The 112,233-nt window shown below is 62.4% G+C and carries 102 protein-coding genes and 6 tRNA genes (2 of these 108 only partly in view); 64 read left to right on the forward strand and 44 right to left on the reverse strand.

Annotated elements, in window-relative coordinates:
* From SKZ59_RS06500 to SKZ59_RS06515, 4 genes are all read left to right on the forward strand, one after another.
* Positions 1 to 595, forward strand: the 3' portion of a protein-coding gene (locus tag SKZ59_RS06500; RefSeq protein WP_319991143.1) for a transporter. It extends 170 nt beyond the left edge of the window; 595 of the gene's 765 nt are visible here — the last part of the coding sequence; its start codon lies beyond the left edge, outside the window; its stop codon occupies positions 593 to 595.
* Positions 596 to 685: 90 nt separating this feature from the next.
* Positions 686 to 1,183, forward strand: coding sequence for a hypothetical protein (locus SKZ59_RS06505; protein WP_070301995.1), 498 nt, complete (start codon positions 686 to 688; stop codon positions 1,181 to 1,183).
* Positions 1,184 to 1,198: 15 nt separating this feature from the next.
* Complete coding sequence (locus SKZ59_RS06510) at positions 1,199 to 2,497, forward strand: NAD(P)/FAD-dependent oxidoreductase (RefSeq protein ID WP_072453008.1); 1,299 nt, start codon at positions 1,199 to 1,201, stop codon at positions 2,495 to 2,497.
* 165 nt (positions 2,498 to 2,662) lie between these two features.
* The gene (locus tag SKZ59_RS06515; protein ID WP_319991144.1) at positions 2,663 to 3,157 is read left to right on the forward strand and encodes a hypothetical protein; all 495 of its coding nucleotides are present in this window, start codon (positions 2,663 to 2,665) and stop codon (positions 3,155 to 3,157) included.
* A 51-nt stretch (positions 3,158 to 3,208) separates the two neighbouring features.
* On the opposite strand, the gene SKZ59_RS06520 is transcribed toward SKZ59_RS06515, so the two are convergent.
* Positions 3,209 to 3,724: a DUF6265 family protein gene (locus SKZ59_RS06520; RefSeq protein ID WP_070301993.1), complete on the reverse strand. Its 516-nt coding sequence runs from the start codon at positions 3,722 to 3,724 to the stop codon at positions 3,209 to 3,211.
* A gap of 77 nt (positions 3,725 to 3,801) precedes the next feature.
* Positions 3,802 to 4,515, reverse strand: a complete 714-nt coding sequence (locus SKZ59_RS06525; protein WP_319991145.1) for a sensor histidine kinase — start codon at positions 4,513 to 4,515, stop codon at positions 3,802 to 3,804.
* Between the two features lie 282 nt (positions 4,516 to 4,797).
* Here SKZ59_RS06525 and SKZ59_RS06530 point away from each other — a divergent pair, with 282 nt between their 5' ends.
* Positions 4,798 to 5,193, forward strand: coding sequence for a hypothetical protein (locus SKZ59_RS06530; RefSeq protein WP_034754991.1), 396 nt, complete (start codon positions 4,798 to 4,800; stop codon positions 5,191 to 5,193).
* Positions 5,194 to 5,268: 75 nt separating this feature from the next.
* Here the strand turns inward: SKZ59_RS06530 and SKZ59_RS06535 are convergent, their stop codons facing one another.
* Positions 5,269 to 6,258 carry a diguanylate cyclase domain-containing protein gene (locus SKZ59_RS06535; protein WP_070301992.1) on the reverse strand — a complete coding sequence of 330 codons (990 nt, stop codon included), beginning with the start codon at positions 6,256 to 6,258 and terminating at the stop codon, positions 5,269 to 5,271.
* A gap of 330 nt (positions 6,259 to 6,588) precedes the next feature.
* Complete coding sequence (locus SKZ59_RS06540; RefSeq protein ID WP_319991146.1) at positions 6,589 to 9,072, reverse strand: ATP-binding protein; 2,484 nt, start codon at positions 9,070 to 9,072, stop codon at positions 6,589 to 6,591.
* A 425-nt stretch (positions 9,073 to 9,497) separates the two neighbouring features.
* Here SKZ59_RS06540 and SKZ59_RS06545 point away from each other — a divergent pair.
* The 4 genes from SKZ59_RS06545 to SKZ59_RS06560 all read left to right on the forward strand — a co-directional run bounded on the left by SKZ59_RS06545 (position 9,498) and on the right by SKZ59_RS06560 (position 10,125).
* A tRNA-Arg gene (locus SKZ59_RS06545) sits at positions 9,498 to 9,574 on the forward strand.
* 82 nt (positions 9,575 to 9,656) lie between these two features.
* Positions 9,657 to 9,733, forward strand: a tRNA-Arg gene (locus SKZ59_RS06550).
* Between the two features lie 78 nt (positions 9,734 to 9,811).
* Positions 9,812 to 9,888: transfer RNA gene (locus tag SKZ59_RS06555), tRNA-Arg, on the forward strand.
* Positions 9,889 to 10,048: 160 nt separating this feature from the next.
* Positions 10,049 to 10,125 (forward strand) — tRNA-Arg (locus tag SKZ59_RS06560).
* 55 nt (positions 10,126 to 10,180) lie between these two features.
* Here the strand turns inward: SKZ59_RS06560 and SKZ59_RS06565 are convergent.
* Entirely contained in the window at positions 10,181 to 11,056 is an 876-nt protein-coding gene (locus SKZ59_RS06565) for an AraC family transcriptional regulator (protein ID WP_319991147.1), read from the reverse strand.
* A gap of 115 nt (positions 11,057 to 11,171) precedes the next feature.
* Between SKZ59_RS06565 and SKZ59_RS06570 the strand changes: the two genes are divergently transcribed.
* A complete protein-coding gene (locus SKZ59_RS06570) occupies positions 11,172 to 12,143 on the forward strand; it encodes a phytanoyl-CoA dioxygenase family protein (protein ID WP_319991148.1) in 972 nt (323 codons plus the stop codon).
* A gap of 82 nt (positions 12,144 to 12,225) precedes the next feature.
* Positions 12,226 to 13,371, forward strand: coding sequence for an alpha-hydroxy acid oxidase (locus SKZ59_RS06575; protein ID WP_139089746.1), 1,146 nt, complete (start codon positions 12,226 to 12,228; stop codon positions 13,369 to 13,371).
* Positions 13,372 to 13,410: 39 nt separating this feature from the next.
* On the opposite strand, the gene SKZ59_RS06580 is transcribed toward SKZ59_RS06575, so the two are convergent.
* The 4 genes from SKZ59_RS06580 to SKZ59_RS06595 form a co-directional block, all read right to left on the reverse strand.
* A complete protein-coding gene (locus SKZ59_RS06580; protein ID WP_319991149.1) occupies positions 13,411 to 14,115 on the reverse strand; it encodes a hypothetical protein in 705 nt (234 codons plus the stop codon).
* A 120-nt stretch (positions 14,116 to 14,235) separates the two neighbouring features.
* Positions 14,236 to 14,742, reverse strand: a complete 507-nt coding sequence (locus tag SKZ59_RS06585) for an AAA family ATPase (protein WP_034751973.1) — start codon at positions 14,740 to 14,742, stop codon at positions 14,236 to 14,238.
* A gap of 253 nt (positions 14,743 to 14,995) precedes the next feature.
* Positions 14,996 to 15,736: a CPBP family intramembrane glutamic endopeptidase gene (locus SKZ59_RS06590; RefSeq protein WP_319991150.1), complete on the reverse strand. Its 741-nt coding sequence runs from the start codon at positions 15,734 to 15,736 to the stop codon at positions 14,996 to 14,998.
* A 35-nt stretch (positions 15,737 to 15,771) separates the two neighbouring features.
* Positions 15,772 to 17,355: a sensor domain-containing diguanylate cyclase gene (locus SKZ59_RS06595; RefSeq protein WP_319991151.1), complete on the reverse strand. Its 1,584-nt coding sequence runs from the start codon at positions 17,353 to 17,355 to the stop codon at positions 15,772 to 15,774.
* A 139-nt stretch (positions 17,356 to 17,494) separates the two neighbouring features.
* Here SKZ59_RS06595 and SKZ59_RS06600 point away from each other — a divergent pair, with 139 nt between their 5' ends.
* From SKZ59_RS06600 to SKZ59_RS06630, 7 genes are all read left to right on the forward strand, one after another.
* The gene (locus tag SKZ59_RS06600; RefSeq protein WP_319991152.1) at positions 17,495 to 18,058 is read left to right on the forward strand and encodes a GNAT family N-acetyltransferase; all 564 of its coding nucleotides are present in this window, start codon (positions 17,495 to 17,497) and stop codon (positions 18,056 to 18,058) included.
* Entirely contained in the window at positions 18,055 to 18,402 is a 348-nt protein-coding gene (locus SKZ59_RS06605) for an SMI1/KNR4 family protein (protein WP_319991153.1), read from the forward strand. Before SKZ59_RS06600 ends, SKZ59_RS06605 begins: the two co-directional genes overlap by 4 nt.
* A 15-nt stretch (positions 18,403 to 18,417) precedes the next feature.
* Positions 18,418 to 18,957, forward strand: coding sequence for a GNAT family N-acetyltransferase (locus SKZ59_RS06610; protein WP_046684059.1), 540 nt, complete (start codon positions 18,418 to 18,420; stop codon positions 18,955 to 18,957).
* The gene (locus SKZ59_RS06615; RefSeq protein ID WP_319991154.1) at positions 18,954 to 19,655 is read left to right on the forward strand and encodes a response regulator transcription factor; all 702 of its coding nucleotides are present in this window, start codon (positions 18,954 to 18,956) and stop codon (positions 19,653 to 19,655) included. Before SKZ59_RS06610 ends, SKZ59_RS06615 begins: the two co-directional genes overlap by 4 nt.
* A complete protein-coding gene (locus SKZ59_RS06620; RefSeq protein WP_319991155.1) occupies positions 19,652 to 20,875 on the forward strand; it encodes a HAMP domain-containing sensor histidine kinase in 1,224 nt (407 codons plus the stop codon). The genes SKZ59_RS06615 and SKZ59_RS06620 overlap by 4 nt, the downstream gene beginning before the upstream one ends.
* A gap of 72 nt (positions 20,876 to 20,947) precedes the next feature.
* On the forward strand, positions 20,948 to 21,829 hold the full coding sequence (locus SKZ59_RS06625) for an alpha/beta hydrolase family esterase (protein WP_319991156.1): 882 nt from the start codon (positions 20,948 to 20,950) through the stop codon (positions 21,827 to 21,829).
* Between the two features lie 60 nt (positions 21,830 to 21,889).
* On the forward strand, positions 21,890 to 22,393 hold the full coding sequence (locus tag SKZ59_RS06630; RefSeq protein WP_319991157.1) for a DUF1993 domain-containing protein: 504 nt from the start codon (positions 21,890 to 21,892) through the stop codon (positions 22,391 to 22,393).
* Between the two features lie 3 nt (positions 22,394 to 22,396).
* On the opposite strand, the gene SKZ59_RS06635 is transcribed toward SKZ59_RS06630, so the two are convergent.
* From SKZ59_RS06635 to SKZ59_RS06645, 3 genes are read right to left on the reverse strand one after another with little or no spacing between them, the layout of a single operon-like run.
* The gene (locus tag SKZ59_RS06635) at positions 22,397 to 22,852 is read right to left on the reverse strand and encodes a hypothetical protein (RefSeq protein WP_319991158.1); all 456 of its coding nucleotides are present in this window, start codon (positions 22,850 to 22,852) and stop codon (positions 22,397 to 22,399) included.
* Complete coding sequence (locus SKZ59_RS06640) at positions 22,849 to 23,820, reverse strand: D-2-hydroxyacid dehydrogenase (protein ID WP_319991159.1); 972 nt, start codon at positions 23,818 to 23,820, stop codon at positions 22,849 to 22,851. Before SKZ59_RS06640 ends, SKZ59_RS06635 begins: the two co-directional genes overlap by 4 nt.
* Positions 23,817 to 24,779: a LysR family transcriptional regulator gene (locus SKZ59_RS06645; RefSeq protein WP_034751962.1), complete on the reverse strand. Its 963-nt coding sequence runs from the start codon at positions 24,777 to 24,779 to the stop codon at positions 23,817 to 23,819. The genes SKZ59_RS06640 and SKZ59_RS06645 overlap by 4 nt, the downstream gene beginning before the upstream one ends.
* Positions 24,780 to 24,969: 190 nt before the next feature.
* Here SKZ59_RS06645 and SKZ59_RS06650 point away from each other — a divergent pair, with 190 nt between their 5' ends.
* From SKZ59_RS06650 to SKZ59_RS06675, 6 genes are all read left to right on the forward strand, one after another.
* A complete protein-coding gene (locus tag SKZ59_RS06650) occupies positions 24,970 to 25,140 on the forward strand; it encodes a hypothetical protein (RefSeq protein ID WP_157808778.1) in 171 nt (56 codons plus the stop codon).
* Positions 25,137 to 25,997, forward strand: coding sequence for an alpha/beta hydrolase (locus SKZ59_RS06655; RefSeq protein WP_034751961.1), 861 nt, complete (start codon positions 25,137 to 25,139; stop codon positions 25,995 to 25,997). Before SKZ59_RS06650 ends, SKZ59_RS06655 begins: the two co-directional genes overlap by 4 nt.
* Before the next feature lie 271 nt (positions 25,998 to 26,268).
* Positions 26,269 to 27,513 carry an efflux RND transporter periplasmic adaptor subunit gene (locus tag SKZ59_RS06660; protein ID WP_128142663.1) on the forward strand — a complete coding sequence of 415 codons (1,245 nt, stop codon included), beginning with the start codon at positions 26,269 to 26,271 and terminating at the stop codon, positions 27,511 to 27,513.
* Between the two features lie 2 nt (positions 27,514 to 27,515).
* Entirely contained in the window at positions 27,516 to 30,716 is a 3,201-nt protein-coding gene (locus SKZ59_RS06665; RefSeq protein ID WP_319991160.1) for an efflux RND transporter permease subunit, read from the forward strand.
* A gap of 44 nt (positions 30,717 to 30,760) precedes the next feature.
* Complete coding sequence (locus tag SKZ59_RS06670) at positions 30,761 to 32,206, forward strand: efflux transporter outer membrane subunit (protein WP_072454085.1); 1,446 nt, start codon at positions 30,761 to 30,763, stop codon at positions 32,204 to 32,206.
* Positions 32,207 to 32,453: 247 nt separating this feature from the next.
* Complete coding sequence (locus tag SKZ59_RS06675) at positions 32,454 to 33,011, forward strand: fasciclin domain-containing protein (protein WP_413774533.1); 558 nt, start codon at positions 32,454 to 32,456, stop codon at positions 33,009 to 33,011.
* A 66-nt stretch (positions 33,012 to 33,077) separates the two neighbouring features.
* Here the strand turns inward: SKZ59_RS06675 and SKZ59_RS06680 are convergent, their stop codons facing one another.
* The 6 genes from SKZ59_RS06680 to SKZ59_RS06705 form a co-directional block, all read right to left on the reverse strand.
* On the reverse strand, positions 33,078 to 33,341 hold the full coding sequence (locus tag SKZ59_RS06680; RefSeq protein WP_034751956.1) for a hypothetical protein: 264 nt from the start codon (positions 33,339 to 33,341) through the stop codon (positions 33,078 to 33,080).
* A 42-nt stretch (positions 33,342 to 33,383) separates the two neighbouring features.
* The gene (locus SKZ59_RS06685) at positions 33,384 to 33,734 is read right to left on the reverse strand and encodes a hypothetical protein (RefSeq protein WP_319991161.1); all 351 of its coding nucleotides are present in this window, start codon (positions 33,732 to 33,734) and stop codon (positions 33,384 to 33,386) included.
* Between the two features lie 115 nt (positions 33,735 to 33,849).
* Positions 33,850 to 34,875, reverse strand: coding sequence for a serine hydrolase (locus SKZ59_RS06690; protein ID WP_319991162.1), 1,026 nt, complete (start codon positions 34,873 to 34,875; stop codon positions 33,850 to 33,852).
* 201 nt (positions 34,876 to 35,076) lie between these two features.
* Positions 35,077 to 35,418 (reverse strand): hypothetical protein, encoded by a 342-nt coding sequence (locus SKZ59_RS06695; RefSeq protein WP_319991163.1) that lies wholly within the window; start codon positions 35,416 to 35,418, stop codon positions 35,077 to 35,079.
* 39 nt (positions 35,419 to 35,457) lie between these two features.
* Positions 35,458 to 35,832: a hypothetical protein gene (locus SKZ59_RS06700; RefSeq protein WP_319991164.1), complete on the reverse strand. Its 375-nt coding sequence runs from the start codon at positions 35,830 to 35,832 to the stop codon at positions 35,458 to 35,460.
* Between the two features lie 222 nt (positions 35,833 to 36,054).
* Positions 36,055 to 36,378, reverse strand: coding sequence for a hypothetical protein (locus SKZ59_RS06705; protein ID WP_072453071.1), 324 nt, complete (start codon positions 36,376 to 36,378; stop codon positions 36,055 to 36,057).
* Positions 36,379 to 36,587: 209 nt separating this feature from the next.
* On the opposite strand from SKZ59_RS06705, the gene ligD reads away from it, so the two are divergent.
* Entirely contained in the window at positions 36,588 to 39,077 is a 2,490-nt protein-coding gene (gene ligD / locus SKZ59_RS06710) for a DNA ligase D (RefSeq protein WP_319991165.1), read from the forward strand.
* On the opposite strand, the gene SKZ59_RS06715 is transcribed toward ligD, so the two are convergent.
* The 3 genes from SKZ59_RS06715 to SKZ59_RS06725 form a co-directional block, all read right to left on the reverse strand.
* Positions 39,061 to 41,373 (reverse strand): PAS domain S-box protein, encoded by a 2,313-nt coding sequence (locus tag SKZ59_RS06715; RefSeq protein ID WP_319991166.1) that lies wholly within the window; start codon positions 41,371 to 41,373, stop codon positions 39,061 to 39,063. The genes ligD and SKZ59_RS06715 overlap by 17 nt on opposite strands.
* Before the next feature lie 120 nt (positions 41,374 to 41,493).
* Positions 41,494 to 42,369: a Ku protein gene (locus tag SKZ59_RS06720; RefSeq protein WP_072453080.1), complete on the reverse strand. Its 876-nt coding sequence runs from the start codon at positions 42,367 to 42,369 to the stop codon at positions 41,494 to 41,496.
* A 3-nt stretch (positions 42,370 to 42,372) separates the two neighbouring features.
* A complete protein-coding gene (locus SKZ59_RS06725; RefSeq protein WP_319991167.1) occupies positions 42,373 to 43,359 on the reverse strand; it encodes an SDR family oxidoreductase in 987 nt (328 codons plus the stop codon).
* 127 nt (positions 43,360 to 43,486) lie between these two features.
* Between SKZ59_RS06725 and SKZ59_RS06730 the strand changes: the two genes are divergently transcribed.
* From SKZ59_RS06730 to SKZ59_RS06740, 3 genes are all read left to right on the forward strand, one after another.
* A complete protein-coding gene (locus SKZ59_RS06730; protein ID WP_034751992.1) occupies positions 43,487 to 44,056 on the forward strand; it encodes a TetR/AcrR family transcriptional regulator in 570 nt (189 codons plus the stop codon).
* A gap of 66 nt (positions 44,057 to 44,122) precedes the next feature.
* A complete protein-coding gene (locus tag SKZ59_RS06735) occupies positions 44,123 to 45,763 on the forward strand; it encodes a sulfate permease (protein WP_319991168.1) in 1,641 nt (546 codons plus the stop codon).
* On the forward strand, positions 45,760 to 46,149 hold the full coding sequence (locus SKZ59_RS06740; protein WP_319991169.1) for an Imm1 family immunity protein: 390 nt from the start codon (positions 45,760 to 45,762) through the stop codon (positions 46,147 to 46,149). Before SKZ59_RS06735 ends, SKZ59_RS06740 begins: the two co-directional genes overlap by 4 nt.
* Positions 46,150 to 46,253: 104 nt before the next feature.
* Here SKZ59_RS06740 and SKZ59_RS06745 read toward each other — a convergent pair whose 3' ends face one another.
* From SKZ59_RS06745 to tssF, 7 genes are all read right to left on the reverse strand, one after another.
* Positions 46,254 to 46,733: a GNAT family N-acetyltransferase gene (locus SKZ59_RS06745; RefSeq protein WP_319991170.1), complete on the reverse strand. Its 480-nt coding sequence runs from the start codon at positions 46,731 to 46,733 to the stop codon at positions 46,254 to 46,256.
* A 72-nt stretch (positions 46,734 to 46,805) separates the two neighbouring features.
* The gene (locus SKZ59_RS06750; RefSeq protein WP_257620110.1) at positions 46,806 to 47,933 is read right to left on the reverse strand and encodes a T6SS immunity protein Tli4 family protein; all 1,128 of its coding nucleotides are present in this window, start codon (positions 47,931 to 47,933) and stop codon (positions 46,806 to 46,808) included.
* Positions 47,930 to 49,789 (reverse strand): esterase/lipase family protein, encoded by a 1,860-nt coding sequence (locus SKZ59_RS06755; RefSeq protein ID WP_219327234.1) that lies wholly within the window; start codon positions 49,787 to 49,789, stop codon positions 47,930 to 47,932. The genes SKZ59_RS06750 and SKZ59_RS06755 overlap by 4 nt, the downstream gene beginning before the upstream one ends.
* Positions 49,786 to 52,380: a type VI secretion system Vgr family protein gene (locus SKZ59_RS06760; RefSeq protein ID WP_319991171.1), complete on the reverse strand. Its 2,595-nt coding sequence runs from the start codon at positions 52,378 to 52,380 to the stop codon at positions 49,786 to 49,788. The genes SKZ59_RS06755 and SKZ59_RS06760 overlap by 4 nt, the downstream gene beginning before the upstream one ends.
* Before the next feature lie 12 nt (positions 52,381 to 52,392).
* A complete protein-coding gene (locus tag SKZ59_RS06765) occupies positions 52,393 to 52,647 on the reverse strand; it encodes a PAAR domain-containing protein (protein WP_046684079.1) in 255 nt (84 codons plus the stop codon).
* A gap of 29 nt (positions 52,648 to 52,676) precedes the next feature.
* Entirely contained in the window at positions 52,677 to 53,702 is a 1,026-nt protein-coding gene (tssG, locus tag SKZ59_RS06770) for a type VI secretion system baseplate subunit TssG (RefSeq protein ID WP_319991172.1), read from the reverse strand.
* A complete protein-coding gene (gene tssF / locus SKZ59_RS06775) occupies positions 53,666 to 55,471 on the reverse strand; it encodes a type VI secretion system baseplate subunit TssF (RefSeq protein WP_319991173.1) in 1,806 nt (601 codons plus the stop codon). The genes tssG and tssF overlap by 37 nt, the downstream gene beginning before the upstream one ends.
* Positions 55,472 to 55,645: 174 nt before the next feature.
* Between tssF and tssK the strand changes: the two genes are divergently transcribed.
* From tssK to SKZ59_RS06835, 12 genes are all read left to right on the forward strand, one after another.
* Positions 55,646 to 56,992 (forward strand): type VI secretion system baseplate subunit TssK, encoded by a 1,347-nt coding sequence (gene tssK, locus SKZ59_RS06780; protein ID WP_319991174.1) that lies wholly within the window; start codon positions 55,646 to 55,648, stop codon positions 56,990 to 56,992.
* A gap of 161 nt (positions 56,993 to 57,153) precedes the next feature.
* A complete protein-coding gene (locus SKZ59_RS06785; RefSeq protein ID WP_319991175.1) occupies positions 57,154 to 60,204 on the forward strand; it encodes an ATP-binding protein in 3,051 nt (1,016 codons plus the stop codon).
* Positions 60,201 to 62,366: a sensor histidine kinase gene (locus tag SKZ59_RS06790; RefSeq protein ID WP_319991176.1), complete on the forward strand. Its 2,166-nt coding sequence runs from the start codon at positions 60,201 to 60,203 to the stop codon at positions 62,364 to 62,366. Before SKZ59_RS06785 ends, SKZ59_RS06790 begins: the two co-directional genes overlap by 4 nt.
* A 174-nt stretch (positions 62,367 to 62,540) precedes the next feature.
* On the forward strand, positions 62,541 to 64,757 hold the full coding sequence (locus SKZ59_RS06795; protein WP_319991177.1) for an EAL domain-containing protein: 2,217 nt from the start codon (positions 62,541 to 62,543) through the stop codon (positions 64,755 to 64,757).
* Positions 64,758 to 64,887: 130 nt separating this feature from the next.
* Entirely contained in the window at positions 64,888 to 65,754 is an 867-nt protein-coding gene (locus tag SKZ59_RS06800; protein ID WP_319991178.1) for an urease accessory protein UreD, read from the forward strand.
* Between the two features lie 22 nt (positions 65,755 to 65,776).
* Positions 65,777 to 66,079: an urease subunit gamma gene (locus tag SKZ59_RS06805; RefSeq protein WP_034751936.1), complete on the forward strand. Its 303-nt coding sequence runs from the start codon at positions 65,777 to 65,779 to the stop codon at positions 66,077 to 66,079.
* Between the two features lie 21 nt (positions 66,080 to 66,100).
* Entirely contained in the window at positions 66,101 to 66,430 is a 330-nt protein-coding gene (locus SKZ59_RS06810; RefSeq protein ID WP_034751935.1) for an urease subunit beta, read from the forward strand.
* A gap of 1 nt (position 66,431) precedes the next feature.
* The gene (gene ureC, locus SKZ59_RS06815) at positions 66,432 to 68,132 is read left to right on the forward strand and encodes an urease subunit alpha (protein WP_219327226.1); all 1,701 of its coding nucleotides are present in this window, start codon (positions 66,432 to 66,434) and stop codon (positions 68,130 to 68,132) included.
* A gap of 13 nt (positions 68,133 to 68,145) precedes the next feature.
* The gene (ureE, locus tag SKZ59_RS06820; protein ID WP_072453122.1) at positions 68,146 to 68,670 is read left to right on the forward strand and encodes an urease accessory protein UreE; all 525 of its coding nucleotides are present in this window, start codon (positions 68,146 to 68,148) and stop codon (positions 68,668 to 68,670) included.
* Positions 68,670 to 69,350 carry an urease accessory protein UreF gene (locus SKZ59_RS06825; protein WP_319991882.1) on the forward strand — a complete coding sequence of 227 codons (681 nt, stop codon included), beginning with the start codon at positions 68,670 to 68,672 and terminating at the stop codon, positions 69,348 to 69,350. Before ureE ends, SKZ59_RS06825 begins: the two co-directional genes overlap by 1 nt.
* Before the next feature lie 23 nt (positions 69,351 to 69,373).
* On the forward strand, positions 69,374 to 70,012 hold the full coding sequence (gene ureG / locus SKZ59_RS06830; protein ID WP_319991179.1) for an urease accessory protein UreG: 639 nt from the start codon (positions 69,374 to 69,376) through the stop codon (positions 70,010 to 70,012).
* A complete protein-coding gene (locus tag SKZ59_RS06835) occupies positions 70,009 to 70,569 on the forward strand; it encodes a HupE/UreJ family protein (protein ID WP_319991180.1) in 561 nt (186 codons plus the stop codon). Before ureG ends, SKZ59_RS06835 begins: the two co-directional genes overlap by 4 nt.
* A gap of 28 nt (positions 70,570 to 70,597) precedes the next feature.
* Here the strand turns inward: SKZ59_RS06835 and SKZ59_RS06840 are convergent, their stop codons facing one another.
* The gene (locus tag SKZ59_RS06840; RefSeq protein ID WP_319991181.1) at positions 70,598 to 71,599 is read right to left on the reverse strand and encodes a GlxA family transcriptional regulator; all 1,002 of its coding nucleotides are present in this window, start codon (positions 71,597 to 71,599) and stop codon (positions 70,598 to 70,600) included.
* A 119-nt stretch (positions 71,600 to 71,718) separates the two neighbouring features.
* Here SKZ59_RS06840 and SKZ59_RS06845 point away from each other — a divergent pair, with 119 nt between their 5' ends.
* Positions 71,719 to 72,609: an MBL fold metallo-hydrolase gene (locus SKZ59_RS06845; protein WP_319991182.1), complete on the forward strand. Its 891-nt coding sequence runs from the start codon at positions 71,719 to 71,721 to the stop codon at positions 72,607 to 72,609.
* A 31-nt stretch (positions 72,610 to 72,640) separates the two neighbouring features.
* Here the strand turns inward: SKZ59_RS06845 and SKZ59_RS06850 are convergent, their stop codons facing one another.
* A complete protein-coding gene (locus tag SKZ59_RS06850) occupies positions 72,641 to 73,252 on the reverse strand; it encodes a 1-acyl-sn-glycerol-3-phosphate acyltransferase (protein WP_319991183.1) in 612 nt (203 codons plus the stop codon).
* Positions 73,253 to 73,502: 250 nt separating this feature from the next.
* Between SKZ59_RS06850 and SKZ59_RS06855 the strand changes: the two genes are divergently transcribed.
* Positions 73,503 to 73,724, forward strand: coding sequence for a hypothetical protein (locus SKZ59_RS06855; protein WP_319991184.1), 222 nt, complete (start codon positions 73,503 to 73,505; stop codon positions 73,722 to 73,724).
* A 117-nt stretch (positions 73,725 to 73,841) separates the two neighbouring features.
* Here SKZ59_RS06855 and SKZ59_RS06860 read toward each other — a convergent pair whose 3' ends face one another.
* From SKZ59_RS06860 to SKZ59_RS06880, 5 genes are all read right to left on the reverse strand, one after another.
* A complete protein-coding gene (locus tag SKZ59_RS06860; RefSeq protein WP_319991185.1) occupies positions 73,842 to 74,906 on the reverse strand; it encodes an alkene reductase in 1,065 nt (354 codons plus the stop codon).
* A 56-nt stretch (positions 74,907 to 74,962) separates the two neighbouring features.
* The gene (locus SKZ59_RS06865) at positions 74,963 to 75,259 is read right to left on the reverse strand and encodes an ArsR/SmtB family transcription factor (protein WP_034751927.1); all 297 of its coding nucleotides are present in this window, start codon (positions 75,257 to 75,259) and stop codon (positions 74,963 to 74,965) included.
* A gap of 139 nt (positions 75,260 to 75,398) precedes the next feature.
* Positions 75,399 to 76,571, reverse strand: a complete 1,173-nt coding sequence (locus SKZ59_RS06870) for a helix-turn-helix transcriptional regulator (protein WP_034751926.1) — start codon at positions 76,569 to 76,571, stop codon at positions 75,399 to 75,401.
* A 72-nt stretch (positions 76,572 to 76,643) separates the two neighbouring features.
* Complete coding sequence (locus SKZ59_RS06875; RefSeq protein ID WP_319991186.1) at positions 76,644 to 77,225, reverse strand: hypothetical protein; 582 nt, start codon at positions 77,223 to 77,225, stop codon at positions 76,644 to 76,646.
* Between the two features lie 164 nt (positions 77,226 to 77,389).
* The gene (locus SKZ59_RS06880; protein WP_319991187.1) at positions 77,390 to 77,749 is read right to left on the reverse strand and encodes a DUF1304 domain-containing protein; all 360 of its coding nucleotides are present in this window, start codon (positions 77,747 to 77,749) and stop codon (positions 77,390 to 77,392) included.
* Positions 77,750 to 77,962: 213 nt separating this feature from the next.
* On the opposite strand from SKZ59_RS06880, the gene sugE reads away from it, so the two are divergent.
* Both sugE and SKZ59_RS06890 read left to right on the forward strand, forming a co-directional pair.
* Positions 77,963 to 78,283 (forward strand): quaternary ammonium compound efflux SMR transporter SugE, encoded by a 321-nt coding sequence (sugE, locus tag SKZ59_RS06885; protein WP_046684095.1) that lies wholly within the window; start codon positions 77,963 to 77,965, stop codon positions 78,281 to 78,283.
* Between the two features lie 22 nt (positions 78,284 to 78,305).
* Positions 78,306 to 78,635 carry an SMR family transporter gene (locus SKZ59_RS06890; protein ID WP_070217979.1) on the forward strand — a complete coding sequence of 110 codons (330 nt, stop codon included), beginning with the start codon at positions 78,306 to 78,308 and terminating at the stop codon, positions 78,633 to 78,635.
* Between the two features lie 161 nt (positions 78,636 to 78,796).
* On the opposite strand, the gene SKZ59_RS06895 is transcribed toward SKZ59_RS06890, so the two are convergent.
* Positions 78,797 to 79,759: a succinylglutamate desuccinylase/aspartoacylase family protein gene (locus SKZ59_RS06895; protein WP_413774534.1), complete on the reverse strand. Its 963-nt coding sequence runs from the start codon at positions 79,757 to 79,759 to the stop codon at positions 78,797 to 78,799.
* 139 nt (positions 79,760 to 79,898) lie between these two features.
* Here SKZ59_RS06895 and SKZ59_RS06900 point away from each other — a divergent pair, with 139 nt between their 5' ends.
* A complete protein-coding gene (locus SKZ59_RS06900; RefSeq protein ID WP_319991189.1) occupies positions 79,899 to 81,005 on the forward strand; it encodes an acyltransferase in 1,107 nt (368 codons plus the stop codon).
* 1 nt (position 81,006) lies between these two features.
* On the opposite strand, the gene SKZ59_RS06905 is transcribed toward SKZ59_RS06900, so the two are convergent.
* Positions 81,007 to 81,471 carry a hypothetical protein gene (locus SKZ59_RS06905; RefSeq protein ID WP_070304716.1) on the reverse strand — a complete coding sequence of 155 codons (465 nt, stop codon included), beginning with the start codon at positions 81,469 to 81,471 and terminating at the stop codon, positions 81,007 to 81,009.
* A gap of 136 nt (positions 81,472 to 81,607) precedes the next feature.
* Between SKZ59_RS06905 and SKZ59_RS06910 the strand changes: the two genes are divergently transcribed.
* From SKZ59_RS06910 to SKZ59_RS06965, 12 genes are all read left to right on the forward strand, one after another.
* A tRNA-Val gene (locus SKZ59_RS06910) sits at positions 81,608 to 81,684 on the forward strand.
* A 63-nt stretch (positions 81,685 to 81,747) separates the two neighbouring features.
* A tRNA-Val gene (locus SKZ59_RS06915) sits at positions 81,748 to 81,824 on the forward strand.
* Between the two features lie 213 nt (positions 81,825 to 82,037).
* Entirely contained in the window at positions 82,038 to 83,945 is a 1,908-nt protein-coding gene (thrS, locus tag SKZ59_RS06920) for a threonine--tRNA ligase (protein WP_034751987.1), read from the forward strand.
* Positions 83,946 to 83,990: 45 nt separating this feature from the next.
* Positions 83,991 to 84,518, forward strand: a complete 528-nt coding sequence (gene infC / locus SKZ59_RS06925; RefSeq protein ID WP_413774546.1) for a translation initiation factor IF-3 — start codon at positions 83,991 to 83,993, stop codon at positions 84,516 to 84,518.
* 227 nt (positions 84,519 to 84,745) lie between these two features.
* Entirely contained in the window at positions 84,746 to 84,943 is a 198-nt protein-coding gene (gene rpmI, locus SKZ59_RS06930; protein WP_038493025.1) for a 50S ribosomal protein L35, read from the forward strand.
* Positions 84,944 to 84,969: 26 nt separating this feature from the next.
* Positions 84,970 to 85,329, forward strand: a complete 360-nt coding sequence (gene rplT, locus SKZ59_RS06935) for a 50S ribosomal protein L20 (RefSeq protein ID WP_010399214.1) — start codon at positions 84,970 to 84,972, stop codon at positions 85,327 to 85,329.
* 145 nt (positions 85,330 to 85,474) lie between these two features.
* Positions 85,475 to 86,491 carry a phenylalanine--tRNA ligase subunit alpha gene (gene pheS, locus SKZ59_RS06940; protein ID WP_034751917.1) on the forward strand — a complete coding sequence of 339 codons (1,017 nt, stop codon included), beginning with the start codon at positions 85,475 to 85,477 and terminating at the stop codon, positions 86,489 to 86,491.
* 78 nt (positions 86,492 to 86,569) lie between these two features.
* A complete protein-coding gene (gene pheT / locus SKZ59_RS06945; RefSeq protein WP_319991190.1) occupies positions 86,570 to 88,996 on the forward strand; it encodes a phenylalanine--tRNA ligase subunit beta in 2,427 nt (808 codons plus the stop codon).
* 170 nt (positions 88,997 to 89,166) lie between these two features.
* The gene (locus SKZ59_RS06950; RefSeq protein WP_010399205.1) at positions 89,167 to 89,514 is read left to right on the forward strand and encodes an integration host factor subunit alpha; all 348 of its coding nucleotides are present in this window, start codon (positions 89,167 to 89,169) and stop codon (positions 89,512 to 89,514) included.
* A gap of 10 nt (positions 89,515 to 89,524) precedes the next feature.
* On the forward strand, positions 89,525 to 89,929 hold the full coding sequence (locus SKZ59_RS06955) for a MerR family transcriptional regulator (protein WP_219327219.1): 405 nt from the start codon (positions 89,525 to 89,527) through the stop codon (positions 89,927 to 89,929).
* 210 nt (positions 89,930 to 90,139) lie between these two features.
* Positions 90,140 to 90,772, forward strand: a complete 633-nt coding sequence (locus tag SKZ59_RS06960; RefSeq protein WP_010399201.1) for a response regulator transcription factor — start codon at positions 90,140 to 90,142, stop codon at positions 90,770 to 90,772.
* Between the two features lie 144 nt (positions 90,773 to 90,916).
* Complete coding sequence (locus SKZ59_RS06965; protein ID WP_072453148.1) at positions 90,917 to 92,332, forward strand: CHASE3 domain-containing protein; 1,416 nt, start codon at positions 90,917 to 90,919, stop codon at positions 92,330 to 92,332.
* Positions 92,333 to 92,396: 64 nt separating this feature from the next.
* On the opposite strand, the gene SKZ59_RS06970 is transcribed toward SKZ59_RS06965, so the two are convergent.
* A complete protein-coding gene (locus SKZ59_RS06970) occupies positions 92,397 to 93,206 on the reverse strand; it encodes a Crp/Fnr family transcriptional regulator (protein WP_034751913.1) in 810 nt (269 codons plus the stop codon).
* Between the two features lie 225 nt (positions 93,207 to 93,431).
* Positions 93,432 to 95,489, reverse strand: a complete 2,058-nt coding sequence (locus tag SKZ59_RS06975) for a methyl-accepting chemotaxis protein (protein ID WP_319991191.1) — start codon at positions 95,487 to 95,489, stop codon at positions 93,432 to 93,434.
* Between the two features lie 186 nt (positions 95,490 to 95,675).
* On the opposite strand from SKZ59_RS06975, the gene SKZ59_RS06980 reads away from it, so the two are divergent.
* Complete coding sequence (locus tag SKZ59_RS06980) at positions 95,676 to 97,352, forward strand: peptide chain release factor 3 (RefSeq protein ID WP_034751986.1); 1,677 nt, start codon at positions 95,676 to 95,678, stop codon at positions 97,350 to 97,352.
* Positions 97,353 to 97,483: 131 nt separating this feature from the next.
* Here SKZ59_RS06980 and SKZ59_RS06985 read toward each other — a convergent pair whose 3' ends face one another.
* A complete protein-coding gene (locus tag SKZ59_RS06985) occupies positions 97,484 to 99,376 on the reverse strand; it encodes a putative bifunctional diguanylate cyclase/phosphodiesterase (protein ID WP_319991192.1) in 1,893 nt (630 codons plus the stop codon).
* A 588-nt stretch (positions 99,377 to 99,964) separates the two neighbouring features.
* Here SKZ59_RS06985 and rnk point away from each other — a divergent pair.
* The gene (rnk, locus tag SKZ59_RS06990; protein ID WP_162835757.1) at positions 99,965 to 100,372 is read left to right on the forward strand and encodes a nucleoside diphosphate kinase regulator; all 408 of its coding nucleotides are present in this window, start codon (positions 99,965 to 99,967) and stop codon (positions 100,370 to 100,372) included.
* 51 nt (positions 100,373 to 100,423) lie between these two features.
* Here the strand turns inward: rnk and SKZ59_RS06995 are convergent, their stop codons facing one another.
* From SKZ59_RS06995 to SKZ59_RS07005, 3 genes are all read right to left on the reverse strand, one after another.
* Positions 100,424 to 101,452, reverse strand: coding sequence for a transporter (locus SKZ59_RS06995; protein WP_175560449.1), 1,029 nt, complete (start codon positions 101,450 to 101,452; stop codon positions 100,424 to 100,426).
* Between the two features lie 107 nt (positions 101,453 to 101,559).
* Entirely contained in the window at positions 101,560 to 102,255 is a 696-nt protein-coding gene (locus SKZ59_RS07000; RefSeq protein WP_219327218.1) for a YXWGXW repeat-containing protein, read from the reverse strand.
* A gap of 189 nt (positions 102,256 to 102,444) precedes the next feature.
* Entirely contained in the window at positions 102,445 to 102,681 is a 237-nt protein-coding gene (locus SKZ59_RS07005) for a hypothetical protein (protein ID WP_034751908.1), read from the reverse strand.
* Between the two features lie 332 nt (positions 102,682 to 103,013).
* Here SKZ59_RS07005 and SKZ59_RS07010 point away from each other — a divergent pair, with 332 nt between their 5' ends.
* From SKZ59_RS07010 to SKZ59_RS07030, 5 genes are all read left to right on the forward strand, one after another.
* Positions 103,014 to 105,332: a hypothetical protein gene (locus SKZ59_RS07010; protein ID WP_219327217.1), complete on the forward strand. Its 2,319-nt coding sequence runs from the start codon at positions 103,014 to 103,016 to the stop codon at positions 105,330 to 105,332.
* Between the two features lie 19 nt (positions 105,333 to 105,351).
* On the forward strand, positions 105,352 to 107,664 hold the full coding sequence (locus SKZ59_RS07015; RefSeq protein WP_319991193.1) for an SUMF1/EgtB/PvdO family nonheme iron enzyme: 2,313 nt from the start codon (positions 105,352 to 105,354) through the stop codon (positions 107,662 to 107,664).
* Positions 107,665 to 107,726: 62 nt separating this feature from the next.
* Entirely contained in the window at positions 107,727 to 108,446 is a 720-nt protein-coding gene (locus tag SKZ59_RS07020) for an SIMPL domain-containing protein (protein ID WP_319991194.1), read from the forward strand.
* Between the two features lie 78 nt (positions 108,447 to 108,524).
* Complete coding sequence (locus SKZ59_RS07025) at positions 108,525 to 108,923, forward strand: OsmC family protein (RefSeq protein ID WP_072453163.1); 399 nt, start codon at positions 108,525 to 108,527, stop codon at positions 108,921 to 108,923.
* The gene (locus SKZ59_RS07030; protein ID WP_319991195.1) at positions 108,920 to 109,822 is read left to right on the forward strand and encodes a pirin family protein; all 903 of its coding nucleotides are present in this window, start codon (positions 108,920 to 108,922) and stop codon (positions 109,820 to 109,822) included. The genes SKZ59_RS07025 and SKZ59_RS07030 overlap by 4 nt, the downstream gene beginning before the upstream one ends.
* A 9-nt stretch (positions 109,823 to 109,831) precedes the next feature.
* Here the strand turns inward: SKZ59_RS07030 and SKZ59_RS07035 are convergent, their stop codons facing one another.
* Positions 109,832 to 112,233, reverse strand: the 3' portion of a protein-coding gene (locus SKZ59_RS07035; protein ID WP_319991196.1) for a TonB-dependent siderophore receptor. The gene runs 70 nt beyond the window's last position; only the last 2,402 of its 2,472 coding nucleotides appear in the window; its start codon lies beyond the right edge, outside the window — the gene reads right to left on this strand; the stop codon is at positions 109,832 to 109,834.

Genomic DNA, 112,233 nt, shown 5'->3' on the forward strand with positions numbered 1-112,233 from the left:
GGGCGACACGCGCCGCGCCAGCCTGCCTTACGCTTTCAAACTGGCGTTCACGCCCGAATGGGGCGTGCTGCTCGAAGGCGAGGGTGTTGTGCGCGCGCGCGACGGCACGGGGCGGCGCGAGACGGGCGTGGGCGACACGACGGTCGTGCTCAAGCGCGCCTTTTTGCTCGACAGCGCCACGGCGCTGGGCCTGGAGCTGGGCTGGAAGTTGCCGACGGCCAAGGACAGCATCGGCAGCGGCAAGAGCGATGTGTCGCTGAACGGCATCGTCAGCCGCGACTTGGGCGCCGTGCACGTGGACGCCAACCTGAACGCCACGCGCCTGGGGGTGTCCGACCCGGATACGGGCAGGGTGCAGACGGGCTGGGCGACCTCTTTTTCCACGCCAGTTAGCGGCCGCTGGGGCGCCACGGCGGAAGTGTCGGGCACGCGCTTGCGTGGCGCGGCGGCCACGGCGCAGCTGCTGCTGGCCGCCACCTACAGTCCCACGCCACGGCTGGCCATCGATATCGGCATGGCGCGCGGCTTGACGGCGGCGTCGCCGGACTGGTCGCTGTTCAGCGGCTTGGTCGTGCCCTTGGGCAAACTGTGGTGAGATTGCGACGGAGTTCCTTATGTGTCCTTGCGAACAAACAGTTAGTCACACAAGGTCTACAATGACGGCATAACTAAAAGGAGTGTCACCATGAAAACCCTGATTCTTGCTGCCGCCTTGCTGTCGGCAGCTACCGCTGCCGTCGCCCAGGTCGGCGTCTCCGTTACCGTCGGCCAGCCAGGCTTTTACGGACGCCTCGATATCGGCGACTATCCCGCGCCGCAACTGATCTATGCCCAGCCCGTCATCGTACAGCGCCCGCAATACTATTCGGCCCGTCCGATCTATCTGCGCGTGCCGCCCGGCCATGCCAAACACTGGTCCAAGCACTGCCGCAAGTATAATGCCTGTAACCAAGAGGTATATTTCGTCCAAGATAGTTGGTATAACAACCAATATGTGCCCCGTTACCGCCAGCAGCATGGCGACCATGGCCGTCCCGATTACGGCGACCGCGGCCGTCACGACTACAAGCATGATGACAAGCGCGACAAGCATGAAGGCAAGCGCGACAAGCATGATGACCATCCGGGCAAGGGCCATGGCAACGGCAATGGCCGCGGCAACGGCAACGGGCACAAGGATTAACAGGCAGGAGGATATTTGCATAGTAAAATCGTTATCGTAGGAGGAGGTGCGGGCGGCCTGGAGCTGGCCTGCAAACTCAGCCGCAAGCTCGGCCCCGGCCAGGTCACCCTGGTCGACAGCCGCCTGTACCACATCTGGAAACCGTCGCTGCATGAAGTGGCGGCCGGCACCCTGGACATTCATCAAGAGGGCCTGTCGTACCAGATGCTGGCGCATGACAATGGTTTTACCTATGTCTATGGTCCCTTGATCGCGCTCGACGCCGGCTCGAACAGCCTCACCGTGGGCGCCATCGCCACGGACAAGGACGAGCAGCTCTTGCCGCAGCGCACTGTCAGCTATGACCAGCTGGTGCTGGCCGTGGGCAGCACGTCGAATTACTTCGGCGTGCCTGGCGCCAAGGAAAACACGATTTCCCTCAATGCCACGGAAGACGCGGAACGTTTCCGCTTGACCCTGCTGAAACTGCTGGCCATGGCCGAGCAGCGCCAGGGCGACGCGGGACATCCCGGTGTCGACATCGTCATCATCGGCGGCGGCGCCACAGGCGTCGAGCTGGCGGCCGAATTGCGCGAAGCGAGCGGCGTGTATGCCGCGTATGGTTTTCAGAATCTCAACGCCATCAAGGATGTGCGCATCACCCTGCTCGAAGGGGCGCCGCGTATCTTGGCGCCGCTGCCCGAGCGCGTCTCCATTGCCGCCTCGAAACTGCTGCACCAGCATGGCATCACCGTGGTGACCGATACGCGCGTCACCACGATCGAAGCGGACAAGGTGACGGTGGCCAGCGGCACCAGCTATGCGGCCGACATCTGCGTGTGGGCCGCCGGCATCCGCGCGCCGGAATTCCTCGCCACTTTGGGCTTGCCGACCAACCGTTCCGGCCAGCTGGAAGTGACGGGCATGCTCAACGTGCAGGGCCATGCGAATATTTTCGCGCTGGGCGACTGCGCTGCCTGCACGGGGCCGGACGGCAAGCTGGTGCCGCCGCGCGCCCAGGCTGCCCACCAGCAAGCCGATTACCTGCTGAAAACATTCCTGCTGCAAGCGAAGGGCAAGCCGCCGCAAACGAAGCCATACGAATACCTGGACTACGGTTCGCTCGTGTCGTTCGGCCGCACCACCTCCGTCGGCACCCTGATGGGATCGCTGAAGGGCCTGAGCTGGTTCGTCGAAGGCTTTGTCGCGCGCATGATGTATGTGAGCCTGCACCTGATGCACCACAATGCCGTGCTGGGCAGCGTGCGCACGGCCGTCATGGCCATGGGCCGTTTCCTGATCAAGCGCAGCACGCCGCAGGTCAAGCTGCATTGATGTGCGGTAAGTAAGGAAATCCAACGGGGCCGCAAGGCCCCGTTTTTTATGGCAGCGTACGCATTGCGCGAGTGGCGTTGGCCGGGAACCGCAGCGCCGTCCCGCGGTCATAACAAGGGCAAGCACACGCGCCATGAGCGGACAGCTTGATGAGGGGAGGCAGGCATGCCATCACGCTTACTGCAAGTCATTGCCCTGACCTTGACGGCCCTGGGGCTCGCGCCGGGTGCCGCCCATCTGCTGGAACTGCCCGTCAAGCTGGCGTATCCGCCAGCGCTGTATGCGCAGGTGACAAGCACGCTGTATGCCCTGTTTGGCCCGGTAGGGGGCGCCGTGCAAATGGCCGCCATGGTGACCGTGGCCGTGCTGGCTTTCCGCTCCAGGCGCCTGCCCCAGGGGCGCCTGCTGGCCGCGTCGGCAGCCGCACTGCTTGCCTCCTTGCTGCTGTGGGCTTTCCTTGTCGCCCCCGTCAATGGGGAGTGGGGGAGTAGCGCCGACGTGAGCCAGGCGGAGTTCGCCGCAGCCTATGCGCGCCTGCGTGCACGCTGGGAGTATGGCCACGTGGCGGCCTTCATTGCCTGGTTCGCTGGCTGGCTGGGCATGGCCGCCGCCTTCACCATGCCTCCTCCTGCGGGTGCGGGCGTTCGCTTGCAGCCTTGACGCAAGAAGGGCCGCAAGATGCGGCCCTGGTTCCTGCCTTGACGCCGGTTGTTATTTGCTGCGCGGAATTGGCGCCGCTTCGCAGCGGCCCCGCGTCATGGGGAAGTCGATAGTGGTGAGCTTGCCCTTCAAGGTGCCGGTAATGCTGGCGTGCAAGATGCGCTCGCTGTCGTGGCGGTAGATGATGCGGCTCGGGAAGTCATTGTCCAGGTTGGCGAAGATGAATTCATTCGGCTTGTCCTGGCGCAGCAGGTTGAAGATCACGGGCGGCTGGCCCGACGGCTGCACGATGTAGGCCAGCTGGCCCGGCTCGGTGAGGCGGATCTGCACGAATTCAAACGCCGTCGTCTTGCCGCCCTTGACGGTGCGGCTGGTGCCGAGGATGGTGCCGCCGGCAGCCGTGCTCCATTGTTCTCCGGAACCGGGCTCGGCGCCGTCGACGTTCCAGCAGCCGGCCAGCCAGGCCAGCTTGTCCACGGTTTCCGGCGGCGGCACGGTATTGTCGGCGGCCTGGGCGGTGCCCATGGCCAGCAGCGCTGCCAGCAGGGTGGGGATCAGTCCTTGCATGCGGTCTCCTGTCGTCGAATCGTTCTGCGGTCCGGGGTGCCCCGGCAGTGTTCTGGCTTGATGCGGCCTGGCAAAGACTATTCTTTCGGAGCCACACGCGGCAAGACGACGGTCAGGGCCGTGCCCCCTTGCGGATTGGTTGCCAGGCTCAGACTGCCACCGAGGTAATGCACGCGCTCACGCACGGAGCGCAGGCCGTGCTTGCTCATTTCGACGGGCTCGCTGGCGGGCAAGCCCACGCCGTCATCCTTGACGGTCATCATCAGCGCTTCGTCATTGTCGTCGATGATGATGTCCACTTGCGTGGCATTGGCGTGCGCGGCGATGTTGCCGAGCGCTTCTTCCAGGGTGCGCAGCAGGGCCACGCCCACGTTGCGCGGGCAAATCAGTTCATCTTCGGGCAGGCTGCAGCGCACGGTGATGTTTTGCTGTTCGGCAAATTGCGCGGCCAGCTCGCCCAGCGCGACATTCACGCCGAGAAACTCGAGCTTGTCGTTCCACAGCTTCATCTGCATCTGGCGGTTGGTCTCGATCACATTCAGCAGCAATTGCTTCATGGTCGCCGCACGGTCCAGCAGGGCCGCTTCCTGCGGCATCTTTTGCGTCAGCAGCGACAGGTGCATGGTCAATGCCGTCAGCGACGAGCCGAGGCTGTCGTGCAGCTGGCGCGACAGGGCGCGCCGTTCATTGTCCCAGCTGGTGTTGACATGGCCGAGCAACTCGCTGAGATCGGCGGCGCGTTCCGCATCGGCCTGGGCCGTTTCCTTGTTCGGATCTGTTTGTGCGGACATAGCGCCCCGTGAATGGTGAAAGGTGGACCAAATTCAAGTTGTGGATCATACATGATGATTTCATCGCGGGGCGCATGGATGGAAAATTTCTGTCTTTTCGGCAATTTTGATCTCCTTCCATCACTTTTATATTGTGGGCAATATTATCGTTTGCGCCAGCAGCTGCCGTTCCTGCCGTTACGTACGGCTGCGCACATACCGGGGCGCTGCACACTGCCATAGTGGTGTCATGCATTTTCTCCATGCAGCACAGGCCCGCTTACCGAAACGAAAGGACATGCCATGAATATCGATACCATCGTCGACCAGGAATACGCCGACAAAAGCTTCCGCGACATCGTCAATGCGCCCATCAGCGCCCTGCGCGGCGTCAGCCCGAAAGATGCCAAGGCCTTGCAGCAAGCGTTTGGCGTGCACACCGTGCGCGAACTGGCCAACCTCAATTTCGTCAAATGGGCCAGCGCATTGGCCATCCTGGCCGATGAGGAGGGCATGAGCGGCGAAGAGCGGGCCAAGGAAGAGCTGCTCGACGACGCCGTGGAAATGACCTTCCCCGCCAGCGATCCGATTTCCGTCGATGCCGGTATCACGCGCATCGAAGTGCCGCCCGAAACGGTCGATGCGCAAACGGACCACCAGCACGCGGGCCAGCATGAGGCAGCCGCTGGCAAGAAATAACGCATCCTGCGCATAAAAAAACCGGCTGGCCGTGAAGGCTTGCCGGTTTTTTTGCGTGCTGTGCGGTAAGAAAACTCAGGCGATCGACGGGACGTTGTTTTTTTGCATGTTTACTTGCGACTGCGCGGCGATCACCTCGTGCGGGATGCAGCAAAAGCGGTTCTTGCCGGCACGCTTGGCTTCGTACAGGGCCGTGTCCGCCGCGCCCAGCAGCGAGTCGACGGTGCTCGCGTCGTCCGGGTAGATGGCGATGCCGATGCTGGTCGACAGGCGCAGGGTCAGGTCGTTGATGAAATACGGCTCGGAAATGACTTCGATCAGCTTGGCGGCCGGTTCGCGCGCGTCGCCCTTGCCGGCCAGGTTGCCCAGCACGATGACGAACTCGTCGCCACCGATACGCGCCACCGTGTCTTCCTTGCGTGAGGCGCCCACCAGGCGGGCCGCCACCATTTTCAGGATTTCATCGCCATAGCCGTGGCCGTAACTGTCGTTGATGGCCTTGAAGCCGTCCAGGTCCAGGTACAGGATGGCCGACTTGCCGCGGCTGCGGGCCGATTGCTGCAAGGTATGCTCGATGCGGTCTTCGAGCAGGCGCCGGTTCGGCAAGCCCGTCAGCGGGTCGTGCAGCGCCAATTCCTGCTGCTGCTTGCTGTATTGCGCCAGTTCCTTGTACAGCAGGCGCACTTCCAGCATGTTGTGGATGCGCTTGTGCACTTCCATCAGGTCGAAGGGTTTGCTGATGAAGTCGCGCGCGCCCGCTTCCAGGGCGGCGATCTTGAAACTCGGTTGGGCCGTCAGGGCCAGCACGGGCAGGTAGCCGCCATGCTCGATTTCCTTCAAGCCTTTCATGACCTGGAAACCATTGAGTTCCGGCATTTGCAGATCCAGCAAGATCAGGTCGTAGCAATGCTCCCGGTGCAGGGGGCAAACCTGGGCCGGACGCATGGTGGCCGTCACATTGGTATAGCCGGCATCGCGCAGGATTTCCAGCATCAGGTCAACATTGTCGGGTGAATCATCGACGACCAAAATTTTGGCTTTCAAAATCTCATCTTGGCTGGGCATGTAAGGTCTCGGTTATACGGTCTATGCAACGCTGGCTTCTACCGCAGATGATAGGCTGACGGCTGTGGAAAGATAGTAGCGCCTTGCAACAAGATAGGGCGCACAACAGCGCATGAGTTCGCTTCTGCCGTTCTCGCCGGCCAGGGCCGCCGTCTCCGGCCTGCCGTGCAGGTGTGCTTCTGCATTTCAGTGTAGCAAACTTTCGCTTAGTTGCTTGTAGGACAGTGCCGCGTCTGAAAGTAGGAAGGCTAACCCATGAAAATAGTCATTTTGTACTGCACTATGTATTTCTTTGCATCATCTTTTTAGGGTGGTGTATTGCGGCCCTGTTCAGGGCGGGGGGGAAGTTCCGCGCTGCGCGGCCAGCTGCGCCACGGCCGCCAGCAGCTCGGCCGGGTCTATCGGTTTCGAGATCCAGGCCTGGAAGCCGCTGGCCAGCGCCCGCTGGCGGTCCTGCGGTTGCGCGAACGCCGTCAGCGCCAGTGCCGGCAGACTGGCCGCATCGGGGGAGGCGTGCGCGCGGATTTGCGCCAGCAAGTCGAAACCGTCGGCGTCGGGCATGCCGATGTCGCTGACCAGCACATGCGGGTGCACCTGGTCCAGCAGTTGCAGCGCTTGCGCCACGCTGCCCGCGCCATGCACGTCGGCGTGGCTGTCGCGCAGGATGCGCGCCGTCAGTTCGCGCGCATCGGCCTCGTCATCGACCAGCAGCACCGTAACGCCGCGCAAGTCGTGGCTGGCGGACAGCTCGCTGCCTTTCGGGCGCGCCAGCGCGGCCCGCGTCCCCAGGGGCAGGCGCACGGTAAAGCTGGCGCCCTGCATGTCGCCGGCGCTGCTGACCGTGACCGTGCCGCCATGCTGCTCCACCAGGTGCTTGACGATCGCCAGCCCCAGCCCCAGGCCGCCATGGCGGCGCGTGGTGGAGGCGTCGGCCTGGCGGAAGCGGTCGAACACGTGGGGCAGGAAGTCTTTCTTGATGCCGACGCCGTTGTCGGCCACCGTGATGGCCAGGCGGCTTGCCTCGCGGCGCACGCCGATCTCGACCCGCCCCCCTTGCGGCGTGAACTTCAGGGCATTCGACAGCAGGTTCCAGATCACTTGCTGGATACGGCTGGGGTCGCCCGTGATGGTGCCCGCATCGCTGGCGATGTTGCTGTGGATGGCGATGTGCTTGGCGTCGGCCGCGGGGCGCAGGGTTTCGATGGCCGAGGCGATGATACTGGCGGGTACGATGGTTTGCAGGTCCAGCAGCACCTTGTCGGAAGTGATGCGGCTCATGTCGAGCAAGTCTTCGATCAGTTGCGCCTGCGCTCGCGCATTGCGTTCGATGCTTTGCAGGCCCCGGTGCAGGTCGGCCTGGTCGCGCGTGCCGCGCCGCAGCACCTGGGCCCAGCCCAGGATGGCCGACAGCGGCGTGCGCAGTTCGTGCGACAAGGTGGTGAGGAAATCGTCTTTCAGCTGGTTCGTGCGCTCGGCGTCGGCGCGCGCCTCGCGTTCGCTGTCGAGCAGCACCTTGCGCTCTTCGGCGGCGCGCGTGGCGGCCGCGTACAGGCGCGTATTGTCGAGCGCGACGGCGGCCTGGGCCGCGATGGCCGACACGATGCGTTCGCTGCGCGCGCTGAACATGCCCGCTTGTGGATGGCCGAGCAGCAAGCGCCCCAGCAACAGGCCCGAGCGCGAACTGACGGGCAGGCTCAGGCAGCTGCGCAGCGGCGGCGCGGCGCCGGCGCTGGCGTCGGGCGCGGCCAGCAAGTCGTTCTGGCGCATGGCCGCTCCCTGGCGCAGTTCCGTGGCGATGGCGTCGGCCTCGCGCAGGCTGATGCCGTTGACGGCGCGTGCCGATGGCAGGGGGGCGACGCTGTCGTGGACCTCGCCCGCATCGTCATAATAAAAGGCGCCGAAGCGCGCGCCGCTGATGCGCGTGGCCGCATCGACGGTTTCCTGCAGCAGGGCCGGCAAATCGAGGGTGCTGGCCAGGGCCGCGCCTGTATTGTTGAGCAACTCGAGCACGCGCGTTTCATCGCGCAAGGCTTCCTGCGCGCGCTTGACCTGGTCGACGTCGGTGCTCGTGCCAAACCAGCGCAGCAGCTGGCCTCCCTGGTCGCGCACGGGATTGGCGCGCGTCAGGAACCAGCGGTACTGGCCGTCGGCGCCACGGATGGGGAACTCCATTTCGAAGGGCGTGCCATCGCGCAAGGCGGCCTTCCACGCTTGCAGCATGGGCGGCAGGTGCTGCGCGTCATAGGCGATGCTCCAGCCGTCGCCCGCCATCTGCTCGGCAGTGGTACCCGTGTAGTCGTGCCAGCGCTGGTTGTACCAGGCAATGGTGCCGTCGAAGCTGGCGATCCAGGCCAGTTGCGGGATGGAATTGGCCAGCGCGCGCAAGTCTTCCTCGCTGTGGCGCAAGGTTTCCTCGGTCGCCTTGCGCTGGCTGATGTCCTGGATATACGTGGTCAGTCCGTCGCTGGAAGGGAAGATGCGCACGTCCAGCCAGCGTCCCAGCGGCGGATACAGCAGTTCGAAACTGCTGCTGTGCTGCTGCGCCATGGCGCGCCGGTACTGCGTTTCCAGTTCCGTACCCAGCAGGTCGGGGCAGGCTTGCCACAGGTTCTTGCCCGTCAGGCTCGCGCCAGGCGCGTGCTGCGGCGCCAGCATGGCGGCGCCGCGCGTATTGAGGTAGCGGATGGTCCAGTCGCGGTCGAGCAGGCAAAAGCCGTCGGTAATACTTTCCAGTAAGTTGGACAGGCGCTCGTCGGAGAGGCTCAGCGGCGCTGATGGGGGAAGCAGGTCTTGCTCGCGGTCATGCTTGGCCATCGGAAATCCTGCAACAGTGAGTCTGCCGCACGGGCACTTGCCCCGCCGGGCCGCCGCTAAGCTCAGTTAAATAGGTCATGATGCTCAATGCCCGCCGTCATGCATTAGGGGAGGCACAAACGCCCCTGTCTGGCTGGTATTGTAGCCCCAAGCGGCGCGCCGCCACCGCACGCTTGCGCGCCACCTGCAGATAGCACTGGACAGGCTGGAAAGCAGTCCCTATAATCCCGCTTCTTTCGAGACAGCAACTTCTCGATTCGCTGGGCGCCACTGTGAAAGCAGAAGTGTCCACTGATAAAAAGGCGTGCGCTTTTTGGCAGTGAAAAGGTAGTCGATGGAGCGGGGCGGTATTCTGCAAAATCAGCTAAGCGATTGAAAAATCGAACTTTTCAAAGCGAAATGAATACGCTATAATGTTTGCCTGCGCGGCTGTAGCTCAGCTGGATAGAGTACTTGGCTACGAACCAAGGGGTCGTGGGTTCAATTCCTGCCAGCCGCACCAGAATACTGAAAATCAGACTTTGCCTGGTTTTGTTATAACAAGTTTCACCTCCATGTTGTTCGTGGAATGTTGTCGAAGTTTTGCGGCTGTAGCTCAGCTGGATAGAGTACTTGGCTACGAACCAAGGGGTCGTGGGTTCAATTCCTGCCAGCCGCACCAGTATTGCCAAGATGGAGTTCGCTTCGTTTTGATGAAAGTTTCAAGCTTCGCGCCGTACGGCGAAGTGTGTCAGAGTTTGCGGCTGTAGCTCAGCTGGATAGAGTACTTGGCTACGAACCAAGGGGTCGTGGGTTCAATTCCTGCCAGCCGCACCAGTATCAGCAGTAGTGAAAAAACCCGGAAAGTTCGCTTTCCGGGTTTTTTTTCGTCATCACGGCGCCTTCGCAGCGACCATGCTGGCGGCCTGGGCAATTGTGAAATATCCGCACGACGCCCTTTGCCATTCTGCAAAGCCCTGCTATAATCTTGTCTTAGGCGGCTGTAGCTCAGCTGGATAGAGTACTTGGCTACGAACCAAGGGGTCGTGGGTTCAATTCCTGCCAGCCGCACCAGAATATTGGGGGTCAGATTGTAAAATCTGATCCCCTTTTTCGTTTCCGAACGGATTTACGCCAAGTCTTTGGCGCCGCGCCGGTATTGCAGGCGAAACGCGCGCGGCGTGACGTGCTTGGCGGCGCGGAACTGGCGGTTGAAATGCGCGAGATTGCGGTAGCCGGCCTCTTGCGCGATGACGGCAATGGCCAGATTGCTTTCGATCAGTTGTTGGCAGGCACGGCCTATGCGCAGCCGCGCCAGGTATTCGCCCGGCGTGCAATGCGCATGGCGCTTGAAACAGCGGTGAAACGCGCCCAGCGACAGGGCCGCCCGCTGCGCCAATGTCTCCAGTGCGATCTCTTCCCGGAAATGCGCGTGCATGAAGTCAAACACGATGGCCATGCGCTTTTGCTGCCCATCGGCATGCACCGGCGCCTGTGCTGTCGAGGCCAGCGGCCGCGCGGCGCCATCGGCCGCCAGGTCCAGCAGCACGTCGAGCAGCAGCGGCAGGCGCTGCGGCACGGGCAGGGCGTTCAGTTGCAGCAGTTGATGGGCGCAGCGCGCGCTCGCGTCCGCTGAAAAATGCAGGGCCGGGCCGGCGCGGGCCGCCAGTTGCCGCACGCCGTGCAACTCCGGAAAACAGGCCGCCAGCTGCTCCACCCACTCGAGCGAAAACCACACGACGACGGCCAGCATCGGTTGCGCACTGTCGATGCGTTCGCTGGCCGACCACGTGTGCGGCAAATTCGGCCCCAGCAGCACCAGGTCGCCCGGTTCGAAGTCGCCCAGGTGGTCGCCGATGTAGCGCTGCCCCCGCGCATTGACGGTCAGGGTCAGCTCGAACTGCGGATGGTAGTGCCAGATGAAGGGAATGGCATCGAGTTCGCGCCACAGCAAGCCCCAGGAGTGGCCCGTCGGGATCGTGACTTGTTCAAATAAAGGCGTCATCGTGACGTTTTGAAGGAGTTGATGGTGAGGATAGTATCAGTATTGGCCGCTCAACGCGCATTTTGCCCGGCTCTGCAGGAGCACAATCTGTCTCACACCAACACAGGAGACAGCGATGCAAGACCAGGTTCAGTATGTAAACCCGCAGTACGGCGAAGACCGGCCCGGCAACCCGTCCGTGGCCTACACAGAACAAACCCAGTTGCGCGACATCCAGAAACAGCTGCCGCTGCGCGTGCTGTCCGACAGCGACTTCTTGCACTGGCAAACCTACGGCTACGTCATCGTCAAGGATGCCGTGCCGCCCGAGCAGGTGCGCCGCACAACCGATTTCCTGTGGGAATTCCAGGGGCTCAACGAGAACGATCCCTCCACCTGGAACCGGGACCAGTTGCGCGACCACGCGATGAAAGAACTCAACGGTTCCGGCATGGTCGAGGCGTATCACAACCAGACCCTGTGGGACAACCGCCAGACCCAGCGCGTCTATGACGCCTTTGTCGACATCTGGGACCGCGAAGACCTGTGGGTAACGATCGACCGCGCCAACCTGAACACGCCGAACAATGGCAAGCGCAAGTTTGGCGGCTTCATCCACTGGGATGCCGACACCACGCTCGACCCGCTGCCCGTCAACGTGCAAGGCGTGCTGGCCCTGTCCGATACGTCGCCCGAGAGCGGCGGTTTTCAATGCTATCCGGAACTGTTCAACAACCTGCTGGCGTGGCGCAAGACCGTGCCGCTTGACCGCAATCCATGGCAGCCGGACCTGGCGACCGTGCCGTACCCGATGGAATTCATCGCCATGAAGAAAGGCGAGTTACTTATCTTCAACAGCCTGCTGGCGCACGGCATCCGCCCGAACACGTCGACGGACCAGGTGCGCCTGGCCCAATACATTTCCTTTACGCCGGCCCAGGAAGACAATCAGTCCCTGCGCGACTGGAGGGTGCAAAGCTGGCGCGAGCGCAGCGCGCCGCAGGGCTATGCGTTTCCCGGCGACCCCGAGGAAAAGGAAAGCCGGCGCTATCCACAAGCGCAGTTGACTGAACTGGGCGAGAAAATTCTCGGCGCGCGCGACTGGTAAGTGTGGCGGCATTGCCTGCTGGATAGACAATTGCAGGCAAATGCACGATCATGGCTTGACTTGCCATCGACCGAGGAAACGCATGAGTATCATCACCAGCATCGAAGACTTGCGCGTGCTGGCCCAGAAACGGGTGCCGCGCATGTTTTACGACTACGCCGATTCCGGCTCCTGGACGGAGTCGACGTACCGCGCCAACAACAGCGATTTCGCCAAGATCAAATTCCGCCAGCGCGTGGCCGTCAACCTGGAAAACCGCAGCCTGGCTTCGACCATGGTGGGCCAGCACGTGTCGATGCCGGTAGCCCTGTCGCCCACGGGCTTGACGGGCATGCAGCATGCGGATGGAGAAATCCTTGCGGCCCAGGCGGCCGAGCGCTTCGGCGTGCCGTTCACCCTCTCGACGATGAGCATCTGCTCGATCGAGGACGTGGCGGCGAACACGACAAAACCGTTCTGGTTCCAGCTGTACGTGATGAAGGACCGCGAATTCATCAACCGCCTGATCGACCGCGCCAAGGCGGCGAAATGCGGCGCGCTCGTATTGACCCTGGACTTGCAGGTGCTGGGCCAGCGTCACAAGGACTTGCGCAACGGCCTGTCGGCGCCACCGAAGCTGACGATTCCGAACATCCTCAACATGGCCACCAAGCCGCGCTGGGTGGCGGGCATGCTGGGCACGAAGCGCCGCGGTTTTGGCAACATCGTCGGCCACGCCACGTCCGTGTCCGACATGTCGTCCTTGTCGGCCTGGACGCAGCAGCAGTTCGACCTGAGCCTGTCGTGGGCGGACGTGGAATGGATCAAGCAGCGCTGGGGCGGCAAACTGATCATCAAGGGCATCATGGACCCCGAAGACGCGCGCCTGGCCGTGGAAAGCGGGGCCGACGCGCTGATCGTCTCGAACCACGGCGGGCGCCAGCTCGATGGCGCGCAATCGTCGATCGAAGCCCTGCCCGCCATCGTCGACGCTGTCGGCAGCCAGATCGAAGTGCATATGGATGGCGGCATCCGCTCGGGCCAGGACGTGATCAAGGCCGTGGCCCTGGGCGCCAAAGGCGTGTACATTGGCCGCCCATTTTTATATGGCCTGGGCGCCATGGGCGGGCCGGGCGTGACCAAATGCCTGGACATCATCCGCAACGAGCTGGACTTGACGATGGCCTTTTGCGGCTTGCGCGACTTGCAGCAGGTGGATAAAAAGATCCTGCTGCCGGGCACGTTTTAAGGCCAGTGGGGCGGCAATTGCCTGGCCGTGCTGCGCGTATTAGCGCCGGATGGAGGCCAGTCTGCCATTTGTGAAAAGCAAGGAACGCCTGCTTTCGTATAGCCACTCTTCGTGCGCGCCGGCCGCATCGGATTTTTTGTGAATGCTGACAGGTTTTCCCCAGCCGGAGGCGCGTACCTGCTTCGCGCTCATGCCAATGTTGACGTCGCCTTTTGCTCGCAGGGCGGTCTCGAAGATAATTTCCAGGATGCCTTCTTTGGCCTCTGCTATCTCGATATCTTTGGGCGGCGAGGTGAAAAGATACTCGACAAAATCCAACCGCGAGCGTTTGGCCGGATCGTAGACATTGCGAAATAGCGTCAGCGGTCCCGGCCTGGACTCGAATAGATAGAAGGAGAGTTCCAGCGCCGCGTCCTTGTCATCTTCGAAGACGATCCGCGCATAGTGCCGGAAGTCTTTATCTACATAGCTATGCACGGTGAAACTCGTCGTTTCCGTGACGACAAACTTTTTTCCCGCGGGATTCCCGTCCTCGTCCAATTCCTGGAACTCATAGCGCGAGATGGCTTGTGGATTGGGAACGATCCAATACCTGGTCTGTTTCAAGGACTCAAGCATCAATTTGGCCGCTGCCTCGTTCTTTGTCCGCGCTGCATCGACCGGCGCATATTGCGCCTGTGCGGATCCAGCCAGCAAGGCAAGCAGAATGGCCAGGCCGCTGCCGGCGAACTTCATTATTTTCACGGAGTGCTGTCCTGTTTCTTATTGTGAGACATGCAGAGTATCAGCCGAAACGAAGACATGTCAAAAAAAGCATCCTGGTCGAAAGTACACAAGCTCTTGCCGACAGCCAGCCAGGAAACATTAACGGCTTGTTTGAACGATGTAAAAACCTTCCGAAGCATCGGGCGGCACGAAGTGGCGCGTGATGGCGTCAAAATCAGCGTCGCTGGTGGAAAACGGGTGCAACCCGCTTTCATTGCGCTGGCGCAAGCGCGCCTTGCATTCTTCGTCCGGCACGTCCAGATAGTGCAGCACGTGCGCCACGTCCGCCTGCTGGAACAGCTCGCGCATCCAGGCGCGGCTGGCCGGCGTATTGGCGGGGAAATCGAGCACGACGGACACGCCCGCCTGCAGCATCTGAAGGGCCAAAGGAGCGATGGCCGCACGCAGCCGCGTAGCGCACGCCACGTAATCGGCCAGGCTGGCGATCTGGCCCGGATACAGCTGCGCCAGCAGGCTGTCTTCGCTGATGCGCACGGTCTGTGGCGCGCTGGCCAGCCGGGTTGTCAGAGTGGATTTTCCGGACGCGATCTTGCCGCAGACGAGGTGCAGGGTGGGGGAAGCGGTGGTGCTGGAAGTTGGGGACATGGTCGCTCGCTAAAAAAGAAATGAAGCCTGCGAGACGGTTTGACCAGTGACTGCACATCAAAGCCGCCTCTCAGGCGGCTTTGGCAATCTCACTGCTGCTAAGCCACCATTGTTGGAATGGCGGCAATAATCGATGGCAGGGGAGGGCGTGGCGATTGCATGGGGCAACGATGCCATGCGATGGGCCGCGCTGTCAAGCCTGCCTTATGCGCGGCCATTTTCTTGGTCAATGGATGGAAAGCTTGTCGCGACATTATGGCTGCGGTTGCGATATGGCCGCGCGCTGGCTAGGGCGCAGCAGGTAGACGCCGTACAGGCACAAGGGCAGCACGGCCAGCAGGGAGACGTATGGTAGGATAGACGCGCCGTCTTCCGCCGGGTTCGGCAAGGTGGCCGTTACCAGCGCGTAATCCCATAGCCCATGCACGAGCACCATCGGCCATATCGAACGGGTGCGCAGGCGGATGGCCGCATAGCCGACACCCTGCAAGGCGGCGGCCACGGCTTGCCACAAGGCGCCGCTGACGTCGCCCGTGGCCAGGCCGTTGGCCGTATGGGCCAGGCCGAACAGCGCCGAAGAAATCAGGACGGCTGGCCAGACGGCGTAGCGGTCCAGCATGCCCTGCAACAAGATGGCGCGGAACATCAGTTCTTCCGAGATGGCCACCAGCGCCGCATTGCACGCGACGATCAGCAGCACGCGCGGCTGCGGCCAGCCGCCGGCCCAGGCCAGCAACAGCATCAGCAGCGCATATAGCAAAGGCGGCCAGACGAGCCACAGGGTTTTCCATGGCTGCGGCGCGCACAAGCCCGCTTCGCGGCGCTGTCGCGACGCCAGCAGCAGCGCCAGCGCGAACATTGCGGCCAGCGCCCACGACAGGCCGATACGGCCGGTGACGGCTGCGCCCGGCAAGGCGTAGCCGGCGGCTTCCAGCCAGCGGCCGCCCATGCTCAAGCCCAGCCAGACGGCCAGTGCGATGAGGGATAGCGGCATGGTGAGAGCGATTCTTTTCCCGGACATAAGCGGCCTCATGCTGCTGCTACGCCGCCGCTGACGCGGTTGCGGCCCGTGTTTTTCGACTGGTACAGCAAGGCATCGGCCTCGCGTATCAGCTCGCTGCTGTCCGTGGGGCGGTCTTGGCCAGGCTGGAGCGTGGCCGCGCCCAGGCTGACGGTCACGACTGCGTTCGCGCTGGCCGCGTGGGGAATCTGCAAGCCTTCCACGGCCGCCCGGATCGCTTGCGCGACTTCCAGGGCGCCCGCCGCGCCCGTGCCGGGCATGATGACGGCGAACTCTTCGCCGCCGTAACGGGCCGCCAGGTCTTCGGCCCGGCCGACGCTGCGCGCCACGGCGCCAGCAACTGCCTGCAGGCACTCGTCGCCTGCCACGTGGCCATACTGGTCGTTGAATTTCTTGAAGAAATCCACGTCCAGCATGATCAGCGACACTTCATGCCCGCTGCGCTGGGCGCGCTTGAGTTCATGCGCCAAGGTCTCGTCGAAACAGCGGCGGTTGGCCAGCCCCGTCAAGCCGTCCTGCGCCGCCCGCGCCGCCAGGTCCGCATTGGCGTGCTGCAACTCCGTCGTGGCCACGCGCAGGCTGGCTTCGATACGGTCGCGTACGGCAATTTGCCGCATCAGCTTGCGGAACAGGTAGATCAGCGCCGCGCCTGCCGCCAGCGACGCCAGCACGATTTGCATGCTCAAGCGCTGCCATTCGGCGAAAATATCTTCCTCCGATAGTCCCGCCGCCACGATGACGGGAAAGCGCTGCAGGTGGCGATAGCTGTACAGCCGTTCGATTGCGTCCACCTTCGCCGTCATCATGGCCGTGCCGACAGGCCCTTTTTCTCGGTAGGCGCGCAGGACTGCACCCGACGAAATATCCATGCCGATGACGCCGGGCTGGAATGGCCGGCGGTAGATCAAGGTGCCGTCGTCGAGGGCAAAAAAGGCCGTGCCCGTATTGCCAAGGTTGAGGCTATCGTAGATGCGTTCGAAGGAGGCGAGCCCGAGGGTGACCAGCACCACGCCCGCAAAGGAGCCGTCCGCCAATTCCACCCGGCGCGACACGGGCAAGACCCATTGCCCGCTGGATTTGCTGCGTACGGGCGCGCTGATGCGGCTGCCCAGCTGCGCATGCGTCTTGTGATAAGTAAAGTAGTCGCGGTCCGCATTGTTGCCGTCCTGCCCGGCGCCGGACGAGCTGGCCAGCCAGTCTCCGCGGCTGTCAAAAATGAAGACGCCGGCAATTTCCACGATATTCTTCGACAACTGCTGCAGATGCGATTGAAGGCGCTCGCCGGTCGCGTCATTATTGCCTTCGTTGCGGATGTGCTCGACGATATCTTCCAGCATCACATCGGCGACTTCCAGCTCCATGTACGCTTGGGTCGCCAGGGTGCGCGCCATGTGTCCCGTCGTCGCCCTCGCTTCGTGCAAGCGCACTTCGCGCGAAGACCAGACGATCCAGATGGTCATGCCAAGCAGCATGGCGCACATGCAAAAGAAGGCGATGCTGGCCCAGATAATCACTGGCCGCTTGTGCTTGCTCAAGACCTCGGGCTGCGCCGGGATGGCGTCGGTATCTGCTGTTTCTTTTGTTGCGTGCATAGGCGGATCAGGAAGTTGCATCTATGATATGGTGAAACATTGCCATACTACATTAAAAAGCAAGATCACAAAGTTGCCACATCGTTATAGTTGCATGGAATAATAAGCGTTGCCCCTTTGAACCTTTGATTGGAGTCGCATGGCCTACACGAAAACCATCACCACTGAACGCCTGATCCTGCGCAAACCGCAACCATCGGATGAAGCGGATTTCTTCGCCATGCATGCCGATCCCGAAGTGATGCGCTATTTCAGCGAACCGCCATGGCAGGATGCCAGCATCGCCGCGCGCAAGCTTGCCGAGGACATCGCCGCTTTCGAGAGCGAGGAATTCTTCCGCTTCGCCGTCACGCTGAAGGCGACGGGCGAATATATGGGCAGCTGCAGCCTGTTTTCCGAGCACCGCCAGAACCGCCGTGCCGAAATCGGCTACGCGCTGGCGCGCCCGCATTGGGGCAAGGGCTATATGCAGGAAGCCTTGTCGGCGCTGCTGGAATACGCGTTCATCGAGCGCGACCTGAACCGCCTGGAAGCCGATATCGATCCGCTCAATATGGCTTCGGCCAGCGCCCTCGAGCGCCAGGGTTTCAGCAAGGAAGGTTTCTTGCCCGAACGCTGGATCGTCGGCGGCCACGTCAGCGATACGGCCCTGTACGGCTTGCTGCGACGTACGTGGGAGGCACGGCGCAAAGGCGCCGCGTGAGCCAGCAGGAAACCGAAGCGCTCGAACGCTGGCTGGGCCACGCCTTGCCGGCGTACTACCTGCGCTTTCTCCAGGACTGGCAGGAAGGTCTCCGTGGCGGGCAGGTATTGCTGTATGGCGCAGAAAGTTTGGTGGAGCGTAACGAAACATATGACACGCAGCAATCCTGCCCAGGCTACATCACCATCGGCGACGACAGCGGCGGGCGCGCCGTCATGCTGGCCCTCGATGATGGCGACCGCGCCGTGTATCTGGTGGGGCATGGATCGATGCAGCGCGACGATTTCGAACTGGCTGCCGATGATTTCATGTCCTGGCTGGCCGCCGATTGCCCGCTGGATTGAGGAGGATGCCAAGCAATGAAAGCTGCCGATTTACCCGTTTCAGCCCATCCACTGGTGACGTTGCGCCAGCTGGAACGTAGCGACGCGCCCGCCTGGTATGCCTACCTGGCCGATCCTGTTGTCGTGGAGCACACGAGCTGGGACTTGCGTTGCGCCGACGATCTGCAGGCCAATTTCGATGACTATGCCTCGGCCCAGCCAGCGTCGTCCATCCGCCTGGCCATCGTGCTGCGCGAGGGCGGCCAGCTGGTGGGCACGATCGGCTTCAATGCCATTTCCCCGCAGCACCGCACGGCCGAAATCGCCTACGATCTGTCTCCTGCCGTATGGGGGCAGGGCGTGGCCACGTCCATCGCCGCGTCGGTCATGGACTGGGGCTTCCAGCGCCTGGGCTTCCTGCGCATCCAGGCAACTGTGCTGGAGAGCAATGAACGTTCGATCCGCGTACTGGAACGCTGCGGTTTCGAACGCGAAGGCTATCTGCGCTGCTACCGGCAAATTCGCGGTAGGTCCGGCAATTTCTGGCTGTATGCGCGCATTGCCGGTACTCCATGAATCGCTTGCCCCTGAGCATACTGCTGGTGGAAGACCACCTGGCCATCGCGCGCCAAGTGCTCGACTTCCTCGACGGCCTGGGCTGGCAGACCGACCATGCGGGCACGGGGGCGCTGGCCGTGCAATTGGCCACGCGCAACAGCTATGACGTGGTGCTGCTGGACCTGAACCTGCCCGACATCGATGGCTTGCAAGTGTGCCGCGCCATCAAGGCGGGCGCGCCCAGCAATGTGCCGATCTTGATGCTGACGGCGCGCGATGCGTATGAAGACAAGGCACGCGGTTTTCGCGACGGCGCCGACGATTACCTGAGCAAACCGTTCGACTTGCGCGAAGTGGCCTTGCGCTGCGAAGCGCTGGCGCGCCGGCACCAGCTGCATGTGCACCAGGAAATGCGCGTGGGCCCCTTTACCTTGCAGACGCGCGAAGGGCGCGCCCGGCTCGGTGACGTGGCGCTGCCGCTGACGCAGACGGGTTTTAAAATCCTGCTGCTGCTGTGCCGCGAGCATCCGCACGCCGTGTCACGTTCGGCCTTGCTGCAGCATCTGTGGGGCAGCCAGCCGCCCGATAGCGATGCGCTCAAATCGCACATCTACGCGCTGCGCAAGCAGCTGGAGCTGGCCGGCGGCGCGGGCATGCTGGTGACCATACCGCAGCTGGGCTACCGCCTTGCCTTCGGTTCTGCGGCGTTTCCATGAGCAAGTCGATCCGGCATCGCCTGTTCGCTGCCCTGGCCGGCTTTACTGTCTTGCTGTGCCTGTGCTACACGGGCCTGGCGCTGGTGATTGCCTACGTGACAGAAGACATGCTGGTGCAGCGCCTGCTCGAGCGCGAAGCGGCGGTGGTCAGCCAGCATTTGCGCCAGCACGGTGAGCTTACGCCTTCCGGTAACGACCTCACCAAGACTTACGTCCACTACCATGATCTGCCTCAAGTGGTGCGCGAGCAAGTGTCACCGTCAGCCCCGCGCGGGGAAGTGTTTACCACGACGGGCCAGCATTATCACGTGCTGGCGCTGGACCTCGTTGCCGCTGGCCAGCCGCAGCGCAGCTATCTGCTGGCCGACGTGGCGCCTGTGCTGGTGGTGCAGCGCCTGGCGCAAGAGGTGGGCGGTGTCGTGCTGGGCGTGGCGCTGGCGCTGATCGCGCTGGCCTTGCTGCTGGCGTACTGGCTGGCGCGGCGCCTCGTGCTGCCCCTGCAGCGCCTGGCCCAGGAAGCGCGCCAGCTGGCGCCCGGCAGCGCCGTCCATTTCAGCGAGCGCGATCGCCCCGACGAGATCGGTTTCCTGGCGCGCCGCCTGGAAACCACGTTTGCCGAACTGCAGGCGGTGTTGCAGCGCGAACAGGCCTTCGCCCGCGACGTCAGCCATGAACTGCGCACGCCGCTGACCTTGATGCACAACACGCTGGCGCTGGCCGAGGCGCGGCCCCTGGGCGGGCAAGAGCAGGCGCAGCTGCGGCAATCGACGGACGAGATGCGCGCTACCATCGACGTGCTGTTCGCGCTGGCACGGGCAGAGCAGCTGCCCGGCGACGTGGTGGAGATGCGCGGCTGCATGGAGCAATGCCTGCTGCGCCTGCTCGACGAACATCCGTGGGACGCCAGCTTGCTGACCCTGGACGTGCCCGAGCGGCTGGACGTGGCGGGCAACGGGCAGCTGGTCATGTTGCTCATCAACAATTGCCTGGCGAATGCGCTGTTTCATGGCGGCCCCGATTGCCGCATCAGCATTGTGTTTGCGCAAGGCCACCTGAACATCATCAATACCGTGCAGGCGGGGCAGTCACGGCGCGTCCACGGTTTCGCGCATGGCCAGAACCTGCTGCTGCGCCTGGCGCAAGCGATGCGCTGGGACATTGCTTTCCACCCCGGCGCGACGCAGTACCGTGTCGCCATCGTTCCCACCCAAGTGCAATAAACTCAGCGGATTTCACCGCGATTTCACCTGCTCCTGCTTATGCTGGCTGCTCTTTTACTTGAAGGGAAGCCCATGAAAATCGTCATCAGCCTGTTGACCCTGACCTGTTTGTGCACATCCGCGCTGGCCCAGGTGAGCAGCCTCGTCCACAAGGAAGACAAGCGCCGCTACATCGTCTACACGCCGCCGTCTTACCAAAGCGCGCCGCAGCAAGCCTTTCCCGTCGTCTTCAATTTCCATGGCGGCGGCATGAGCATGGCGGAACAAATGCTGTACACGCAAATGAACAAGACTGCCGATCGGCACCAGTTCATCGTTGTATATCCGCAAGGCATCAAGCAGGACTGGAACGTGGGCTTCGGCATGGATTACCTGGCGGGCACGGATGACGTCGGTTTCACGCAAGCCATGCTGAGCAAACTCAAGCAGGATTACCGCATCGATGACAAACGGATCTATGCGACGGGCCTGTCGCGCGGCGGTTTCTTTGCCCTGCGCCTGGCGGCCGAGCTGCCGCAGCAGTTCGCCGCCGTCGCCTCGGTGGGCGCGCCCATGCCGGAACCCGTGGTGCGGCACCATCAACAGCGCGGAAAGGTCGGCATGCTGTTGATACAGGGGACGGCTGACAAGGTCGTGCTGTACGAAGGCAAGGCCGCCGGCTACCTGTCGGCGCAGGGCACCTTTGATTACTGGCGCAAGCACAACGGCATCGATGGCGCCACGCCGCAGCCGCGCCTGATTCCTGGCCCTGCCGGCGATACGACGCAAGTAAGCTGGCTGGAGCAGGGTGGCGATGACGGCGGCGCCAGCGTTGCCTTGCTCACCGTCAAGGATGGCGGCCACACGTGGCCTGGCGCCGATGCCTTCAATATCGGGCTGCCCATCGGCAAGACCACGCGCGCCGTCGATGCGAATGACGTCATCTGGGAATTTTTCAGCAAGCACCGGCGTTAAGGTGACGGGGACGCGGTTGCCTGTGGCACACTCTTGTCATATTGAATCTTGCACAAGGAAATGATGAACAGCCACCCCGTCACCATATTCTGCCGCTCCTTGGCGCAGCTTTCCGCCATGCTCGACAAGACCGGCACCGCGCCATCGATGCTGGCGGCGCGTTTGCACCCGGACATGCTGCCATTTGCCCAGCAAGTGCGCGCGGCAGTGAGCTTTTCCCTGCGCGGCTGCTGCCCTCTGGCAGGGCTGGACGTGGCCGATTTCAGCGCCGCCGCCAGCCTGCAGGAGCAGATCGCACAGACCACGCGCTACCTCAAGGATATTCCTGCGGAACGTTTTGACGGGCCGCCCGAACGCATCTGCCGCGACCGCGCCGGCTTTGCCGACATCGCGCTGCCGGCCGGCGAATATTTGAACTTGTATATCCTGCCGAATTTCTATTTCCACTTCAGCATGGCGTATGCGATTGCCCGCAGCCAGGGAGCCAGCATCGGCAAGGGCGATTTCGATGGCTATCACGCGTATGCGCCGGGATTTTCCTTCGAGACGCCAGTCGCATCGTAAGAACTACAGTCCCGCTTCCTTCCAGGCGGAAAACCCCAGCCGTTTCAGCAGCCGTCCCGACAGTCCGCAACTCCAGCAGCTGATCTGGATTTGCCGGTGCCGTGCCGGGTTCGCATGCCAGGCTTGCTCGGCGTAATCGAGCAGGGCGTCGCTGAGCGGGGAGGCGTCGGCTGTCGCAGGCAGGCGGTTCATCAGTTCGAACACGCCGTGTGGGGCCTCCTTGACCTGCAGCAAACCGGCCAGCAGGGCGCGCAGCACGGCGCCGTCGATGGAGCCGCTCGCTTGCGTGTAGCGTTGCCGCCAGCACAGGCTGCGCGCTTGCCACAGGGCAAGCAGTGCGGGCACGTCGGCCGCCCGCAGTTGCCCGATCAGCTCGTCCGCTTCGTGAAACAGGTCGAGGCGGTCGTATTCCTCGTCGTCGCCGCACAGCAGTTCATCGAGTTCGTGCAATACGCTCATGCCACCAGGTTCGTGGGCGCGCCCCGTTCGAACGCTTCCACGTTGCCGATCAGGATGTCCGCCAGCTTTTGCATGGCTTCGCCACTGGCCCAGGCCGTGTGCGGCGTGAGGATGAAGTTGGGCAGGCGCAAATTCAACAGCGGGTTGTCGGGCAGCGGCGGCTCCTTCGATAACACGTCGAAACCGGCGCCGGCGATCACGCCGTTCGTCAATGCCTGGGCCAGCGCCGCTTCATCGACAAGGCCGCCCCGCGCCGTGTTGATCAGGAGGGACGTCGGCTGCATGCACGCCAGTTCTTGCGCGCCGATGATGTTGCGCGTCTTGTCCGTCAAAGGCAGGTGCAGGCTGAGCACGTCGGACGTGGCCAGCAGCTCGTCTAACGTCACTTGCGTCACGCCGTCCTCATCGATAGGCGAGCGGTTGTGGACTTGCACCTGCATGCCGAAGGCGCGCCCCAGCTGCGCCACGGACTTGCCCAGCGCGCCGTAGCCGAGCAAACCCAAACGGCTGCCGGCCAGGTCGCGGATCGGGTGGCCGAACAGGCAGAAGCGGTCCGATGCCTGCCACAGGCCCGCTTCCACGTCGGCGCGGTAGGCAAGCAGCTGGCGGCGCAGGGCCAGCATCAGGGCCAAGGTGTGTTCGGGTACGGTGGCGCGCGCATAGTCGCGGATATTCGCCACGACGATGCCCCGCTCGCGGCAGGCGGCCAGGTCGACAATATCCGTGCCGGTGGCGGCCACGGCGATCATCTGGAGCTTGGGCAGCTGCGCCAGCTCGGCCGCGCGCAGCGGCACTTTGTTCGTGATGGCGATGGTGGCGCCTTGCAGGCGGGACACCGTCTGTTCGCTGCCCCTGGTGTGCGCATGTTCTTCCCAGCTGTGCGCGAAGGCGGGTGGGCGCACGGTGGCGATCAGGCTGTCGCGGTCGAGAAAGACGATGCGGTGGGGCGATGTGCTTGCTGCGGTCATGGCTGGGCCTCGGTCAGGGTGGCGCGCGGGCTCGGGCTGGCGTTCTTGCCCTTGAGCTGCGTGGCCGGGTGGTTGGTAAACATGTCGGCGACCCATTCGACAAACACGCGCACCTTGGCGGACAGATGGCGGTTGGGCGGGTAGATCACGTGGATGGGCAGCGGGTCGGATTCCCATTCACTGAGCAATTCCACCATTTTGCCCTGTTCTATCAGCGGCGCAAGCATGAAATGCGTCATTTGCACGATGCCCAGGCCCGCCAGGCCCGCGGCCGAGTAGGCATTCGAATCGTTCAGGGCGATATGGCTGGGCATGGCGATCTGGATGCGTTCGCCGGCGCGCGTGAAATCCCAGTCAAACGTTTTGCCCGTCTTGGCGGAGAAAAAATTCACGCCGCGGTGCCGGGGCAAGTCGTTCGGATGCAGCGGCGTGCCGTGGTGCGCCAGGTAGCCGGGCGAGGCGCATGTCATGAAGTGCAGCACGCCGACCCGGCGCGCGATCAGGTTCAGGTCGCCCAGTTCGCCGCCGCGCACGGCGCAGTCGACGCCTTCTTCGATCAGGTCGACGGGACGGTCGCTGCAACCGAGTTCCAGCGAAATGTCCGGGTAGCGGGCAAAAAAATCGGGCAGGGCAGGGATGATCAGTTCGCTCGCCAGGGCCGTGGGCGCATCCACGCGCAGTCGTCCGCTGGGACTCAATCGCGTGCGCGACAGCGATTCTTCGGCCTCGCGCACGTCGGACAGGATGCGCACGCAGCGTTCGTAATAGGCGGCCCCGTCGGACGTGATGCTGACGTGGCGCGTGGTGCGGTTGAGCAACTTGACCGACAGGCTCGCTTCCAGCGACTGGATCAGGGTTGACACGGTGGCTTTCGGCAGCTGCATGTTTTCCGCCGCGCGCGTAAAGCCGCCCGCATCGACGACTTGGATGAAAACTTCCATTGCTTGCAGCTTGTTCACTTGAATTCCTGTCACTTTATCCGTGATTATTCAGAATCCTGAACAATCAATTCGTCATTGCACTCTTTATCAGATTGTAGATCAAGTCTATAGTTGTTGTACTGCAGCATAAATGTGATGCCGCAGGCAGTACAACAGGAGAAACATCATGGCTTATCGGAATGGAATCTTTGCAGTGCTCGCTCTCGCTATGAGCTCGCTCGCTCTGGCCGCGATGGTATCGACGGATGCGTATTCACTGGCGGCGCAAAGCGAAGCCAGTGCTTACAGCGCCCTGACCCATGAAGTGGGCGGCATCGCCCTGTTGTGCCTGAACGACACGGTACTCGATGCTGCGGTGCAGCCGGTGGTGGCGCAATGAGCGTTGCCGGCACCGTGGCTGAACTGGCTCCTGGCCAGGCGCTGAAGATACGCGATATCCAGGTGCAGGGCGCGCAGGATGCGCTCGCCGCGCGCGTCTACACGGCCGGCGTGCCGGGCGCCAAGCAGTCGAGCCTGATCGTCTTCTTCCATGGCGGCGGCTTTGTCGACGGCGACCTGGACGACGCGGACGACTTCCTGCGCTGCCTCGTGCTGAGCAATCCCGACCACGTGGTGCTGGCCGCGAACTATACGTTGGCGAAGGTGCGGCCATTCCCCGCCGCCGTGGAAGACGCGCACGCCGTGCTGCTGTGGGCAAAAAAGAACAAGTCCAAGCTGGGCTGGACGGGCAAGCAGATGGTGGTGTCGGGCATCGAAGCGGGCGCCAATCTGGCTGCCGTGTGCGCCATGATGTCGCGCGACCGGGGCGGACCGCCCCTCGCGGGCCAGGTGCTGATCATGCCGATGCTCGACCCCGGCCTGTCGACCTGTTCGATGCGCAACTTGCCGACGTGCCCAGATCTGGCGGAAGTGGCTGATCAATGCGCCGCCGCCTACCGTGGCTACCTGCCGAATGCCGCTGACCGTACCCATCCGTATGCGTCGCCATTGCAGTCGAGCCGCCTGAAGAACCTGCCGCCGGCGCTTATCCTGTCCGGCGAAGACGACCCATTGCGCGACGAGGCTGAACAATACGGCAGCAAGCTGATCGCCTGCGGCATCAAGACCACGGTGCGGCGCATGCCCGCCGCGCCGCTGCAGGATGCGGGCGCGCGTAATGAGTGCGCTTGCAAGGTACATGCCTTGAACGAGATTGCCAGCTTTGTCGCTGGACTGGGGCAGGAGCCCGAGTCATGACGCCGCCATCTGCGGCACCGCAAAAAAACTTACACTAATCAGTTTACTTTTTGAGTTTCGGTTGTTACACTACGGAGTGTAGTTCCCATCTTGCCTGAGTTGTGCGCTCGCACAGCCAGCTTTGTCGTCCCCGTCCGCTTTTAAATAGCTGGCGGCCTGTTTACCTTTGATCGAGCGCCGTCGGGCGCCATGGCACCACTATTCACTTTTTCAGTTGGGTTGCTTCCTGCCGCCCATACCATTAGAAATTTTCATAAAACAGGGAAATAAAATGAAAAACGTTCAACAATTTTCCACTCTGCTGAAGCCCCTGGCTGCCTCGCTCGCGCTGGCGGGACTGGTGGCCGTGAGCCTGGCCGGCTGCGATTCGGCCAATAGCAAGGTGCCCGACGCGCCAGCGGCCGGCGGCCCGCCCATCTCGGCCGCCGCCGTCGTTGAAAAACAGATCACGGAAACGCAGGAATTCTCGGGCCGCCTGGAAGCGATCGAGCGCGTGGAAATCCGCTCGAGAGTCGGCGGTTTCATCACGGCCGTCAATTTCAAACCGGGCAGCGAAGTGAAAAAGGGCGATGTGCTGTTCGTCATCGATCCGCGCCCATTCCAGGCCGAAGTGTCGCGCGCCGAAGGCACTGCCGCCTCGGCCCGCGCCAAGGCGGAACTGGCCAAGCTGGAATTGTCGCGCGCTGAAAAGCTGCTGGCTGAAAAAGCCATCGCCCAGCGCGAATTCGATGAAAAGGCGTCGGGCCTGAAAGAGCTGGACGCGAATGTCCGTTCGGCGCAAGCCGCGTATGAAGCGGCGAAACTGAACCTGTCGTACACGCAGGTGCAGGCGCCGATCAGCGGCCGCGTCAGCAAGGCGGAAATCACCGTCGGCAACCTGATCGACGCTTCCGCCATCCTCACCTCGGTGGTGTCGACGGACCGCATCTACGCCAGCTTCGACGGCGATGAAGATACCTACCTGCGCGTGGCCGGCACGGCGCAAAAGGGCACGCCCGTCACCGTCAAGGTAGGCCTGGCCAACGAAACGGGCTTCCCGCATGAAGGCAAGCTGGAATTCGTCGACAACCAGCTCGATCCGGCCACGGGCAGCGTGCGCATGCGCGCCACCTTCGCCAACGCCGAGCGCCAGCTGGTGCCTGGCCTGTTCGCGCGCATCCAGCTCGACGGCGGCAACGGCCCGCAGGCGCAAAGCACGGCGCTGTTGATCAGCGACCGCGCCGTCGGCACGGATCAAAGCCGCAAATACGTCTACGTGGTGGGCGCCGACAACAAGGCCGAATACCGCGCCGTCAAGCTGGGCCCGACTTCGGACGGCTTGCGCGTGGTGCGCGAAGGCTTGAAGGCGGGCGAGAAAATCGTCGTCAACGGCTTGCAGCGCGTGCGCCCCGGCGCCCCGGTGACGCCGCAGATGGTGGCCATGGATTTCGATCCGACCGCGCCTGCCGCTCCTGCAAAACCTGAAGCAAAAGATGCCAAGATCGCCGCGAAAGCAGCATCGACTTCCAAGGAATAAACATGAACTTTTCCCGCTTTTTCATCGACAAGCCGATTTTCGCGGCGGTGCTGTCGATCGTCATATTCGTGGCCGGGCTGCTGTCGATTTTCGGCCTGCCCATCTCCGAATATCCCGACGTCGTGCCGCCATCCGTGGTGGTGCGCGCGCAGTACCCGGGCGCCAACCCGAAAGTGATCGCCGAAACCGTGGCCGCGCCGCTCGAAGAGCAGATCAACGGCGTCGAGAACATGCTCTACATGTCCTCGCAAAACACGTCCGATGGCGCGATGATGCTGACCGTGACCTTCAAGATCGGCACCAACGTCGAGCAGGCCGAAACGCAGGTGCAGAACCGCGTGCAGCGCGCCTTGCCGCGCCTGCCCGAGGAAGTGCGCCAGATCGGCGTGACGACCGTCAAGTCCTCGCCCAACCTGACCATGGTGGTGCATCTGGTCTCGCCGAACAAGCGCTATGACGATATGTATTTGCGTAACTACGCGGTGCTGAACGTCAAGGATCAACTGGCCCGTTTGCCCGGCATGGGCGACATCCAGATCTTCGGCGCCGGCGACTACGCCATGCGCATCTGGCTCGACCCGCAAAAGGTGGCGGCGCGCGGCATGACGGCCAATGACGTCGTCGACGCGATCCGCGAGCAGAACGTGCAGGTGGCCGCCGGTGTGATCGGCGCCTCGCCAGCGAAGAACTCGGACTTCCAGCTGACCGTCAACACCCAGGGCCGTCTGCAGACGCCCGAGGAATTCGGCGCCATCATCGTGCGCACGAATGCCGATGGCGCCGTGACGCACCTGAAGGACGTGGCGCGCGTGGAAATGGGCGCCAACAGCTACTCGCTGCGTTCGCTGCTGAACAATAATCCGGCCGTCGGCATGGGTATTTTCGAAGCGCCGAACGCCAACGCGCTGCAACTGTCTTCCGACGTGCGCTCCAAGATGGACGAACTGAAAAAAGACTTCCCGCAAGGCGTGGAATACCGGATCGAATACGACCCGACGCAGTTCGTGCGTTCGTCCATCGAAGCCGTGATCCATACCCTGCTCGAAGCGATTGCCCTGGTGGTGCTGGTGGTGATCATCTTCCTGCAAACCTGGCGCGCATCGATCATTCCGCTGCTGGCCGTTCCCGTCTCCATCGTCGGCACCTTTGCCGTGATGCTGGGCTTTGGCTTCTCGATCAACACGCTGTCGCTGTTCGGCCTCGTGCTGGCCATCGGTATCGTCGTCGATGACGCCATCGTGGTAGTGGAAAACGTCGAGCGCAATATCGAGGAAGGCTTGTCGCCGCGCGACGCCACCATCCAGGCCATGAAAGAGGTCAGCGGTCCTATCGTCGCCATCGCCCTCGTGCTGTGCGCCGTGTTCGTGCCGATCGCCTTCGTGCCTGGTCTGTCGGGCGAGTTCTACCGCCAGTTCGCGCTGACCATCGCCATTTCGACCGTGATCTCCGCTTTCAGCTCGCTGACCCTGGCGCCAGCCCTGTCGGCCGCGCTGCTCAAACCGCACGATGCTCCGAAAGACGCGCTGACGCGCGGCATGGACATGGTCTTCGGCCGCTTCTTCGCCTGGTTCAACCGCTTCTTCGGCCGCGCTTCGCACCGCTATGAAGCTGGCGTAAAAGGCGTGTTGGGCCGCAAGAGCGCTTCGCTGGGTGTGTATGCGCTGCTGGTCGTTGCCGCCATCTTCACCTTCAAGTCTGTGCCGGCCGGCTTCGTGCCAGCGCAGGACAAGCAATACCTGGTGGGCTTTGCGCAATTGCCTGACGCCGCGTCGCTGGACCGCACCGAAGATGTCGTGCGCCGCATGTCCGACGTCATCAAGTCGGTGCCTGGCGTCGAATCGACCATCGCCTTCCCCGGCCTGTCGATCAACGATTTCACCAATGCGCCGAACGCCGGTATCGTCTTCGCCACCCTGAAACCGTTCGACGAGCGTACCAGCAAGGAATTGTCGGGCGGCGCCATCGCGGCCGAGATCAACAAGCGTCTGGGCGGTATCCAGGACGCCTTCATCATGGTCTTCCCGCCACCGCCGGTCAACGGCCTCGGCACCATCGGCGGCTTCAAGATGATGATCGAAGACCGCGGCAACCTCGGTTACGACGCGCTGTACAACGCCACCCAGGCGCTGGCCGCGAAAGCGTACCAGACGCCGGAACTGGCGGGCGTGTTCTCGGGCTACCAGATCAACGTGCCGCAGCTGTTCGCCGACGTCGACCGCGTGAAAGCCAAGCAGATGGGCGTGCAGCTGCAAACGATTTACCAGACCTTGCAGATCAACCTCGGTTCGCTGTACGTGAATGACTTCAACCAGTTTGGCCGTACCTACCAGGTGCGCGTGCAGGCCGATGCGGCGTTCCGTTCGCATGCGCAGGATATCGCGCAGCTGAAGGTACGCAACGACAAGGGCGAGATGATCCCGCTGTCGTCGCTGATGCGCGTCAAGGACAGCTATGGCCCGGACCGCGTGCAGCGCTACAACGCGTATGCCGCAGCCGACTTCAATGGTGGCGCAGCCCCTGGCGTATCGAGCGGCCAGGCGCAAGCCGCGCTGGAACGCATCGCCAAGGAAGTGCTGCCGCAGGGGATTTCGTATGAATGGACGGAGCTGACCTACCAGGACATCTTGTCCGGCAATACGATGATCTATGTGTTCCCGCTGTGCGTGCTGCTGGTGTTCCTGGTCCTGGCCGCCCAGTACGAAAGCTGGACATTGCCGCTGGCCGTGATCCTGATCGTGCCGATGTCGATCCTTTGCGCACTGTTGGGCGTGAAACTGACCGGCGGCGACAACAACGTGTTTACCCAGATCGCCCTGTTCGTGCTGGTGGGGCTGGCGTCGAAGAATGCGATTCTGATCGTGGAATTTGCCCGCGAACTGGAAGAGCATGGCCGTACCGTCGTGCAAGCGGCGCTGGAAGCGTGCCGTCTGCGTCTGCGTCCGATCCTGATGACGTCGATCGCCTTCATCATGGGTGTGGTGCCCCTGGTGTTCTCGAACGGCGCCGGTTCGGAAATGCGCCATGCCATGGGTGTGGCGGTCTTCGCCGGCATGCTGGGCGTGACCTTCTTCGGCCTGTTCCTGACGCCTGTGTTCTATGTATTGCTGCGCACCCTGGCGCAGCGTTTTGAGAAAAAACCAGCCGTCGCTGCCGCCAAGCCTGTCGCCGCGCCAGCGCTGGACCTGGAAGGAGATATATATTGAAAACCAAGGAAATCATCTGGCGCGTCAAGCCCGTGCTGACCGCCATGGCCGCCGCAGTCCTGCTGGCCGCCTGCGCGGCGCCCGAGTTCAAGCAGCCGCAGATCGAGACGCCGGCCGCGTTCAAGGAAGCGCAAACCTTGCCGGCCGTGCAGACGGCGGCCGACGGCACGCGCTGGAAGCAGGGCGTACCCGCCGAGCGCCAGGCGCGCGGCGAGTGGTGGCTGGCTTTCAATGATCCGGCTTTGACCAGCTTGATCAACGAAGCGACGCAAGCGAATGCCAACCTGGCCATCGCCGCCGCCCGCGTCAAGCAGGCGAGGGCGATTGCTGGCATCGCCGAAGCGGACCGCATCCCGCAAGTGGGCGTGAACGTGGGCGGCCAGCGCAACCGTGCTTCCGCCGTGTCGCTCGGCTTGCCGAACGGCGCGCCGGTGGCGGCCACGAATGTCTACCAGGCCAACCTGACGGCCAGCTACGAAGTCGACTTGTTCGGCCGCGTGGCGTCCAACGTCAGCGCCTCGCGCAGCGATGCGCTGGCCGTGGAAGCGACTTACCGCTCGGTGCTGCTGTCCTTGCAGGCCGACGTGGCGCAAACGTACTTCCAGCTGCGCGCCACGGACGCCGAACTGGCGACCCTGGAACAGACGGTGCGCCTGCGCGAAGAAAGCGTGCATGTGAACCAGCGCCGCTACGACCTGGGCGACATCGGCGAATTCGACCTGTCGCGTGCCCGCACGGAGCTGTCGACCGTGCGCGCCGAAGCCATCGGCCTGCAGCGCCAGCGCGCCACCAGCGAACATGCGCTGGCCGTCCTGCTGGGTAAACCTGCCGCCAGTTTCACGGCGACCGTCAACCCGCTGCAGGATAGCGGCTTCCTGCCCGTGATCCCGGCCGGCATGCCGTCCTCCCTGCTGGAGCGCCGTCCCGACATCGCGTCGGCGCAGCGCACCATGGAAGCGTCGAATGCACGCATCGGCGTGGCGAAATCGGCCATGTTCCCGGCCTTGACCCTGAACGCCTCCGGCGGCGGCGCGTCCGATACCTTCTCGGACATCTTCAAGTGGAGCAGCCGCTCCTGGCTGCTGGGCGCCCTGATGTCGATGCCGATCATCGACGGTGGCCGCAACAAGGCGGCGGTGAGCCGCAGCGAAGCGCAGCTGGAAGAGTCGGTGGCGACGTATCGCCAGAGCGTGCTGGTGGCCTTCGCCGAGGTGGAAGACAACCTGGCCGGCCTGCGCATCCTGTCGGGCCAGACGCAGCAGATCGACGAAGCCGTTGTCTCGGCGCGCCGCTCGGCCGACCTGGCGCAAAAACTGTACGACGCTGGCCGTTCCAGTTACCTGGACCTGCTCGACGCGCAGCGCAACCTGGCGGCCATCGAGCGCAACGCCGTGCAATTGCGCGGCAACCGCGCCGTCACCACGGTGGCGCTGATCCGCTCCCTGGGCGGCGGCTGGGGCGAGACGGAGCCGCAAGTGGCTGCCAACTAGTTTCCTGCCCGCGGCGATAAGCCAGTCGAAAACGGCGTCGTGCTTTGCACGGCGCCGTTTTTTTATGGCTTGCGCAGGCCGGCTTGGCACGCAGCGCGGTAGGTCGGCTTAGCGCATCGCGCGTAAGCCGACACCACCCGCGTCCTCAATCAAGGCCAGACCAAAAAAATAAATTGAATCCAATCCCCGACCCACCACGTAAATACTCCTGCAATCATGCAAACGCCGTCATTCAGGAGATACCATCATGCGCACCTTCGTTCCCGCAGCACTGTTCATTACTTCCATGCTGGCCGCCAGCGCCACGTTTGCCGCCGACATGACGACCATGGTCGGTGGCCAGAGCATGTATCCGTCCAAGGACATCGTCGACAACGCCGTCAATTCGGCCGACCACACGACGCTGGTCGCCGCCGTCAAGGCGGCCGGCCTGGTCGATACCCTGAAAGGCAAGGGCCCATTCACCGTGTTCGCGCCGACGAATGCGGCCTTCGGCAAGCTGCCGGCCGGTACCGTCGAGACCCTGGTGAAACCGGAAAACAAGGCGACCCTGACGAAAATCCTCACCTATCACGTGGTGCCCGGCAAATACGACTTCAAGGCGCTGGCCAAGGAAATCAAGATGCACGACGGTAAAGCCACCTTGCCCACGGCCAGCGGCGGCAAGCTGATGTTCGCCATGAACGGCATGCACAACATCGTGGTGATGGACGAGGGCGGCAACAGCGCCAGCATCAGCACCTACGACGTGTACCAGTCGAATGGCGTGATCAATGTGATCGACTCGGTGCTGATGCCTAAATAAGCGGGCGAAAAACGGACGAAAAAAAAGACAGGGAAAACCCTGTCTTTTTCATTCGTGCCGCCGTGATTACTTGGCTGGCGCTGCTGGCGTTGCCGGTACCGCTGGTTCCGCAGGTGCTGCCTTGTCGGCTGGCGCGGCTTTCTTCGCCTTGTGATGCTTGGCTTTCTTGTGCGCCGCTGGCTTGACGGCGGCTGCCGGCGCTTCGGCCTTGACTGCTGGCGTGGCTGCGACTGCTGGCGTCGCTGGCGTGGCGGCAGGAGCGGCTGGCGCCTGGGCGAAAGCAGCGGTGGCGAACAGGCTGGCGATCAGGGTGGCGATAACTTTTTTCATGATGAAATCCTTGGTATGTGTGGTCAGTAAAGAGTGTCGGAATTACTTGGCTGCTGCTGGTGCCGCTTCGGCGGTGGCCGATGCCAGCTTTTCGTCAGCCTTGGCCTTGGTTTTCTTGGCCTTGTGATGTGCCTTGACTTTCGTGGTAGCCGCTTCCGCTTTGGCGCTGGCCACTTCCGTTTTTGCGGCGACGACTGCTTTCGCTTCTTTGGCATCCGCTTTGACGACGGCTTGCGCTTCCTTGGCGTCCGCTTTCACGACAGCCTTGGTATGGGCCGCTTCCACTTTGGCAGGAACCGAGGCTGCAGGAGCGGCTGCAGGTGCTGCCGGGGTTTGGGCGAAGGCTGCGGTTGCGAACAGGCCGGCGATCAGGGTAGCAATTACTTTTTTCATGGTGCAGTCCTCAGTGGTGGTTTGTCTGGTATGTCTGTTGGTGCCGGGATGATTCCCGTGTCACTGAGCATAAAACGCGCCCGGGATCGCTGCCGTTGACGGTCATTACAAACGCTTACATCTGCGTGGCACCCGCCTTCAGGATGGCCTTCAGGATGGCCTTCAGGATGTCTTCCGAACGGCGCTGTCCATAGGGCTTGCCATACGCGCCGGACGCGATGCTGACCACCATGCGGCGCGCAGGTATCACGTAGATCTTGTTGCCGCCATTGCCCGAGGCGAAATGCACGGCGATCTTTTGGCCTCCGATGTCCTGCGTCTTCGCGTACCAGAAATAGCCGTAGCTGTCGGCATAGCGGTCGCCGGCGCCGATGGCCACGCGCGGCGCCAGCGCTGCGTGCAGCCAGGCCGTATCGATCACCCTCTTGCCGTCAACTATGCCGTCGTCGAGCACCATCTGGCCGATTTTTGCCGTGTCGCGTGCGCGCAGCGACAGATTGCCCTGGCCCTTCGGATGGTTGGCCACGTCGCGGCCCCAGCGCCAGCGCGTGATGCCCAGCGGCGCGAACAGCGCCTTGGCGGCGACATCTTCCAGGCCGGCGCCGCTGGCGCTTTCCACCACTCTGCCCGCGATATACGCGCCCAGCGAGTTGTAGCGGTACGTGCTGCCCGGCGCCGTTGCAGACGGCACGCCGCGCACGAAGGCGGCAGGGTCGGGCGCCGCATCGAGCTTATCTTCATTGCCTGGCGACTGCTCGTCTTCATCGAAGGCGGCCAGGCCCGAACGCATGGTCAGCAGGTCGTCGATGAGCACCTTGCCTGCCGGGCTGCCAGCCACTTCATGCCAGTAATCTCCCACCGTCTTTGTCGTCGCCAGCTGGCCGCGCGCCACGGCCGCACCCACCAGCAGTGCGGTGATGCTCTTGCCGGCCGAGCGGATGTCGTGCAGGGTGTCGGCCGTCTCGCCGTTGTAATAGCGTTCGGCGACGATGGCGCCATTGCGCAGCACGACGACGGCGTGCAAGTCGCCATGGCTGTCATGGTCCTGGGCGAGCAGGACTTGCTCGAGGGTGGTGGGGGCGTTTTGCGCATTGGCGGCGCAAGGCAGGGACAGGGCGGTAATCAGCAGCAGGTGGCGCATGGAATAGGCTTCGCGGCGATGGTTGGAGTGCCAGTGTCCACCATCTGCGCCGCTTTGTCGCGCGCAAGCTGCTTTGTTCGCTGAAGTTTGCATGAAGGCGCGCCATGCAAAAAGGACAGCCGAAGCTGTCCCTGGGAATGCGGGCGAAGTGGCCACGCAAGCGCAGACCCGGCGGATGCGCTTGCGTGGCGTCGTTCGCGCTTACTTCGCTGGCGCTGCCGGTGCTGCCGGAACGGTTTCCGCCGCTTTCGCCGCATCCGCTTTTACTTTGGCTTTGTTCGCCTTGTGATGGGCCTTGGCCTTGGTGGCTTTGGCGTCGGCCTTGGCGCTGGCCACGTCTGCTTTTGCATCGGCGACGACGGCCGCTTCTTTTGCATCGGCTTTCACGACGGCCTTGGTTTCCTTGGTTTCAGCCTTGACCACGGCTTTCGTGTGGGCAGCTTCCGCCTTGGCTGCAGCCGATGCTGCCGGAGCCGCAGGGGTTTGAGCGAAGGCTGCGGTAGCGAACAGGCCGGCGATGAGGGTGGCGATAACTTTTTTCATTGTATTTTCCTGGCGAGTGATAAGCGATTGTGTGGGGAATTACTTGGCTGCTGCTGGTGCCGCTACTGGTGCTGCTTCGGCGGTGGCCGATGCCAGCTTTTCATCAGCCTTGGCCTTGGTTTTCTTGGCCTTGTGGTGTGCCTTGGCTTTCGTGGTAGCCGCTTCCGCTTTGGCGCTGGCCACGTCCGTTTTTGCAGCGACGACTGCTTTCGCTTCTTTGGCATCCGCTTTGACGACGGCTTGCGCTTCCTTGGCCTCCGCTTTCACGACAGCCTTGGTGTGGGCCGCTTCCACCTTGGCAGGAACCGAGGCTGCAGGAGCGGCTGCAGGTGCTGCCGGGGTTTGGGCGAAGGCTGCGGTTGCGAACAGGCCGGCGATCAGGGTAGCGCTCAGGTTGAAAATGCGTTTTTTCATGGTGCAGTCCTCAGTGGTGGTTTGTCTGGTATGTCTGTTGGTGCAGGGATGATTCCCGTGTCACTGAGCATAAAACGCGGCCCGGAAGGTTACCGTTGACCTTGTTTACACTTTCTTACAATCGGCTGATTTAAACGACGTTAATTGAAGAAGGCGGCGTAAAAATGCAAAAAGACAGCCGAAGCTGTCTTTTTGCATGGCGCATGAAACGCGCTGTATGGATTATTTGGCTGCTGCCGCGGTCGCTTCAGTTTTGGCTTCGTCAGCCTTGGCCTTGGCTTTTTTCGCTTTGTGATGGGCTTTTTCCTTGGTGACTTTGGCGTCGGCCTTGGCGCTGGCAACATCGGCTTTCGCATCGGCGACGACGGCCGCTTCCTTGGCATCGGCTTTGACTACGGCCTTGGTTTCCTTGGCTTCCGCTTTTGCCACTTCCTTGGTGTGCTTGGCTTCGGCCTTGGCAGGCGCGGCTGGCGTTTGAGCAAAGGCTGCGGTAGCGAACAAGCCGGCGATCAGAGTAGCGGTCAAGTTGAAAATGCGTTTTTTCATGGTGCAGTTCCTCAAGAAGTGGGGTTGTAGTTCAGGAGATCAGTCCCCTGTCACTGAGGCAAAAACGCGCCGTGCGGCAATACCGTTGACACGTTTTTTTCTAATTACAAACACTTACATTTGCGGCGCAGGCACTCTGTTAGCTGGCGTACCGCGCCATGACCTGCAGCGGACTAGACTCGAAGCCATCATCACCGCATGGGGCCGCCATGAAAGCCGCCTTGAAAACGTATCAAGCCAAACGCAATTTCGCCGTCACGCCCGAGCCTGCAGGAGGCGACGAGGCTGCAAACGACGTGCTCACCTTCGTCATCCAGAAGCACTGGGCCAGCCGTTTGCACTATGACTTTCGGCTGGAACTCGACGGCACGATGAAAAGCTGGGCCGTGCCGAAAGGCCCCAGCTATGACCCGCGCGACAAACGCATGGCCGTGCAGGTGGAAGACCATCCGATTGCGTATGCCAGCTTTGAAGGCACGATCCCCGAGAAACAATATGGCGCGGGCAAGGTCATCATCTGGGATAAAGGGACGTGGCAGCCCCAGCCAGCCACACCCGATGCGCGCAAGGCGCTGGCGGCCGGCGAACTGAAATTCACCTTGCATGGCCACAAGATGCATGGCAAGTGGGTGCTGGTGCGCATGAAAGGCCGGGGAGACAAACGCAGCGAAAAGCAGCCTGCCTGGCTGCTGATCAAGGAAAAAGACGACTATGCGCGGCCGGCACAGGAATTTTCTGTCGTGGACGAGTTCCCCGACAGCGTCAGGAACAAGGCCATGCCCAAGCGCAAGGTGGCTGCCGAGCCGCCAACTGCCGAGTTGCCCGCCACCCTGTCGCCCCACCTGGCCACCCTCGTCGATGCACCGCCGCCGGATGCGCAAGACTGGATTTTCGAGGTGAAATTCGACGGCTACCGCATCCTCGCGCGTTGCGATGGCGATCATATTGCGTTAATCACGCGCAATGGCAATGACTGGACAGCAAAACTGCCGAAGTTGCGGCGATCGCTGGAACAGTTGAGCTTGCCGCCAGGCTGGTATGACGGCGAAATCGTCGTCAACGACAGCAGCGGGCACCCGGATTTTGGCGCCTTGCAGCGCGCGTTCGACGCGGAAACGACCAGCGAGATCGTGTATTACCTGTTCGACGTGCCGTACTTCGATGGCCACGATCTGCGGGGCCAGCCCGTCGAGGCGCGCAGGGCGCTGCTGCAAGGGCTGCTGCAGAGCTTGCCCGCGTCGCCCCTGGTGCGCTTCAGCGACGCGCTCGATGCCGCCCCGCAGCGGCTGCTGGACCACGCCTGCCGCCTGGGACTGGAAGGGGTGATCGGCAAGCGGCGCGGCGCGCCCTATGTCACGCGCCGCTCGGGCGACTGGATCAAGCTCAAATGCGGCTTGCGCCAGGAATTCGTCATCGGCGGCTATACGGCGCCGCAGGGCGCGCGCGAAGGGATCGGTTCGCTGTTGCTGGGCGTGCATGATGAGCAGGGCAAGCTGCGCTATGCAGGCAATGTGGGCAGCGGCTTTGACGATGCCAGCCTGCGCGACTTGCGGCGCCGGCTCGATGCGCTGGCTATCGAGGCGAGTCCGTTTGAAGGCAAGGCGGGCGGCGTGCGCCAGCCCATCTGGGTCCGGCCGCAATTGGTGGCCGAAGTGAGTTTTGCGCAATGGACCAGTGGCGGCGCCGTGCGCCATGCCGTGTTTCACGGCTTGCGTGAAGATAAAAAGCCGGCCGCCATCGTGCGCGAGCGGGCGCGGCGAATCGAGAAGGAGAAGACAATGGAGAGCAAATCCATGCCGGACTGTGCCTTACCGGCCAGTTTCAAGGTCAGTCATGCGGATCGCGTGATCGACAGCGACAGCGGCGCCAGGAAGATCGACCTGGTGTGCTATTACGCGCTGGTGGGCAAGCTGATGCTTGCACACCTGCGCGGGCGCCCCGTGTCGCTCGTGCGTGCACCCGCTGGCGTCGGAGGCGAGCTATTTTTTCAGAAACATGTTGACACTTCGACAATGCCGGGCATCAAACAGCTCGATGCACGGCTGGACCCGGAACACCCGCCCATGCTGGAAGTGGCCAGCTTGCAAGGGCTGTTGTCCGCGGCGCAGTGGAATGTGGTGGAATTTCACACGCAAAACGCGCTGGCCAGCGCCTACGACACGCCGAACCGCCTGGTGTTCGACCTGGACCCGGGCAAGGGCGTGGCCTGGCCCGCCATTCGCGAAGCGGCCATGCTGCTGCGCGCCTTCTTGACGGAACTGGGCTTGCCCGCCTGGCTGAAAACCAGCGGCGGCAAGGGCTTGCACGTGGTCGTGCCGATCCGGCCCAAGCACGACTGGGACACGGTAAAAGCGTTTTCGCAAGCCATCGTGGCGCACATGGCGCGGCACATCCCGGAGCGGTTTGTCGTCAAGAGCGGTCCCGCAAATCGCGTCGGCAAGATTTTCATCGATTATTTGCGCAACGGCCGGGGCGCCACCACCGTGTGCGCGTGGTCGGCCCGCACGCGCTCGGGGCTGGGCATTTCCGTGCCGCTGGCCTGGGAGGAACTCGACGAGCTGGAGGCGGGCGACCAGTGGAACGTGGGCAATGTGCACAGCCGTCTCGGCGTGGGCAATACCCCGTGGGACGGCTATGCGCGCAGCGCGAAAGGCCTCGACGCGGCCATGAAAAAGCTGGCTTTTACGCCTCCGGCTTGAGCGGCACGGTGGCGCGCGCCAGTTGCAGGGCTTCCTCGATGGCAGCGTTGAGCTGGGGAATCTCGACGGGTTTGGTCAGGTAGCGGAAAAAGCCCGAGGCCAGGCCATGCCGGATGTCGCCCTTCATGGCGTTGGCCGTCAGGGCGATGACGGGGATGTGCGCCGTGCGCGCATCGTTGCGCAGGATGCGCTGCGCCTGGTTGCCATTCATGCCGGGCAGATTGATATCCATCAGGATGACGTCGGGATGGCGTTCCAGCGCCAGCGCGATGCCCTGGCGCGCGTCGGTGGCCGAGATCATGCGCAGGTGGGGCAGGAAGCTGACGATGTCTTCCACCAGGCGCAGGCTGGCCGGATTGTCTTCCACGTACAGCAGCAGCGCCTGGCCGCCGTCATCGTCCCCGCTGTCGCCGGCGGGCTCGGGCAGATATTCCGTGTCCGGCTGCCGGCTGGCGGGCGGCGCGGCCGTGGTGCCCAGTTCGATCCAGAATACGCTGCCCACGCCAATGCAGCTGTGCACGCCCATGTTGCCGCCCATCAGTTCGACCAGGCGCTTGGTGACGACCAGGCCGATACCCGTGCCTTCCTCGCTGCCCGCCTCCTGTCCCAGGCGGTTAAACGGCTGGAACAGTTCCGCCACCTGCGCCTCGTCCAGGCCCTTGCCCGTGTCGCGGATGGCGATGCGCACGTGCTGCGCATCGGGCTGCGAAATTTCCAGCTCCACCTTGCCGTCCGGGCGGTTGTACTTGATGGCGTTCGACAGCAGATTCAGCAGTACTTGCTTGAGGCGCGTATGGTCGGCCCGGACCGTGAGCGGCTCGCAGGCCGGAAAAACCAGGTGGATATGACGCTGCTGCGCCTGCTCTTCCACCATCACGCGCACTTCCTCGATCAGCGCGGGCAGCGTCACCGCTTCCATCGACAGGCTCAGGCTGCCCGATTCGATCTTTGCCAGATCGAGGATTTCATTGATCAGGGTGAGCAGGTGGCGCCCCGAGGTGACGATGTTCTGCACGAAGGCGCGCTTTTGCGGCACGGTGGCGGGCAAGGATTCGTTGGCCAGCAGCTGGGCAAAGCCGAGGATGGCGTTCAGCGGCGTGCGCAGTTCATGCGACATGCTGGTGAGAAAGCGATCCTTCGCCTGGCTGGCCCGCTCGAGTTCTATTTTCTGTTCGTTGAGCGTGCGCTCGATGCGCTTGCGCTCGGTGATGTCGCGGATGGCCGACGAGACCAGCACGCCTTCGTCCGTTTCCAGCGGCGACAGGCTGATTTCGACGGGAAACTCGGTGCCATCGCGGCGCAGGCCGTACAGCTCCAGGCCCGCGCCCATGGAGCGGGCGCGCGGCGCCGTGGAAAACGACTGGCGGTGGCGCGGGTGATCGTGTGCATAGCGAGCCGGAATCAGTACTTCCACGTTGCGCCCCAGCAGCTCCGCGCGCGAGTAGCCGAACAGGCGTTCCGTCTGCGAATTGACGAGCACGATTTCGCCATCGCCGTTGACGATGACGATGGCGTCCGGCGCCGATTCGAGCAAGCCGCGGAACTTCTGCTCGGCACGGCGGCGGTCGCTGACGTCGCGGATGGCGCTGATGACGAAGGTGCCGATCTCCGTCTGGATCGGTGACAGGCTGATTTCGACGGGGAACTCGATGTTGTCCTTGCGCAAGCCCAGCAATTCCAGGTCGGCGCCCATGGTGCGCGTGCGCGGCTGGTCGAAATAGCGCGAGCGGTGCGCCACGTGCGAATGGCGCAGGCGTTGCGGTAGCAGGCTATCGATTTGCCTGCCGTTCAATTCGCCTTCCGCGTAGCCGAACAGGCGTTGCGCCTGCTGGTTGGCCAGCACGATGGCGCCCGTGGCATTGACCATGATGACGCTGTCCGGCGTCGATTCGAACAGCACGCGGTAGCGCACGTCGACGAACTGGGCGTCGCGCGCCGCCTTCAGCAAGGTCGTGTCCTTCATGGTGGAAATCAGGTAGCGGGGGGCGTCCACCCCGGCCTGTGCGGTCTGGCACGCGACATCGACGTAGATGAGCTCGCCATCCTTGCGCCGCCGCAGCGATTCGCGGTCGTAGCTGCCGTGCACGGTCAACTGCTCGTTGATCAGCGGGGATGCTTCCGCCTGTCCGGGCAAGGAAATCAGTTCCCACAGCGTGCGGCCCAGCGCTTCGTCGCTGGCATAGCCGAAAATGCGCTGCGCCCCGGCCGTCCAGCGCACGACGGCATGCTCTTCGTTCGTGATGACAACGCCGCCAGGGGCGCCGTTGAGGATAAGCTGATCTAACTCGGCATCCATTTTTTCCCGCACGCATGACAGGGCTTGCCGGGTGGCAGGCCTGTGCATAACGTAGCGAGAAGCTTGATCAAAGTCAATGCATTTATATTATTGAAGAGTCTCCCGGGCTGTATGGGTGGTTCAGGCCGCCTTACGCCTCGATGGTGCCGGTTTGCGGGCAGTGGACGAGGCCGCGCGCTTGCGGGCCGGTGCGGCGGGCGCTTTCTTGCCCAGGCTTTGCTGCAGCAGGGCGACCAGGTCGATGACGTTGCTGCCTTGCTCTTCTTCCGGCTCGGGCGCGGGCGGCGTGATGGTCTTGGTCTGTCTGGCCTTGATTTTCTTCTTCACCAGCGCCAGCACGTCTTCGCGGTAGCTGTCGTGGTATTGCCGGGGTTCCCACTGCTCGCTCATGCCTTCGACCAGCGACAGGGCCATTTTGAGTTCCTTGTCGGAAATACCTGCCGCCCTCATGGTGTTGGGCGGCAAGTCCAGGTCATCCGTGGGGCGGATTTCATCGGCGTAGCGCAGGGTGTTGAGCACGATGGTGTCGCCCACGCACACGAGCGCGCACAAATGCTGCTTGGTGCGCATGACCACGCTGGCGATGGCTACCTTGTTGGCCTTGCGCAAGGTTTCGCGCAGTAGCGCATAGACTTTCTCGCCGCCCTTGGCGGGCAGCAAATAATACGGGTGTTCGTAAAAGGTCAGCGGTACCTCGGCCGCATCGACAAAGGTGTCTATGTCGATGGTTTGCGTGGCCTTCACATTGGCTTGCCGTAAATCTTCCTCGGACAGCACCACGTACTCATCCGTCTTGTATTCATAGCCCTTGATGATGTCGTCCCACTCGACTTCCTTGCCCGTCTTCTTGTTGTAGCGCTTGTAGCCGATGGGGGCGAAGTCGCGCCGGTCCAGCATGGACAAGTCCAGTTCATGGTCGAGACTGGCGGAAATCAGCTCGACGGGGATGTGCACGAGGCCGAAACTGATGGCGCCTTTCCACAGTGCGCGCGCCATCGCTTATTCCCCCACGCTGCCGGTGATGGGCAGGACGATGCCGCTGATGTAGCTGGAACAGGCGGGCGAGGCCAGGAAGACGTAGGCGGGCGACAGTTCTTCCGGCTGGGCCGGGCGGCGCATGTCCGTGTCCTGGCCGAATTTCTGGATGTCCTCGGGCGACTTGTCGGCCGGATTGAGCGGCGTCCAGACGGGGCCGGGCGCGATGGCGTTGACGCGGATGCCCTTGTCGAGCAAGTTGCCTGCCAGCGCCATGGTAAACGCATGGATGGCGCCCTTGGTGGTGGAATAGTCGAGCAAGTGCTTCGAGCCTTGCAAGCCCGTCACCGAGCCCGTGTTGATGATGGACGCGCCCCGCTGCAAATGGGGCAGCACGGCCTTGGCCATGTGAAAGTAACCGTAGACATTGGTTTTCATGGTGAGGTCGAAGCGTTCCTCGCTCAGGTCGAGCAGCGACTCGGCATGTTCCTGGAAGGCGGCGTTGTTCACCAGCACGTCGATATGCGTGAACTTGGCCAACACCTGGCTGACTGCCTCCTGGCAAAAGCCCTGGTCGCGCACGTCGCCGGGAATCAGGAGGCAGCTCTGGCCTTCCGCTTCCACGTAGCGCTTCGTTTCGTGGGCATCCGCGTGTTCGTTCAGGTAAATGATGGCCACGTCGGCACCTTCGCGCGCATACAGCACGGCCACGGCGCGGCCGATGCCCGAATCGCCGCCCGTGATGACGGCCACCATGCCGGCCAGCTTGCCGCTGCCGCAGTAATCGGGCGCCAGGAAGCGCGGTTGCAACTGCATCTCGCCTTCCATGCCAGGCTTGTCCAGGTGCTGGGCGGGCAGGGGAGGGACGGGCTGGCTGCGGTGGCCCGTCTGCACGGGCGGCTTGCTTTCCTGGCCGGATTTGGCGGCATCGTGCTGCTGATCGTGCTGATCCTGATCCTGTTGGATGCTGCGCTGCAAATTGCCGGCGGACTGGTCCTTGTTCTCGTTCATGCTGGCCTCCTTGTAAACGAAGGTCCAGTATCGGCGCGGCACCCGCATCAAACGGTGCGCTCGCTAACAGAGTGGCGAAAACGGGTGTAAAGTTATATGATGATTGACATAAATGTGGGAGGGTAGCATGAAAGTAAGCAGGGAACAGGCGGCGCTGAACCGCGAGCGCATCGTGGAGGTGGCGGCCAGATTGTTCCGCGAAAAGGGTTATGACGGCATCGGCGTGGCCGACCTGATGAAGAACGCGGGCCTCACGCATGGTGGCTTCTACGGCCATTTCGCGTCCAAGGAAGACTTGATGATCGAGGCGTGCCAGCATGCCCTGGAGAAATCGCTGGAAGGCTGGCGGGCGAAGGCCGCCAGCGACCCGGAGCGGGCGCTGCCGGCGATTATCGACAATTACCTGACCACCCGGCACCGCGACCAGCCCGGCGGCGGCTGCCCGGCGGCCGCCATGGGCGTCGATGCGGCGCGCATGTCGCCCGGCGCGCGTCCCGTGTTTACGAAGGCGACGCAGCAGCAGTTCGCGCTGCTGGAAGGCTTGCTGCCCGACGGCGCACCGGAAGAGCGGCGCCAGCAGGCGATCGCCACGTTCGCCGCCATGGTGGGCGCCATGGTGCTGGCGCGCTGCGTCGATGACGAGGTGTTATCGGCGGAAATCCTCGACGCCGTGAAGGCGCAATTGCTGCAAGAGTAAGCACGTCCCCCTGTCAGCCGGCCTCGTCGCATGATAGGCTTCGGTTTTCAGATTTTGGGATCATCCATGCTGCTCTGGCTCAGGCAATACCGGCGTCCTCTGTTGGCCGGAGACATCACTGCCGGTATCGTCGTCGCCATGATGATGGTGCCGCAAGGCATGGCTTACGCGCTGGTGGCGGGTTTGCCGCCCGTGGTGGGCATCTACGCCAGCATCCTGCCGCCCGTGCTGTACGCCTTGTTCGGCAGCAGCATGACGCAATCGGTGGGCCCGATGGCCATCGTTTCCCTGATGACGGCCGCCGCCCTGGCGCCGCTGGCCGATCCCGGCTCCTCCCTGTATATCGTGCTGGCCGCCCAGCTGGCCTTGATCAGCGGACTTGTCCTGCTGCTGTGCGGCGTGCTGCGCCTGGGCTTCATGGCCAGTTTCCTGTCGCGCCCCGTGATCAGCGGCTTCAGCAATGGCGCCGCGATCCTGATCATCTGGGGGCAGATTACGCCGCTCCTGGGCGCCACCTGGCCCCACTGGCACACGCCCAGCCTCGTGCTCGGGCTGTCCGGCCTGCTGTTCCTGTGGCTGGCCAAGCGCTATCTGTCGCGCTTGTTGCAGCGCTGCGGCCTGAACAAGGTGGCGGCCGACGTGGGCGCGCGCCTGGCGCCGATGGCGCTGGTGCTGGCCGGCATCGCGCTCGTCGCCTATGGCGGCCTGGAAGCGATGGGCGTGCAGACGACGGGCCACGTGCCCAGCGGCTTGCCGGGCCTGAACCTGGCCACCTCAAGCGCCCATTGGCGCACCCTGCTGTCGCCGGCGCTGCTGATCGCCTTCATCATCTTTTTGATGAGCATGTCCGCCGCCCAGACCCTGGCGCAAAAGCGCGGTGAAAAGCTGCACACCAACCGTGAACTGCTGGGCCTGGGCGCGGCCAACGTGGCCAGCGCGCTGTCGGGCGGCTTCCCCGTCACAGGCTCGATTTCGCGCTCGGCCGTCAATTTCCAGGCGGGCGCCAACACACCGCTGGCCAGCATCATCACGGCGGGATTGCTGGCGCTGGCGCTGGTGGCGCCCACAGGCTGGCTGGCCCTGCTGCCGCTGCCCGTGCTGGCGGCCACCATCATCTTTGCCGTCAGCAGCCTGCTGGACTGGGATACCTTGAAACTGTCGTGGCGCTACGACCGCAGCGATGCGCTGGCCCTGCTGGCGACGACGGCCGGCGTGCTGGTGCTGGGTGTGGAAGCGGGCGTGGTGATTGGCGTGCTGCTGTCGATGGGTACCCTGATCTGGCGCGCCAGCCGCCCGCACATTGCCGTGCTGGGCCGTATCCCGAATAGCGAGCACTTCCGCAACGTGGAGCGCTATGAAGCGCAAACCCTGCCGGACGTCTTGCTGCTGCGCATCGATGCGGGCCTGTTCTTCGGCAATGTGGAAGCCGTCACGGAGCGCGTGGAAGACGAGTTGCGGAGCCACCCGACGGCGCGCCACCTGGTGCTGGTGCTGTCGGCAGTCAACCAGATCGACAGCACGGCCTTGCTGGGCTTGATCGAACTCAACAGCGCGCTGGCCAAGCGCGGCATCAGCCTGAACCTGGCCGAAGTGAAGGGCCCCGTGATGGACCGCCTGCGCCAGAGCAGCCTGTTAAAGGACCTCAGCGGCAAGCTGTATCTGAGCACGGCCCTGGCCATGGATGACCTGAGCGGGGAAAAAGCATGACGATGGAACTGAATCTGCATGGCGAGCCGCGTGTGGTCGATAGCATCCCTATGCTGGAACAGGCGCTGCTGGACGCGCGCACGCTGGCCCAGTGCGAGCTGTGGCTGACCATGGCCGAAGATGCCGAGCAGGGCCCGGCCCTGTGCATGTTGCGTAATGGCGGCAATGCCTGGCTGATGTATCTGTCGGGACAGGACGACCTGAGTTTTCACTCCTTGGGAGACGAAGAGGAAACGGGTGAATGCAGCTATCTGCTGGCCAATGGCCAGGTGGATGTGTATCCGGAAGCATGGTGCGTGGATGTGGATTTATGCCAGCGCGCCTTCGTCGCGTTTTTCAAGACGGGCGGCGCGCGACCGGCTGGCATTGCGTGGGAAGCGGATTGAAATGCTAACCCGCTGGACCTGGACGACGAGCAAGTGCGCCCTGATCGCGAAGCTGCAGCAATGCCTGGCCGAGTCCGAAGCTGCTGCCAGCAAAGACTGACGGCTCAGGCGGTTACCAGCTGTTTTTCCATCGCCACGCTGGCCAGGCTGATGCCGCTGGGATGCGCATACGCTTCCTCGCGCAAGGAGATAAATCCTGCGGCCCGGTAAAACGGCACAGCGTTCAGCGACGCGGACAGGTGCAAGCGCGCAATGCCGCGCCCGCGCGCCAGTTGCTCCAGCGCCGCCAGCAGCCGTTTGCCGATACCGAGTCCCGCGCGCGCGGGATCGACAAACACGGCATCGACTTCGTGTTTGTCTACGTCCAGCATGGCATAGCCGGCAATGGCCTCGCCCTGCATCGCCACGATACCGCCACCGGCAGCCAGCATGGCCGCATAAGCTGGCGGCACGAGCGAAGCCGTCCACACAGTAATTTGCTCCGGCGCATAATGCGTCGCGCAACTGACGCGCACGGCCACCGTGCGCAGGGCCCACAGGGCGTCGATATCAAGGGGCAGGGCGGGGCGCAGGGTGATGGGCATGGAAGCTTCCGGGGCAAAAGAAACATGCTAGCGCAATGGCTTGCATCACGCCAGCATGAGCTTATTCAGCTGTCACTGCGCTGGCTTGTCCGGATCGATGTAGTACGAACCCGGCGGCGCACCCGGCACTTTCACCCGGAACTTTAGGCCGGACAACAGCTTGTCCCACAATGCAATCGCTTCCTCGTCAGTCAGCGACGATGCTTCGGCTGCGCCGACCATGTTGTGGGCGACTTTGGTGTACATGGATGCTTCCAGCACCGATGGATAGGCGATATCGCGCGGCGTACCCACCAGTGTCCATTCAAAATCATGCACGCCATCGGTACGCCGTATCAACGATTCCTCACCATGCCAGTGCTGCACGTCACGCTTGCCTTCGCGTAGCAGCGTGCGAGCAGGATAATTCTTGCCTTGTTGATCTTTCGCCTGCTGGATGCGGGCAAGTAATGATAATTCCCCACGTACTTTTGCATCATATTCAGCAGGAGGATAGTCGCCGTAAGCGTCCTTATTTGAAGTAATGGAAAATGTCACATCCGGGAAACTAGGAAAATATAAGCCGGCATCTGCCATCTCTTGATCATTATAATTTTTGTCGCTCATGAAGCCACCTCCTAAGCAATGGCCGGGTTCTGCAGGGATTTCATTTTTTCCGCGCAGACGTAAACTATTTGCCCGTGCTAACTGTATAGCAGTCGCACTTGTAATCGTTCCACCTTTTGGAATCGATCCGCTAAGGATAAATGTAATATCTTCTTTGTTGACATACGTTCTGAAAAAAACATCGCCATCTTCTTTGGAGAATTTATTTTCAAAGTAGTGGAATTGCCAGCTGTTTTCTAAGGGGCCTTTTCCGTTGTATATAATTTCAGAGGATGAATCATTGGTCTTTATTTTTCTTATATCCTCAGCTATTTTTTCATCTTTTGCGATGATTCCTCCTTTTATGATATCAATTCTTGAAGGGGCTGATGTGTTGCCATGTATCAATTCTGCCTCTTGTGGGACTTTAATCGCATAACGTCCGAAACATACAATTTTTGTTTTTATAAAGAGCACGTCAAGACGTTTGCTAATTTTTAAGTTGTCAGACATATTGCTTTCCTTATTTGTATTTTTTTGTGAACATGCTGAAATAAATGTCATTATAACAAGTGCGATTATTGAAAATTTCCCACTGTTGGTTTTATTATTCATGATTTAATCCAATTTGCTTTTTTTGCAATTTGTACGATGGAATACAGCATGGATGCCAGTACATTCGGGTCGGCGTAACTATTTTGGTGTTCATAGCTGGTCGCTTCCGTCGTGCCGTGTACGAATAATGTACCCGTGATGTGTTGGGCAGAACGATCTGATGGTACGGTTCCATCTCCGCGTGCATTAGCTGGCTGTAGCTTTAACTTCAAGAATTTTCCACCAGCTTGGACAAGGAGTTGGCCCTTGCTATCATCTTCAAGTAATTTCCATTTTTCTGGTAGCGGCTCGAATTTATTCCAGGGATCATTAGAGCCACTGTGAAGGCCCTCAATTAATTTAAATACGACATCTCCATAACTTAAAAAATTTCTCGAGGCACAATAGCTTGCATAAGTGTTTGGATGAAACGTTTTTTCTATGGATGATAGAAATTCTGTAGCTAATTTTAATCGACGCATTACCATTTCAAGGCCGCCACCTTTATCGTGCGGAATGCGTGCCGGATTTACCCAATTTGGATTGATTAGTCGCCACCATGCACTGGCTGGCTGAAGGTAAATGCTTTCCAATGCAGTAGTTTTATCGCGAGGCCAGCTCCATAAAATTTTATCCTGTGCATCTACGATTTTCAGCCAATTCTGGCCATATGCCGGACCAGGCATCATTTCCAGTGGCGCCGGTGCATTTGCTAGAATGGCGGTGGCATGCATACCGTCGATGCCTAGAACGCGGGCCTCTATTTCGGCTATGGAGCCTTCCCTTTCCTGAAAACCAAAACGCATGCGTTTATATGCCCCTGCGGCTCCAATGGTTGGCATCACGTTGTGATAAATTCCGAGAATTTTTACATCCTTATCGTCAAGCATATTTCCATAGCAGGGGTGTATCAACGCCCTGGCCAGCAAACCACCCATGCTGTGTGTGACTAGAATGACTTCACTACATTTGAATCCGCGTTTTTTGTAGCCGTCGACAAGGCCTCGTAGTCTCTCTGCAATGATGATGGCAGATACGCCATTGCTATTGATAAAGTTATAACCCATTGCGTGCACTGGATACCAACAAGGTGAAATTTTCTTTAAGTCATTGACATTAATGGCCTTGCCAGATGACGCGCCAAAAGTTGTTGGGTCTTGCATTAGCATGGCACCAAGGCCACTTGTCCTGCGCCAGAACGGATGTGCTTCTCCGTTGGAAATCATATTGTTTAGATGCTGTTCTGTGGTGCGCAACATGGTTCCGTATGCACCGTCGAAAAGCACCTCACTCCACCCGCGCCAGCGTGCTATTTGCGCGGGACTTTGGCGAGCGCGTGCTTGAGCTTGCAAAGGTCCCGTTGTTGGAGGTATTCCGTAGGATCCAATTAAGGGTGGGATGGGGGTAATGCTGTCGGGAACATTTTGATGTCGTGCATCTGCAGCCTTGGTTTCCACGCCATCCGGATCGAAACGGTTGTTGCTCTCCGTATAGTGGTAGTACTCGACTTCTGTTTCAGTGGGGTCAAACACCAATTGACGCTGCCGTGGCGACGCATCTTTGAACCAGCCACCCAAGCCATTACCTGTGAGTACAGCGGTCTTGCCTCCCGCGCCCATCATATCGTCTGGCCGCCAGGCCCGATTGTCTGGACGGCGCAATTCTTCCTGGCGAACCTTGCTCATCCTTAGATTGCTGCCCATCACGCCTGGTAAGAAAATGACTGGAATTACTTTGCCTGGTGGTAGGGTGACGTCATGTCGCGCGGTATCTTTTGTTTCCGTCATCAAGACGGCGAGTTCCGCCCAGCCTCCCACGCCTTGACTAAACTTCTCAGGATGATTGCCGCGGTTATTCAAGTCATCACATTTGCTCATGGCAGTTCTCCCTTATAGCGAATGATGTAGCTATCCATGCCGGTGGATTTTTGTAATTGCGTGGAACCGTCTTCCGTGCTTTTGCCGGCCATGTTGCCGTCATCGCGCAGGATTTCAAAAGCAATGCCAACGGCCGGCGTATCGTCGGCATTCACTAGCAAGACCTCCTGATCAAAACTGCTGTGTGGCCGCTCATTAAATTCCTGCGACACGCTCTTCGGCGCCAAGGTTTCCAAGTTGCCGTTGAAGAGCACGGGGGAAGAGGTGAAGAACTGCACCTTGTCGCTGATTTCCAGCATGTGGTTGGCGCCGTGCAGGCGTACGCCTTTCTTGCCCTTGATGTTGACCCAGTCCGCTTCGCTGATCAGCGACAGGACTTTCTGGGCGAGGATTTCCACCTCGTCGCTATGGGCCTGGATGGACACCTTGCCGCTGGCGGCAATCAGTTTCATGCCGGCCTTGTGCACGAACAGGCTGAAGGTCTTGGCGATGCTGGCAAACATGCTGTCGCCGCTGGCGAGTGAAATATGCTTGCTGCTGGTGAGCGCCACATGCTCGCTGGCGGCCAGGTGCATGGACTGGGCCGTGCTCAGCTCGATGCCGGCGGGACTGGCCAGCAGCAAATGCGGTTCGGACAGCTCCGGGAAATCGCCACCGGTACCCTTGATGGCGGCGTTTTGCCGCTGGATGGATTCAGCGACGGCGCCCTGTTGTGCTGCGCTGTCTTGCGCACCCGCGTCGATGGCCATGCCGGCCAAGCCCTGCTGCAGTTGGCGTGCCTGCGCCAGGCGGGCCTGTGTTTCGTCGAGCTGTTTGACTGATCCCGTTCCTGTTGATGTTTCTGTGGTGATCAGCATGCCTTTGGCTGCGCGCAGGGCGCCCCAGGCGCTGCTGGCCAATTCAAAGCCCACACCGCGCGCTTCCCTGCGGCCGGCGTTGTCGTCGATGCGGGTGATGTTGCCCAGTGAAAGGCGGCTATCCTGGTGCTCGCTGCGCAGCTGCGCCTGGATCGCGCCCTTGGTATCGTCGAGTACAAGGTGGTTGGCGCTGCGGGCGCCCAGTTCGCGGCTGCGCAAGCCGGACAGGGCGCGTTGCTGCGGCAGTTGCCAAGGCGGTGGATTGGCGCTGTTGTAGACCACGCCAATGACGATCGGATGGTCGATATTGCCGTCCTGGAATTGCACGACGACTTCCTGGCCCACGCGCGGCAGGGCGATTTGTCCCATCTGCGGACCCGCCATCGGCATCATGACCCGTATCCAAGGCGAGCTGCGCTCATCGAATTCACCGAGGCGGTCCCAGTGAAATTGCAGGTGGATGCGTCCCAGTGCATCGGTATGGATTTCCTCTCCGGCCGGCCCGACGACCAGCGCCGTCTGCACCCCGGCAACCACGCACGGCGTGCTGTTGTAGCCACGGCCCGGGCGCCAGCGGATGTCCCGGCGCACGCACAGCATATTGTTGACATAGTGGGACTGTGCGTTCAGGTCGACCTGGTAATTATTGCTGGCGCGATGCTCGACTGACAGGATCAGGTATTCGCGTTCGGCAATACTGTCCGGGCGCTCCTGGCCCGGCTGATAGCGTTTTTCCTCGGCGCTGAAATGGCCATCGAGCCGGAAACAAAGGCCTGGCTGCGCGCCACGGTGATTGCCGGCCGCCTCGAAATACTGGCGCAAATGGTCGCTTTCTTCCATGCGGCGCTGTGCCAGAGACGCCCCATCATCGACATTCTTATAACCGTAGGCGCCCGTGTTTTCGTACAGTTCGTGGGCAAATACATCACCCTGGCGATTCAGGGAGTAGCCGCTGGCAAGGCGTGGCTGGGGGTTTTTATAGTCGAAACTGGCCAAGGTGAGTTGCCCGGAGCCGATCCGGCGCACGGCTTGCCACTGTTGCAAGCCATCGTCTTCCATGGAGCCCGATTCGGAGTGGAAACGCATGGCGCCGTCGCCCGACGCCGTGGCGATCATGTCCGCCAGGGTGCTGTTGTCCGCGAGCCACAAGGTATGGCCATCGGCGCGGTGCTCGTACCAGTAATGCCAGCCCAGCGCCTCCCAGCGCCGGTGCAGGTGGTTGTAGTCGGTTTCATTGTGCTGGTTGGCGCAGGTGATCTGCGGATCGTCGCCATGGATGCTGGTTTTCCAGTCGCGCTGCTCGTAGTGGGCAAACGTCGTTTCGGTCAGCTGCATTACGCTTTGGCCATGAAAGGACACATTGTCCTGGCGCAGCCTGGCGAAGGCCAGCCATGGTTGCAGCACCATCCGGTACCACGCAAAGCCGCCATCGGCGCGCAGCAGGCAAAACTCGCCCACATAGCCGTTAAAGTAGCGCAGCGTACCCTCGTCGCGCACCATGGAAATGGTCACCATGCGGCCCATCATGGCCTTGAGCGCAATATGCGCATCATCGGACAGTAATTCGGCCTCGAAACGGAAGTCGCGCGACACTTCCTCCCTGGCGGTCAGCGAATTGACCAGCAGGATGGCGCCGGCAGGCCCATCTTCATGGGGAAAGTCGATCTTCAACAGGCGCCGTTCTTGCGCGGCGAGGTCGAAGGCCGACAGTGCCGCCTGGATGTTTGCATGCATGGCCTGCCTCCGTTACAGGGATGTGATCAGGTGGGCGCCACAGGCGGTGACGTCGCCGTCATAGGCGTACGGCTTGCCCATGTGTTTTGCGCCGGCGCCATCGGGCGTGATCGGGAAGTTGCCCTTGCACTTGGGGCAGAAGGTGGTGTCATCGGCCAGCGCCGCCGTCTTCCCCATCACGGTGCTGCCTGATGAGGCGCTGGTGACCTTGCCGCCGTGATCGGTTGCGTCTCCGAGCCGGATGACGCCGCGTCCCGCATGTTTCATGCTTGCCTCGCTTTCCAGTGATGGGCTGCTCAGGTCAGTTGCAGCAGATAACGCACTTCGGCGCCGCGTACCTTGCCTGGTGTTGTCTGCAAGAACGTCGTCCAGCCAAGCAGCCGTCTTTCTGACGGGTTGGAGCTCAGCAGCAGGGGAGTAATGCATGGCGGACTCAATATCAGCCGCACTTCATATTGCAAGTCTGGTACGCCAAACAGCGCCAGCATCTTTGCCAGTGCCGCCGCGCCTGTACTGCGCGGCAGGAAGCGTTGCAGGCCGGCGGGATCCAGCGGGCCGATATGCAGGCAGACGCGCATGTCCTGACGCCAAAGCCGCAGGCCAAGCGTTGCGCCGCGTGCCAAGGTAAAGTTGACACTGCGCAGCAGGCTGCGCCGGTTTTTTTCCAGATAGTCCCAGCCACCGACAAATTGTTGCACGGTGACGGGGACGCCGCAGTACTCGGCCAGCACGGGGCCAATCGCCTGCGCGGAGACGGGGCGGCAGCGCAGCAGACCCGCATACCAGGCCGCGACTTCCTGCGTCACGGCGTCAGCTTCGCCGCTCGACGGCAGCGCACCGCGCCGCACGCCGGCCAGTGCCGTCAGCAAAGGCAGTTGTACATCCCTTGCCTGGGTCTGGAGCGTGGATTCCAGTCGATACTTTTCCCATGCCAGGTAATACAGCGTGAGCATGCGGTGCGAAAAGATATCGAGGAAGGCCGAGACGCCAGCATCTTTGCTCGAAAAACGGTAGGCGGCGATGCGTTCAGAGTGGTGCAAGGGCAAGGTGCCGCCGACGCCGAGAAAACGCATGAACGTCGGCGTCAGGGTCAGTTGTTCATTGCCGTCGAGCGATAGCTGTTCGATTTCACTGGGGGGAAAACTCAAGGACAAGCTGTTCTTGAAGCGCAACACCTGGCCGAAGGCTTGCGCATGGGACACGTTCTGCTCGCGTAGCCAGCACAGCAGAATTCGCACCGCCTGCACGAACTGGTAGCGGTACGGTTCGGCCAGCAAGTGTTGTACTACACCAGATTCTGCAGTCCGCTTCTTGGTTTGCATCGGATCAGCTCCTCTCCGCTTTGCCCTGACAGCACCACCAGTTCGATGAAACTGTTGATTTGCACATACAGCCCAAGAAAGTGATCGATCACCTGCACAAACAGGTGCATGCTGCTGCCGACGAACGCTTCTTCGTCCAGCGTGATGCGCACCTCCACGCCATGCGCCAGCGAGGTACCGCGCTTGTGCCGCAGCCATGCCGTGGCCGGCGAGTGCGCGAGCGCGACGATGCCGCCGATCTGGCGTTGCGAGCTTGCCGATTGAGACAGGTCATACAGTGTCAGCATTTCACGCAGTGCTGGCAGGCCTTCCTGAACCAGCGCGTGATGATTCAGCGTCAAGTGCGAAATCAGCCGCCAATGCAGGCCCGCGCCCGGTGAAAAGCATCGCGGCTGGCTGGGGCGTCGCAGCATGTGCAGTGCAGGTCCGCCGCCGCACGGTTGCAAGTCTCCTTGCGGCTGGCCGTATTTGAGCGACAGTGGAAGGTCGCGGTTACTGCAGGTCAGCGACAGCGACAAGCTGGCTTTTTCGTTGATCAAGGGATTGAAGTCACTATCGACCAGCGTGATTTTCTTTTCGTGGCCAGGACTTTTCATGGCCAAAGCCATGTCGTGGCGCACGATCCAGTAATGGCCTTGTTGCGCCGCGCCCTCGCCATGGCGCAGGCTGTACAGCGGGCGAAATTCGGTCAGCGTGCTTTCGCCTCCCCGTTGGCGCAGCAAACGCACGGCATCGACAGTGACGACTTCGTAACCATGGGCATGGGTAGCATGGGCCAGTACGGAATAGTCGATTTTTTGCCGGGTGATGGCGATCGGCACGCCTTCCTGGCGGAAGAGGTTGACCGCCGGACTGCAGCCCAGCCTTAAGTTGTCGCTGGAAATACTGGACAACATGCGCGCCGCAGCGCAATCGGAGCGCAAACCGGCCATGCACAGATGCAGGGTAAAGCGCTGGCAACCAGGCGGCAGGGCAGCGCTCAGCGCCGCGATATCGATGTCGAAGAAATTGAATTTTTCCGGATACGCAAAATACTCGCTCAGGATGCGGTAGGCCGGTTGCGAACGGGCACCGAAAGGTATCAAGGCATCCGTGTCGGCGAAGCCGACGGGCGCCAGGGGGACGGCGGGCAGGGCCATCCACTGCGCCGCGTCGATCGACACAAAAGCGCAGACTGCATGCATGAACAGGGCATCGCGCAAGGCGGCGGAAAAAGAAGCTTCGCCATCGATGAAGATGCGCAGTGATGCGGGCGCCGCATCGAGATGCCGGATGCCGATGTTCAGCGAGGAACTGGCTGATGCTGGCAGGCGTACGCCTGGCGGCGGCTTGATCATCGCATCGAAAACCGCGCTTTCCAGTACCGATGCTCCGGTCGTCATGTCGTAGACCGTCTTGAAGCGGCAGCGCACGCCACGCACAGGCATTGCGTCCATTTCACTGCCAGCCGGCAGGTGCATTACACCCGCTCCAGCCTCTGGGACAGACTGATGGACGATGGTGGACGATGGGAAGGGGCGCAGATAATGTGGAAACAGGGCTTCGAACAGGGCTTCGGTAAATTGCGGGTAGTCGTCATCGAGCCGTTTCGAGATGCGTGCCGCCAGCATGGCCACCGATTCGATCAAGTGTTCGACGTGCGGATCCTCGCAAGACTCGCCGGACATGTGCAATTTGCCGGCGATTCTCGGATAGCGCTCGGAGAACTCACGGCAATGCCGCCTTAGCATCACCAGCTCGCGTTCGAAATACGGCAGCAAGTCCTCCATCTCTCTTTTCCTGTGTCTTCGCGGCGGAATGGTCAGTATCCGAGCGTTTGCTCCAAGGTAAATTGCGTTTGCGCAATAATTGAACAGGGTTGCTGCGCAACATCAAGGACTTTCAAACTGGCAACATCAGACTGGCAAGGCAGCATGATTCCAACCGCCAACATGGAGAACGCCATGACATTGCCATCCAAATTACTGTGGTCCGAGGGGCTGGCCATCGGCCCCCAGCAATTCCAGCAGCTGGACCGCTACCATGAAGCGCGCCTGCAGCGTCTGGCTTCACTCATCAATCCACATCTATGGGGTGTGCACGGCGTCAGCTGGAATGTGGATGCACTGGCCAACAATAGCCTGCGGGCGGACGCCATGTCGCTCGTCTTTCAGGATGGAGAATTCTTTGAGGCGCCGCTTGGCGATGTATTGCCCAGTGCGGTTGACCTGTCCAAGCTGCCTTCCAGTGAACATAGTTTCACTTTTTACGCCGCGTTGCCGACGCTGCAGGCACACGGCGGCAATGTGAGTTCTGCCGGCGCGCGCTATGTCCAGGCGGATATCGAAACCCCGGATCTGTACAGCGAGGCAGTCAGCATCGATGTGGCTTACCTGAAGAAGCGCGTGTATCTGCTGTCGCAACTGGATCCGCTCCATGATTATCTTGCCATCCCGGTGATCCGTTTGTACCGCGCTGGCAATGGCAGCTTTGAAATCGATGCCTCCTTCATTCCGCCTGGCCTGACCATCTGCGCCGAGTCTTCGCTGCAGAAAATGCTCGATTCGCTGATCGACCGCATGGGCGCGAAAATCGAGGCGCTGTACAGCCGCCACCGTCAACCCGGTAACAATACGGTTGAATTTCATGGCGGGGATGTGTCCTCATTCTGGATGCTCAATACATTGAGCACGGCCAGCGCCACGCTCAGCCATTGCGCCAGTTACCGGCGCCACCATCCCATGTATTTGTTTGAAAAATTGATGGCATTGGCCGGCGGCTTGATGACGTTCTCGAAAAAGTACACGCTGAGCGACTTGCCGGCGTATTGTCACGATGACGCGGCTCCCGGTTTCGGCAAGCTCGATGGCATCATTCGCGACTTGATCGATACGGTGCTCCTGTCGCGTTACTTCCCGATTCCACTGTCCAACGACACGCAACAAAACACCCACTATCACGGTTTGCTCGATGCCAAGCGGATTGACCGTCAGACTGAACTCTGCCTTGCGGTCAACGCCGATATGCCGGCGTTGGAACTGGTTGCCACGGTGCCGTTGCAGTTCAAGATATCGTCTCCGGACAATATCGAACTATTACTGGGCCGGGCATTGCCGGGTGCCGAGCTGCGGCATATGGCCCAGGTTCCTGCTGAAGTACCCGTGCGGCCCAATACGTATTACTTTTCGATCGATAACAAAGGCAGTATTTATGACAGCATGATCAAGGCACAGGCGATTGCGATTTATGTGCCGTCTGGCATAAAAGGGCTGAAGCTGGAATTGTTCGGCATCAGCGGCACCGCCGCGTAACGATAGTTGACGTGGCGGGTGCTTGTCTTGTCAAAAGATTGCCCTAAGCAATAGACTTGCCCCGGCAGTTGACGTTATCATGTTTTTGTAAGTGTCGGTCGCTGAGCAGTCAGCGCAATGGTGAAACATGGTGACAGCGAGAGTGAGCATGGGCATGGCGAATGATGCGTGATGTGCCTGGCGGCGGGATGGGCAGGGCAGCGGTGCGCCGCTGCGGCCGCGCATTGCTGCTGGCGTTGTGTGTTGCCGCGGCCCCTGCGGCCATGCCGGCTGCGCCGCCGCACCAGGGACAGCGCGTGCTGTTCCTCAACGCCTACGATTACGGCCGCGCCGGCGTGGAATCGTACACGCGCACTTACGTGGCCGCCATGGCCGCAGCGGGCCTGGCCAGCGAAGACATCATGGTCGAGCACCTGAACCTCAATACCCAGGGCGACCCGGCGCTACGCAATGAGATGCGTGATTTGTTGCTTTTAAGATACACCCAGATGATGGGGCGCAAGGCTGACCTGATCGTTGCCATGCAGCAGCCGGCGCTCGATTTTTTGCTGTCGGACCTGGCACCGCTGGCGCGCGGCGTGCCCGTGCTGGCGATTAACACCTCGGGCAAGGCCTTGCCGGTAGGCAGCCCGCTGGCCATCTGGCAGCAAAAGGCGAACGTCGATTTTCCTGGCACCCTGGCGCAAGCGATGGCGCTGTTCCCGGAGACCAAAACCATCGTCATGGCCGTCGGCGCCAGCGAAGCCGACCAGGCCTTGAAGCGCAGCATGCAGCAGGCGGCGCAGGCGTGGCAGGGTATCGTTTTCATGGAGTATCTCGACGGCCTGACCCTGGCGCAGATGCGCGCGAAGGTGGCGCGCCTGCCCGCAGATACGCTGCTGGTGACGGGCAATGTCAACCGCGACGTGGACGGCGCCATCGCCACCCCCGTGCAGTTTGCCGGGGAACTGGCGCGGCTGGCGAACGTGCCCGCCTTCGGCATGTACAACACAAACGTGGGCAAGGGCATCCTCGGCGGCTCCATCCTGCACATCGAAGGGGCCGCGCAGCAGGTGGCGCAGATGTCGCTGGCCGTGTTGGCCGGCAAGGCGCCAGCCGCACCGGGCGCCTTGCTACCGCCGGTCCGTCCCGTGCCCATGTATGACTGGGAGCAGCTGCAGCGCTGGGATGCCGACATCAGCCGGCTGCCGCCGAACACCCTGTTCTTCAACCGTCCGCCGCAGCTGTGGCACGAGCACCGCGCGGCCGTGCTGTCGGCTGGCGCCGTGTTTCTCGCCATGGCGTGCATGCTGAGCGCCTTGCTGCTGCAGCGCCGTCGCTTGCGCCGCGCCGAGGGCGATGCGCGCGAAAGCGAGCAGCGTTTCCGCATCCTCGTCGAGCATGCGCCCGAAGCCATCGTCGTGTATGACCTGGACCTGGACCGTTTTATCGACGCCAACAGCAGCGCGCAGCGCATGCTGGGCATGTCGCGCGAAGCGCTGCTGGCGCGCGGGCCGTTCGACCTGTACACGGGCGAGCAGCCCGATGGTCTGCCGCTGGGACTGATGATGGAAGAGCATCTGCGCCGCGCCATGCTCGGTGAACCCATCCTGGTCGAGCGCAATGTGCGGCGCGCCGACGGCAGCATCTTCCCTTGCGAAGTGCGGCTGGTGCGCTTGCCGATGGAAGGGCGGCGCCTGGTGCGCAGCGGTATCGTCGACATTTCCGAGCGCAAGCAAAGCGAGCAGGAACTGCTCGGCTACCGCGACCACCTGGAGGAACTGGTGCAGCAGCGTACGGCCGCCCTGTCGGTGGCAGTCACCGAGGCCGAATCGGCGAACCGCGCGAAAAGCGTCTTCCTGGCCAACATGAGCCACGAGTTGCGCACGCCCTTGAATTCCGTGATCGGCTTTTCGCAGATGATGGCCGATTCGAGCAGCATGTTCGAGGAAGAAAAGCATAACCTGGCCATCATCAACCGCGCCGGCCACCATTTGCTCACCTTGATCAACGACATCCTTGAATTGTCGAAAATCGAGGCGGGCCGCATGCAGCTGCAAGCGGGGCCCGTGGACTTGAACGGTTTGCTCGACGAAGTGCTCGAGATGGTGCGCATGCGGTCGAGCGACCAGGGCATCGCGCTGCGGCTCGAACGTGCCGGCGTGCCGCCGCTGGTGCGCCTCGATGGCGCCAAGCTGCGCCAGGTGCTGCTCAATTTGCTGTCGAACGCGCTCAAGTTCATCAAGCAGGGCAGCGTGACCCTGTCGCTGGCCTGCCATGCGGAGGACGATGGGCAAGTGGCGCTGGCCTTTGCCGTGCGCGATACGGGCAGCGGCATCGCGGAAGAAGACCTGGAGCGCATCTTTGAACCGTTCGTGCAGGCCGACAGCGCCGTGGCGCAGGCCGGCACGGGACTGGGGCTGACCATTTCGCGCGAATTCGTGCGCCTGATGGGCGGCGAGCTGCGCGTCGAATCGACCTTGGGGACCGGCTCCATGTTTCATTTCGACTTACGCGCGCCCTGCGTACAGTGCCCGGCCGTCGCGCCGCTGGCGCCGGGCCGCGTGGCGCGCCTGCCAGCGGCGCAGCGCGGGCGCACGGTGCTGCTGGTCGACGATGACGACAACTGCCGCAAGCTGCTGACCGGCTTGCTGGAGCCGCTGGGTTTCCAGCTGCAGGAGGCGGCGGGCGGCGTGCAGGCGCAAGCCATGCTGGCGGCGCAGCGCTACGACATCGTGCTCAGCGACTGGCGCATGCCGGACATGGACGGCCTGGCGCTGACGCGCTGGCTGCGCGCGCAGCCAGCGCTGGTGCAGCCGCGCCTGGTGATCATGACCGCCTCCGCCTTCGAGGAAGAAAAGCAGGAGGCGCTGGCGGCCGGCGCCGACGGCTTCCTGCGCAAGCCGATCGAGCAGGAACACCTGTTCGCCATGCTGGAGCAGCAGCTGGGCGTGCGCTTCCAGCGCACCGGCGCCGTGCCGCCGCGCGTGCCGGTCGCGCCATTTGACCTGCGGCAGTCGCTGGGCCAGTTGGGCGCGGACGAGCGCCAGGCGCTGCTCGCATCCGTGCAAGCCCTCGATTTGCGGCGCAGCGCCATCGTACTGGCCGGCGTGGCGACCAGCCTGCCGCAGCTGGCCGCGCACATCGCCGCCATGCTGGAGCAGCATCAATACCAGCCGCTGTGCGCCTTGCTGGCGCAGCTGGCCAGCGAGCCGCAGGGCGAAGACGCATGACGCTTCACCCATCCAAGGGCGCGCGCCTGGGCGGCGTGTCCATCGTGCTGGCCGTCAGCGTGGCGCTGACCTTTGTCGTCACCGCGCTGCTGCTGGTGTTTGCCGTGCTGTTTTACCAGTCCGAACGCGAGCAGCGCTGGCAGCAGCTGCAGCGCAGCCTGTCCGTCAGCGCGGACCAGCTGGCCGTGGCCATCGAACTGCCCTTGTGGAATCTCGATGAAAAGCAGATGCAGGCCATCATGCGCAGCATGCTGGGCAAGCGCGACCTGGTGGCCAGCTCGCTGACGCCGGGCATCGGCAAGGAAGCGCTGGTCCTGCGCCGTACCGCGGACGGCGCCATCGGCAGCTTTTCCTCGCTGTCCGCGGAGCCGGACTGGCTGGTGCAGCGGCGCCCCGTGACGATGGGCGGGCAAGTCATCGGCAGCGTGGCCGTGTATGCGACGCCTGCCCTGCTGCATGCGCAGTTGAGGCAACGCGCGCTGGGCATCGGCGCCATGATCGTGGCGCTCGATGTGATCCTCGTGGCCAGCATCTGGCTGCTCATGTGGTGCCTGATGCTCAAACCCCTGAAGGCGATCGGCCAGTATGCGGCCGGCATCCAGGCAGGGCAGGGCGAAGCGTTCGGCACGCCGCCGAAAGCGTGGTTCCTGGGCGAGCTGCGTACGCTGTACCGTTCCATCCGCGACATGGTGGCGCTGCTCGACAGCCGCTACCGCGCCTTGCAGCGCAGCGAGGAGCGCGTGCAGATGGCCACGGGCGCGGCCAGCATCGGCATCTGGGACTGGAACGTGATCAACGGCGCCTTGCAGTGGGACGAGCAGATGTACGCGCAGTTCAGGGCCGATGCGGACAGCGGCACGGCGCCGGCGGCGATCTGGCGTGCGGCGTTGATGCCCGACGACGTGCCGGCCGCCAAGGAGGCCCTGCGCGCCGCGCTGGGCGCCGGCCAGGCGTTCACGCACGAATACCGCATCCTGTGGCCCGATGGCGCCATCCGCTACATCAAGGTCGACGCCGTGATCTTCCGCGACGGGCAGGGCCTGCCCATGCGCCTGGTGGGCTCGAACTACGACATCACGGCGCACCGCGAGGCCGAACTGGAACTGCTGCGCCACCGCCATCACCTGGAAGAACTGGTGGCCGAGCGCACGAGCGCCCTGTCGGTGGCCGTCAGCCAGGCGCAGGCGGCGAACCGCGCCAAGAGCACCTTCCTGGCGAACATGAGCCATGAACTGCGCACGCCCTTGAATTCCGTGATCGGCTTTTCGCGCCTGATGGCCGCCTCGCCCAATATGCACGACGATGAAAAGCGCAACCTGGCCATCATCCACCGCTCCGGCAATCATTTGCTTACCCTGATCAATGAAATCCTCGAACTGTCGAAGGGCGAGGCGGGGCGCCTGCAGGCGCAGACGGCCGTGGTGGCGCTGGCGCCCCTGTTGCAGGAAGTGATGGACATGCTGGGCATGCGCGCCGAGCAGCAGGGGCTGGCCCTGCGCCTCGATTGCGCGGGCCTGCCGGAGGCCGTGCTGCTCGACGCGACGCGCTTGCGCCAGGTGCTGCTGAACCTGATGTCGAACGCCGTCAAGTTTGCCGGCGGCGGCGAAGTCACCCTGCGCGTGCGCGGCGAGCGGCGCGATGGCGATCAATGGATGCTGTCGTTCGCCGTCAGCGACACGGGTATCGGCATCGCCCCGGAAGACCAGCAGCGCATTTTCGAGCCCTTCGTGCAGGCCGACAGCGCGGGACCGAAAGATGGCACGGGCCTGGGCCTGGCCATCTCGCGCGAATTCGTGCAGCTGATGGAAGGCGAACTGACGGTGGAATCGACGCCGGGGCAGGGCGCCGTCTTCAGCTTCAGCATTCCCGCGCAGGCGGCCGAGGCGCCGCTGCAGGTGCCCGTGCCGCAGCCCGTGTCGCCGGCGCCCGAGGCGCGGCCGGCACTGCGGGCGCAAGATTTGCTGCTGTTGACCGGGGAAGAGCGCGCCGCCTTGCTGGTGGCGCTGCGCGAATTGAACCTGGCCAGGGTGGCGCAGCTGCTGGCGGCCCTGCCCGCAGTGGCGGCGCCGTTGCTGGCGCCGCTGCAAGCCATGCTCGAGCAGCATCAGTACCGCCAGCTGTGCGACTTGCTGGAGAATGAAGGCGTGCTGGCGCACGCTTGAAAGTGTGGGCTGACAACATCGGATTCGCTGAAAAGAACGACTAAGTAGCGCCGATGGATGGTGCTAAATTGCAATAAAGATTATGATGATAGTACGTAGTTCATCGCAAAGAAATGTCTTGTCCAGCGTGGCAACCGACCGCCGCGCCTCATCCAAAGCTGAGAGAACTGCTACATGCATCGCGATTTTTCGGAAGTGAACTCGAAGGGCGAAGTACTGATCGTTGAAGATACGCCGGCTTCGCTGAAGCTGTTGAGCGATTTGCTGGGCGGCGCCGGCTATGCCGTGCGCCAGGCGCCGAACGGTGAACTGGCCCTGTGGACGGCCCAGGCGCGCCCGCCCGAGCTGATTCTGCTCGACGTGCGCATGCCCGGCCTCGACGGCTTTGAAGTGTGCCGTCGCCTGAAGGAGATACCGTCCCTGTGCCAGGTGCCGGTGATCTTTCTGTCGGCCCAGTACGATACGGACGACAAGGTGCGCGGCTTTGCGCTGGGCGCCGTCGATTTCATCGCCAAGCCCTTCCAGGCCGAGGAAATCCTCGCCCGCACCGACGCCCATGTGCGTCTGGCGCGGGCGCAGCTGCAGCTGGCGCAGGAGCGCGCCAACCTGGAACGGAGGGTGGCCGAACGCACGGCCGAACTGGAACAAGTGGCCAGCACCCTGGCGCGCGAAGTGCAGATCCGCCGCGCGAATGAAGAATTGCTGCGCCTGTCGGGCCAGGTCTTCGAAGCGACCCAGGACGCCATCCTGATCACCGATGCGGCCGGCGTCATCGTCACGGCCAATCCCGCCTTTACGCGCATCACCGGCTACGCGGCGCAGGAAGTGGTGGGCACGGACATCATGCGCCTGCACGCCGAATACACGGGCGAAGCGGTGCTGCTGGCCCTGCGCCAGGGCTTGCGCAGCAGCGGCTGCTGGTCGGGCGAGGTGCAGACGCGGCGCAAGAGCGGCGACACCTATCCCTGCCTGCTCAGTGTCTCCACGGTGCACGGGCCCGACGGCGCCGTCGTCAACTATATCGGCGTCTTCCTCGATATCAGCGAGCGCAAGGCCGAGCAGCATCTGATCGATTTCCTTTCCTACCACGATGCGCTGACCGGTTTGCCGAACCGCGTGCTGCTGCGCGAGCGCTTCGAGCAGGCGCGTGCGAACGCCGTGCGCGACAGCCAGCAGGTGGTGCTGATGTGCCTCGACCTGGACCGTTTCAAGAATATCAACGATTCGCACGGCCAGGCCGTCGGCGACAAGGCGCTGCAAGTGGTGGCGCGTTTCCTGTCCGGCTGCGTGCGCGAAGGCGACACGGTGGTGCGCCAGGGCGGCGACGAATTCCAGATCCTGCTGCAGGACGATGCCCTGCTGGGGCGTACCCTGGGGCTGGTGCAAACCATCCTGGCCGGCCTGCGCGAGGAACTCAGCGTCGATGGCGAACGCCTGGCGCTGACGACCAGCATCGGCATCGCCATGTGCCCGGCCGACGGCGACAGCCTCGATGACGTGCTGCGCCACGCCGACACGGCCCTGGTGCGCGCCAAGGAAATGGGGCGCGACCATTATGCCTTCTTCACGGAGCGCATGGGCAGCGATATCCGCGCCCGCCTGGCGATGCAGCAGCAGCTGCGCGGCGCCATCTGCCGCGATGAATTCGAAGTGCACTACCAGCCGCAGATGTGCTTGCGCACGGGTGCCTTGCTGGGCGCGGAAGCCCTGCTGCGCTGGGATAACCCGGTGCTGGGCAAGGTGCCGCCCGGCCTGTTCATCGCGCTGGCCGAGGAATACGGCTCGATCACGGCCATCGGCGAATGGGTGCTCGAAAGCGTGTGTGCGCAAATCCGCGCCTGGCACGACGCAGGCCTGGGCAGCATCAAGGTGGCCGTCAACCTGTCCGGCAAACAGTTCGCACAGGACCGCACGGTGCCTTTCGTCGAGGCGGCCTTGCGCAAATACGGCATCGCGCCCGCCTGCCTCGGCATCGAGATCACGGAAAGCACGGTGATGGGCGACCCTGACAAGGCCGTGGCGGCCCTCACGCGCCTGAAGGATATCGGCGTGGGCATTTCGCTCGACGATTTCGGCACCGGCTATTCCAGCCTCGGCTACCTGAAACGTTTTCCCATCGACGTGCTGAAGATCGACAAATCCTTCGTCGACGACGTGACCACCAGCAGCAGCGACGCGGCCATCGCCCGTTCCGTCATCTCGCTGGCGCACAACCTCGACATGCGCGTCATCGCCGAAGGCGTGGAAACGCGCGAACAGGTCGACTTCCTGACGGAACACGGCTGCGATGAAATGCAGGGCTATTTTTTCAGCCGCCCCTTGGCCGCGGAAGCCTTCACGGCCTTGCTGCGCGAACGGCGCCCCCTGGCCGTGACAGTGGCCGTGGCCTGAGCGCCGCGGTGCGGCAGATGCACCATGCCGGTGCGCCCGCCGCAGCGCGGTGCACGATTCTCACTTTTCCTTCCCCTGACGCTGGCACATATCCTGCTTAGGTAATCGCTTATTTACGCGATTGCCCCGCATGCCAGACAGCACCCGACCAGTCACGCCTTTACCTGCCAGCGCGCACGGCGCCTGGCAGGCGTACCTGCGCCTGGGCTTTGCCTTGCACGATGGCGTCAGCCGCCTCGTCGAGCGCACGCACAGCGGCCCCCTGCGCGTGCAAAAGCCCCTGTACCCGGAAGGCGGCGCCGTCTGCCACGCCATCATCATCCATCCGCCCGGCGGCGTCGTGGGCGGCGACCAGCTGGCAGTCGACGCCACAGTGGGCGAGGGCGCGCACGCCTTGCTCACGTCGCCGGGCGCGGCCAAATGGTACCGCGCCAATGGCCATGTCTCGGGCCAGCACATCGTGCTGCGCGCCGGTAGCGGCGCGGCCATCGAGTGGCTGCCACAGGAAAGCATTTTCTTCGACCAGGCCTGCGTGCGCCTGCGCCACGAAGTGGAACTGGCGCCGGACGCCCGCTATATCGGCTGCGACATCGTCTGCCTGGGCCGCAGCGCCTCGGGCGAAGTTTTCAATACGGGCAGCATCAGCCAGCAGGTGCAGATCCGCCGTGGCGGCAAGCTGCTGTGGTGGGAGCAGGGCGTGCTGGCCGCCGGCGGCGCGCTGATGGCCAGCCCACTGGGATTGGCGGGCCACACGGTGTGCGCCACCCTGATCGCCGTCGGCGCCCCCGTTCCTGCCGCCGTGCTGGCGGCCGTGCGCGGGATCGCCGTGCCGGCCGGCGCCGCGTTTGGCGCCACGCACATGAAATCGCTGGTGGTGGTGCGCCTGCTGTGCGGCGACAGCGAGGCGGCGCGCCGCGTCATGCTGGTCGCCTGGCAGCTGCTGCGCCCCGCCATGCTGGGACGCGATGCCGTCGTACCCCGCATCTGGAACACTTAATCAGGAAAGAACAAGGAAAACCATGGACCTGACTCCCCGCGAAAAAGACAAGCTGCTCATTTTTACGGCCGCGCTGCTGGCCGAACGGCGCCTGGCGCGCGGCTTGAAATTGAATTATCCGGAAGCGGTGGCCCTGATCAGCGCCGCCATCATGGAAGGCGCGCGCGATGGCAAGTCGGTGGCGCAGCTGATGTCGGATGGTACGAAGATCCTCTCGCGCGCCGACGTCATGGACGGCATCGCCGAGATGATCCCCGACATCCAGGTGGAAGCGACCTTCCCCGATGGCAGCAAGCTGGTGACCGTGCACCACCCGATACCGTAGTTTTTTGAGAAGGAGCCCCTCATGACCCCAGGCGAATACCAATTGGAAGAAGGCGAAATCAGCTTGAATGCCGGGCGCGCCACGGCCACCGTGGTGGTGGCCAACCGGGGCGACCGGCCGATACAGGTCGGCTCGCACTTCCACTTTTTTGAAGTCAACCCGGCGCTGGCTTTCGAGCGCTGGCGCGCCTACGGCATGCGCCTGAACATCACGGCCGGCACGGCCGTGCGCTTCGAGCCGGGCCAGCAGCGCACCGTGGAACTGGTGGCGCTGGCGGGCGAGCGCAAGGTCTACGGCTTCAATGGCGAAGTGATGGGCGAACTGCAAGACACACCACCGGGAAAGGATTGAGATGGCCAGCATTCCCCGCAGCGCGTATGCCGAAATGTTCGGCCCCACCAAGGGCGACCGCATCCGCCTGGCCGACACGGAACTGTTCATCGAGATCGAGCATGACTATGCGATCTACGGCGAAGAGGTGAAATTCGGCGGCGGCAAGGTGATCCGCGACGGCATGGGCCAGTCGCAGCGCTGCGCGGCCGAGGTGATGGATACCGTCATCACGAATGCCGTCATCCTCGACCACTGGGGCATCGTCAAAGCCGACATCGGCTTGAAGAACGGCCTGATCTTCGGCATCGGCAAGGCGGGCAATCCGGACATCCAGCCTGGCGTGACCCTGGCCATCGGCGGCGCCACCGAGATCATCGCCGGCGAAGGCATGATCATCACGGCCGGCGGCGTCGACACGCACATCCACTTCATCTGCCCGCAGCAGATCGAGGAAGCGCTGATGAGCGGCGTGACCACCATGCTGGGCGGTGGCACGGGACCGGCTGTGGGTACGGCCGCCACCACCTGCACGCCGGGACCATGGCATTTGCACGCGATGCTGGCGGCCGCCGACGCCTTCCCGATGAATTTGGGCTTCATGGGCAAAGGCAATGTGAGTTTGCCGCTGCCGCTGGAAGAACAGGTGCGCGCGGGCGCCATCGGCCTGAAACTGCACGAAGACTGGGGCAGCACGCCGGCCGCCATCGACAACTGCCTGTCCGTCGCGGACCGCATGGATATCCAGGTGGCGCTGCACAGCGATACCCTCAACGAGGGCGGCTTTCTCGAGCACACGCTGGCAGCCTTCAAGGACCGCACCATCCACACGTTCCACACGGAAGGCGCGGGCGGCGGCCATGCGCCAGACATCATCGCCGCCGTGGGCCAGTCCAACGTGCTGCCCTCGTCGACGAATCCCACGCGACCCTTCACCGTCAACACGCTCGACGAGCACCTGGACATGCTGATGGTGTGCCACCACCTGGATCCGGCCATTGCCGAGGACGTGGCCTTTGCCGAGTCGCGCATCCGCCGCGAAACCATCGCCGCGGAAGACATCCTGCACGACATCGGCGCCATCTCGATGATGTCGTCCGACTCGCAAGCGATGGGGCGAGTGGGCGAGGTGATCATGCGCACCTGGCAGACGGCGCACAAGATGAAGGTGCAGCGGGGCGCCTTGGCGCCCGACACGGCGCGCAGCGACAACTTCCGCGCCAAGCGCTACATCGCCAAGTACACGATCAATCCAGCCATCACGCACGGGATTGCGCACGTGGTGGGCTCCATCGAGGCGGGCAAGATCGCCGATATCGTGCTGTGGAAGCCGGCGTTTTTCGGCGTCAAGCCGTCGATGATTTTAAAAGGAGGCATGATCGCGGCCGCGCAGATGGGCGACCCGAACGCGTCGATTCCCACGCCGCAGCCCGTGCACTACCGCATGATGTTCGGCGCTTTCGGCGGCGGCCTGAAAAAGTCGTTTACGTTTGTCTCGCAGGCGGCCTACGACCTCGATATCGGGCATCAGCTGAAACTGAACAAATCCGTCATCGCCGTGAAGAACATGCGCGGCTTGCGCAAGCACGACATGATCCACAACAGCGCCACGCCGCACATGGAAGTGGACCCGGAAACCTACGCCGTGCGCGCCGACGGCCAGTTGCTCGTGTGCGAAGCGGCTGCCGTGCTGCCGATGGCGCAGCGCTATTTTCTATTTTAAGCGGGAGACAAACATGCTGACTTTGCATACCAAGTTGGGACCAGAAGACCAGCGCGCACCGTTTGCGCAATTGGTTCTGCCCTACGATCAGCGCGAAAAATGCCGGCTGCGCGCCGTGCTGTCGAATGGCGACGACGTGGCCGTGTTCACCGTGCGCGGCACGGTGCTGCGCGACGGCGAGCGCATGACGGGGCCGGAAGGGCAGGTGGTGCGGATCGTCGCCGCGCGCGAACCGACCTATCTGGTGCGGTGCGCGGATGCGCATACCCTGCTGCGCTGCGCTTTTCACCTGGGGAACCGGCACACGCAGGCGCAGGTGGGCGACGGCTTTTTGCGCATCCGCAAGGACGTCGTGCTGAAGGAGATGCTCGAAGGCTTGCAGGCGATGGTGACGGAAGAAAGCGCGCCGTTCGAGCCCGAGGCGGGCGCGTACGGCGGCGGCCATGGCCACCACGACGGCCACGGCCAGCACTTGCTGGCGCCCGTGCCGCTGCGGCAGAAGATCCACCGTCCCGGCGATGTGCCAGGCGCCGCGTGATGCAGGCCTCGGCCCTGCTGCATTTGCTGCAGTTCGCCAGTCCGGCCTTGCCAATCGGCGCCTACAGCTATTCGCAGGGGCTGGAAGCGGCGCTTGAGTCTAGCCTGGTGCACGACGCGGCCACGGCGCGCGAATGGATCGCCGAGCATCTGGCGCAGGTGGTGGCGCGCTGGGAAGCGCCTTTGTGCTGGCGCTTGATGCAGGCGTTTGAAGCGCAGGATTTGCGCGCCGTGCAGCGCTGGAGCGAGCGTTTCATCGCGTCGCGCGACACGGCGGAATTTCGCGCCGAGACGATCCAGATGGGCTATTCCTTGACCAAGCTGCTGGCCGAACTGGGCGTGGCCGACGGCGTCTTGATCGACATGCTGCAGGGACAGGCGGAAGTGGCCCTGCCTACCGCGTATGCCTGCGCCGTGGCGGCGCTGGCCATTCCGCGCGAGCAAGCGCTGCTGGCCATGCTGTTCGCCTGGGCGGAAAACCAGGTGCTCGTCTGCGTGAAATCCGTGCCGCTGGGGCAGGTGGCCGGGCAGCGCCTGCTGCTGTCGCTGCGCCCAGACCTGGAAGCTGCGGCGCTCACTGCGCAAACCTTGCAAGACGACGAGATGGGCAACTGGGCGCCCGGCCTGTCGCTGCTGTCGATGCGGCACGAAGTGCAGTACAGCCGCCTGTACCGTTCCTGAATACTATAACGAGAGACCATACTATGACTTCGATCACCTCCAATCCGCTGCGCGTGGGCATCGGCGGGCCCGTCGGCTCGGGCAAGACGGCCCTGTGCGAAATGCTGTGCAAGGGCATGCGCGAGCGCTACGACATGGCCGTCATCACGAATGACATCTACACGAAGGAAGACATGGAAATCCTGCTGCGCGCGGATGCCTTGCCGGCCGAGCGCCTGATGGGCGTGGAGACGGGCGGCTGCCCGCACACGGCCATCCGCGAGGATGCGTCCATCAACCTGGAAGCCATCGCGCGCATGCAGGCGGATTTTCCCAACCTCGATTTGATCCTGCTCGAATCGGGCGGAGACAATTTGGCCGCCACTTTCAGCCCGGAATTGTCGGACCTGACGATTTACGTGATCGACGTGGCGGGCGGCGAAAAAATCCCGCGCAAGGGCGGGCCCGGCATCACCCGTTCCGATTTGCTGATCATCAACAAGACGGACCTGGCGCCATACGTGGGCGCGAATCTCGACATCATGGCGCAGGACGCCCAGCGCATGCGCGGCGCGCGCCCCTTCGTATTTACCAACCTGCGCAGCGGCGACGGCGTGCAGGTGGTCATCGATTTTATCCGCGAGCAAGGTTTGCTCGATCAACCAGACAAGGAGCTGCAATGAGCACAACACTGATGAGAAAAACGGCCGCCGTGGCTGCCCTGTGCCTGCTGGCCATGCCCGCCATGGCCCATCCCGGCCATGGTGAGAGCGTGGGATTCCTGGCCGGGTTCGCCCATCCGTTCACGGGCATCGACCATTTGCTGGCCATGCTGGGCGTGGGCATCTGGGGCGGCCAGCAGCGCCGCGGCCTGGCGCAGCCCGCCACGTTCCTCGGCATGATGCTGCTTGGCGCGCTGGCCGGCATGGCGGGCTTGAGCATTCCCGGGCTGGAAACGGGCATCGCCGCCACGGTGGCGCTGGTAGGGCTGGCCATCGCGCTGGCGCTGGCCTTGCCGAACTGGCTGGGCATGGGATTGGTGGGCCTGTTTGCGCTGGCGCATGGCAATGCCCACGGCCAGGAATTGCCGGCCGCCTCGGCCGCGTGCGGCTTCATGCTGGCCTCGGCCATCCTGCTGTGGGCCGGACGTTTCACCGGCCAGGTGCTGGCCGAGCGCATGCTGCGGGTGGCCGGCGTGGCCTTGACGGCTGCCGGCGTGGTGCTGATGGGGATGAATTAAAAACGAAAGCAAACGGCTCCAATGCCGGTCACTTGGACAGAGCGGAAGGTGAAGCCTGCTCTGCTTGCATGAGCAGCTCATCTCCGAATGTCTTGCGCCAGTCTCTCGGGCTCACCTGGAAACGCTTCTTGAAATGCTGGCGGAACGATGTTGCCGTCTTGAACCCGGCAACATCGGCGATTCTTTCGATGGACAGCGATGTCGTTTCCAGCAGTTCGCGCGTGCGCTGCAAGCGTTCATTGACGAGCCAATCCACGAACGTCATGCCAGTTGCTTTGCTGAAATGGCGTGTAAAGGTTCGCCGGCTCATGGCCGTACGCGCCGCCAAATCCTCGACGCTGTGGGATTTGTCGAGGTTGTCGCGTAAATAATCCAGCAGCAGATTTACCTGCGCATCCTGGGTCGATACGGCGACCGGTTGTTCAATGAACTGAGCTTGCCCGCCTTCGCGGTGCGGCGGTATCACCATCGTTCGCGCCACCTTGTTGGCCGTTCTGGAGTCGTAATATTTGCGGACAAGATACAGGCAACAGTCGAGCCCTGCGCCTGTCCCTGCCGACGTAATCAACTTATCCTCGTCAACATAGAGCGCATTCATATCCAGCTTGACCCGTGGGAAACGGGTACAGAAATCCTGCTCCGCCATCCAGTGCGTCGAAGCCCGCTTGCCGTCGAGTAACCCTGCATAGGCGAGCGCATAGGCGCCATAGCACAGGCCGACGACATGGGCGCCCCTCGCATGGGCCCGTGAAAGCGCCGATAGCAAGTCCGCTTCGGGACGCTCGTCCAGGTCATGCCAGCCCGGCACGATCAGGATGTCGGCCGTTTCCGTCAGCTCGAGGCCGCCGTCGGGATGCATGGTTAACGCACGCTCGGCAGTCAGGGGGCGAGCGCCGGACGACACGATCATCAGGTCGAACAGGCACCCTTCGGCCAGTTCCGAGTTGAATACCAGGTAGGGTACGGAAAAGTGGAAGGGACTGAAGTTGGGATAGGCGATCAGTGCCACGACAGGGCGTTTTTTCATCATGGAAGCAGGATACATGCTTCTGGCCCAAAAGTTTCGATAATTGGCATGCGGGTCAATTTTAAGTACATGCCGATGCGCCCACAATGCTGCTACCGATTCATTAATCAATGGAGCAGAACATGCAACGAATGAAAGCCCTCATCATCGCTTTGTCACTGGCCGCTGGCACAGCTGTTTCAACTGCGCACGCCGGCGCGAATGTGCCAGCTACCGTGACGAGTCCGGCAGTGCAAGTGCAACAAATCCGTAACGCCACGGCCAAGATTCACTATGCCGGCAAGACGTTCTTGGTCGACCCCTTCCTGGCAAAGAAGGGGACGTATCCAGGATTTCCAGGCACCTTCAATAGCCAGCTCAGGAATCCGCTTGTCGACCTGACGCTGCCTGTGCAAGACATCATGAAAGGCGTTGATGCCGTGATTGTCAGCCATACGCACCTGGACCATTGGGATGGCGGCGATCAGCAGTTCATCCCCAAATCCATTCCCCTGTTCGTGCAGGATGAAACGGATGCCAAACTGATACGCGGGCAAGGCTATACCGATGTCCGCATCCTTGGCGAGAAGACGGTCTTTGACGGCGTGCAGCTGAGCAAGACGGGCGGCCAGCATGGCACGAAGGAAATGTACGCGAACAAACCGCTGGGTCAGGCACTGGGCGAAGCCATGGGCTTTGTCTTTCAAGCGCCTGGTGTCAAGACGGTGTATGTCGTCGGCGATACCGTCTGGCATGGCGCGGTCGATCAGACTTTGGCAAAGTTCAAGCCTGACGTGATTATCCTGAACGCCGGGGATGCGCGCATGGTTGGCCATACCGGCTCCATCATCATGGGCAAGGACGATGTGCTGCATGCCTATCAGGCGATGCCAAACGCGATCATTATCGCGACCCACATGGATGCGATTAACCATATGACGTTGAGCCGTAAAGAACTGCGGGAACATGTCAAACAACATGGTATTGAAGACCGCGTGCGCATTCCGGAAGATGGCGAGGTGCTGGCGTTCTAAGGGCTGCCATCACCCTGCTTGTGTCCGGGAGCTAGGCGCCGGGGCGGCGCTCCGACAGCACGATGGGCGCCGCCTTTTCAGGATGCAAGCCCTGGTGGCCCGCATACACGGCGGCAATCGCCGCCATGTCGGCCTCCTTGTCGCCCGTCAGATATAAATGGTCGACGACGCCCAGTACCTTGTTCGGGTAGTCGATGTAGACCAGCAGCAAGGGCACCTTGGCTGCGACGGCCAGGTGATAAAAGCCGCTTTTCCAGTTGGGGCGGTAGCTGCGCGTCGCTTCCGGCGTGATGGCCAGCCAGTACCAGTCTGCGGCCAGCATGCGTTCGGCCTGACGCTGTATCGTGCCGCTGGTGGTGCTGCGGTCGACCGGTTCGCCGCCCAGGTAGCGCAGCACCTTGCCCATGGGGCCGCGGAACAGCGAATCCTTGGCCAGCCAGCGGAAGGGCAGCGACAGCGCCCATTTGCCGAACAGGCCGACGATGAAATCCCAGTTGGACGTGTGCGGGTAGACGACGGCGATGCCGCGCGGCCCCGGCAAGGGGCGAAAGCGCATGCGCCAGCCAAACAGGTGCAGCACGCGCAGCGCGCAGCGCTGGTGCCAGGTCGGCAAGTCGCCCGCTTGTACAAATAAATCGTCCATTGATACCCTTCAGTGACACTATTCTTAATGGGATGGCGCTGGTGGCCATTTTCCTTGAAGCAAAAATTCTGCGCAGGCATTCTATACGGGGCTGGCGGTGGCGACAAGCAGCCGAGGCCGCTATTCATGCGGTGTCGGGGCTGTTGCTGCCGCTATTTTAACGATGCTTTGCCACGCTGTCGGGCACTAAATGTGCGCAATGTGGTCAAAACTTGATGCAAGGTTGATCCACCCGATAGGGAGCCATGGCATGAAAAACAGTATCGATGATGGACATGGGCAGCAAGTCCGAACGGACAAAGTGATGGCCGAGCTCGTTGAGCGGGGCGTGGCGTTTCATCATGCGCTGGGGCGAACGGTGGCGACGGCCTACCTGCGCGAGCACGCGGTGCCGGCCGAGGTGATACGCCGTGTCTTCAGCAGCGTGCAGGCGCGCCGTCCGGCCAGGCCGGCACGGCGCCGATGGCGCTGAAGGGCAGACAAAAACGGCGGGCGCCGCGATCGTCACGCAGTTTTTGCGTTGGTATCGTTGCGCCCGCCGCCGGGGGAAGCCGCTAGTTGCTGCTCAGGGTGCCGCTCAGGGTGCCGTTCAGCCGTGGGCCGCCAGCGCCGGGTAGTCCGTGTAGCCGGCCGCGTCCTGCGCGTACAGGGTGGCCGGGTTCAGCGGGTTCAACGGCGCGTCGCTGTGCAGGCGGATAGGCAGGTCGGGGTTGGCGATGAACCACAGGCCAAAGGCGACGGCATCGGCTTCGCCCTTGGCCAGCAGGGCTTCGGCCGCCGCCTTGTCCATTTTTTCGTTGGCAATGTATACGCCGCCGAATTCCTGCTTCAGGTACGGGCCCAGACGGTCGTCGCCGAGTGCTTCGCGCGCGCAGATGAAGGCGATGCCGCGCTTGCCCAGTTCGCGTGCCACATAGCCAAAGGTGGCGCGCGGGTCGGAATCGCCCATGTCGTGCGCATCGCGGCGCGGCGCCAGGTGCATGCCGACCTTGTCCGCGCCCCATACCTCGATACATGCGTCCGTCACTTCCAGCATCAACCGGGCTCGGTTTTCTATCGACCCGCCATAGTTGTCGGTGCGCAAGTTGGTGCTGTCTTGCAGGAACTGGTCGAGCAAATAGCCATTGGCGCCGTGGATTTCCACGCCGTCGAAGCCCGCTTTTTTCGCATTTTCCGCGCCCAGGCGGTAGGCCGCGACGATACCGGGAATCTCTTCCGCATCGAGCGCGCGCGGCGTGACGAATTCCTGTTGCGGGCGCACCAGGCTTACATGGCCTGCAGGCTTGACGGCGCTGGGCGCCACGGGCAGGTCGCCGTCGAGGAAGAGCGGTGCGGAAATGCGGCCCACGTGCCACAGTTGCAGCACGATCAGGCCGCCCGCGTCATGCACGGCCTTGGTGATGTGTTTCCAGCCTTCCACCTGTTCCTCGGACCAGATGCCCGGGGTGTCGGCATAGCCCACGCCCTGCGGCGTGACGGCCGTCGCTTCCGAGATGATCATGCCGGCCGAAGCGCGCTGCGTGTAGTACTCGGCCATCAGGGCGTTGGGCACGCGGCCCGGATTGCCGGCGCGCGAACGCGTCAGCGGCGCCATGATGATGCGGTTTTTCAGTTGCAGGCTGCCAATGGTGATGGGATCGAATAAAGTTGCCATGATGGTTGTCTTTCCTGTCGAGAGTGCCGCGTGCGGCGATGTGGATGGGGTTGCTGTTACAAACCTTGCTGCATGTGATCGAGAAAGGCCTGAATGGTGGCTTCATTGCGGCTGAAGAAACTCCATTGGCCCACCTTGGTGGCCGAAATCAGGCCCGCCTTCTGCAAGCTGGCCAGGTGTGCCGACACCGTCGATTGCGACAGGTTCAGGCGCCGGTCGATCAGGCCGGCGCACACGCCCAGGTGCAGCGGGTGATCCTGCTCCTGGAAATACTGTTCCGGCTCCTTCAGCCATTGCAGGATCTGCCGCCGCACGGGATTGGCCAGCGCCTTGTGGATGGCGTCGATATCCATATTGTTTCTCCTGAACATACAATTCGCTTTTCAGCGATGTATATATCGTGTTTGTTCAATCCTAATATCGCTGTTTTACGATATGACTATCTTACGATATAAATGAAAAGCGTGCTGGCGGCACGCATTTTTGACGGATTCAGGCGGGAAGGGGATTGCGTTGCAGCACGGCCGGACCTGTCAGCACGATGCGCACCAGGTCCACCTGGCGCTGGGCGCCGGCCTTGGCGGTGGCGCTCTTGATCTGCGTGCGCGCCGTGTGGATGGAAATGCGCTGGCGTTCGGCGTATTCCTGCAGAGAATAGCCGTTGACGAGCGCTTCCGTCAGGCGCGCCTCGGCCACCGTCATGCCATAGAAATTGCGCAAGGTGGCGGCCAGCGAGGTGATCAGGTCGCTGCTGTCGCTGAGGAAAACGGCGATGGCGCTGGCCGAACCGAATGGGCTGTGCCAGGAGGGCAGGGGCGTGACGCGCAGGCGCAACTGTTCGCCCGTCAGTCCGTTCAGATTGAGCACGCCGCCGGGGCCGCCTGCCGCCGTCGTGCCCGTTTGTGCGGCCTCGTGCAGCAGGCGCCGTAGCGCGCCGTTGTCCGCTTCGCGGGGGCAATACAGGGGCGCGCCTTCGCGCAGCTGCAGCAGCCGCGTCGAAGCCGTCATGGCCAGCGCCCGCTCGTTGGCGTACAGCAATTGTGACGTGGCGTCGAGCAGCAGCACGCCAAACGGCAGCAATTCCAGTACCTGGGTGGAACTCTGGGACAGCACTTCCAGCCGGCGCAGCTTGCGCTGCAGGGCAAACGCCGTTTGCAGATGGGGCATCAGGTTGCGCATCAGCGCCAGCTCGCCCGCGTCGTAGGCACCCGCCCGTTCGCGGCGCACCACGGTGACGTTGGTGGAGCGTTCGGCGCGCAATTCGACGATGGCCGCCGCGGTATAAAAGATGTCTTGCGGGCGCAGCCAGTCCGTCCAGTATTCGGTTTTCTTCAGGCAATGGTCGGGAAACAGCATGGAGCCGGTGACGACGGCGCCTTCACGGTGCAGGGAGGCGTCTTCCAGCCAGACGTTGCGCGCACCGTAATAGCTGGCAAAGCTGGCCATGGCGTCCGATTCGAAGCCATACGTGGCGGCCAGGCCGCTGCCCGGCAGCTGGACATCGACTGAGCGGTTGCTGAAATCATTGGCCCAGATCAAGCCTGCGTGCGACTGCAACTGTTGCGCCAGGGCGGCCAGGAATTGCGACCAGGCACCATGTTGTGTGGCCGCTTCGTAGATCAGGGTAATCAGTGCCTGGCTGGCGACGGCGAGCGATGGCGTCATTGGCGATCCTCATGGCGGCAAGCGGTGGGCAAGACAGACAAGGGCGGCCTTTGCTTCGGCCGCCCGGCTTTCTTAACGCGATTCCAGCCAGCTTTTGCCGCCGGACGTGCACGTGCTGAGGCTGGCGTACTGGCTCACATAGTTATAGCCGCTGCCGCAGCCGCCTTCGCCCGATTTGACGGGGCCGTAGCAAGCGCCTTCATAGCTGAGCTTACCATTGACGGTGGTACTTTTGACACAGAAATTGTAGTTGCTTGCCGTGGTGTTGTTGGGCAAGGTGGTGCCATTGTTTTGCCCGCAGCCCAGTTCCTTGCTCACGTTGCGCGCGTAGTCGACCATTTTCTGGTACGTGCCGCTATAGTAGGCATCGGCCTTGGCTTTTTCTCCCAGCTTGCAGGCGGCGATCACGCTGTCGTAGCCGGAATCGGCCTGCGCATAGTTGCCCGATACCTGGATGCCGCAGGCGCTGGCCTGCTTGCGTTCCGCGTCGCTGATCAGATTGCTGTACTGGCAGTTTGCCGAGGTGCCGCTGGTGCCGCCGGCGCTGGTGGAACCGCTGCCCGAGCTGGTGTCGTCGCTGCCACCGCCACCGCAGGCGGACAGCATGAGGCAGCCGAGTAAAGTGACGGCAAAGGTGGTTGGATGTGCTTGCATGATTTCCCCTGTGGACTGTGACGTGCCACCATGTATCTGGTGGTATCTTTTTTATTGCTATAAGGAATTGTATCGGGCATGTTTTTTGGAAACATCACCCATATGGGGTATGCGCGGGCAGCACGGAGCGGGGGAGGGCGGCCGGCTGGCCGCCCCGGCTGGCATCAGGCGAAGTGGAACAGCAGCAAGGCGATGACGGCAGGCACCGTTTGCAGGTAGAGGATGCGCGTCATGACGGTGGCCGCGCCCCACACGCCGGCCACGGCGATGCACGCCAGGCCGAACACGGTGAATGCATAAGCGATGGCCGCGTCCGGGTGAAAAAAGCCCAGCGCCAGCGCGGCGACGAGAAAACCGTTGTAGCAGCCCTGGTTCGACATGGCGGGACGCACGATCTCCGCCTTTTCCTTGGACAGGCCAAACACCTTGCGTCCGCGCACATCGAACAGCACGGTTTCCAGCAGCACGATATACACGTGCAGCAGCAGGATGAGGGCGGTAAGGATTTGGGCCAGTAGCAGCATTGTTGTTCCCGAAAGTGAATGGATGCGGCAATTATGCTGCCAAGTGCATGTTTTTTGGCAACTTTCGATTAGAGCGATGGTACTAGCGCAAAGTGTGCTTGGGGCAAGATTTTTCACCCAATGGTATACTTTTCCCTTTGCTCCTGTGGGGACGACCCCGCTCGATGTGGGGGCTGTATGGCGGGGACGACCCTGCCGCCTCGGGAGAAAAGTATGGCATGGATCATTCTGGTATTGGCGGGTTTGCTGGAAATCGGCTGGGCCATCGGCCTCAAGTACAGTGCCGGCTTTACGCGGCTCGTGCCCTCCGTGCTGACGGCGGTTTCCATGGTGGGCAGCGTGGTGATGCTGGGCCTGGCCTTGCGCACCTTGCCGCTGGGCACGGCCTACGCCATCTGGACGGGCATCGGCACCGTTGGCACGGCCATCTTCGGCATCATGGTGCTGGGCGAGCCGGCCAGCGCCGCGCGCATCGCCTGCATCGCCCTGATCGTGTCGGGCATCCTGGGCTTGAAACTGCTCAGCCCACAATAAGGAGGCCAGCATGAGTCTCGCCATGACCTATTTCTACCTGGCCATCGCCATCATCGCCGAAGTGATCGCCACCAGCGCCTTGAAGGCGTCCGAGGGCTTCAGCCGCTTGTGGCCCAGCGTCATCACCGTGGTTGGCTACAGCATCGCCTTCTGGTGCTTGTCCTTGACCTTGAAGGTCATTCCTACCGGTATCGTGTATGCGATCTGGTCGGGCGTGGGCATCGTGCTCATTTCCGCCGTCGGCTGGTTCTGGTTCAAGCAAAGCCTCGACACGCCGGCCTTGATCGGCCTGGGGCTGATCATTGCCGGCGTGCTCGTGATTAACTTGTTTTCCAAGTCCGTCGGGCACTAGGAGCCTATCCCAGTAGATGAATACATCCCCTGCTGGCGCCCCTCAGAAGCGGGGACTGCGTTGATCGTCGTCGCGTGGCTCGCCACGCGTCCTCCTCACGCCTTGTCCGCGCTCCTGATGAACTACCAGCAGATGACGCTCCCTACTGGAATAGGCTCTAATCAGAAACTGCTGGCAACCCGCGCCAGGTAATACCACTCGGCATTGGCTTGCGCGTTGACGTCCGGGAACAGGATGTAGGCGTCGAACTCGGCCGTCACGGGCGTGCCGTCCGCGCGCACGCCGATCTGCTCGCCCTGTTGCACCTTGTCAAAGCTGGACCAGGTCTTGATGAAGCGGTCGCCTGCATCGAGCTTGTCGTGCACGACAACCATGTTCAGCGCTTCCATGTCGGCGTCGGCGATCGCTTCCGGCTGCGGCGCGTCGATGAAGCCGAGGAAGGCGAGCGTGTTCATGATGGCGCGGTAGGCAACGTCCGGCGCGGCCGGGTCCGCGTGCTGGCCGCATTCCAGGGTCAGCGCATAGCCGCCCGTCGAGCGCATGTATTCCGTCGTGCCCACGCCGTAGCGCAAGACCATGCCCACCTGGTCGCTGCTGCCCAGGCGGCGCTGTACGCCGGCGCCATACGTTTGCAGCCAGCCATCGACGAAGCGGCGTACGCCCAGGCGGCGTGCCAGCGCGCGTTCCTTGTCTTCGTGCTTGAACGGTTGCAGCGGGCCATCGTTGTTGCGCGGTCCCACCATGACGAATGGCTGGCTGTCGGCATTGAACGAGTGCAAGTCCAGCAGCACGTCATGCTGGCCCAGCAGCGGGCACAGCCAGTTGGCGATGCGGTCTTCGAAATCCTGTGGATTGTCATTCGGGAACAGGTTGCGGTTCAGGTTGCGGTCGCCGCTGCGCACGCCCTTGGCGTAAGCGAGCGGGTTGGTGATGGGCACGAACGTGACGCTGCCGGCCACGATGGAGAGGGCGCCGCTGTCGAGTTCAGCCATCACGCGGTGGATGCCCTTGGTGCCGCAGGTTTCATTGCCGTGTACGGCGCCGGTGACGATCAGGCGCGGGCCGCTGCCTTGGCCCGTGTAGTTGATGGACTTGAAGTGGAGTGCGCTGCTCATGCTGGACATATCCTATGCTGTTGCGGGAAGGGAAAGCGGGGTCGGCATATTTTAGCGGGATTCGCCACAGGCTCCCGTAAAAATGTGCGCATCGTCGGGCCCGGCATGGCATGATCGGCGCCACCGTTGTTTTTACTTGCCGAGATCCATGTCTTCTTCATCTTCTTCGCGCCTGTCTGGCCTCGATACCTTGCGCGCGCTGGCCATCGTGCTCGTCTTCATGAATCATTATTTGCTGTTCGTCAGCGAGGGGGCGTTCGGTTTCTGGGGCGAAATCGGCTGGACGGGCGTGGACCTGTTCTTTGCCCTCAGCGGCTATCTGATCGGCAACCAGATCTTTGCGGCCTTGCGCAGCGAGCACGGCTTTTCCTTGCCGCGTTTCTATGCGCGGCGCTTCCTGCGCACCTTGCCCAGTTTCTACGCCGTGCTGGCCCTGTATTACTTGTGGCCCGCGTTTCGCGGCGATAGCGCGTTATTGCCGCTGTGGAAATTCCTGACCTTTACGCAGAATATCAATCTGACGCCGGGTACGGCGTTTTCGCATGCGTGGTCGCTCTGCGTGGAAGAGCAGTTCTACGTGCTGCTGCCGGCCGTGGCGCTGTTGATCGCCGCCTGCCGCAAGTCCCTGCTGTGGGCCTGGCTGGCCGTGGCCGCCAGCTTTATCGTCGGCATGCTGGTGCGCGCCTATTTGTGGGATGAGTATGTGCAAGTGCCACGCGGTGGCCTTGGCTATTACAAGTATATTTATTACGCGTCGTGGTGCCGCTTCGACGAGCTGGTGGCGGGCGTGGCGCTGGCGCTGCTGAAGAATTACCATCCGGCCGCCTGGACGCGCCTGACATCCCATGGCAACCGCAGCTTGCTCGCGGGAATCGCGGGCACGGCGCTGATGTTTTATGTATTCCTCAACGATCACTATGGCTACTGGGTGACGGTGTTCGGCTATCCGGCCCTGGCCGCCAGTTTTACCCTGCTTCTGATCGCGGCGCTCAGTCCAGCCAGCGCACTCTATCGACTGCGCGTGCCGGGCGCGGCCAGTCTGGCCCTGTGGTCGTATGCGATTTACTTGCTGCACAAGCAGCTGTGCATCTTATTGCGGCCCTATTTGCAAGGCGTTGGCCATGGCGCCGATAGCCTCACAGCGATACTGGCCAGTATTGCTGCCAGCATCGCCACGGGCTGGCTTTTATATGCTTTGGTGGAAACGCCGTTCATGCGCTTGCGGGCGCGCTACGTTCCCGCCACCCACGCCTGATTTACATATCGATGACGTCAAGCCCGCGCGGCGTGCCCACCAGCAATTCCAGGATCGCATGCACGCGCAGGTTCGTGTCCTCGTGTTCCGTGTTGAAGATCAGGGTGCGCAGGCCGGGCACGGCTTCCGTGATGTGGTCGCTGGCGTAGGCGTTGATCAATAACAAGACCAGGTCCGTGGCGCCGGCGCCGGGCTGGCGCCGCAGCCGGTCGTGGATCACGTTCAGCAGCGCGCGCTGCATGCGGGGCGTGGGGTTGGTGATGTAGGCGAAGACGCTCGGCGTGTTGGCGATGGCCGCGCAGATGCGCCGCTCGATCTCGTCGGGCTTCACGTCGGAGGCAATATCGAAATACGCGGCGTCCCAGCGCGTGCGCGCGTACGGATGATGGGGCGGGAAGGAGTCGGCCGTTTCAAAACCGCAAATGCGGCTCAGGGTTTTCAGCCAAGTTAGTATGGTGGAATTCATGCCCCGATTCTAGCGGCATTCAAGGCGCCGCGGGCCCCCTCTCTATAAAGGAGGCTGACGCCCGGAGAATGATTAAAGTTTCCTGTAAAACAGCCCTTGTCATTCTGGGAAAGCCTCTCTATAATGCTGGTCTTCGGGGCGGTTAGTTCAGCTGGTTAGAATACTTGGTCGACATCCAAGGGGTCGGGGATTCGAATTCCTCACCGCCCACCAGAATTTGGCAGTAGATGGTTTTAAAGACGATTGCTGATGCAGTAATCGATAAAAAAGTTTTACGGGCGGTTAGTTCAGCTGGTTAGAATACTTGGTCGACATCCAAGGGGTCGGGGATTCGAATTCCTCACCGCCCACCAGAATGCAGTTAGAGAGAAAGGGTGAACCGGTTATGACACCGCGAACTACTACCAAGCTTTGGGAGTGACGCTAGTCGAACGGGTTTCCTTTGTCTCAAGAAAGTGAAAAACGCGGCTAGTCCGCGTTTTTTTGCGTCCGCGTTTTCCTTTCAGTTTTTCAGTCCACACCACATTGCAGTTTTACCTGGCGCCTGCGCCGATATGGAGATCAATATGCTTACAATCCGACTTCCCGATGGTTCCGCCCGTCAATTCGACGGCCCGGTCACCGTGGCCCAGGTTGCGGCCAATATTGGTACCGGCCTGGCCAAGGCTGCCCTGGCCGGCAAGGTCGACGGCAAGCTGGTCGATACTTCCTATCTGATCGAGCAAGACGCGGAACTGGCGATCGTGACGGACAAGGACGCCGATGGCCTGGAAGTGATCCGTCACTCGACGGCCCACTTGCTGGCGTATGCCGTCAAGGAATTGTTCCCCGATGCACAAGTGACCATCGGTCCCGTGATCGACAACGGCTTTTACTATGACTTCGCCTACAAGCGTCCGTTCACGCCCGAAGATCTGATCGCGATCGAAAAGAAAATGGCGGAACTGGCCAAGAAGGATGAGCAAGTCACGCGCAAGGTTGTCGCGCGCGACGAAGCCATCGAGTACTTCAAGGGTATCGGCGAAGCGTACAAGGCTGAATTGATCGGTTCGATTCCGGCCGACCAGGAAGTGTCGCTGTATTCCGAAGGCAAGTTCACGGACTTGTGCCGCGGCCCCCACGTGCCGTCGACGGGCAAGCTGAAAGTGTTCAAGCTGATGAAGCTGGCCGGCGCCTACTGGCGCGGCGACTCGAAAAACGAGATGCTGCAGCGTATCTATGGCACGGCCTGGGCCAAGAAGGAAGACCAGGAGCTGTATTTGCACAACCTGGAAGAAGCGGAAAAGCGCGACCACCGCAAATTGGGCAAGCAGCTCGATTTCTTCCATTTCCAGGAAGAAGCGCCGGGCCTGATCTTCTGGCATCCGAAAGGCTGGTCGATCTGGCAGCAAGTCGAGCAATACATGCGCAATGTGTACCAGGTCAATGGCTATCAGGAAGTCAAGGCGCCGCAAATTCTCGACCGTGGCTTGTGGGAAAAAACCGGTCACTGGGATAATTACCGTGAAAACATGTTCATCACGGAATCGGAAAACCGCGCCTATGCGCTGAAGCCGATGAATTGCCCTGGCCATATCCAGATTTTCAACAATGGCATGCGCAGCTACCGCGATCTGCCATTGCGCTACGGCGAATTCGGCCAATGCCACCGCAATGAGCCATCGGGCGCCTTGCACGGCATGATGCGCGTGCGCGGCTTTACGCAGGATGATGGCCACATCTTCTGCCTGGAAGAGCAGATCGCCGGCGAAGTGACGGCGTTCCACCAGCAGGCGATGGATGTGTACACGGCTTTCGGCTTCACGAATATCGATGTGAAACTGGCCTTGCGCCCTGATAACCGCATCGGCACGGAAGAATCGTGGGATTTCGCCGAGGAATCCCTGCGTTCGGCCCTGCGCGCCTGCGGCGTGGAATGGACGGAATTGCCGGGCGAGGGCGCGTTCTACGGTCCGAAGATCGAATACCACCTGAAGGATAGCCTGGGCCGCGCATGGCAAGTGGGCACCGTGCAGATCGATCCGTCGATGCCGGGCCGCCTGGGTGCCGAATACGTGGCCGTGGACAACACGCGCCAGGTGCCGATCATGCTGCACCGCGCGATCGTCGGTTCGCTGGAACGTTTCATCGGCATCCTGATCGAACACTATGCGGGCGCCATGCCGTTGTGGCTGTCGCCGGTGCAAGTGTCGGTGTTGAATATTTCCGACGCTCAAGCCGACTATGTACAGGAAGTTACAACAAAACTGCGCAAAGCGGGGCTGCGCGTACAGGCTGATTTGCGTAACGAGAAGATTACCTATAAAATACGTGAACATTCCGTACAAAAATTGCCTTACATCTTAGTGATTGGCGACAAAGAGCGGGATGCGAATACAGTGGCCGTGCGGGCGCGGGGCAATGTCGATCTGGGCGTGATGTCCGTCGATGCCCTGATAGAGCGACTCAAACATGAAGTCGACACCAAGGCCTGACGAGGAAACTCGCTGCACGACCGTTTTACAAGATTTTTAAAGGAAATTACAATAGCTACTGACAAGTCACATCGCATCAATGGCGAAATCACTGCCCCTGAAATGCGTTTAAGCGGGGTCGATAACGAGCCACTCGGTATCGTAAGTTTGGCTGAAGCCTTCCGCCTGGCGGAAGAGGCAAACGTCGATCTGGTGGAAATTGCGCCTACCGCGCAGCCACCGGTGTGCCGTTTGATGGACTACGGCAAATTTAAGTATTCGGAGCAAAAGAAAGCTCACGAAGCCAAATTGAAGCAAAAGATCATCCTCGTGAAGGAAGTCAAATTCCGTCCGGGGACTGATGATGGTGACTACAATATCAAGTTGCGTAATCTCATCAAGTTCCTCGAAGATGGCGATAAAACCAAGATCACCTTGCGTTTCCGCGGTCGTGAGATGGCGCATCAGGATATTGGCTTCCGCATGCTGGAACGTCTGAAAGCCGATCTGGAGCCGTACGGCCAGGTCGAGCAGTTCCCGAAGATGGAAGGCCGCCAAATGATCATGGTTCTTTCGCCTAAGAAGAAGAAGTAAGATACAATAGCGTTTTACTGTGGATCGACGTGGTTTGTGCCTGCATGGGCGCGACACCAGATTCCAGGCAGAATTTGCGCGGCCCGGTCAGCAATGCCCGGGCCGCGTGAACTGTAGTGGACTCGCATCCGCTGCACAACATGTGAAAGCAGGCATCTAAGCGCAGCGTCGTGTTGCCACCTGCAATCCTGTTATAAATGGAGCTGTCCGTAAGAGGACAGATTGCTATGCCTAAAATGAAGACCAAAAGCTCCGCGAAAAAACGTTTTCGCGTGCGTCCAGGTGGAACAGTCAAGTCGGGTCACGCGTTCAAACGCCACATCCTGACCAAGAAAACCACCAAAAACAAACGTCAGTTGCGCGGTACCCGTAACATCAACGCATCGGATGTCACATCCGTCATGCGCATGATGCCGACTGCTTAATCTCACACTCAATTTAAGGAGTTACTATGCCTAGAGTAAAACGTGGGGTTACAGCTCGTGCCCGTCATAAGAAGATTCTTGTTCAAGCTAAAGGCTACCGTGGTCGCCGCAGCCGTGTATACCGTGTTGCCAAGCAAGCAGTTATGCGCGCTGGCCAATACGCTTACCGCGATCGCCGCAACAAGAAGCGCGTTTTCCGCCGCCTGTGGATCGCCCGTATCAACGCCGCTTCCCGTGAGCATGGCGTAACGTACAGCGTATTCATGAACGGCTTGAAAAAAGCAAATATCGAACTGGACCGTAAAGTCCTGGCCGATATGGCTGTGATGGACAAGCCAGCATTCGCTGCGATTGTCAACGCAGTTAAAGCAAAAATCGCTGCGTAAGCATCGGTTATTGCACAACGTCATCCGTAGGGTGACGTCATAAAGAGCGGGGCAGGGGTGTGAACCTTATGCCCCGTTTCCGTTTTTGATTGTTGGACTTTTGATAATCGAGTCCAGAATTGATGTCCAAAACAGGAAATGCCGCATGAACTCCCTAGAAGAACTCGTCGTCTCGGCCCAGGCTGACTTTATCGCCGCCGCAGACGCTGCCGCACTTGAAAACGCCAAAGCCCGCTACTTGGGCAAGACTGGCCAGATTACCGAAATGATGAAGGGCCTGGGCAAGCTGGACCCGGACGCGCGCAAGGCGCAGGGCGCCCTGATCAACGCCGTCAAAGTGCAGATCGAAGACGCGCTGACGGCGCGCCGTGATGCGCTGGCCGATGCCCAGATGCAAGGCCGTCTGAACGCCGAAGCGATCGACGTGACCCTGCCAGGCCGTGGCCGCATGCCAGGCGGCATCCATCCCGTGATGCGCACGTGGGAGCGGGTCGAGGAAATCTTCCGCTCCATCGGTTTCGACGTGGCTGACGGCCCTGAAATCGAAAACGACTGGACCAACTTCACGGCGCTCAACAGCCCGGAAAACCATCCAGCCCGTTCCATGCAAGACACGTTCTACATCGATGGCAACGACACCGATGGCAAGCCCTTGCTGCTGCGCACCCACACGAGCCCGATGCAGGTGCGCTATGCGCGCACGCATACGCCGCCGATCAAGGTCATCGCGCCGGGCCGCACCTACCGCGTCGACAGCGACGCCACCCATTCGCCGATGTTCCACCAAGTCGAAGGCCTGTGGATCGCCGAAGACATCAGCTTTGCCGACCTGAAGGGCGTGTACCTGAATTTCGTCAAGGCCTTCTTCGAGACGGATGACCTGCAGGTGCGCTTCCGTCCATCGTACTTCCCGTTCACTGAACCGTCGGCCGAGATCGACATCGCCTTTGGCTCCGGCCCGTTGAAGGGCCGCTGGCTGGAAGTGTCGGGCGCCGGCCAGGTGCATCCGACCGTCGTGAAGAACTTCGGCCTCGATCCCGAGAAATTCATCGGTTTCGCTTTCGGCTCCGGCCTGGAACGCTTGACGATGCTGCGTTACGGCATCAACGACCTGCGCCTGTTCTATGAAGGCGACTTGCGTTTCTTGAAGCAATTCAACTAAGCGTTGTTCCGTTTGATTCATGGCGCTTGAGCGCCTGTGCGCTCGCGCTGTGAGCTTTGACCCTTTGAAGGCTTGATTATGCAATTTTCCGAAAACTGGCTCCGTACCATGGTCGATCCGAAGATGACTTCGGACGAACTGGCCCATCTGCTGACCATGTCCGGTCTCGAAGTCGAAGACGTCGATCCTGTCGCGCCCCCGTTCTCGAACGTGGTGGTGGGCCTGGTCCTGGAGATGGAAAAACATCCGAACGCGGACCGCCTGAATGTATGCCAGGTCGATGTCGGCACGGGCACCATGCTCAACATCGTCTGCGGCGCGCCGAACGTGCGCCCGGGCTTGAAAGTCGTGTGCGCCATGGCCGGCGCCGTGCTGCCGCCTGGCGCCGATGGCAAGCCGTTTGAAATCAAGGTGGGCCAGCTGCGCGGCGTCGAGTCGCAAGGCATGCTGTGCTCCGCGCGCGAATTGAAATTGTCGGAAGAAAACGCCGGCTTGATGGAATTGCCGGACGACGCGCCGATCGGCCAGAACTTCCGCGATTACTTTGCGCTCAACGACTTGAAATTCACCATCAAGTTGACGCCGAACAAGGCGGACTGCCTGTCCGTGCTGGGCGTGGCGCGCGAAGTGTCGGCACTCACGGGCGTGCCCCTGAATGCGCCGCAGTTCCGCACCGTGCCTGTTTCCAGCGACGAAATCCTGCCCGTGAAAGTCAGCGCGCCGGACCTGTGCGGCCGTTTCACGGGCCGCGTCATCCGCAGCTTGAACGCCAAGGCAGCCACGCCGGACTGGATGAAGCAGCGCCTCGAGCGCAGCGGCCAGCGTCCGCTGTCGGCCCTGGTCGATATCTCGAACTATGTCATGCTGGAACTGGGCCGTCCTAGCCACGTGTTTGACCTGGCCAAGATCCACGGCAGCCTCGACGTGCGTTGGGGCAAGGCGGGCGAATCCGTCAAGCTGTTGAATGGCAACACCATCGCCGTCGACGAGTGGATCGGCGTCATTGCTGACGATAAAGAAATCGAATCCTTGGCCGGCATCATGGGCGGCGACGCCAGTTCCGTGTCGGATGATACGGATAGCATTTATCTGGAAGCGGCATTCTGGTGGCCGAACGCCATTCAAGGCCGCGCGCGCCGTTTGAATTTCTCGACCGATGCGGCGCACCGCTTCGAGCGCGGCGTCGATTTCGCCACCACCGTCGAGCACATCGAGCGCATCACGGCGCTGATCGTGGAAATCTGCGGCACGCCAGCGACCACCGTCGGCCCCGTCGACGACCACGTGGTGAACTTGCCGCAACGCCAGCCCGTATCGATGCGCACGGCGCGCGCGCAAAAAGTCATCGGCGTGCCGCTCAACGATGAGCTGATCGCCGATATCTTTACGCGCCTGGCCCTGCCATTTACGCTGGCGGACGGCGTGTTTTCCGTGACCTCGCCCAGCTACCGTTTCGACATCGAGATCGAGGAAGACCTGATCGAGGAAGTGGCGCGCGTGTACGGCTTTGAAAACATCCCGACCTTGCCGCCCGTGGCCGCGAACGTGATGCAGATTGCACCGGAAAATACCCGCTCGCTGTTTGCGGTACGTCATGAGCTGGCCGACCTGGGTTTCCAGGAAGTGGTTAACATGAGCTTTGTCGATACGGCATGGGAGCGCGATTTCTCGGGCAACACGAACCCGATCAAATTGCAGAACCCGATCGCCAGCCAGATGAGCGTGATGCGCTCATCGCTGATCGGCAGCCTGATCGCCAATGTGCGCTACAACCTGAACCGCAAGACGAACCGCGTGCGCATCTTCGAAGTGGGCGCCATCTACCAGCGCGACGACAGCGTGGAAAACGGCCCCCTGTCGGTGGCTGGCTACGCCCAGCCGAAGCGCGTGGCTGCCATGGCCTACGGCGCGGTTGCCGACGAGCAGTGGGGCCAGGCCGCACGCACGGTCGACTTCTTCGACGTGAAGGCGGACCTGGAAGCGCTGTTCGCGCCGCTGGTCTTGCGTTTCACCAAGGCGGAACATCCGGCACTGCATCCGGGCCGTTCGGCCAACGTGGAGCTCGATGGCAAGGTCATCGGTTTCATCGGCGAATTGCACCCGCGCTGGATGCAAAAGTATGACTTGCCGCTGGCACCCGTGCTGTTCGAAGTCGACGCCGCTGCCTTGACGCAAAGAGTCGTGCCCGCGTACCAGGAAATCTCGAAATTCCCTGGCGCCAGCCGCGACCTGGCCGTGGTCGTCAAGCAATCGGTGGCCGTGCAGGATCTGCTCGACAGCTTCCACGCGGCAGCGAAGTCGAGCCCGGCAGCGCGTATCGTGCAAGCCATTGTTTTATTTGATGAATATCGTGGAAAAGGTCTGGAAGCGGATGAAAAAAGCCTTGCTTTCCGGATTAGCTTGCAAGATACTCAAAACACCCTGCAAGACGATGTCGTCGATGGCCTGATGGCTGTCCTGATCGATGCGGCCAAGCAGGGCCACGACGCGAAACTGCGTTCGTAATTACCGGACTGGCCGTCGCCTTGCGTGACGGCCTTTCCGTCGTCAATCGTAGACGAGCTTGCCATGTGGCGAGCTCGGGCGCACAGAAAAGGCAGGGCAGGAAAATTAATAACAGCGACGTTGATTCCGCCGTACTGCAATCCGCACTGGCCGCCGATTTGCATCGGGCCATGCTGGTTGCCAAAGTGCGCCAGGAAGCGGAAAAAGATTTACCGACCTTGACCAAGGCGGAACTGGCCGAACTGTTGTTCGAGCAAGTGGGCCTGAACAAGCGCGAAGCGAAGGATATGGTCGAGACCTTTTTCGACGAAATCCGCAATGCGCTCGAGCGTGGCGAGGCCGTCAAGTTGTCCGGTTTCGGCAATTTCCAGTTGCGCGACAAGCCGCAGCGGCCGGGCCGCAATCCGAAGACGGGCGAAGAGATCCCCATCACGGCGCGCCGTGTCGTGACCTTCCATGCGAGCCAGAAGCTGAAAAGCATGGTCGAAGAGACCAGTCCGCTGGCACGTGCTGCCTGAGTGAGTGGCGATGAACGAGCGCATCAGTAAAACCGAGTTGATCGCCTTGCCGCCCATTCCGGCGAAACGCTATTTCACGATCGGCGAGGTGAGCGAGTTGTGCGGCGTCAAACCGCACGTACTGCGCTACTGGGAGCAGGAGTTTTCCCAGCTCAAGCCGGTCAAACGACGTGGCAACCGCCGTTATTATCAGCACCATGAGGTGCTGCTGATACGCCGCATCCGCGAATTGCTGTACGAGCAGGGCTTTACCATCAGCGGCGCGCGCAACAAGCTCGACAGCCGCGGCGCATCGCATGGCATCGCCGACGAGCTGCCAGTGCTGCCGGCCATGCCTGCTGTGCCGCAGGAAGTGCCGCTGGACCGCGTGTGGATACGCAATGAATTAATGGCGATTTTAAACTTGCTAAAATAAGATTTGTACCAATATAGGTGGGGTCGTCCGTTAGCGTTTGGCCAAGTTGACTATACTGCATGGATGCTCCGCCTTGGCGTTGACGCTACCGTACAGCGCACCATATTTTGAATATAATGTTAATGTTGCGTTTTTGTTAGTGACGCTGAACCGGAGCAGCGTTCAGGTTCCGGTAGTCTTTCCCAGGCCAGGAAAATTTAAGGGGAAACAATGATACGCGTTGCCATTTGTGATGATCACCAAATAGTACGAGCTGGATTCAAACAGATTTTTTCGTCTTCTGACGATTTCAGTGTGGTGGCGGAAGCCGGTACCGGGCGCGAAGCGCTCGATATCGCCCGCCGCGAAATTTGCGATGTATTGCTGCTCGATATAGCCATGCCCGATCAAAGCGGCATCGATACCTTGCGCACGATCCGCCAGGGCCAGCCGGAATTGCCCGTGCTGATACTCAGCGGCTATCCCGCGCAGCAGTACGCGTTGAACCTGTTCAAGATGGGCGCGAACGGCTATCTGAACAAGGAATGCGAAGCCGACGAGCTGATGACGGCCGTGCGCACTGTGTTCCAGGGGCGCCGCTATGTCAGCTCCACCGTGGGCGAATTGCTGGCGCAGTCGTTTGACCGCGATACGAATGCGGCCCTGCATACGGAATTGTCGGACCGCGAGTTCCAGGTCTTCCTGCGCCTGGCGCGTGGCGCCACCGTGTCCGATATCGGCGTGGCCTTATCGCTGAGCATCAAGACGGTGAGTACCTACCGTACGCGCATCATGGAAAAAATGGGCTTGCAATCTAACAGCGACTTGACCTATTACGCAATGAAAAACAATTTGCTTGACTAGCGCTGCGGTGCGATCATTGAAACATGATCGCTCAGCCAGCTAGCCAGCACGACTTGTGCAGTGCAGCAGTTTGTGGCGAGGACTATAATTGGCCGGCGCCGGCGCTCTTTCCCGCGCCGAACCTTGCTAAGGATGCACATCAGGATGTATTTCACCGCTGAACCGGCCCCGAATCACCGCCTGCCCCTGTACAAGACGATCCTGTGCGTGACGTGCGCCTTGTTGCTTGTACTTAATGGCTTCAGTCTTTATCACAACCTGCAGTCACTGAAGGGCACGAACGCCTTGCTCAGCCAGAGCGCCCGTGTGGCCGACCGCCTGCAGTATTTGAATGTGCTCGTGCTCGATGCGGAAAGCAGCTTGCGCGGCTATTTCATTTCCGGCTCCGAAACCTATCTGGGGCCGTCGAAGACCGCCACCACCGAAATCGAAAACGAATTCAACGAGCTGCAAACCTTGCTCGCGGGCAGTCCCACCCAGCTGAAAAACCTGGGCCAGCTGAAAAGCTTGATCCGGCGCAAGATGTCGATGTTGCAACAGTCAATCGACGTCTACAAGCAGGGCGGACTGGCTGAGATCGTCAACATTTCCCGCGTCACCGATGACCGCGCCACGATGGACGAGATCCGCCTGCAGGTGGTGATCATGACACGCGAGCAGAATGAAGCGCTGTCGACCGGCAGCGCCGCCTTTTATCATGAGTATCAGAAAGCCGTGCTGCTCGGCATCGGCATCAATGCCCTGGCCATTCTCGTGCTGATCATGTTTTACCAGCTGGTGCGGCGCAGCTTCCAGAACCGCGCGGCCGTCGAGTATGCATTGCAAAATGCTAACGACACTCTGGAATCGACGGTCAGCAAGCGTACCGAGCAGCTATCCGTGCTGTCGCGTCATTTGATCAGCGTCAATGAAGTGGAAAAAGCGCGGCTGGCGCGTGAGCTGCACGATGAGCTGGGCGCCAACTTGACGTCGATCAGCATGGACTTGGGCGCCGTCACGCAGCAACTGGCGCACACGCAGCCGGAACTGGCGACACAATTGCGGCGTGCCAAGGCCACCTTGCTGGAAACGGTGGAACTCAAGCGTCGCATCGTCGAGGACTTGCGCCCCAGCTTGCTGGACAACCTGGGCCTGTGCGCCGCCATCGAAAGCTATTGCGAGGATTTTGCACGCATGAGCTCGGTTCGTTGCGAAACGGACGTGGCCATCAATATCGACAACCGCGAAGCCACGCTGACGATTGCCTTGTTCCGTATCGTGCAGGAATCGCTGACGAATATCATGAAATATGCGCGTGCCGGCATGGTCAGCGTGACCTTGAAACGCAATGAACACGGCCTGGTGCTGCGCGTGATCGACGACGGCATCGGCATCACGGAAGCTGCGCTGCAAAAACCGATGTCGCACGGTTTGCTGGGCATGCGCGAACGCGCTTTGCTGCTGGGCGGCACTCTCACCGTGCGCCAAGGGCCGGATGGCAAGGGGACATGCGTGGAAGCCGTGATTCCGCTGCCGCTGACGCCGGAGCCGGAAGACATCGACGCGGATATCGAAGCGTAATTTTCTTTGAGATAAAAAAATGGCCGGGCATGCAGCCCGGCCATTTTTTATTTATCTTGCATGATCAGCAGCGGGAAACGTCGCGCAGCAAGCGGTCGTATTCCGTCTTGGCCACTTTGTAGCACTCGCCCGCATAGCATTCCAGGCCGGCGCGGTCCAGCACCGTGATATTGCCGCGGCGATAGTGGATCAAGCCTTCTTCCTGCAGCTTGCCGGCGGCGGCCGTGATGCTTTCGCGGCGCACGCCCAGCATGATCGAGATCAGCTCTTGCGTCACTTTCAATTCATTCGATGGCGAACGGTCCAGGCGGTCCAGCAGCCAGCGGCACAGCTTTTGTTCGATCGAGCTGTGGCGGCCGCCGACGGCGTTCTGCGCCATTTGCGCAAACAGGGCGTTGGTGTAGCGCATCAGCAGCTGGGGCAGGGCGCCGCCTTGATTGAAGGCATCGCGCAGGCTTTGCGTTTTCAGACGGTAGCCGTAGCCAGCGCTTTGCACGACAGCCGTGCACATGGCGCGCTCGCCGGCCAGCAGCGAGGCACCGGCCACGCCTTCATGGCCGACGACGGCGATTTCCGTCGTGGCGCCATCTTCCATTACGTACAGCAGCGAAATGATGGCGGTGGTGGGGAAGTAGCTGTATTCCAGGTTGTTACCGTAAGCATACAATTCCTTGCCGAACGGCAGTTCCACCAGTTCCAGGTCTTCGAACAGCGATTCAAGCGCGGCGCGCGGCAGGGCGGCCAGCAATTCATTCTGTTGGGCACTGCTGAGGCTAACCCGCGACGCAAGCTTGATTTCCCGTCCGGCCGCCGGCATGGCGCGCGGCAGCAACTGGTTCTTCTGGACCGGGGTGCTAAGTTGAGTTTGGTTCATAGTATTCCTCACAGGCTTTTTACATCGGAGTGCGACTGCCGCGTTGCTGGTCAAAGAAGCTGCCGTTCTCATGTGATAACGGCGTTTTGTTCGACCGCGCGGTGCAGATCGCGATGTAGCTACTTTAAAAGCTTATGTAAGTGGCGAACATAAGATTAGCAGTCGCCACTTTGTAGTCTCATTTGAGGCGGAATTGTAGTCCTTGTCCTACGTGCACACTTTTGACTAGCTAGCCTTGCGCCGTTCCGCGCGATTTTGTGATATGACGCGCGGTTTGTTGGCGCTCCACAGACCGGCCGGACGCACGCTGGGCAAGCCGTCGCGCACGGCTGCGGCCGGCGCCTGGCGCGGGTTTTGCGCCTCGTGCTCGCCCAGGCGGAAGCGGCTGACGGCCTGCGTCAGTGCTTCGCCTTCCTGGTGCAGGCGCTGCGAACCGGCGCGCGCCTCGTCGACCAGGCCCGCGTTCTGGCGCGTCATGTCGTCGATTTGCGCCAGCGCCTGGTTGATGCGGGCGATCTCGCCATTCTGCTCGGCGCCGGCGCTGCTGATGCGTCCGATGACCACGGCCACCTGCTGCACCGCATCGACCACTTGCCGCATGGTGTTGCCGGCCGCATTGACGAGGTCGCCGCCCGCATCCACGGTGGCGACGGAATCGCCGATCAGGCGCTTGATTTCCAGCGCCGCCTCGTTCGAGCGCTGCGCCAGGCTGCGCACTTCGGAGGCGACGACGGCAAAGCCGCGTCCCTGCTCGCCGGCTCTAGCCGCTTCCACGGCCGCGTTCAGGGCCAGGATATTCGTCTGGAAGGCGATGCCGTTGATGACGCCGATGATGTCGACGATCTTGTGCGAGCTGGCCTTGATCGAGGCCATGGTGTCGACCACGGCGCCCACGGTCTGGCCGCCACGCAGGGCCACGTCGGCCGCCGTCGCCACCAAGGTGCGCCCCTGTCCTACGTGCGCCTCGTTGCGGCCCACAGTGGCCGTCAGCTCGCGCATCGAGTCCACGGTGGCGCCCAGTGCATCGGCCTGCGTGGCCGTGTGGCCGGACAGGGCGGCGTTGCCCTGGGCGATATCGGCGCCGGCCGCCGCGATGACGGCCGCGCCGCCGCGGATTTCCTGCACCAGGGTGGCCAGGCCATGCGTCATGGCGCCGAAGTCGCGCACCAGGTCGCCGATCTCGTCGTGCGCCTGCGAGGTAATGCGCTGCGACAGGTCGCCCGCCGCCGCCGCGCCGACGGCCACGCGCAATTGCGTCACGTCGCGCGCGAACGCGGCATAAAAGCCCGCGCACAGGTAGGCTGCGGCCAGCAGCACCAGCAGCATGGCGGCCAGGATCAGGGCGCGGCGCGCCTCGTCGCGGGCGATGCGTTGCGCCAGCAAATCGTCCAGGGCGCCGGCGGAAGCGCCGGACAGCGCCTGCAGGGCGTCGATCGCCTGTATGCCGGCCGCATGGAATTGCGCGCCCGACGTCTGGTCGTAGGAATTCGTCACTTCGTTTTTCGTGCGTTCGAGGAAGGCCAGCGCGGCTGGCACGGCTTTCAGGGCCGGCTGCACGCTGGCGCGCAGTTCCGGCCGGCTGGTGAGGATTTCGTCGAAGCGGGCCGGCAGGCGCTCCAGTTCGTGGCGTGCGATCAGCGCGTTGGCGTTGACGAGCTGATCTTCATTCGCCTCGAACAGGCCCGTGTCGATGTAGGCGGCGCCGCGCCCGGCGATGTCGGACAGGCTTTCGGCCAGGTCGGGCAGGGTGGCGGTGAAGACGGCGCTCAGGTGGTTGGCGCCCGCGTCCGGGTCCAGGCTCAGGTGCGAACGGTCGGCCACCAGCTGGCCCAGTTTCGCCGCCTGGCGCAGCAGCGCCGTATGCGCCGCGTAGCTGTCGCGCGCCGCGAGGCCGGCCTGGCGGCCCAGCAGGGCTTGCCACTGTTTCGTCAGCTCGGCCGCCTGCGGCAGCCCGGCGCCGGCAGGCAGGCGCGCCAGGGCCGCCAGCGCGGCCGTGATGCGTGCGTTCAGGGCCGTGTTATCCATGCCCGCCTTGCCGCTCAGGCGCAAGTGTTCGAGGCCGCGCCGCTGCTGCAGCAGGCGTGTGCCTTCCTGCAGCTGGCGCACATAGGCCACGCCCCGCTGCGCATCCTGCGCCTGGGCCAGCGATTTGCCCAGTTCCGAGATCAGCAGGGTGGTCGCCAGCGCCAACGGCAGCAGGAAGACCAGGCAGACAAGCATGAATTTGGGCAGCAGGCGCAAGCGCTGCATGAGTCGGATGGCGGGGGTGAGGAGGATTTTCATCGGGTTTCCAGGGTAGGGTGACAACATTTCTGCAGTGCAATGTTGCCTGCGGATTGTGACCCCTTGATGAAGTGCGCCCTGATGCGGTCATTTTTGCCGTTCGCCAGAGTGAAGCAGTTCACACGGAAGGCCGATCCTTCTGTAAAATCGAGGGTTTTTTGCGAGGGCCATATTATGGTCACCAATATGGCCAACGAGAACGACATCAACACCCCCGATTCCAGCGACAACGCGGACAGCGCAGCAGCGCCAGCGAGCAGCAAGGCGCCGGCCGTGATCGCGCGCGAAGTGCAGCGCCGCCGCACCTTCGGCATCATTTCCCACCCCGATGCCGGTAAGACCACCCTGACGGAAAAACTGCTGCTGTTCTCGGGCGCGATCCAGATGGCCGGTACCGTCAAGGCGCGCAAATCGGGCCGCCACGCGACGTCGGACTGGATGGAGATCGAGAAGCAGCGCGGCATTTCCGTCGCTTCCTCGGTGATGCAGTTCGAATTCCGCGACCACGTCGTCAACCTGCTCGACACCCCCGGCCACCAGGACTTCTCGGAAGATACCTACCGCGTGCTGACGGCGGTCGACTCGGCGCTGATGGTGATCGATGCGGCCAAGGGCGTGGAAGCGCAGACGATCAAGCTGCTGGCCGTGTGCCGCATGCGCAATACGCCGATCGTTACCTTCATGAACAAGATGGACCGCGAGACGCGCGATCCGCTGGACCTGCTCGACGAACTCGAATCCGTGTTGAAGATCCAGTGCGCGCCCGTCACCTGGCCTATCGGCATGGGCAAGAACTTCCGCGGCGTGTATCACCTGCTGAACGACGAGATCATGCTGTTCAAGGCCGGCGAAGAAAAGGCCGACGGCGCCTTCGAAATCATCAAGGGCATCGACAACCCGCGCCTGCAGGAGATGTTCCCGCTCGAGATGGACCAGCTGCGCATGGAAGTGGAACTGGTGCACGGCGCATCGAACCCGTTCAACCTGGAGGAATTCCTCTCCGGCGTGCAGACGCCCGTGTTCTTCGGTTCGGCCATCAACAACTTCGGCGTGCGCGAGATCCTGTCCGCGCTGGTCGACTGGGCGCCGGCGCCGCGCGAGCGCGATGCGACCGTGCGTTCGGTGGCCCCGTCCGAGCAGCCATTTACCGGTTTCGTCTTCAAGATCCAGGCGAACATGGACCCGGCCCACCGCGACCGCATCGCCTTCTTGCGCGTGTGCTCGGGACGTTTCGAGCGCGGCATGAAGGTCAAGCACTTGCGCCTGGGGCGCGAGATCAAGGTGTCGAACGTGGTGACCTTCATGGCTTCCTCGCGCGAACAGGTGGAAGAGGCGTACGCGGGCGACATCATCGGCTTGCCGAACCACGGCAACATGCAGATCGGCGACAGTTTTTCCGAAGGCGAGATGCTGACCTTTACGGGCATCCCGTATTTTGCGCCGGACTTCTTCCGCTCCGTGCGCATCCGCAATCCGCTGAAGATCAAGCAGCTGCACAAGGGCTTGCAGCAGCTGGGCGAAGAGGGCGCGGTACAGGTCTTCAAGCCGGTGCAGGGCGGCGAACTGGTACTGGGCGCCGTCGGCGTGCTGCAGTTCGAAGTGGTGGCCAGCCGCTTGCTCAACGAGTATGGCGTCGACGCCGTGTTCGAAGGCACGAGCATCAGCAGCGCGCGCTGGGTCAGCTGCGACGACAAGCGCATCCTGCAGGATTTCGAAAACGCGCTGGGCCACAACGTGGCCTACGATGCGGCCGGCAACATGGCCTACCTGGCCACGTCGGGCGTCAACCTGCGCTTGACGGAAGAGCGCTGGCCGAAGCTGAAATTCCACGCGACGCGCGAGCATTCGGCGAAATTGGCTTGATTTAGTGGTGTCGGGTTACGCGCTTTGCGCTAACCCGACCTACGCCGACCTGCCTGTTCATGGTGTGCTGCTGTAGGTCGGATTAGCGCGGCAACGCCGCGCGTAATCCGACAACCATCGTTGGCGCCAACTCAGGCCGGCAAGATCGTCCGCGTACTCCAGTCGCGCCGCTCCAGCAGCAATGCCGTCAGCTGCGCCGCCGTCATCGGGCGCGCGAAGAAAAAGCCCTGCACGTTGTCGCAGCCCGCTGTCCGCAAAAACTCCACCTGCCGCAAGGTTTCCACCCCTTCGGCCACCACTTTCAGATGCAGGCTGTGCGCCATGGCGATGATGGCCGTGACGATGGCTTCGCCCTCGCCGGGCAGGTCGTGCACGAAGCTGCGGTCGATCTTCAATTGGTCGATCGGCAGGCGCTTCAGGTAGGACATCGACGAATAGCCGGTGCCAAAATCGTCGATCGACAGGTGGATGCCCGTCTCCTGCAGGCGCCGCATCAATTCCACGTTGGCGTGGATATTGTCCATCAAGACCCCTTCCGTGATTTCCAGCTCCAGCAAGCCGTGCGGCAGCTGCGTTTCGTGCAGGATGGCGCGGATGTCGTCCATCAGTCCCGGATCGCGCGCCTGGCACGCCGACAGGTTGACGGCCACGTGCTCGAGCGAATCGAGCAGGCCCGCCTTGCACCAGACGGCCGCCTGGCGGCAGGCGCTTTGCAGCACCCAGCGTCCCAGGTCGACGATGATGCCGCTTTCCTCGGCCACGGGGATGAATTCGGCGGGGCTCAGCTGGCCCATCTCGCGGCAGTTCCAGCGTATCAGCGCTTCCACGCCGACGATGCGCCCGCTGCGCAAGTCGATCTGCGGCTGGTAATGCAGATACAGTTCTTCGTTTTGCAGGGCGCGGCGCAGGTTCGCTTCCATGCGCAGGCGGCGCTGGGCGCGCATTTCCATTTCGGCCTTGAACACTGCGTAGCGGTTCTTGCCCTGGTGCTTGGCGTGGTACATGGCCGTATCGGCATTGCGCGTCAGGGTGGCCACGTCCTGCGCGTCGAACGGATACAGGCTCACGCCGATGCTGGCGCTGACATACAGCTGGTGGCCTTCGAGGTCGAACGGCGCGGCCAGCACGGCGAGGATCTTGCGCGCCACGCTGGCCATTTCCGAGGCGTCGTCGGCCGGTTCGACGATGACGACGAATTCATCGCCGCCGATGCGGCAGATGATGTCGGTGCCGCGCAGGATGGCCACCAGGCGCTCGGCGACGAGCTTGAGCAGCTGGTCGCCGCAGTGGTGGCCCAGCGTATCGTTGACCACCTTGAAGTTGTCCAGGTCCAGCAGCAGCAGGCCCACGCTGCTGTCCTGGCGGTCGGCGCGCGCCAGCGCGTAGGCCAGGGCGTCGTTGAATTCATGGCGGTTCGGCAACTGCGTGACGGAGTCGACGTGGGCCAGGTAGTGCAGATGGCTTTCCGCATGCTGGGCGGCGGTGCGCGTGCGGCGCACCATCAGGAACGTCAGGCCGAACGCGCACAGGCAGACGAGCACGGTGAAGGCGGCAAATTGCGCCAGGCTGGCATACAGCGGCGCCAGGCTGGCGCGCAGGTACAGCGCGCCGCCGCCGGGCAGGGTCTTCAATATCGCGGCGCTGCCGTCCAGGTAATCGAGGTGCAGGCCGTTGCGCGGCGCCGCCGGCACGGCGTCGTTGCCGCTGCGCGCATAGCGGGCAAACGGCGTGCCATAGGGGCTGTAGAGCAGGGCTTGCCGGATATGCGGGGCGGCGGCGAGGGGAGCGAGCAGTTGTTGCGCTGCAAGACGATTGTCTTCGCGCATGGCCTGGGCGGCGGCCGGTGCCAGCATGTCGGCCTGGATGTGCAGGTTGCGCTGGAAGGATGCCTGAAGGGAAAACAATTGAAAGAGGGTCAACAGCAGGCTGGCCGTGGCCAGCATGGCCGCCGCGGCCAGCAAGTTCAGCCGGGCTATCCGGTCGCCGCGCAATTGCACGGACGGCAGTATCAATGGCGTCATCATGACGCTTCTTCCTGCCGGCCCCGCCTGCCGCCGCCCCGTGTGATCGCGCCTCGCCCTGCCATACTTTACGTTCCAGTCTGATGAAAACCGAAGTGAGCCGGAACTCTCAACGTGTTGCCAAGTGTTGCTAAGGCCGACATATTGTCATTTTGCAGCGTGAAAGTACAGGGCGTGCGGCAATTTATATCCATGCGGCATACCGGTGGCAGCAGGCAAGGCGACAAGACTGGCGGAAAGGAAGACGTGTCTTTCTAATAATAATTCATGCTGAATTTTAATCCTTTTTTTGCCCGCCGTTTTTTTTCTCTTAAAACAATGCTGATGGTAAACAAAATACCAGCAAGAATAACTTCAATGCACCCGGCCATCGCGGCACGGATAAACTTTTTTACGCTATAAGCCATTACAAGTCATTGATTTTAATAAATTTTAATGAAGAATGCGCGAACGCTATGGCCTTGCTCCGCGAGTTCGTCCATAATCCGCTGATGATGGACGTCCTGATGCTGTTTGTTTTGTCTGCCGCGGCCAAGTCAGCAGCCGCCAGTAAAGCCGGACGTCGCCCTGATGATCAATAGTGAGGATATCTTGGAAAAAAAACCAAAAATTATTTTGTCGTCACAAGACCTGGAACGACTGGAAGCGTTGTTGTATGCCTTGGGTAATAACTTATCGCCGGACAAGGCCGCCTTGCTCGATGAGCTGGGCCGCGCCGAGGTGCTCGAGCCGCAAGAAATTCCCCCGACCGTCGTGACGATGAATTCCACCGTGCGCTTCACGGTGGAAAACAAGGAGGAATTCTGCCTGACGCTCGTGTATCCGAAGGACGTGGAAGGCCAGGCCGACCGCATTTCCGTGCTGGCGCCCGTCGGCAGCGCGCTGCTGGGCCTGTCCGTGGGCGACAGCATCGCCTGGCCCATGCCGGGCGGCGTCGTGAAGGTGAAAATCGAGGAAATCGTTTACCAGCCTGAACGGGCCGGCGAATACCACCGATAAGCAGCGACGGCGGACGGCGCCTGCCGTTCGCCTGCCAGGCCGTGCCGGGACTTAACTGTTTCGCTGCACGCGCACCACCAGCCATCCCGCCACGACCGTAAACGTGACGATGATGGCGACGATGATCCAGAAGCCCTGCGGATGCTGGGCCAGCGGAATACCCCCCACATTCATGCCCAGCATGCCGGCGATGATATTGATCGGCAAGGCCAGCACGGTGACGATGGTCAGCACGAACAGGCTGCGGCTGTTTTCCTCGTTGACGCTGGCGGCGATCTCTTCCTGCAGCAGCTTGATGCGTTCCTGCAGCGATGACATATCGCTGAGCACCACCGAAAACTCCTCCGTCGACTGGCGCAGTTCCAGGCTGTCGAGCTCCGACACCCACGATGGCGGGCGTTGCAGCAGGCGGAACAGGGCTGCCGGTTCCGGCGCCAGCAGCCGCTGCAGCCGCACCAGCACGCGCCGCATGGCGCCAAGGTCTTCGCGTTTCGGCACCAGGCGCCCCGCCAGCAAGTGATCCTCGATATCGTCGACCCGCGCCACGGCGTCGCGTACGATGTTGACCAGTACGTCCGCCTGGTCGCGCAGCAGATGGATCAGCAATTCCACCGACGAGCGTATCGGCTCGTGATTCTTGATGACGGCCTGGCGCAGGCGCTCGATCGACTGCAGCGGTGCGCGGCGCGCCGTGATGACGAGGTTTTGCGCCACGCTGGCCCACATGGTGGAAATGTCGGACGCTTCGAACGAGAAGTTGTGCACCACATCGTTGACCACGGCGATCAGGGTGTTTTCCGCCTGTTCGATGCGCGTGGAACGGGAACCCTGGTGCAGGGTTTCATAGAATTCGTCGGCCAGCTGCGTATGCGTCATCAGCCATTTTTCGCTGGCCGCATGCGACAAATTGAAATGCAGCCAGACGAATTCCTGCGCCGGGCGCGCCGCGCCATCGGCCAGCCAGGCCAGTGCCGCCGTCGAGTCGAGCGCCAGTGGCTGCCCGTCGCGGCCAAACAGGAAGCCCCAGACCAGGCCCGAGGTGTCCGAGCCGTAGGTAAAACCGGCAGTTTCCATCGCCATCGTGAATCTTTCTCGTGCAGTGTGATTGATCGTCGCGCGATGTTAATACACGGATGTGTCGGGAAAATGACAAGGCCACCGCGATGGGTGGCCTTGGTGTCCGCTGCTTAATAGCGGCGGGGATTATCTGGCCTGCGGTCGTCGCGGTTTGGGACCCCGTCGCCATCGCGGTCGTGGCGGTTGCCATTGTCGCGGTCATAGCGGTTGGGGATGCCGTCGCGGTCGCGGTCGCCGTTCGGACCGCGCGACCAGCGGCCTTGCTCCATCTGCCAGCGGCCGTCGCGCTGGTTCCAGGCGGGCGGCGCATACACGTAGCCGCGGCGTTCGGCGATCCATACGCCTGGCGTCCAGGCGTAGCGCTGGCCGCGCCATTCCCAGTGGCCGGGCGCCCAGACGTAGCCGTGGCGGGCGCGGGGGATGGCTTCGCGTCGCGGTGGCGGCGGTGCGATGCGGATATCGTCATAGCGCACGGGCTGCACTTGCGCGGCGACCCAGCCGCCACGGTCCAGGCGCCAGCGGTTGTTCTCCTGTATCCAGGCGGCGCGGCGGTACTGGTTGCCGCCCCGTTCGCGCAGCCATTCGCCGCCGGTCCAGACGTGGCGCTGGCCATCCCAGTTCCAGTAGCCAGGCGCCCAGACATAGCCGGCGCGCGGCGCTGGCGCGCTTTCAAACCGTGGCGGAGGCGGGGCGTCGCCGATGACAATGCTGACGCCGAGCTGATTCTGTGCCATCGCTTGCGCAGGCAGGAAGGCCGCGGTGCTGATGGCAAGCATGGCTGCTGCGTAGAGTGTGATGGGTTTCATGATGTGCTCCATTTCGGTGATTGCTTGAAATGGACTATAGGCGCTTGCAGGCGGGCAGATCGCCTTTGATTCAACTTATTACAATTGACACAATGCTGGGTGTCCGTGTATCCGTGGCAGATACAAATGGCGGCCTGGCGCGGCGGTATTCAAACTGGCGCCAGGCGGCGTGGTGTCAGCATAGTTGGCTCACAGGGTGCTGGCGGTGGCGTTGCCCAGCAAGGCTTGCCGTTCTTCGATCAGCGAGATTTTCTTTTCCTGTTCCGTCAGGCGCTTGGCGCTGACCACCACGACGGGGATGGCGTTCGCTTGCGCAGCAGCGGCGGTTTGCGCGGCCTGTGGCTGGTTGAAGCTGGCATAGCTGGCGCCGCAGGCGATGGCGACGGCGACGGTAAAGATGGCTTCCATGTTTTTCAGGGTTTTCATGATCGTTCCTTTCGGGTGGCGGGTGGGTATGCATGCACTGTAGCCATGCGCGGGCCGGCGCGCCATGCGCATGCGACCAGCCGTGGTTTTGGCGGGATGGCCTGCAAAAAAACGGCGCTGAAATGCCTGCGCGCGGCGCGGACAGGCGACGGCTTGAATTGAGGCCTAATTAGCCCTGTATCCGCGCATATGAATGCAATTGCCCTATGGCATTATCTGATGCTGCGCACTGCCGTGCCCATGCCGTGCGCGGCAAGTGAGGCCCGGCTATCCTGCTAGAATCGGCATGGCAGCCGTGTTGCGCACACCATTATTCTCATCAGGAGTCACACATGTTCCAATTGTTTGGTTTTGGCGGCGCCCGCTGCCCGCGCTGCGAGCACAAGAACGGCGCCGCCGCCGGCTATTGCGCGCAATGCGGCTTGTCGCTGGGCGCCCCCGACAGCGACGCGGTGCTGCATGCCAATCAATGGCATCTAGCTGATGGGCAACTGGCCCTGTTCTTCGGCGTGCGCGAACTATCCTCGCTGTTCGGCAGCGCGGCGCGCCGCCTGCAGGTGCCGGCCGAGTCGCGCGCCTGGATCGTGCAATCGGACGCTTTCACCTTGATACCGGCTGGCGATTACGACAGCGCCGCCTTCTTTGCGCGCCTGCCCGCGCTGTTGCCGGCGCGTCCGGCCGAGGTGCTGATCGCGCGCGCCGACGCCATCAGCCTCGAATTCGACCTGCCGGGCCTGGCCAGCACGGAGCTGCTGAACGTCGCCGCGTCCTTGCGTGTCGACATCGCGCTGGGCCAGCCCGACGCGTTCGCGCGCCAGTTCATGCGCGCGCCGGGCGCCGTCACGCGCGCCCACCTGCACGCCTTGCTGCTGCCGTCCGTGCGGCAGATCGCGCTGGAATTCATCGGTAGCCGCGCGCTGCGCGAGATGGACGCGAATGCCGACTTGCGGCCCGAATTGAACGAGCGCCTGCAATCGGCGCTGACGCAGCGCCTGGCGCCCAGCGGCCTGGCCGTGTCGCGCGTGGAAACGCTGAGCCTGCGGCACGACAAGCGCGCGGGCGACGCAGGCTCCGGCATCGGCACCCTGTGGCTGGGCGGCTTGCCGGCGCAGGAACTCGAGCAGCACAGCCTGGAGCGCATGAAGCAGCTCGACCAGCTGTATGACGAGGAAGAGTGGCAGCGCATCCGCCGCGAGGAACTGGCGGCGCGCCACGCGCACCGCCGCGCCGAGCTGCAGCAGGATGCGACGGTGGAAAAGGCGGAACTGAACCACCAGGAAGCGGAGCGCCTGCAAGCGCTGCGCGGGCGTCAGATCGACCTGTATGGCCGCATCCTGGAAGCGAAATCGCGGCGCCAGGCGCTCGACCATGGCGCCGCCCTGGCGCTGGGCGAGCTGGAACAGGAACTGGCGCAGAAGGGCGCGCAGCGCGCCGATGAAGCGGCCAACTGGGAACACGTGCGGGCGCTGGCGGCCATCAAGATGCGCAGCGAGCTGGAACTGTCGCAGCTGCACGGGCGCGAGCAGATCCAGCTGGCGCAGCAGCGCTTTACGCATCAGGTGCACCTGCAGTCGATCGCGCAGCAAGTGGAAAGCGCGCTGCTGATCGACGACGAGACGGGCCGCCGCACCCAGCTGGCGCGCCTGCGCCAGGCGGAAGCGGATGCGGCCCAGCGCGAGGCGCAGCTGGAGGCGGAGCAGCACCAGGCCGCGTGGCAGGGACTGATGCTGGCGAATGCGGCGCGCAAGCGCGAAGCGGAGCGCGTGCAGGAGTGGGAAGACCAGATGCAGCTGGCGCGCCAGCGCGAATTGCTGCGCGCCGAAGCGCACAAGGATGAAGCGGCCCAGGTGCAGGCGGCGGAAATCGCGGAAAAAGTCGCGGCGCTGCGGCGCGGCGGCGCGCGCGAAGATGCCATCGCGCAGCAGGAAAAGCTGCTGCGCACCATCGAGGCCGACGGCGTGCACGCGCGCCAGCTGCAGCAGCAAACGCAGCTGGCGCAGCTCGACGCGCTGGCCATCGAGGAACAGCGCCAGCAACTGCGCCAGCTGGAACAGGAAGCGCAATGGCAGCGCGACTTGCTGGCCATGGCGCAGCAGCGCGAAAGCGATTACGCGCGCTGGAAAGGTGAATATGAAGCCCTGCTGGCGCAACAGGCGCATGCGGCCGAACTGGCGCGCATCGACATCGACCGCATCGAGAAAATCGGTTCGCTGAGCGACACGGGCAAGGTGGCCATGGCCGCCGGGCAGAATGCGGCCGTGCTGGCGCAAGTGCTGAAAACGCAGCTGCAGGCAGGCATGAGCGCCGAGCAGATCCACGCGCTGGCCGCGCTGGCGGCGGCCGAGAACAGCGTCGCGCCGCTGGACGCCATGCGCATGGCGCAGGACAGCGTGGCGCAGGAGCGCAGCTACCTGGAAGGCCAGGCGGAACGCGAACGGCGCCAGCAGCTCGATTTGATCAACTTGCAGAACGCGGCGCACGCGCATGGCCTGTCGGCGCAGGCGCAGCTGGGCGTGGCCGTGGCGCAGGCGCTGCAGCCGGGCGCCGCCACCGCAGCAGCGCCGGTCCGCTGCAAGAACGGCCACGCGCAGCGCGCGGGCCATCCGGAAGATAAATTCTGCGCCGCCTGCGGCGTCGCCTTGCAGCCTTGATGGAAGCGTTTCACCCCAGATGATGCAAAAAGCACGAGACAAACTGCGGGAATTGCGCGCCCTCCACGACGACGGGCTGCTCAGCGAGCAGGAATTTGAACGCCGCAAGAACGCCATCCTCGACGCCGAGTACGCGCCGCCCGGCGCCGCGCCTGTGCCGGCGCCGCTGCCCGTACGCCAGGGCACGGAGCTGGGCTTCATGACGGGCCAGGAAATCGGCCCGCAAAACCGCCGCTACCGGCTCGAGCGGCTGATCGGCACGGGCGGCATGGGACAGGTGTGGCAAGCGACCGACCTGGCCACGCACGCAGAGCTGGGCAGCAGCGAAATGGTGGCGCTGAAGATCTTGCCGCCGCAGCTGACGCAAAGCGCCACGCACGCCAAGCTGCTGATCGAGGAAGCGACGCAGGCGCGCAAGCTCGCGCATGAAAACATCGTCCGCGTCTACGAGTGGGCGCAGGACCCGGCCACGGCCAGCTATTTCATCATCATGGAATGCCTCGATGGCGAAGACCTCGAGCACTATCTGGCGCGCGAGGGCGCGCTGCCCCTGTCCACGGTGCAGGAATTGCTGCAGCCGGTGGCCGACGCCCTGTCGTATGCGTGGGAAAAGCACAAGCTCGTGCACCGCGACATCAAGCCGGGCAATGTCTTCCTGACGGCGAAGGGCGACGTCAAGCTGCTCGACTACGGCATCGCATCGCGCGTGCGCAATGCGGACAGCAGCCTGGCGCTGGACATGCCGAATGCGGGCACGCACGGCTACCGGGCGCCCGAGGCCGGCGCCAACCAGCGCCAGCCCAGCCCGCGCCTGGACGTGTATGCGGTGGCCGTGATGATCTATCAGATGCTCGAAGGGCGCATGCCGTTCGACGACACGCGCAGCGCCAGCCATTTGCCGTCGGCGCCGCAAGCGCTCAACGCGCAGCAGTGGCAAGTGCTGCAGAACGGGTTTTCGCTGACGCCGGAACTGCGGCCCCAATCCGTGCAAGCCTTGCTGGAAAACCTGGAGCGCGCGGCCGGGCCGTCGCCCGAAGAACTGGCGGAACAGGCGCGCCAGCAGCAGGTGCGCGCGGCGCAGCAACAACGGGAAGCGGCGCTGGCCGCCGAACAGGCCCGCGAGGCGGCGCTCAAGGAGGCGCGCGTGCGCCAGGAAGAACTGGACCAGCGCCGCAAGGCCGAGATCCAGGCGGCCGCGCTGGAAAAGCAGCGGCAAGATAAACTGCGCCGCGAGCAGGAGGCGCAGCGCCATTTCGAAGCGGAAGAGGCACGCAAGCTGCGCAAGGAAGCGCTGCGCGGCCAGTTGCGCGCGCGCCGCGAAGCCGATGCGGCCACCGCCTTGCAGGAGCACCAGGAATTGCAGCGCAAGGCCATCGTCGCCAAGGCGGAAGCGGCTTACCGCGCCGAGCAGGAACGTGCGCGCAAGGAACAGGCCAGCCGCGCCGCCGCAGCAGCTGTCCCTGCGCCGCCATCCGCACCGGCGCCGGAAGCCGAGCACGTGGAACCGGTGCCCAATGCGGAAGGCGTCTTGCGCGACGATTTCCTCGATGGTTCGGGACAGGGGCCGGAACTGGTACTGATTCCCAGCGGCCGCTTCCAGATGGGCGCGCACGAAACGGAACACAAGGCCGCCATCCAGGCTGGCTCGCAGCAGACGTGGCTTGAGCGCGAAATGCCGCAGCACTGGGTCGGCATCGAGCGCCCGTTCGCGCTGGCGCGGCACCCCGTCAGCGTGGGCGAATGGCGCGCCTTCGTCAAGGCGACCGGCTGGGCTGGCGGTTCCGAGACGGACTGGGACAATCCCGGTTTCGTGCAGAACGACCAGCACCCGGTGGTGGGCGTGAGCTGGAATGACGCGCAGCTGTACCTGGCGTGGATGAGCGAGCGCACGGGCCGCCACTACCGCCTGCCCAGCGAAGCGGAATGGGAATACGCATGCCGCGCCGGCACGCGCACGGCCTTCAACGTAGGCGACACGATCAGCACAGAGCAAGCTAACTACGACGGGCTGTACGTCTACAACGGCGGCCCGCGCGGCGTGTACCGGGGCGGCACGACGCCGCTGGGCACTTTCGCGCCGAATTCCTGGGGCCTGTTCGACATGCATGGCAATGTGTGGGAATGGGTGCAGGACGTCGTGCACGACAATTATGAAGGCGCGCCAGTCGATGGCAGCGCGTGGGAAGAGGGCAGCGACAGCAGCCGGCGTATCCTGCGCGGCGGCTCGTGGCTGTACCACCCGCGCTATTTGCGCTCGGCCCTGCGCAACGGCTTTTCCACCGTGCTGTCGAACGATATCGTGGGCTTCAGGGTGGCGCGCACGCTCGATTGAGTTGTTGTTATATCGGCTATCTTGACGGATACTTCATGCACCTTAACCGTGCTGGAGTGTCCGTGTTCAAACGCCGCCTGCTGTCCATCGTGTTCGCCTGCCTGCCCATCTCCGTCCTGGCCGGCGATCTGCCTTCCTATCCCTTCATCCACGCGACGGGCACGGCCTACAGCTTCGTCACGCCGGACCTGGGCGAGATCGATTTCGACGTCAGCGTTTTCGACCCGGCGCCGGACGTGGCCGCGGCCCTCGTGCAGACGCGCATCACGGAAATCAAGGCGCTGCTGGTGGAGCAGGGTTTGCCGGAAGCGGCGGCCGGCATCGAGGTGCGCGACGTGCGCAAGGAAATCCGCAAGGGCGCGGAACAGGACCCGGCCAATCCGCAGTACCAGATCAAGGCGAGCGTGCATATCAACGTGGCCGATTTGTCAAAATGGCCCGCCGTCATGGGCCCGCTGCTGGCCATGCCCAACCTCGATGCGTTTGCCGTCACCTTCGGCGCCACGCAGCGCATCCGCCTGGAAGAGGAACTGGTGGGTGAGGCCGTCAAGGATGCGCAGCGCAAGGCCGACGCCATGGCGCGCGGCTTCGGCAAGCGCGTGGGCGCCGTGGCTGGCATCTCGTCGGACCAGCTGAAAAACCTGGGCAATGCGGTGGGCCTGGTGCCGTCCGACCGCTACCAGCGCGCCAACAGCCGCCAGCGGCAAAATCCCGACGACATGCTGATGGTCACCGTCCTCAAGATGGGACAGACGGTTGACGCCGTGTTCCGTATCAAATGACCAGGTAGCAGGGCAGCGGGCTGCGCCAAGCGGCCAAACGGTGTAAATTGTGGCTTTCCAAACGCACCAAGGAACGCCATGACCATCAAAGCCATCCGCGACCAGTCGCAAGCCATGCGCCACATCGTGCACGTGCGCGATCACATCATTTCCGCCGACGCCTCGGTGGAGGAGGGGGGCGGCGACGCCGGCCCTTCGCCGCACGACCTGTACGACGCCGCCCTGTCGGCCTGCAAGGCGCTTACCGTCGTCTGGTACGCCAAACACAAGGGCATCCCGCTCGAACACGTGGAAGTATCGACCGAGCGCGATGCCAGCGAAGAGCGCAAGGGCGTGTACCGCCTGGCCGCCACCCTGCACCTGACGGGTGAGCTGACGGATGCGCAGCGCCAGGAATTGCTGGCCGTGGCCGGCAAATGCCCGATCCACAAGCTGATGACGGCCGTCACCACGGAAATCACGACGGTGCTGGCATGAGCGCGGCCATCCTGAAAAGCCACGAAAAGGACCTGGGTGGCGGCTTCGTCGTGCGGCGCTTGTTGCCTTCCGCGGCAAAGCAGGCCGTCGGCCCCTTCATCTTCTTTGACCATTTCGGCCCCATCGACGTGGCCCCCGACGCCAATCACGACGTGCGCCCCCATCCGCATATCGGCCTGGCCACCGTCACCTATCTGTTCGAAGGCGCGATCGACCACCGCGACAGCATCGGCTCGTACCAGCGCATCGAACCGGGCGCCATCAACTGGATGACGGCCGGGCGCGGCATCGTGCATTCGGAACGCACGCCGCACGACCTGGCCGGTCAGCCGCACCGCACGCACGGCTTGCAGCTGTGGGCCGCGCTGCCCAAGGCGCACGAGGAAGACGAGCCGAGTTTTACGCACACGCCGCAGGCCGACATTCCCGTCGTGCCGCTTGATGGCGCCGTGGTGAAGGTGTTGATCGGCACAGCCTTTGGCCAGACCTCGCCCGTGCGCACCTATATGCAGACGGTGTACCTGGACGTGGCGCTGCAGGCGGGGCGCGAGTTGCGCCTGGAAGGCTTGCCGCCGGAAGCGGCGATTTATCCGATCAGCGGGGACGTGCTGGTCGATGGCGTGGCGCTCGTGCCGCACACCATGGCCTTGCTGGAAGCGGGCGCCGTGCAAGCGGGCACGGTGCCTGTCGTAACGGCAGGCGGCGGCCCGGTGCAGTTTGTCGTCATCGGCGGCGAGCCGCTGGACGGCCACCGTTTCCTGTTCTGGAACTTCGTCTCGTCGAGCAAGGAGCGATTGTCGCAGGCGGCCGACGACTGGACCGCCCAGCGCATGGGACAAGTGCCGGGCGAGACGGAATTCATTCCGTTGCCGAAGGCGCCATTGCGTCCTCCGGCATAAGCGTTTCGTCTAGAACCGCGCGCGCAAGGTCAGTTGCGCCTTGCGCGGCTCGCCATAGAAATTGCCCCATGCAGGCGCGCCCACCGTCTGGTAGTAGCGCTTGTCGAGCAAGTTCGTCACGGACAGCGACGCCGTCCAGTTACGGTCGATCTGGTAGGCGCCGCGCGCGCTGAACAAGGCATACGCGCCTTGCGCCACCGTGACGTTCTGCGTCACGCGCGAGCTCTCCGTCTGGAAGTTCACGCCGCCGCCCACGCTCCACTTCTGCAAGGCGCCGGGCAGGCGGTAGTCGCTCCACGCGCGCAGCATGTGACGCGGCGAGTAGGTGCTGGCGAACATCACACCCGCATTCGACGTCTGTTCCAGGTACTTGAAGTTGTTCAGGGTGTAGCCGGCAAACAGCTGCCAGCCCGGCGCCACTTCGCCGCTGATTTCCGCGTCGAGGCCTTCGCTGCGCACCTTGCCCGCCGAGAAATAGCATTCCGTGCCGCTGGAGCAGGTATTGACCAGGTCCAGTTCGGCGCGGTTGCGCTGCTCGATGCGGAACAGCGCCAGCGAGGTATTGACCTTGCCGTCGAACAGTTCACCCTTGACGCCCACTTCCAGGTTGCGCCCCTTGAGCGGGTCGAGCAGGGCGCCTTCGGCCGTGCGCTGGTTTTGCGGCTGGAAGATGTCGGACACGCTGGCGTAGCCGGACCAGCGCTTGTCGAACGCGTAGATCACGCCGCCATACGGCGTGACGACGCCGTTTTCGCGGTACGGGTCGATGTATACCTCGCCCGTGTCGCGGTACACGCTGCTCCATTTGTAGTTCGACACGCGCGCGCCCGCCACCACGGTGAGCGGATCGCTGACGCTGAAGCGGGCCACGCCATAGGCGCCCGTCTGCGTCATTTTCGTCAAGCTGGGATCGCCGCGGTAGCTGTTTTCGCGGAACCAGGCGTCGCTCGGTTCGGCCACGCCGTGATTCGGCCGCAGCGGATTGTTCGGCTGCTGCAGCAAGGCCAGGCTGAAATCGCTGTCGCTTTCCAGGCGGTTCGTGTTGATGCCGGCGCTGAAGCCGTGGCGGCGGCCGAAAGCGTTGAATTTGCCGTCGAGCGACAGGTCGAGTCCCTTGTTGGTGCTGCCGTAGTCGAACACGCCGCCATACATCATCATGCCGGCCATGGTGGCGGGATCGAGCGCGCCCTGGCTGAACATGTATTTCACGTCATGCCGCTCGCGCGTGTAGTTGGCGCTGGCCTTGAGCGACCAGTCGGCGTCGAAGCGGTGCTCGAATTCGGCGAAGACGGCCGTCTGGCGGCTCGCCCAGCGGTTCCAGTCGGCGCCGAGGAAGGTTTCGCGCGGCAGTTTCGGGTCGCTGCCATCGCGGTAGCGGGCCATGCCGGAAAAGAACGGCGTCGAATGCAGTTTTTCGTAGCTGGCGCCCGTCGTCAGCTTGCTGCCCGGCGCCAGGTCGAATTCCAGCACGCCGTACAGTACGTCGGTGCGGCTGTCGGCCACGTCATAGAAATAATCGCGCTGGTCGTGCGCGGCCACGGCGCGGCCGCGGATGCTGCCCGATGCGTTCAGCGGACCGGTGACGTCGACTTCGCCGCGCACGTCGTTCCAGCGGCCTGCGCTCAGCGCCAGCTGCACCTGCTTTTCCGCCAGCGGGCGCTTGCGCACCATGTTGATGGCGGCGCCCGGCGAGCCCGTGCCCTGCAGCAGGCCGGTGGCACCGCGCACGATTTCCACCCGGTCCAGCACGGCCGTGTTGCTGGTAAAGCTGTTCGCCTGCGGATAGTACATGGCGCGGTTGACGCCGTCGAACTGGTAAGTGTCGACCATGAAACCGCGCGAATACACATAGCGCCCGCCCATGGGGCTGTCGTACATGGTGATGCCGGTGGTGTTCGCCAGCACGGCGTCGATGGTGTTGAGGTTCTGGTCGTCCATTTTCTGGCGCGTGACGACGCTGACGGATTGCGGAATTTCGCGCAGTGTTTGCACGCCCTTGCCGACGGTGACGGCGCGCGCCGCATACGAGTTGCTGTGCTCACTGACGGGGTCGCGCTCCATGCTGGCGCTGACCGTCACGGGCGCCATGGTCTTTTCCACGCCGGCCGCCGCTGCGGACGATGGCGCCGCCTGGCGCAGCACGTAGGCGCCGTTCGGCAGCTGCACGGCTTCCAGGCCACTGCCGGCCAGCACCTGGGCAAAGCCCTGGGCTACGCCAAAGCTGCCGCGTACGCCGGGCGAGCGCAGTCCCCGCGTCTGCGCCGGGTCGGTCGACAGGCTGACGCCGGCGGCCACGGCAAAGTCATTCAAGGCGGTGGCCAGCGGGCCGGCTGGTACGGCAAACGCTTGGGCGGTGGCGGCCTGGCCTTGCGCCAGCGCGGGCGCGGCGATAAAGGCGGCCGGGGCGGCGC

The organism is Janthinobacterium sp. GMG2, from assembly GCF_033949445.1.
Classification (GTDB): Bacteria; Pseudomonadota; Gammaproteobacteria; order Burkholderiales; family Burkholderiaceae_D; genus Janthinobacterium; species Janthinobacterium aestuarii.

What these genes read in the sequence shown, in the direction of transcription:
- SKZ59_RS06630 (WP_319991157.1), top strand. Translation starts at nt 21,890, where the DNA reads ATGATGAACAGCCACCCCGTCACCATATTCTGCCGCTCCTTGGCGCAG.
- SKZ59_RS06535 (WP_070301992.1), bottom strand. Translation starts at nt 6,258, where the DNA reads ATGCCCAGCCAAGATGAGATTTTGAAAGCCAAAATTTTGGTCGTCGAT.
- SKZ59_RS06730 (WP_034751992.1), top strand. Translation starts at nt 43,487, where the DNA reads ATGAAAGTAAGCAGGGAACAGGCGGCGCTGAACCGCGAGCGCATCGTG.
- SKZ59_RS07010 (WP_219327217.1), top strand. Translation starts at nt 103,014, where the DNA reads ATGTTCCAATTGTTTGGTTTTGGCGGCGCCCGCTGCCCGCGCTGCGAG.
- ureE (WP_072453122.1), top strand. Translation starts at nt 68,146, where the DNA reads ATGCTGACTTTGCATACCAAGTTGGGACCAGAAGACCAGCGCGCACCG.
- SKZ59_RS06660 (WP_128142663.1), top strand. Translation starts at nt 26,269, where the DNA reads ATGAAAAACGTTCAACAATTTTCCACTCTGCTGAAGCCCCTGGCTGCC.
- SKZ59_RS06655 (WP_034751961.1), top strand. Translation starts at nt 25,137, where the DNA reads ATGAGCGTTGCCGGCACCGTGGCTGAACTGGCTCCTGGCCAGGCGCTG.
- tssF (WP_319991173.1), bottom strand. Translation starts at nt 55,471, where the DNA reads ATGGAGGACTTGCTGCCGTATTTCGAACGCGAGCTGGTGATGCTAAGG.
- sugE (WP_046684095.1), top strand. Translation starts at nt 77,963, where the DNA reads ATGGCATGGATCATTCTGGTATTGGCGGGTTTGCTGGAAATCGGCTGG.
- SKZ59_RS06680 (WP_034751956.1), bottom strand. Translation starts at nt 33,341, where the DNA reads ATGAAAAAAGTTATCGCCACCCTGATCGCCAGCCTGTTCGCCACCGCT.
- SKZ59_RS06850 (WP_319991183.1), bottom strand. Translation starts at nt 73,252, where the DNA reads ATGGACGATTTATTTGTACAAGCGGGCGACTTGCCGACCTGGCACCAG.
- SKZ59_RS06880 (WP_319991187.1), bottom strand. Translation starts at nt 77,749, where the DNA reads ATGCTGCTACTGGCCCAAATCCTTACCGCCCTCATCCTGCTGCTGCAC.
- SKZ59_RS06965 (WP_072453148.1), top strand. Translation starts at nt 90,917, where the DNA reads ATGTATTTCACCGCTGAACCGGCCCCGAATCACCGCCTGCCCCTGTAC.
- SKZ59_RS06835 (WP_319991180.1), top strand. Translation starts at nt 70,009, where the DNA reads ATGAGCACAACACTGATGAGAAAAACGGCCGCCGTGGCTGCCCTGTGC.
- SKZ59_RS06900 (WP_319991189.1), top strand. Translation starts at nt 79,899, where the DNA reads ATGTCTTCTTCATCTTCTTCGCGCCTGTCTGGCCTCGATACCTTGCGC.
- SKZ59_RS06745 (WP_319991170.1), bottom strand. Translation starts at nt 46,733, where the DNA reads ATGCCCATCACCCTGCGCCCCGCCCTGCCCCTTGATATCGACGCCCTG.
- tssG (WP_319991172.1), bottom strand. Translation starts at nt 53,702, where the DNA reads ATGCAAACCAAGAAGCGGACTGCAGAATCTGGTGTAGTACAACACTTG.
- SKZ59_RS06640 (WP_319991159.1), bottom strand. Translation starts at nt 23,820, where the DNA reads ATGACCGCAGCAAGCACATCGCCCCACCGCATCGTCTTTCTCGACCGC.
- SKZ59_RS06805 (WP_034751936.1), top strand. Translation starts at nt 65,777, where the DNA reads ATGGACCTGACTCCCCGCGAAAAAGACAAGCTGCTCATTTTTACGGCC.
- SKZ59_RS06735 (WP_319991168.1), top strand. Translation starts at nt 44,123, where the DNA reads ATGCTGCTCTGGCTCAGGCAATACCGGCGTCCTCTGTTGGCCGGAGAC.
- SKZ59_RS06985 (WP_319991192.1), bottom strand. Translation starts at nt 99,376, where the DNA reads ATGATGACGCCATTGATACTGCCGTCCGTGCAATTGCGCGGCGACCGG.
- SKZ59_RS06975 (WP_319991191.1), bottom strand. Translation starts at nt 95,489, where the DNA reads ATGAAAATCCTCCTCACCCCCGCCATCCGACTCATGCAGCGCTTGCGC.
- SKZ59_RS06795 (WP_319991177.1), top strand. Translation starts at nt 62,541, where the DNA reads ATGCATCGCGATTTTTCGGAAGTGAACTCGAAGGGCGAAGTACTGATC.
- tssK (WP_319991174.1), top strand. Translation starts at nt 55,646, where the DNA reads ATGACATTGCCATCCAAATTACTGTGGTCCGAGGGGCTGGCCATCGGC.
- SKZ59_RS06740 (WP_319991169.1), top strand. Translation starts at nt 45,760, where the DNA reads ATGACGATGGAACTGAATCTGCATGGCGAGCCGCGTGTGGTCGATAGC.
- SKZ59_RS06715 (WP_319991166.1), bottom strand. Translation starts at nt 41,373, where the DNA reads ATGGATGCCGAGTTAGATCAGCTTATCCTCAACGGCGCCCCTGGCGGC.
- SKZ59_RS06995 (WP_175560449.1), bottom strand. Translation starts at nt 101,452, where the DNA reads ATGGCGATGGAAACTGCCGGTTTTACCTACGGCTCGGACACCTCGGGC.
- SKZ59_RS06570 (WP_319991148.1), top strand. Translation starts at nt 11,172, where the DNA reads ATGCAAGACCAGGTTCAGTATGTAAACCCGCAGTACGGCGAAGACCGG.
- SKZ59_RS06895 (WP_413774534.1), bottom strand. Translation starts at nt 79,759, where the DNA reads ATGTCCAGCATGAGCAGCGCACTCCACTTCAAGTCCATCAACTACACG.
- SKZ59_RS06840 (WP_319991181.1), bottom strand. Translation starts at nt 71,599, where the DNA reads ATGATGAAAAAACGCCCTGTCGTGGCACTGATCGCCTATCCCAACTTC.
- SKZ59_RS06825 (WP_319991882.1), top strand. Translation starts at nt 68,670, where the DNA reads ATGCAGGCCTCGGCCCTGCTGCATTTGCTGCAGTTCGCCAGTCCGGCC.
- SKZ59_RS06615 (WP_319991154.1), top strand. Translation starts at nt 18,954, where the DNA reads ATGAATCGCTTGCCCCTGAGCATACTGCTGGTGGAAGACCACCTGGCC.
- SKZ59_RS06665 (WP_319991160.1), top strand. Translation starts at nt 27,516, where the DNA reads ATGAACTTTTCCCGCTTTTTCATCGACAAGCCGATTTTCGCGGCGGTG.
- SKZ59_RS06700 (WP_319991164.1), bottom strand. Translation starts at nt 35,832, where the DNA reads ATGAAAAAACGCATTTTCAACCTGAGCGCTACCCTGATCGCCGGCCTG.
- ureC (WP_219327226.1), top strand. Translation starts at nt 66,432, where the DNA reads ATGGCCAGCATTCCCCGCAGCGCGTATGCCGAAATGTTCGGCCCCACC.
- SKZ59_RS06525 (WP_319991145.1), bottom strand. Translation starts at nt 4,515, where the DNA reads ATGTCCGCACAAACAGATCCGAACAAGGAAACGGCCCAGGCCGATGCG.
- SKZ59_RS06765 (WP_046684079.1), bottom strand. Translation starts at nt 52,647, where the DNA reads ATGAAACATGCGGGACGCGGCGTCATCCGGCTCGGAGACGCAACCGAT.
- thrS (WP_034751987.1), top strand. Translation starts at nt 82,038, where the DNA reads ATGCTTACAATCCGACTTCCCGATGGTTCCGCCCGTCAATTCGACGGC.
- SKZ59_RS06625 (WP_319991156.1), top strand. Translation starts at nt 20,948, where the DNA reads ATGAAAATCGTCATCAGCCTGTTGACCCTGACCTGTTTGTGCACATCC.
- SKZ59_RS06865 (WP_034751927.1), bottom strand. Translation starts at nt 75,259, where the DNA reads ATGGATATCGACGCCATCCACAAGGCGCTGGCCAATCCCGTGCGGCGG.
- SKZ59_RS06620 (WP_319991155.1), top strand. Translation starts at nt 19,652, where the DNA reads ATGAGCAAGTCGATCCGGCATCGCCTGTTCGCTGCCCTGGCCGGCTTT.
- SKZ59_RS06635 (WP_319991158.1), bottom strand. Translation starts at nt 22,852, where the DNA reads ATGAGCGTATTGCACGAACTCGATGAACTGCTGTGCGGCGACGACGAG.
- SKZ59_RS06530 (WP_034754991.1), top strand. Translation starts at nt 4,798, where the DNA reads ATGAATATCGATACCATCGTCGACCAGGAATACGCCGACAAAAGCTTC.
- SKZ59_RS06845 (WP_319991182.1), top strand. Translation starts at nt 71,719, where the DNA reads ATGCAACGAATGAAAGCCCTCATCATCGCTTTGTCACTGGCCGCTGGC.
- SKZ59_RS06705 (WP_072453071.1), bottom strand. Translation starts at nt 36,378, where the DNA reads ATGAAAAAACGCATTTTCAACTTGACCGCTACTCTGATCGCCGGCTTG.
- SKZ59_RS06720 (WP_072453080.1), bottom strand. Translation starts at nt 42,369, where the DNA reads ATGGCGCGCGCACTGTGGAAAGGCGCCATCAGTTTCGGCCTCGTGCAC.
- SKZ59_RS06505 (WP_070301995.1), top strand. Translation starts at nt 686, where the DNA reads ATGAAAACCCTGATTCTTGCTGCCGCCTTGCTGTCGGCAGCTACCGCT.
- SKZ59_RS06960 (WP_010399201.1), top strand. Translation starts at nt 90,140, where the DNA reads ATGATACGCGTTGCCATTTGTGATGATCACCAAATAGTACGAGCTGGA.
- SKZ59_RS06670 (WP_072454085.1), top strand. Translation starts at nt 30,761, where the DNA reads ATGGCCGCCGCAGTCCTGCTGGCCGCCTGCGCGGCGCCCGAGTTCAAG.
- SKZ59_RS07000 (WP_219327218.1), bottom strand. Translation starts at nt 102,255, where the DNA reads ATGAAACCCATCACACTCTACGCAGCAGCCATGCTTGCCATCAGCACC.
- SKZ59_RS06875 (WP_319991186.1), bottom strand. Translation starts at nt 77,225, where the DNA reads ATGCAAGCACATCCAACCACCTTTGCCGTCACTTTACTCGGCTGCCTC.
- SKZ59_RS07030 (WP_319991195.1), top strand. Translation starts at nt 108,920, where the DNA reads ATGAGCGCGGCCATCCTGAAAAGCCACGAAAAGGACCTGGGTGGCGGC.
- SKZ59_RS06565 (WP_319991147.1), bottom strand. Translation starts at nt 11,056, where the DNA reads ATGACGCCTTTATTTGAACAAGTCACGATCCCGACGGGCCACTCCTGG.
- SKZ59_RS06970 (WP_034751913.1), bottom strand. Translation starts at nt 93,206, where the DNA reads ATGAACCAAACTCAACTTAGCACCCCGGTCCAGAAGAACCAGTTGCTG.
- SKZ59_RS06890 (WP_070217979.1), top strand. Translation starts at nt 78,306, where the DNA reads ATGACCTATTTCTACCTGGCCATCGCCATCATCGCCGAAGTGATCGCC.
- SKZ59_RS06810 (WP_034751935.1), top strand. Translation starts at nt 66,101, where the DNA reads ATGACCCCAGGCGAATACCAATTGGAAGAAGGCGAAATCAGCTTGAAT.
- SKZ59_RS06650 (WP_157808778.1), top strand. Translation starts at nt 24,970, where the DNA reads ATGAGCTCGCTCGCTCTGGCCGCGATGGTATCGACGGATGCGTATTCA.
- ligD (WP_319991165.1), top strand. Translation starts at nt 36,588, where the DNA reads ATGAAAGCCGCCTTGAAAACGTATCAAGCCAAACGCAATTTCGCCGTC.
- SKZ59_RS06685 (WP_319991161.1), bottom strand. Translation starts at nt 33,734, where the DNA reads ATGAAAAAAGTAATTGCTACCCTGATCGCCGGCCTGTTCGCAACCGCA.
- pheT (WP_319991190.1), top strand. Translation starts at nt 86,570, where the DNA reads ATGCAATTTTCCGAAAACTGGCTCCGTACCATGGTCGATCCGAAGATG.
- SKZ59_RS06600 (WP_319991152.1), top strand. Translation starts at nt 17,495, where the DNA reads ATGGCCTACACGAAAACCATCACCACTGAACGCCTGATCCTGCGCAAA.
- SKZ59_RS06790 (WP_319991176.1), top strand. Translation starts at nt 60,201, where the DNA reads ATGACGCTTCACCCATCCAAGGGCGCGCGCCTGGGCGGCGTGTCCATC.
- SKZ59_RS06870 (WP_034751926.1), bottom strand. Translation starts at nt 76,571, where the DNA reads ATGACGCCATCGCTCGCCGTCGCCAGCCAGGCACTGATTACCCTGATC.
- pheS (WP_034751917.1), top strand. Translation starts at nt 85,475, where the DNA reads ATGAACTCCCTAGAAGAACTCGTCGTCTCGGCCCAGGCTGACTTTATC.
- SKZ59_RS06950 (WP_010399205.1), top strand. Translation starts at nt 89,167, where the DNA reads ATGCTGGTTGCCAAAGTGCGCCAGGAAGCGGAAAAAGATTTACCGACC.
- SKZ59_RS06905 (WP_070304716.1), bottom strand. Translation starts at nt 81,471, where the DNA reads ATGAATTCCACCATACTAACTTGGCTGAAAACCCTGAGCCGCATTTGC.
- ureG (WP_319991179.1), top strand. Translation starts at nt 69,374, where the DNA reads ATGACTTCGATCACCTCCAATCCGCTGCGCGTGGGCATCGGCGGGCCC.
- SKZ59_RS06755 (WP_219327234.1), bottom strand. Translation starts at nt 49,789, where the DNA reads ATGAGCAAATGTGATGACTTGAATAACCGCGGCAATCATCCTGAGAAG.
- SKZ59_RS06585 (WP_034751973.1), bottom strand. Translation starts at nt 14,742, where the DNA reads ATGTCCCCAACTTCCAGCACCACCGCTTCCCCCACCCTGCACCTCGTC.
- rplT (WP_010399214.1), top strand. Translation starts at nt 84,970, where the DNA reads ATGCCTAGAGTAAAACGTGGGGTTACAGCTCGTGCCCGTCATAAGAAG.
- SKZ59_RS06800 (WP_319991178.1), top strand. Translation starts at nt 64,888, where the DNA reads ATGCCAGACAGCACCCGACCAGTCACGCCTTTACCTGCCAGCGCGCAC.
- SKZ59_RS06785 (WP_319991175.1), top strand. Translation starts at nt 57,154, where the DNA reads ATGATGCGTGATGTGCCTGGCGGCGGGATGGGCAGGGCAGCGGTGCGC.
- SKZ59_RS06695 (WP_319991163.1), bottom strand. Translation starts at nt 35,418, where the DNA reads ATGAAAAAAGTTATCGCCACCCTCATCGCCGGCCTGTTCGCTACCGCA.
- SKZ59_RS06855 (WP_319991184.1), top strand. Translation starts at nt 73,503, where the DNA reads ATGAAAAACAGTATCGATGATGGACATGGGCAGCAAGTCCGAACGGAC.
- SKZ59_RS07025 (WP_072453163.1), top strand. Translation starts at nt 108,525, where the DNA reads ATGACCATCAAAGCCATCCGCGACCAGTCGCAAGCCATGCGCCACATC.
- SKZ59_RS06690 (WP_319991162.1), bottom strand. Translation starts at nt 34,875, where the DNA reads ATGCGCCACCTGCTGCTGATTACCGCCCTGTCCCTGCCTTGCGCCGCC.
- SKZ59_RS06955 (WP_219327219.1), top strand. Translation starts at nt 89,525, where the DNA reads ATGAACGAGCGCATCAGTAAAACCGAGTTGATCGCCTTGCCGCCCATT.
- SKZ59_RS06980 (WP_034751986.1), top strand. Translation starts at nt 95,676, where the DNA reads ATGGCCAACGAGAACGACATCAACACCCCCGATTCCAGCGACAACGCG.
- SKZ59_RS06595 (WP_319991151.1), bottom strand. Translation starts at nt 17,355, where the DNA reads ATGCACGCAACAAAAGAAACAGCAGATACCGACGCCATCCCGGCGCAG.
- SKZ59_RS06750 (WP_257620110.1), bottom strand. Translation starts at nt 47,933, where the DNA reads ATGAATAATAAAACCAACAGTGGGAAATTTTCAATAATCGCACTTGTT.
- SKZ59_RS07005 (WP_034751908.1), bottom strand. Translation starts at nt 102,681, where the DNA reads ATGAAAACCCTGAAAAACATGGAAGCCATCTTTACCGTCGCCGTCGCC.
- SKZ59_RS06760 (WP_319991171.1), bottom strand. Translation starts at nt 52,380, where the DNA reads ATGCATGCAAACATCCAGGCGGCACTGTCGGCCTTCGACCTCGCCGCG.
- SKZ59_RS06540 (WP_319991146.1), bottom strand. Translation starts at nt 9,072, where the DNA reads ATGGCCAAGCATGACCGCGAGCAAGACCTGCTTCCCCCATCAGCGCCG.
- SKZ59_RS06590 (WP_319991150.1), bottom strand. Translation starts at nt 15,736, where the DNA reads ATGCCGCTATCCCTCATCGCACTGGCCGTCTGGCTGGGCTTGAGCATG.
- SKZ59_RS06610 (WP_046684059.1), top strand. Translation starts at nt 18,418, where the DNA reads ATGAAAGCTGCCGATTTACCCGTTTCAGCCCATCCACTGGTGACGTTG.
- SKZ59_RS06520 (WP_070301993.1), bottom strand. Translation starts at nt 3,724, where the DNA reads ATGCAAGGACTGATCCCCACCCTGCTGGCAGCGCTGCTGGCCATGGGC.
- SKZ59_RS06725 (WP_319991167.1), bottom strand. Translation starts at nt 43,359, where the DNA reads ATGAACGAGAACAAGGACCAGTCCGCCGGCAATTTGCAGCGCAGCATC.
- SKZ59_RS06575 (WP_139089746.1), top strand. Translation starts at nt 12,226, where the DNA reads ATGAGTATCATCACCAGCATCGAAGACTTGCGCGTGCTGGCCCAGAAA.
- rpmI (WP_038493025.1), top strand. Translation starts at nt 84,746, where the DNA reads ATGCCTAAAATGAAGACCAAAAGCTCCGCGAAAAAACGTTTTCGCGTG.
- SKZ59_RS06860 (WP_319991185.1), bottom strand. Translation starts at nt 74,906, where the DNA reads ATGGCAACTTTATTCGATCCCATCACCATTGGCAGCCTGCAACTGAAA.
- SKZ59_RS06675 (WP_413774533.1), top strand. Translation starts at nt 32,454, where the DNA reads ATGCGCACCTTCGTTCCCGCAGCACTGTTCATTACTTCCATGCTGGCC.
- SKZ59_RS07015 (WP_319991193.1), top strand. Translation starts at nt 105,352, where the DNA reads ATGATGCAAAAAGCACGAGACAAACTGCGGGAATTGCGCGCCCTCCAC.
- SKZ59_RS06515 (WP_319991144.1), top strand. Translation starts at nt 2,663, where the DNA reads ATGCCATCACGCTTACTGCAAGTCATTGCCCTGACCTTGACGGCCCTG.